Source organism: Gymnodinialimonas sp. (genome assembly GCF_059726805.1).
The window spans coordinates 3,364,896-3,479,311 of record NZ_AP041059.1; the positions used below are offsets into that span (position 1 = coordinate 3,364,896).

Here is a 114,416-nt window from a genome sequence, read left to right on the forward strand (position 1 = left end):
AAGTACCCCCCAGCCACCACAGGCGGAGGGTACAAATTGGTCTGCCCCGGGCATTGGGCCCAGGGCAGAGAGATTCAGATCAGGCGCCCGGGTTACAGGTGCCGAGCTGACCTTCGACAAAGTCCGGGTGATCGGGCGGATAGGTCACGGCCTCACGGGGCGTGACTTCCACGATCTCCAGAAGGTCATACTCGTTCTCGGGGTTCTCTTTACCCCGCACGACCAGCACGTCTTTGAAGCACTGGTGGTCGTCGGCGCGGTAGAGCGTGGGACCGTTGCCCATGCCGTCGAACTCGAAGCCTTCGAGGGCCTCGACCACCGAGCACGGGTTGAACGAGCCGCCACGGGCCACGGCATCTGCATAAAGCAGGGTCTGCACGTAGCAGGTATGTGCCGCCTGGGACGGCGGGAAGCCGTAGGCGGTGCCGAACGAGCGCACGAATGCCTGAGAGCCTTCGTCCTGCAGCGACCAGTGCCAGTTGGTGGAACCGTGAATGTTCGCAATCGCAGAGCCCGCACCGCGCGCCATGAGGCGCGAGAACAGCGGCACGACGATCTCGAAGTTCTTGCCGTTGGCCTGCATGTCGCGAAGGCCGAACTGAACCGCTTGCGTCAGCGAGTTCACCATGTCGCCACCGTAGTGGTTCAGGATCAGCACGTCGGCGCCGGAGTTCCCGACCGGCGTCAGGTAGGACGAGAAGTCGCCAGCACCCACGGGCGTCAGCACGTTGTTGACCGTTTCCCAACCCATGCCTTCCGTGTAGGCGCGGATGGAGCGTTCTTGCGACCAGCCCCAGTTGTAGTCGGCCGTCAGGTGATAGACCTTACGGTCCGTGCCATAGAGGCCTTCCAGGATCGGTGCCAGCGCACGGCCCGTCATCTCGGTGTTGAAGAAGTGACGGAAACCGTTGGCGCGCATGTCCTTGCCGGTGGTGTCATTGGCGTGGGTCAGACCCGCCATGAAGATGATGCCGGCGTCCTGGCAGAGCGATTGCACGGCAACAGCCACGCCCGAGGACGAACCGCCCGAGATCATGATCGCGCCATCACGCTCGATCATCGACCGGGCAGAGGACCGGGCCGCGTCAGACGATGTCTGCGTGTCGCCGGTCACATATTCGACCCGGCGGCCCAGGATGCCCGTGCCGTCCAGAACCTGGGACGAGAACGTGTTCATCATCCCGCCGTCGCCTTCACCGTTGAGGTGTTGGACGGCCAACTGAAACGCGCGCAGCTCATCTGCGCCTTCGTCCGCATACGCGCCTGTCTGGGGTACGTTGAAGCCCAACGTGACGGTGTCAGGACCCGGCGCGTTGGTGAAGCCGGTGTGGCCATCAGCCCAGACGCGGCCGGTGAAAATCGTTGGTACTGCAAGGGCTGCGCCTGTGGCGACACCCGTCTTGAGCATGCTTCGACGGGTAAAATTACCTTTCGACATGTCTTCCTCCATACTGTGGAAAGGCCCGAACCTCCCAATCCGGGCGAGGGTAATTGCTACCCACGGCGACGTTCGCAGTGTTGAAAATAATTATCAACGCGGGCTAGTAGACGAAATTTTGTTCTTGTAATTTAGTTTACAGACACGTGAAAAACTGCAAATAAAATTTCAAAAGTGTCGCCTCCCCCTTGGAAATGCTGCGCTTTTCGATTTCCTCTCGGCCGCGCGGCGTAGGGACGGAGGAACGCCATACGCCTTTGCGATGCCCGCGTCTGCGCAGCGCCACTTTGGCGCAGGGACGCAGCCCATCGGCGGATCGGTCAATTCCGGCGCGCGATCCATATCGTGTGACGGCTGCCACGTTTGGCACGGCTGGCGCGCACGCTATGGACCTGCGGGTCAAATCCGCAATGCGACAGTCGCTTCGTGAAGGCAGGCGCCGGATCGGCCGACCAAACCGCCAACACACCACCGGACGACAGGGCTTGACGCGCAGCGTTCAGCCCGGCAACAGAATAGAGCCCATCGTTACCGGCCCGCGTCAGCCCGTCCGGGCCATTGTCCACATCCAGCAAGATGGCATCATAGCTCCCGCGCGCCGCACGGATCATCACCGCGACGTCTTCTGTCGCCACTTCTACTCGAGGATCCTTGAGGCAGTCTCCGAACACCGGGGCCATATGGGTGCTTGCCCAATCGACCAGATCTGGCACGATCTCTGCCACCTTGATCCGCGCGCCCGGGGGTGCCACGTTTTGCGCCGCGCGCAGGGTGAATCCCATCCCAAGACCGCCGATCAACACCCGTGGCTCTACTCGATCCGACAAGAGATCAAGCGCCAGCGTTGCCAAAGCCTCTTCCGACCCGCTGAGACGCGAGTTCATAAGCTCGTTGCCGTCTTCAAGACGTATGGAAAACTCGGTGTCGCGCCGAGACAGCCGCAAACTGCCGCCTTGGGGGGTCTTGGCCGTGGCGAGATGAATCCAAGGGCGCATGGGCAGATCCTTTCACGGCAGATCGTGCCGACCGTGCGGCGGTCTCTTGGGCCGCGCAGGGGCAAAGTACTAGGGCCGCTCCCAAAACCCGGAGGATATATGGCTGTACCTTGGGCGGGCCCCTCCAAGACTCCCGAGGTCCCCAGACCATCGATTGCAGGCCCGCTCGCCTCCGATCAGTCGCTGGCGTAGTAGCCAGACGACGATCCATCGTAACCGTATTGGCCACCGTATCCATAGCGCGCCATCTTCTTGTGGTCCACTTGGGTCAACACCGTACCGTCGGCGGGATGTCCCACAGATTGCAGCATATCAAGGCCCTGTCGAACCTGGGTGCGCGAGGTGGAGTCCCAGCGGATCGCGAAGATCGTTGCGTCGGCGTACCGTGTCAGAACACGCGCGTCGGGGACGGCGAGAACCGGCGGGCTGTCGATGATGATGTGGTCGTAAGTGTCGCGCAGGCGGGTGATCAGATCACTGAAGCGGCGCGATTCAAAGAGGTCCGCCGCATTGTATTCACCGCCCGACCCCATCAGAACTTCGAGGCCCAGATCAGGGTCCATCAGGTTGGCATTGTCTAGTCGCGTCTTGCCCAACACCACATCGAGCAGTTTCACACCCTGGGGGCGATCCTCTTCCACATAGGCGCGCAAGGTTTGGCGGCGAATGTCAGCCTCCAGCAGGAGCACCCGGCGGCCTTCCAGCGAACCCATGTACCGCGCCAAAGCCAGGGAAAGCGTGGTCTTGCCCTCCCCAGGGATGGACGAGGTGACAAGAACAACCTGCGGTTCCTTGTCGGGGTTGACCATCAGGATCGAAGTGCGCAGGTTGCGTACCGCCTCGGAAAACACCGAGTTCGGTTTTTCCTTGAGGTATTGCAGCGCTTGCTTGCGGCCAGCCACCGCCATCGAGGGCAGTGCGCCGAGCACCGAGCTTCCGGTGAGGTTGCGGACTTCGTCGGTCGTCCGGAAGCCTGCAAACTGCCATTCGCGCGCCAGGACGAGGACGGAGCCGATCAAGCCACCAAAAACGAGGGCCACGGCCATCAACCGAACCGTGCGAGGGCTCGACCGCCCGCGGGGAACGGCCTGGGACAGGATGATGCTGTCAGCCGTCTCAAGGCCCTGCTGAATGCTGGCCTCCTGCAAGCGGGTCAGGAAGGTTTCATACAACAGGCGCGACGCTTCGACTTCCCGTTCAAGCTGTTGCATTGCGATCAACTCGTCCGATTGTCTGGACAGCTGCGCCGATAATTCGTCAGCTGACGCCTGCAGCGAGTTCAACTGGATCTGCGTGCGCCGGATGTCGTTTTCCACGTCATCTGCGATGCCTTCCAAGGCCACCTCGGTCGCCTCCTGCCCCAGCCGCCCGGCGCGGTACCGCTGAATGATGCCAGCAAAGCGCGTATCGCGAGAGGATTCCAGAAGCGTCACGAGGGCCTCAAAGTCGTCCGACGTCTCGATCTCGACTTGAAGTGCCTGGTCCTGAGCAAGGCGCACTTGCGCCTCCTCGACCCGGTTGCGCAGGTCGCGAAGTTGGATGTTTTGCGCCTGCAGAAGCTCGGCATCGATGACGTTGGATGCTTCCATCCGGCGCGCAAGTTCCTGCTCCAGTTCCTCGACACCATCCTCCAACTCGGTGGTCCGCAGCGATAGGAACTCGATCGCGCGCGTCGCGTCATCCAGTTTGCGCTGGATTTGGTTGTCGACGTAGATCTCGGCCAAGGCATTGACGATGGCCATGGATTTGTCCGGGTCCGTCGTTTCGATTTCGACATTGAAGACCATCGACTGGCGGATACCGCTAATCGACAGGCGGTTAATCACGCGGTCAATCACCTGGTCGCGCAACCGGGCGGGGTCCGGAGGCGTCGGCTCCCAATCGGTCCAGGACATGCGCAGCCGGGCAATTGCGCCGGGCTCGGCCAGGGCAGGATTGAACTCGGGATCTTCGGTCAGGTTTAATTGGTCGACGAGGCGCCCAACCAGGCTGCGCGACCGGACGACTTCAAACTCGGTGTTCATCGACGTGGGGCTAGCATCGGCGCCCGCGAAAATGCTTTCGATATCGCCGATGACTTGCTGCTGCTGTACTTCAAGCGCCAGCGTCACCCGCGCCGGATACATCGGCACGGCAACACGCGCGCCGTAATACATTGCGAGCAGCAAACCCAGCACTGCGAAAAGCATGATCCAAAGCTTGCCGCGCCACAAAACGCCTAGAAGGGCAAGTACGTCAATCTCGTCGGAGTCGCTATTGGACGTCGCTTCGGCTGCTCTGGTCATCTTTTTCTTCTGCTTTTTGGTCTTTGTCCGTGTTTATGCCGCATGAAGAAACAATGCCAGAGCATTATCAGCCCTTGTAACGCGGGGCGCTCTGCCCCTTGTCACGGGCGCGCGCGTCTGGCGCAGATCCGTTAAACGGCTGACGCAAAACGGTAAAAACCTTACTCTAAAACCGCCACCCGTGGATTTCCTAAGCAGAGCAGCAAATACCTGCGACAAGGGCGCCGAGGACTGATTCATGAAAACCGCGCCGATCCGAATTTGGGCTTCCCTCAATTCTCACAACAAGGATTGAAGACGAGTGCAAGATAGCCCTGCGCTGTCCATAGGAATGGTCGCGCGAAGGGCCTATTTAGCTGTCGAAAAGAAAACGCTTGGCGCTTGGCCCAACGTGCATATCCTGACGCATTGATGCGAGGCGGGCCCAGGTGGAGGTGCCAGTATGCGGACAGGCGGCAACACGGGCGGGTGGCAGGTGCCAAAGTGGCTGACCTGGTACATCGACTACGGGACCCAGGGCCTCAGCGGCCCAGAGTTGCGCCAACGGCGGACGCTCAACACGCTGTCGGCGCTAATGCCGATGTCCGGCCTCACATACGCTACGCTCTATATGACCGTAGACGCGGCAGGTCTTTGGCCCGCGGCACTCGCGGTCTCTTTATTCTGCCTGTTCGCGATCTGGCCCCTAATCGTCGCGCGTGATGAGCTTGCGGCGTGGCTGTTTGGGGCCGCATTGGCCGTTGGCGTGCAAGCGCTGGTGGTGTGGCTTCTGGGGCCGGACTCCGGCCTTCACCTTTACTTCATGAGCGTCCCCGTCATCGCCATTGTCTGCTTCGGCACCAAACGCCTTGGCTTTCTGTTGATCCTCGCGGCCAGCTGCGCCTTGGCCCTCGTCGTCTCGGAAACAGCGCTCAGCGGACCGGCCCCGTTCATTCGGGTCGAAGATTGGTTGCTGCGCTTTCTGCAAGTCAGCTCGTTTATCGTGGTGTCGGGCTTTGTCACCCTCGGCGTCTACGTGGGCTTTCGGCACGCTGACAGCGCCGAGCGCGCGCTGGAGGTGGAATACGCCCGATCCGAGGATCTTCTCTACAGCCTTCTGCCCAAAGAGATTGCCGGGCGCCTGAAGGCCGAGCCCCAGACCACCATTGCCGACAGCCTGCCCAACGTGGCCATCGTGTTTGCAGATATCACCGATTTCACACCGCTCTCGGCCCGGCTTGACCCTGAAAGAGTAGTGGAGCTGCTGAACAACGTTTTCACCCAGTTCGACGCCGTCGCGGATGAGCGGCAGATGGAGAAGATCAAGACCATCGGCGACGCCTATATGGTCGCGGCGGGCATGCCCAATTCCGTCGGCGATCCGGCCCACCGGGCGGCTGACATGGCGCTGGATATGCTGGAGATCGCCCAAGCCTCGACGGCGCCCGTGCCCGAAGGGTTCGAGATCCGCGTGGGCCTGCATGTAGGCCCGGTCGTCGCGGGCGTGATCGGCAATCGCAAATTGTTCTACGATGTCTGGGGCGAGACCGTGAATACCGCGAGCCGGATGGAAACCTACAGCGCGCCGGGCCGCATCCTGGTCACCCCTGCCGCGCGGGAACAATTGGGCGATGACTTCGTTTTCGAAAAACGCGGAGAGATCGACGTTAAGGGCATCGGCATCGTTGAAACCTGGTGGCTGATCGGGCGCGCCTGATCTTTTTCTTGGTCAGCAACGCAGAAAGGGTGCCGTAGTACCTTTACAATACCTTTGAGCCATAAAGGGGACCTAGATCTGAGCTCAACGGCACAAATTGGTATCTCTTCTCTGCTCTGGGACTAGATAATCTCGAATTGGTATTGTATTGGAGCTTTATGACAGCGCCTCAAACACCCTCTCTGATCGGCATCGATGGCGGCGGCACCCAATGCCGTTTCGCCTTGCTGCACGGCGGTGAGCGGTTTGAGGTTCAGATGGCGGCAGCCAATGCCTCCACGGATCCCTCGGAAACCCTGACGACATTGACCCAGGGACTGGTGGCTCTGGCAGAAGCCGCTGCTATGGCTCCTTCGGACCTCGCTCAGGCGCCCGCGCACATCGGCTTGGCAGGCGTGATGAGCACTGACATGGGCGCAGAGATCGCAAGCGCCCTGCCCCTTCGCCACGTGATCGTCGGGGATGACCGCCACACCGCGATGGCCGGGGCCCTCGGCTCCGGTGATGGCTGTGTGATCGGCATTGGCACGGGGTCTTTCTTGGGTCGGCGCGCGAGCGGGCAGGACAGGTTGATTGGCGGTTGGGGGTTCATTCTGGGCGACGACGCTTCCGGCGCCGTCCTTGGGCGGCAGGCTTTGCGCTGTGTGTTGGACGTCCATGATGGCCTGCGCACGGCAACGCCATTGACCCGCGCCCTATCCGAGCAGATCGGCAACCCCGCCGACATTGTCGCCTTTGCCGCCGCCGCCAAACCAAGCGACTTCGCCCGGTTTGCCCCCATCATCACTGACACCGCACGCAACGGCGACCCGGTCGCCCTTCAGTTAATGTGGGACGGGGCGCAACAAATCGAGCGGGCGCTGCATCACCTGGGATGGCAGCCGGGCGAGCGGATTTGTCCCCTGGGCGGCCTCGCACCCCACTACGCCCCCTGTCTATCGCCAGAGATCGCTGCAGCGCTGACCGACGCCGAAGGCACTGCGCTTGACGGTGCCTTGGCACTGGCCGCCCAGATCAGCCAGTCACCATGAACATCACCGATTTCCTGCAGAACGCCCCGCCCATCCACTCGGGCAAGGGTCCACGCTACATGCAATTGCGCGCAATCCTGAGCGAAGCGATTGCCGCAGGCATCCTTGCGCCCGGCAGCGCCCTGCCGTCCGAGCGGGAAATTGGCAACCTCACCGATTTATCCCGCGTGACGGTTCGCAGGGCCATCAGAACGCTGGTGGAAACCGGCGACGTGGTGCAACGCCAGGGCTCCGGCTCTTTCGTCACGCAAAAGGCGCGGCGGCTGCAGCAATCGCTGTCACGTCTCACCTCATTCTCGCAGGATATGGCGCGGCGCGGGATGGAAACGAGCGCGCAGATGCTGGAGCAAAGCGTCTGTCGCCCCTCGCCCGACGAGGTCGCGGCTTTAGGCCTGACCGATGGAGAGACCGTGTCGCGCCTGGCCCGCCTGCGCTTGGCCGACGGTCGGCCCTTGGCGATTGAGCGCGCGTCTTTGCCCAATGATATTCTGCCCAACCCCATGAAAGTCACGACCTCGCTCTATGCCATTCTGGAACGTTCTCAACTGCTACCCGTGCGGGCCACCCAGAAGATCTCTGCCATCAACCTGGAAGAGGCGGACGCAAGCCTTCTGGAGGTACCGGTCGGTGCCGCTGGTCTGCGCATCGAGCGTCTGTCGTACCTGCCCACTGACCGGGTCGTGGAATTCACCAGATCCATTTATCGCGGCGATGCCTACGATTTCGTGGCCGACCTGCGCCTGTAAGAAAGGCCACACGCCGATGAGTGATACGCCAACCCAAATGCGCCAGGAAGTGCTTGAAATTCCCGAAGCAGTAGACCGCCTGCTGTCACGCGGCACGCCCACGATTGCGAAAATCGCGCAAGCCGCCGCCAAAGCCGATCCGCGCTTCGCCGTCACGGTCGCGCGCGGATCCTCAGACCACGCCTGCACCTTCTTCAAGTACGCATTGGAATTGGAACTGGGCCTGCCGGTCGCGTCCATCGGGCCATCGATCGCCTCTCTCTACGGGGCGGAATTGAAACTGGCGCAGTCGATCACGCTGTCGGTTTCGCAGTCAGGCCAAAGCCCCGATATCGTCGCGATGAGCGCGGCGGCCACCAAAAGCGGCAGCTTCACCGTCGCCATAACCAATGACGCGACCGCGCCCCTATCCGATGCCAGCACCCATACCATCGACATCCATGCCGGGCCCGAGCGCAGCGTTGCGGCCACCAAGACATTCGTGACCTCCGCCGTGGCGGGCCTTATCTTACTGGCCGAATGGAAGGGATGCGCCGCCCTGCGTGCGGCGTTGCGCGCCCTGCCCCAGCAGCTGTCAGACGCCACAAAGCTGGATTGGCCCGAATTGCGCGCCGCCATCGCGCCCGCCTCATCGCTGTTCACCCTGGGGCGCGGGCCTGCCTGGGCGATCTCCAACGAGGCCGCGCTGAAATTCAAGGAAACCTGCCAGATCCACGCCGAAAGCTATTCCTCGGCTGAGGTGCTGCACGGTCCCGTCTCCATCGTCGAACGCGGCTTCCCGGTGCTATGCTTCGCCAGCGCGGACGCGGCGGAAACCGCCGTTACTGCCGTCGCGGACCAGCTGGCCGCCAAAGGCGCGCAGGTGTTCGTCAGCTCCGACGCCGCGCAAACGGCACAAAGCTTGCCCCGCGTCCGCACAGGCCACAGGTTGACTGACCCGCTGGCCCTGATCGTGTCCTTCTACACGATGATCGAGAAAGTCGCCGCTGAACGGGGCGTGAATCCCGATGCGCCGAGGCACCTCAAAAAAGTGACGGAAACCACATGAGTGAAATCTTGAAGGCCTTCGTAGGCGCCGAGATATTTGACGGTGTGACGCGGCGGTCGCAGCACGCCCTGATGCTGCAAGGTGCTGATATCGTGGAGGTCATGCCCAAGGCGGACATCCCGCCCGACGCCGAAGTCATTAAGCTGAAGGGTGGTCTGATCTGCCCTGGCTTTGTTGACCTGCAAGTCAATGGCGGCGGCGGTGTCATGTTTAACGACGACCAAAGCGTCGCGGCCCTTCGGACCATAGCCCGCGCGCACGCGCGCTTGGGGGCCACGTCGATCCTGCCGACGCTGATCACCGACACGCCGGAACGAACAAGACGCTCCATTGACGCCGTCGAGGCAGCAGTAACGCAAGGCGTCGCGGGTATCATCGGCCTGCATCTGGAGGGACCGCATCTATCGGCGACACGCAAGGGTGCCCATGCCGCAGCGTTGATCCGGCCGATGGAGGCGGCGGATCTGGCGCTTCTTTTGGAGGCGGCCGCCCGGCTGCCCATGCTGAAGGTCACCGTGGCCCCGGAGAATGTGACAACCGGGCAGATCTCGGATTTGCACGAGGCGGGCGTCCTTGTTTCATTGGGACATAGCGACGCGTCCTTTGCCGATTGCGAGGTCGCTGCGAAAGCGGGGGCACGGTGTGTGACGCATCTGTTCAACGCCATGAGCCAGCTTGGCAGCCGCGCGCCGGGTCTCGTGGGTTCAGCACTGACCAACGGAGCCTTGCACGCGGGTCTCATCGCCGACGGCGTCCATGTGCATCCCGCATCCGTGCGCGCGGCACTGGCCGCCAAGCAGGGCCCTGGGCACCTATTTCTGGTGAGTGATGCGATGGCCGTGGCGGGCACAGACCTTGGCGAGTTTCACCTGAACGGTCGCAGAATAGCCAGGAAGGACGGTCGCTTGACGCTGGAAGACGGCACCCTTGCCGGGGCCGACCTGGACCTGAGGACGGCGGTGCGGAACCTGGTGAAATGGGGTGCGGCGACCGAGGATGAGGCGCTCGCAATGGCGACATCGATCCCCGGATCTCTATGCGGCCATGCAGGCGCGTTTGGCCACCTCACCCCCGGCGCGCGGGCGGATTTTCTGCATTTTCCGGCGGGCAAGGACGGTACGATGGCCATTTGGCAGGCCGGGCAACCTGTGGCCTAGGGCACCCGACATGCGCCCTCTCCGTTCTGGGGCCGTCGTTTCACTGCGTGCTTGATAGGTTCTGGTTGCGACCAGAACGATCACGTTCTCACAAATCAGCGTAGATCGGGAACTGACCGCATAGCGCCAGCACCTCGGCGCGGACCATGGCCTCGACCTCTGCATTTTGGTCCTCGCCATGGGTGGCAAGACCGTTCATGACCTCGACGATCCAGTCTGCGATCTGGCGGAACTCCGGCTCTCCGAAACCCCGGGTCGTGCCAGCCGGTGAGCCAAGGCGCAGCCCAGATGTGATCATCGGCCTTTCCGTGTCGAACGGAATACCGTTTTTGTTGCAGGTGATATGCGCGCGCCCGAGCGCCTTCTCTGCCGCGTTGCCTTTTACGCCCTTGGGACGCAGATCAACCAGCATAACGTGGGTGTCGGTCCCGCCCGTCACGATGTCGAGCCCGCCTGACATCAACTGTGCCGCCATCGCCTGGGCGTTCGCTATCACCCGTGTTTGGTAGTCCTTGAAGCCCGGCTGCAACGCCTCGCCGAACGCCACCGCCTTGGCGGCGATCACATGCATCAGCGGACCGCCCTGGATGCCCGGAAAAATGGCGGAGTTGAACTTTTTGGCCAGGGCGTCGTCGTTGGTCAGGATCATGCCACCACGCGGACCGCGCAGGGTTTTATGGGTGGTGGTCGTGGCAACATGGACGTGAGGGAACGGCGAGGGGTAGACGCCTGCCGCGATCAGGCCCGCGAAATGGGCGACATCAGCCAGCAGATACGCACCCACCTTGTCAGCAATCGCGCGGAAGCGGGCAAAATCGAGCTGGCGCGGGATGGCCGAGCCGCCTGCGATGATCATCTGCGGTCTGTGCTCTAGGGCCAACGCTTCGAGCTGGTCGTAATCCACGTTCAGCGTATCCTGGCGGACACCGTATTGCACCGCATTGAACCACTTGCCCGACTGGTTGGGCCTCGCGCCATGGGTCAGGTGCCCGCCTGCGTCGAGGCTCATGCCAAGGATCGTGTTGCCGGGCCGGAGCAGGGCCTGAAACACGCCCTGGTTTGCCTGCGAGCCAGAGTTCGGCTGGACATTCGCGAAATCGCAGCCAAACAACTGCTTGGCACGGTCCATCGCCAGTTCTTCCGCGATATCAACGTATTGGCATCCACCGTAATAGCGACGCCCGGGATACCCTTCCGCGTATTTGTTGGTCATCACGCTGCCTTGCGCCTCCATCACCGCCTTGGAGACGATGTTTTCAGACGCAATCAGCTCGATCTCATCGCACTGGCGGCCCAGTTCGGCCGTGATGGACGCGAAGAGCGCCGGGTCGCGCTCAGCCAGGGATTGGGTGAAGAAACCGTCGTCGCGGTGGGGGGCATTCATGGGAGGTCTCCGGGGAAATCAGGCAACGCGCGGGCGCGGCAGGACGGGAATAGAGGAATGCGTGGGCAGCGTCACCAGCGTGTCGCATTGCGCCAACATGGGGTGCAGGGTTTGGTCCGGGGCCATAGTGATGGCGGCGCCGGCGATGGTGTCGAACATCAGCGATTGCGCGAGCGCGTCTTCATCGACGAGCGCGCGGTCGGTCGCGCTGATCAAGATGGCGTCGGGCTTCATCAAGTCCAGGCGCGCGCCCGTCATCACCGGGCGCATGGCGCAGGGTGCGGAATGCAGTGAGACGACATCTGCCTGGAACAGAAGCTCATCAAACGGCACTTGTACGCCGTCAAACAAGGCCAGCACGTCTTTCGCCACAGGGGTCGCGCTCTGGACAAGAACCTGCATCCCAAACCCCCGATGGGCGCGCAGGGCAAGGTCGCAGGCGGCCTCGTCGAACCCAACAATGCCAAGGATCTGTTCCGATGATTGAGCGGGACGCAGGTGCCGCGCCGCGAGGCCAATAAGCTTCAGGGCCAGATCAGAAGAGCCCAAGGGCGCAGGGAAGAACTTGGGCAAAAACATCACGCGGCCTCCATCACGTTGGCAATTGTGGCGCCGATGACGGCGGGGTTATCGGCGACCGTCACACCTGCGGCAGACAGAATCTCCACCTTCTCGGACGCGCTTTCACCGAAGGCGGAAATGATCGCCCCCGCATGGCCCATGGTGCGACCCTTGGGGGCGGTCAGACCCGCGACATAGGCGACGACGGGCTTGGTGATGTGATCACGGATGTATTCGGCGGCCTCGGCCTCTTGCGGGCCACCGATTTCACCGATCATCGCGATGACATGGGTGTCTTCGTCCTGCTCGAAGCGCTCCAGAATATCGCGAAACGACGAGCCGTTGATCGGGTCGCCACCGATGCCCACCGACGTTGAAACGCCAATGCCACGCTCTTTCAGTTGCGCTGCCGCCTCATACCCGAGCGTGCCTGAGCGGCCCACAATGCCGACATGGCCCGGAAGGTAGATATGGCCCGGCATGATCCCCAACAGCGCCTTGCCGGGGCTGATCGTGCCCGCGCAGTTGGGGCCGGTCAGCATCATGCGGCGGTCTTTTGGGTAGCGGTACATGTAGCGTTTGACGCGGATCATGTCCTGGGCCGGGATGCCATCTGTGATGCACACGCAGTAACGGATGCCCGCATCGGCAGCCTCCATGATGCCGTCGGCAGCGAAAGGCGGCGGGACGAACACGAGGGAGGCCTCGGCGTCGGTAGCTTTCACGGCATCCTCGACGGTATCAAAAACCGGCACGCCTTCGACAGTCTCACCGCCCTTACCAGGAACGACGCCCCCCACGACTTTAGTGCCGTAGTTCAACATGTCCTTGGTATGGAAGCGGGCCATCTTGCCGGTGATGCCCTGAACGATGACGCGGGTGTCGCGGTCCAACAAAATGCTCATGATACGCTCCTCATTCGGGTGGCTTGGGCGAGGTCGTTTTTCCACGCGCCAACGGCACGCTCAGCGGCCTCCATCAACGTGCCCGCGCGGATGATCGGAAGGCCCGATTGAGCAAGGATCTTCTGGCCCGCCTCCACGTTTGTGCCGGCAAGGCGGACGATGACGGGGACATCCACCTCCACTTCCTTCAACGCCTGCACGACACCTTCCGCGACCCAGTCACAGCGGTTGATCCCCGCGAAGATGTTGACGAGGATCGCCTGAACGTTCTTGTCCGACAGCACGAGGCGGAAGGCTTTGGCCACACGTTCCGGCGTGGCGCCACCGCCGATGTCGAGGAAATTCGCGGGCTCCCCGCCCGCCAGCTTGATCGTGTCCATCGTGGCCATCGCAAGGCCCGCGCCATTGACGATACAGCCAATATTGCCATCAAGGCCCACGTAGCTGAGGCCCCTGTCCGCGGCGCGGCTTTCGCGGGGGTCCTCCTGGGACTTGTCACGCAGCTCTGCCACATGGGGGTGGCGGAACAAGGCGTTGTCATCAAACGTCATTTTTGCATCGAGCGCGATGACCCTGTGGTCAGTAGTGACGACCAAAGGATTGATCTCGACCATCGTTGCGTCCAACTCGGTGAAGGCGCGGTAGCAGCCTTGCAGGGTCCGCACGAACTGCTGCACGAGGCCCGGATCGATGCCCAGTTTGAACGCCATCTGGCGGCACTGAAACTCCCGCAGGCCCACGGCAGGTTCGACAATGGCGCGCACGATGCTTTCGGGTTTTTCGGCGGAAATATCCTCGATCTCCATCCCACCCTCACCGCTGGCCACGATCATTACCCGCTGGGAGGTGCGGTCGAGCACCAGGCCAAGGTAGATCTCGCGGTCAATTGGCACGGCGGCTTCCACATAGACGCGGTAGATGCCCTTGCCCTCGGGGCCCGTCTGGTGGGTGACCATCTTCTGGCCAAACATGCCTTCGGTCGCGGCCTGGATCTCCACGTCGCTGTCACAGACCTTCACGCCACCTGCCTTGCCGCGCCCGCCCGCGTGGATCTGTGCCTTCACGACCCATTTTTCGCCGCCCAGTTCCCGGGCGCGGTAGGTTGCCTGTTCCGGGCTGTAGGCCAAGGCGCCGTCGGGCACTGTGACGCCGAAATTGGCGAGCACTTCCTTGGCTTGATACTCGTGGATGTCCATGTGCGCTCCTCCCAAAGCTGATGGCCCAGAGACGCGTTACTCGGCGGCGATGGCCTGCCCGTAGCGCGCGTTCAGCGCGGCATCCACGGCGGTTTGATCAAACTCAGCCCCCAAATCCCGCATTGCCTGACCGAAGCGCGCGACGATATCGGCGATGGCCTGCTGGTTCAGCAGGTTGAGGATGCCGATGCGGACCTGAACAGGCTCGGACAGCGTCGGCCAGATGCCGAAGTTCTGGGCGCGGCAATGCTGAACCAGCTCCATCTCACGCCCCGCCATGGCGGGCGGCAGGTTGAGCACGATCAGCGAGGTCATGTTGGAGGTCACAGAGCAGCCCATGGCAGTGACGGCATCGCGCAGGGCGCCTTCATGGAAGGCGTAATCCTTGGCCCGTTGTGCCACGGTTTGCTGCAGCGTGATGCGTAGCGCCTCGTGAAACGCGGCCACGGCGTAGGCGGAATGGGTGCGGTGGTAGGTGCCGACCGGGACGTCTTTTCCGTCGAGGATGCCCCAGTGACGGGCCTCCAGGATCGGGTGGTGGACAAACGTCCGCGTGCCGGTTTTCTTGAGCGTTTCGATGTACTTGTCCGTGAAAGAAACGGGCGCATAGGTCAGCGGCAGACAGCAGATGCCCTTCTGGGGGCAAGACGCCCACCCGTGGACCCCAGGAAAATCGTCGATGCGGAAGTCCTCGACACCGAGGGAGGACACCGCATCCACCAAGCCCATGGCGCCGTGCTTTTCGCAGGCGTCCGAGAAGCCTTTGATGTCGTTCACCCGGCCCGATCCAGTTTCCCAATGGGCCATCGCGGCCCACTTGGGTTTATGCTCTGCTAGCGCCTTGTTGACGATTTCACCTGTAACGGACTGGCCGTGGGGAACAGTGATAATCGTGACGCTGGCGGGCTGGGGGTCCATCGGGTTGGCGGCAAGCTCTTCCGCCGTGGCCGCCTTCATCCGCACGGTCAGCCCGTCGATGCCCGAGAACGTGCCGTTTACGAACATCACCACTTTGTCCCCCGGCATCACCGCGCTGAACATCACGTCGAGGCCCGACCACCCGGTGCCCGCAACGCCGAACGTATAGGTATTGTCCGTGCCCATGACCGCGCGCAGCATTTCCTTGCATTCGACCATGCCACGCAGAACGTCCGGGTGCATGTGATCGGCCAGACCAGCGCCTGCAAACCGCGCCAGAACCCGCGCATCGGTATTTCCGGGGCCGGGGCCTGCGGCGATGGTGTGAGGGATCTCGAGCTGAGGATGGATCGTCATGGTATCTCCGGATCGGCAAAAGGTGTCGTTTCGGTCGCTTGATCTGAACCATACTGCGCTGGACACATCGGGGAACGCCCCTTACTCCTGCTTTTGGGTAGCTAAATGGGTGGAATAATTCCCACCCATAAGGATAAAATACGACAGCATACCGAAACATCACCCACCTATATGGGTAGTTTATTGGAATTACGCGTTATGAATCAAAGCGTTGAGAATCCACGCGCCCCGATTGATGTGATGCTGGCAGACGGCAACCCCCTCGTCCTATCGGCCCTGTCCGAGATCATCGACCGCGATCCGCGATTCTCGCTTGTGGCGACATCGGCCACGGCAGAGGGGTTTCTGGGCACCGTCATGCGTGTGCCCGTACAGGTCGGAATTATCGACTGGGGCCTACCTGTCCTGGGTGGCGCCAAGCTGATCGAGGTGCTGCGGGAGCAGGAAAACGCGCCCAGAATCGTGGTTTACGCCGAAAACACCGGCGACCTCCCGCGCCTTGCGATGACGGCGGGTGCCGCCGCCTTCGCCCCCCGCTCCAGCCACGCCGAAGCCTTGTTGGACACCTGCATTGACGTCGCCGCGGGCAAGATGGTGTTCCCCTTCCTCGACGTGCGAGAGTTGCAATCGGACCCGATCCACCAGCTTTCCCGCAAAGAGCGCGCGATCCTGGAGGCGCTTTCAAAAGGGCTGACGAACAGGGAACTGGCGAAGGAACTCGAAATCTCGATTAACACGGTGAAGTTCCACCTCTCGAACCTGTTCGAGAAACTGTCAGTGAAAAACCGGGCCCAGGCGATTGCGTTCTACTACTCCTCCCGTTTGGCGCTGGAGAAGGACGAGACGGGCGGTATACCAAGATAGACTCAAAGACCGCTTGACATATTCTGTCGCCCGCCACCTTTCTGCCGCAAGATTGTTGCCCGCAAGAAAGGACCTGCGCCCATGTCATTCCACCCCGTCGAACAAGCCCCCGGACGCCTGAACAGATCCGAGCTGGCCGTTCCCGGAAGCCAGCCCCAAATGTTTGAAAAGGCGGCTCAATCCGATGTCGACGTGATCTTTCTGGACCTGGAAGACGCGGTCGCCCCGGATGAAAAGGAGCAGGCCCGCAAGAACATCATCAAGGGCCTGAACGAGATCGATTGGGGCACCAAATCCATGTCGGTTCGAATCAACGGGCTCGACACGCATTACATGTATCGCGACGTCGTGGACGTGGTTGAACAGGCGGGCGAGCGGCTGGATCTAATCATGATCCCCAAGGTCGGCACGGCGGCCGATGTCTATGCGGTCGACATGATGGTGACCCAGATCGAGGACGCGAAGGGTCTGAAGAAGCGGATCGGGTTCGAGCATATCATCGAGACGGCGCTGGGGATGCAGAACATCACCGAGATCGCAGGCGCGTCCAAACGCAATGAAAGCCTGCATTTCGGGGTTGCGGATTACGCGGCCTCAACGCGTGCACGCACCACAGTGATCGGCGGCGTGAACGAGAATTATGCGGTGCTGACCGACCCCGACGCCGACGGCGGACGGGACGTGCATTGGGGCGATATGTGGCACTACGCTTTGGCGCGCATGGTCGTGGCGGCACGCGCGAACGGCTTGCGGCCCATCGATGGGCCATTCGGCGATTTTCAGGATCCCGACGGCTATAAAGCCGCCGCTTTCCGCGCCGCCGTGTTGGGCTGCGAGGGCAAGTGGGCCATTCACCCGAGCCAAATCGCGCTCGCCAACGAAGTCATGAGCCCGTCGGAAGCCGAGATCACCAAGGCCAAGCGCATCCTGGAGGCGATGGCAGAGGCGGAAGCCGCCGGCAAGGGCGCCGTGTCGCTCGACGGACGGTTGATCGACTACGCCTCGATCCGGCAGGCGGAGGTTTTGGTTGAAAAGGCCAAGCAGATCGCGGGCGGCTAAAGCCCCTCTCCTGCCCGAAACCGCGCAGCCCATTCGTCGTTGACCCCGTCGGCCAGTTTGGCTGTCGGGGGCGTGGTCTTCGTGGTCGCTGCTTCCAATCCTAACGCGGTGAGCACTTGGCTCAGGGCGGCATGGGGATCGGCGGACAAGGTGTCGTAGGTAAGGCGCAACGGCGTGATGTTCTGTACCTCAAACCAGGCCTCCCACGCGCGGTCCATCTGTTCAAACTGCTCAAGCTGCGACGCGATGGCCTTGGCATCGTAAACAGTCTCTCGCGGGGCGGAGAGGCGTTCAAGTTCTGTCCCGTCAGACGCCCTGTGCCAAAGGCCGGACTGCGTGGCCCGAACAAAGGAAATCGCCTGATCGAGTTTGCTTTCACGGGTCAGGTGGACGAAGAGCGTGCGGCCAAAGGCGGCCTCGATGCGGGCTTTGTCATCGGGGTGGCTCGGAAAACGGAGCGCGAGTTGTTCCACGAAGAACAGAAAGCTCGGGCGTTGAATACGGAGGCCGAAGACACCGCTTCCGGCGGTGCCTCGGGCGATCGCGGCTTCGAAGACAGCGTCCAGGGCCTCGGCTTTCGTGGGAAATTCGTCGCCCTGCAGATCATAGTACCCCAGCCACTTTTCCAGGGATGGGGCGTGGAAATGCGAGTCCGGCGCGCCCGCGGTTTTGGCATCCTGTAGCAGCTTGCACAACAGCGTGCTGCCGCTGCGTGGGCTGGTGCAAATCATGTAGGCTTTGTAGGCGTCCATCATACCTCTTATAGAAGAAGCCTCAGCGCCGCGCCCAAAAGCGACGCCACCGCCAGGATGCGTAAGATACCCCAGTGCAGACGGAACGCCAGCACGCAACTGAGGGCGAAAAGGGCGAGGGCGAGCCATTCGATGGACGTTAGCGTGGGCTGCCAAAGGGTGAGCGGGCCGACCTGGATGGGGCGCACCTCGGCGAACAAAACGTGGAGGGCGAACCAGATCGAGAGGTTGAGGATCACGCCGACAACAGCCGCCGTGATCGCCGAAAGTGCGCCTTTGAGGCGGGGTTGGTTGGATATCCACTCGATGTAAGGCGCGCCCGCGAAGATCCACAGAAAGCAGGGTGCGAAAGTGACCCAAAGGGCCGTGAGCGCGGCGGCAATGCCCAGGGCGATGCCACCGTCCTTGAAGCCCGCCAGGAAGCCTACGAACTGCGTGACCAGAATGAGCGGGCCAGGCGTCGTCTCGGCCAGGCCAAGGGCATCGACCATCTCCCCCGCCGAGAGCCAGCCGAATTGAACCACGACGTCCTGCGCCATATAGGCCAGCACCGCATAGGCGCCGCCGAAGGTGACGACGGCGAGGGTGGAGAAGAACTGACCGACCTGGACGAGCAGATCCGGCGCCCCGAGCGCGATGAGAGCGCCAAGGGGGACTAGCCAAATCACCAGCCAGGTCACGATGGTGCTGAGAGACTTGCGCGCAGACACATGGGTCATGTCAGTGACCTGCGGCGGCTCAGCGGCGGGTTGCATCATCGCGCCCAAAAGAGCCGCGACGAGGACGATGATAGGGTAAGGGATCGAGAAGAAGAAGATTCCGATGAAAGCGAGGCCCGCGATCACCCAATGGCTCTGCCGCGACAGGGCCTTTTTGGCGACCCGCAGAAGCGCCTCAACCACGATCACCAAGACGGCTGCCTTGACCCCGTAGAACAGCGCTTCGACGAGCGGGACGCCGCCATAGAGGCTGTAGATCACAGCCAGCGCCATGATGACGACCGCCCCCGGCAGCACGAAGAGCAGACCAGCGATGAGGCCGCCGAGGGTGCCGTGCAATCGCCACCCCGCGTACGTCGCAAGCTGCATCGCTTCTGGCCCAGGCAGCAGCATGCAAAAGCTGAGGGCATTCAGGAATTGCCGCTCGGAAAGCCAGCCGCGCGCTTCCACCACCTCCTTGTGCATAAGGGCGATCTGCGCCGCGGGGCCTCCGAATGACAGCAGGCCGATCTTGGCCCAAACCCGCGTAGCGTCGATGAGGGAGGGCGGTTCGCTGCGCATCTGTCACCCCTTCCCTGACGTGGCGGGCCAATCGTGACCCTCATCTGTGGCATCGCGCGCCCAACGGTAGAACGCATCATAGAGCGTGAGGCCCGCCTCCAACTGTTCCAGATCATCGCGACACATGCGTGACAAGCCAAGCGATGCCGCAAGCAGCCCGGCGGCTTCAGGGGCCAGGTGATGGGCATTGGTATCGGCCGCCCGCACGATGGTGGCGAGGCGATCAAGCGCCGGGGTGGATATACCGAATTCATCGACCATGGTGTCGAACGTGCAGCGCTCGCCCCGGTGGGTCCAGAAGATATCGGGCATGTCAAAGGGCATCGCCGCAAAACGGTCTGCAACGTTGGCGACCTGCGAAGGGGGCACAAAAAGGAATTGCGCGGTCGGGTCGATGAAGCGGCGGATCAGCCAGGGGCACGCGATGCGGTCGACCTTGGGGCGATGGCGGGTGACCCACAAGGTGCGGCCCCGGGGATCACGCGGGGGCAGTTTCCCGGCGGAGACCATCGGCAGACCTGCGTCGCGCCAGGCAAATTGACCACCCTCCAACACTTCAGCCCGGACACCTTCGGTCCGCAGCATAGAAGCCGCACCATGGCTGATCTTTAGGCCTTTTTGACAGTAGATCACCACCGACCGGCCATGCAGCGTGGGCGCGAGGGTCATCACATCCGTAAACGGGTGCCGCGTCGCGCTAGGGATCAGGACGGGGTCTGCATCGAAGTCCGCGTCCAGGCGGACGTCCAGCAGGACGGGGCAATCGGGGGTGCCAATCAGGCGGGACAAAGTTGCAGTAGAGATTTCGTTATATGACGCCATGGAGCATCCTCCTGTAACAGGTGTGGAAGGATGCAAGATTGGGCTGGCGCCTCACGGGGGACTTGCTCACCCCAGGATTTCATGGGTAGGGGCAATCGGTACGGCTGTCAAATGGGGGGGTGCAAGGCCCCGAAACGGGGCCTTGCCTGGCGCATTTAAAGCGCAATGCGGTAGCGCGCGAAACCGTCCGGGCCGTCACCCGCAGCCTCAATCGACACACCTTCCACGGCGTCCATGAACTGCGCCGCCGCAGGGCCCGTGTCGAACAGAACGGAGGTCCCCTCCATCGGCGCGAAGGTCCAGTTTGCGTCTGCCGAGGGGCTGACGGTGCCCTGTTCGACGATGTAGCGCACGATCACGTCGCGGTTGGTGTCCGGGCCTTCAAAGACCACCGTCTCGGGCGAAGCACCGGGGAAGCTGCCGCCGCCACCGGCGCGGTAGTTGTTGGTGGCCACAATGAATTCCTGCGCCTCGTCAATGGGTTCGCCGTCATAGGTGAGGTTGATGATGCGATGGGCATCCGCTTCCACGACCTCGCCGTCATTGTTGTAACGAGAGGGTTGGGACAGATCGATCTGGTAGGCGACCCCGTCGATCACGTCAAAATTGTACGACGGGAAATCCGGATTCAGCAGGACCTGATCGGCCTCGCCCGGGGTGATCTGGTTGAACATGCCGGCCGAGCGTTCCAGCCACTCACGCACCTCCGCGCCCGTGATGCGCACGGCGCGGACGGTGTTGGGGTAGAGGTAGAGGTCGGCCACGTTCTTGATCGCGACAGGCCCTGCGGCGACATCGGTGTAGTATTCCGGCCCGCCGCGTCCGCCCGCCTTGAAGGGTGCGGCGGCCGACAGGATTGGCAGGCCCTCATGCTCTGTGCCCGCCATCATCTGTTCAATGTACCAGGTCTGCGCGTTGGACACGATCTGGACCGAGGGGTCATCGGCGACCAGCGCGAAGTAGCTGTGCAGCGGCGCATCGGTTTGGCCCACTTCGGCGCGGATGTAGGCGAGCGTGGCGTCATGGGCTTCCTCGACGGAGGCCAGGACATCCGCATCGCTTTCGACCAGAGGCGTTACCGAGCGGTCCTCCTCGCGGCGCGAGATTGGCCGCGCCTCGGACGTGTGAGAGGCGACGCGCCAAGTGTTTCCGTCGCGCTCCAGCATTAGGTCCACTAGGCCCATGTGGCTGCCCCAGAACCCGGCCATGACGCCCGGTTTGCCCATGATTGTGCCCGCCTCCACATCGACACCGGGGGTCTCGGCGTAGTCGGGGCCGGGGAAAACGCGGTGGTGGTGGCCGGTCAGAACCACGTCTATCCCGTCCACACCCGCCAAGGGAATAGAGGCGTTCTCCATCATGTCGGCATGATCCGCCGCGCCGATGCCGGAATGGCTGAGCGCGATGATGATCTCGGCCCCGTCTTCGCGCATCTGGGGAACGTAGGCCTGGGCGGCGGCCACGATATCGCGGACCTCGACGTTGCCTTCCAGGTGGCGGCGATCCCAGGTCATGATCTGGGGCGGCACGAAGCCGATGACGCCGATGCGGATCGGGTGCGTCTCCCCCGCGCCGTCGGTCAAAGTGCGGTCGATCATCATGTAAGGGGGCACCAGCGTGGTGTCCTCGGTCACGCTGGCGCCAAGACCGGTGGCCACGTTGGCGCAAACCACGGGGAAGGCCGCGCCCGCGACGGAGTTCATCAGGAATGACAGGCCGTAGTTGAATTCGTGGTTCCCCAGCGTGGACCCCTCATACCCAAGCGCATTCATCGCCGCGATCATCGGGTGCAGGTCGCCCTCGGCCATGCCGCGCTCATAGGCCATGTAATCGCCCATCGGATTGCCTTGCAGGAAATCGCCGTTGTCCAAGAGGATCGAGTTGGTGGATTCTGCCCGGACGCCATCGATCAGCGCGGCAGTACGCGCAAGGCCCACGGTATCGACGGGGCGATCACCGTAATAGTCGTAGGGGTAGATGTGCACATGGACGTCCGTCGTCTCCATGATCCGAAGGTGAGCCTGTCCGGCCTGGGCCCGGACGGAAAACGGATGAAGCGCGACAAGGCCCGCGGTGGAGGCCAGAAAAGCGCGGCGGTCAAATAGAATCGGCATGGATGGTTTCCCCTGTTCGACGCGCCCAACCCCTGTGGAAAATGTAGAAACTGCAGGTAATGGTCGCGTGTTGGTCGCGCCGTCTGACGCGCTGCCTTTAAGTATGCGACCGATGTGACGGTTTGATCAAACCCGTTGGCAGAGCTTCGCCGATTGCCCGCCGTGCCGCCTCAGATGGAACTCAGCAGGATCGACGTCTCGGAGTTCACGATGCCTTCGACCTCGCGCACCTCGCGCAGGACGCGGTCAAAATCCGCGAGGGAGGCGGCGGTCATATGGGCCACGAGATCCCATTTGCCGTTGGTGGAATGCAGCTGGCGCAGCTCTGGCAGGCCGCGCAAGCTTCGGATGGTCTTGGCAGTAGACTGACCCGCGACCTCGATCATCATGATGGCGCGGACACCATCGGTGCCCACATCCTCCAACGCTCGGATGGTGAAGCCGAGGACAGCACCGCTATCGAGCAACCGGTCCAGCCGGTTTTGGACCGTTGCGCGGGACACGCCCAGAAGCGTGGCCAGTTTGGCAACCGGCGCACGGCCATCCTCGCGCAGGATGGTGATCAGTTCTCGGTCCAGTCTGTCAAAGCTTTGCATGGCAGAATACATATCACAGATTTACAATCTGTCTAATAATACCCCTCAAATCGCACATCTTAGCTGCACTTTTTTGCGGATGCCCATGATAGCCACGAGGCAATTGTCCCCCTGCGTGAAGGAAACCCCCAATGAAACAGATCACCCTGCTAGGCGTTCCGATGGAAGAGGGCGCGGGGCGACGGGGCTGCGTCATGGGGCCTGCGGCCTACCGCACCGCCGGGCTGGCAGACGAGCTGACGGCGTTGGGGTACGACGTGCGCGACGTGGGCGACATGAGCCCGACCCCAGTTGAGGGCATCCAAACCGCTCACAGCCATCTGAAGTTCCTGCCCGAAGTCGCGGGTTGGACGCGCGCGCTGCTCGCAGAGGCTCGCGAAATGGCACAGAATGACAGCATCCCGATCTACTTGGGGGGCGATCACGCGCTGAGCCTTGGGACAGTCACCGGCCATGTGGCCGCCGCCGCTCAGCTTGGCCGCCCGCAATACGTGCTGTGGCTTGATGCGCATTCCGATTTCAACACGCCCGCGACCTCGCCCAGTGGCAACATCCACGGCATGCCCTGCGCCTTTGCCTGTGGCGTGCCGGGGTTCCCGGATTTGTTGGGGCAGCCCTTGCGCGCAACGTTGGATGCGAAGAACCTGTGCTTTCTGGGCCTGCGATCCGTCGACAGCGAAGAGCGCGCGTTGTTGCGCGCCTCGGGCGCGACGGCCCACGACATGCGCGCGATTGATGAACGCGGCGTCGCCAGCCTGCTGTCGCCCTTCCTGGATAAGGTCGCGCGCACGAACGGCTTGCTCCACGTCAGCCTGGATGTCGATTTCATCGAGCCCGACATCGCGCCTGCCGTCGGCACCACGGTCCCCGGCGGCGCCACCTTCCGCGAAGCGCATCTGATCATGGAGATGCTGCATGACAGCGGGCTGTTGACGTCCCTTGACCTGGTGGAGCTCAACCCCTTTCTCGATGACCGCGGCCGCACCGCGCGCCTGATGGTGGACCTGACCGCCAGCCTTTTCGGGCGCCGCGTGCTTGACCGTTTCACATCCAGCTATTGAGGTTTTGACCATGTCCCCCCTGCCCTCGGACCTCGCCTACGTCCCTTTCGTTTCTGTCGATCACATGATGGGCCTCGTCCATCATCTCGGCATTGAAACCGTGCTAAGCGCCCTCGCCGATGAGATCGACGCCGATTTCCGGCGTTGGGAGGCGTTCGACAAAACGCCGCGCGTCGCCAGCCATTCCGACGTTGGCGTGATCGAGCTGATGCCCACCTCGGATGGAGAGATGTACGGGTTCAAATACGTGAATGGCCACCCCAAGAACACGCGCGATGGGCTGCAAACCGTGACGGCGTTTGGGCTGCTGGCGGATGTGGACACGGGTTATCCGAAGCTTCTGTCCGAGATGACCTTGCTGACGGCGCTGCGCACCGCCGCGACCTCTGCCATGGCCGCGCGTCATCTGGCGCCAAAGGGCGCCACAACGATGGCGATGATCGGCAACGGCGCCCAAGCCGAGTTTCAGTGCCTGGCTTTCAAGGCGATCTGCGGGATCGAGACGGTGCAGCTCTATGACATCGACCCCGCCGCGACCCGGAAGGTGGCGCGCAATCTGGCCGGTCATGGGTTGAATGTGGTGCCCTGCACCAGCGCAGAGGCCTGCATTGAGGGTGCGCAGATCATCACCACCTGCACCGCCGACAAGCAGAACGCCACGATCCTGACCGACAACATGGTCGGCCCCGGCGTCCACATTAATGCCATAGGCGGCGATTGCCCCGGCAAGACCGAACTGCACCGCGATATCCTGGCGCGGTCGACGATCTTCGTGGAATACCCCGAGCAAACCTGGGTGGAGGGGGAGATCCAGCAACTGGATCGCACCCATCCGATCACAGAGCTGTGGCGCGTCATCACGGGCCAAGCGCCGGGGCGCACGTCCGCTCAGGAAATCACGCTGTTCGACAGTGTCGGCTTCGCGATCGAGGATTTCTCGGCGCTGCGCTACGTGGAAAGCGCGATCAAAGGCACGGCGTTTTTCACGATGCTCGATATGCTTGCCGATCCAGATGACCCGAGGGATCTGTTCGGCATGTTGCAGCGGTCAAAGTAGGAAGCTGATCGGCGGAACGCGAAGGCGCAGCCCTTAGGGCAGCGCATAGATGCACAGCAAGTCATCCAAGCCCGCGCTCAGCACCCCTGCCCCTTCAGGCAGGAAGGCCACTTCGTCCACGATCCCCCGGTGCGCGACATAGCGGGCCAATTCCGCGCCCGTTGCCACATCCCAGAGCCGCATCGTGGAGTCTCCACCTGCGCTCAACAGATGGTCGCCACGGGCGTCGAACGTCGCCGTCTCGACCGTGATATCGTGCTCAAACCGATGCACCTCCGCCCCGGTTCTGAGATCTCGCAGCACGACGAATTCGCTGTCATCGTGGATCAGCTGAGTGCCATTGGGCGAGACCTCGATGAAGTCCACCCGATACTCCAGCTCCAGATCGTAGGCGGCGTGGATCGTGCCTTCCATTGCGTCGATTATCCTGAGGGGACCGTCGGCGAAGGCGACAAGAAGCTGGCCATCCTTCAAATAGTGCAGGTGCCTGATCGTTCCCGCCACGTCGTCGAATGAAAAGGAGTGGCTGAACGTTGCATCTTCGGTGGTGTAGAGGGCTAGCGTGGTTCCCGTGCCAACAACCCCCATCTGTCCATCTGGGCTAAGCGCCACGGCCGAGATCGGGAATTCGGGCCGATTGAAAACGGTCAGCTCGTCACCCGCCGCCACGTCCCAAATCGCAGCGATACCGTCGCCATCCACCGACATGGCGCGGCTGCCATCCGCCGTGAAAACGACGTCGCGCAGCCGCTCTGGGTGCGGCCCCATAAGGGAAATCCGCGCGCCAGTGTCCATGGCGCGCACCTCGATGGCATTGTTGGTCAATTCCGCGAACAACACGCTGCCGTCTGCGCTTAGACCAATCCCATGGACGCTTCTGTCGAAGCCATCAAAGAACGGCGTCACCTCTGACGTCTCTAACGACAGGCTTTGCAACGTGCGCGAGCGGTCGGCGAAGACTACGCCTTCGGGCGTGAAGGTAACCGAAGCCGAGAAACTGCCCTGAACGTCGGCGTCGACACACATCTGAGGCTCGGTCGGCGGCAGGGCCGCCAGCGCCGTGGATACGGGCCAGATCCGCGTATCGCGAGGTGCGCCCGAGACGATCTGAGTGCCGTCCTGGGTGAAGCCAAGGGCAATGACGTTTGAGGCAGGATGCGGCCTGTGGTGCCCTCGAAACGCCCCAGTGCGCGCGTCGAGCAGGATCACCGAGCGATAGCTTCGTCCAATCGCAAGCAAGCTGCCATCCGGGCTGAAAGCGATGGATTTGGCCTCGGTGGCCGCGCGGGGGCCGACGTCGTAAAGCAGCTCTTCTGCGACAAGATCGACAACAGCCAAGGCCCGGTTGTGGCGCAGGACCGCCAGGGTGGCGTCGGCGTTTAGGTGGATCCGTGAATACTCGTCGCCCGACAGAGGCACCTGGCGCACCTCGGCGCCCGGGTCGAGCGGCACGATGTCCAGGTGTTCCTGCCCCTGCGAGATCACCACAAGGTTGCCGCGCCCGTCCAGAACCCCATGATCCCAACCGCTGGGTGTTGGATGCTGGCGCACAATCTCGCCGCTTTCGCGATCCCACACCAGAAAAAGGCCGGTATCCGTGGTCACAACGTATCGCCCATCGGCAGACAGGCCCACGGGCGCGAAGATGTCCACGTCCTGGTTCAGTCGGTAGTCGCCAACAAGCGCGCCCGTTGCCACCTCAACCAAGATCGTGCGCGAGTTTGCGAAGCCCGCCATGACAAGCGCGCCGTCATGGCTGAACACCGGGCGGCGGGTGCGATTGCCCGCCGTATCGCTGAGGTCAAGCAAGACCGCGCCACTCGCGATATCGCGCAGTTCCAGTTCTCCATCATTGCCGTAGGTCGCCATCAGACGGCCATCGGGTGATACAACAACCCGGCGATCTTCGATCTCGTCGAGCACCTCGCCGGTTGCGACATCGACGATACTGACCACGCGGTTGGTGTTGAACCCGACGAGCCGCGTGTCGTCGAGCGCCAGAAAAAGCGCATTGTTCTCAAGGACAGTGATCGGCCCCAAGACACGCCCCTGCGGGTCCGTCTGTGCGTGGGCCAGCGACAGCGGCAGGAGGATTGCGAATAGGGCTGTAATCAGTGCGCGAAGAAACGCGCCGAGGGGGGAATTGGGGGACATGGTCAAAAAGGCTCGCTTGAAAAGTAATGCTCAAGGCTGGCCGATTGCGGTCCCTATTTCAAGCATTTGCGCTGTCCCATGTGGTCGCGCAGGTCTGCGCTACAACAACCCGTCCGGCATCTTCTGCTCTGCCGCCGTATTGGCGCGGCGGAAGTAGAGCGTCACCAGCGTCGAAACGATCACGATGAACAACGAATAAAGCACCGGGACAGCGTTGACCGCCTGCTGCTCCACGCCCGAGAAGGTAAACGCGATGATCGCAATGGCCAGTGGGCCGTTCTGGATCCCCGTCTCAAGCCCGACCGTGCGCGCGTTGCGCGGGTGTAGCTTGAGCGTTTTCGCAAACAGATAGCCAACCGTGATGCCGATCAGGCCCAATGCGATAGAGGCCGCGTAGGTCGCCCAAGACGTCTCCATCAGGAAGGTGAAGTTGCGCGGGATCCACGAGACGACCAGAAAGGCGATGAAGAAGATGGCCAGCATGGAGCCCATGAACTCGGTCACCGCGCCAATGTTGGCATTCAACTTGCGCAGCACCATTCCAATGGCCACAGGCACCAGCAGCAAAACGAGCGTTGCGATGATGTTTTCGCGCGGGATATCGACGTCGAGCGCGCCCGCGTAGACCACGAGCACGATAGGGATCAGAATCACGCCAAAGACAGTGGACGTGACCGTCATCAGCACCGACAGAGCCAGATTGCCCTTCGAGAAATAGGTGAAAATGTTCGACGTCGTGCCACCGGGCATACATGACATGATCAGGATGCCGATCTTGATCGGGTCCGACACCGGCAGCGTCAGTGCCAGAAGGAACCCGATGAGCGGCATGAAGCCATATTGAGAGACGACGCCGATCATCAGCCCGTAGGGCCGCTTGAGCGCCAGCAAGAAATCACGCGGTGTCAAAGACGCGCCCATCCCCAGCATGATCACAAAGATCATCAGGGCGAGGATTGCCTGCTCTAAGGGTCCAACCATGGGGCTTATCTACCTATTCTCAGGGGCTTAGGATGCGTCACGCAACGCAATTTCTTCGTTGCGCAGATCCTTGCGCAGGATCTTTCCGACGTTCGATTTGGGCAGATCATCGCGCAATTCTACGGTCTTGGGGACCTTGTAGGCGGTCAGATGCTCTTTGCAGTAGGCGCGAATGGCGGCGTCCGTCAGGGTTTGGTCCTGCAGCACGACGAAGGCCTTCACCGCCTCGCCCGAAGCGCCATCGGGCACGCCGATCACGGCGGCTTCCAGGATGCCGGGGTGGCGGGCCAGGCAATCCTCGATCTCGTTGGGGTAGACGTTGAAACCCGAGACCAACACCATGTCTTTTTTGCGGTCCACGATGGAGAAATATCCATCCGCATCCATCACGCCGATGTCGCCGGTCAGCAGCCAGTCGTCCTGCATGGTCTTGGCGGTCTCTTCCGGTTTGTTCCAGTAGCCCTTCATGATCTGGGGGCCTCGCGCCGCCAGCTCTCCGGCGTCGCCCAAGGGAACTTCGTTGCCGTCATCGTCGAGGCATTTCAACTCGGTTGACGGAACGGGGATGCCGATGGAGCCGGGGCGGGTCTTGCCCAACGGATTAAACGTGATCACCGGCGAGGATTCCGTCATCCCGTAGCCTTCCAGCACTGGTTTGCCCGTGACCTCTTCCCACCGCTCCGCGACCGAGCTCTGCAAGGCCATCCCCCCAGCTGACGCGAATTTCAGCGCTTTTGGCGGGCTGTCCTGAAACCAGATCTCATTGCTCAGCCCGTTGAAGAGCGTGTTCACACCGCTCATCCAGGTGATTGGGTAATTCTCGAACGCGCGCTTGAGGTTCGCCAGCGGGCGCGGATTGGGGATCAGGATGTTGCGCGCGCCGAGGTAGTAGAACCCCAGTAGGTTCACCGTGAACGCAAAAATATGATAGAGCGGCAGGGCGGTCAGGGCGACTTCGCGGCCCTTCTCGACCCCGCTGATCATCTCCATCGTCTGTTCCATGTTCAGAAGCAGGTTCGCATGGGTCAGCATCGCGCCCTTTGCCACGCCGGTGGTGCCGCCGGTGTACTGAAGGCAGGCGATGTCGTCAGGCGACAACGCGCTGCGATAGCCTTCGACGGCAATTCGGGCGGCTGTGCTTTTCTGGTGCCCGGCCTCGACCGCCTCGGGCAGGCGGATATGTGGCAGAGTGATCGGAGCCAGCGTCCGGTCCCAGTGCTTTTGCACCAGCCGCACGATCCCGCGCGGCATGGCGGGGAAGTATTCGGCCACCTGGGTGACGATGATGTTGGGGATGGGATGACCCTTGAGCGCCTCGGTCAGTTTGTCAGCAAAGATGTCCACGACGATCAGCGCCTGGGGTTCGGCATCGGCGAACTGATGGGCCATTTCCTCGGCGGTATAGAGCGGGTTGACGTTTACGATGACGCAACCCGCCTTGAGGATCGCGAAGGCCGCCACGGGAAAGCCCAAACCGTTGGGCATCTGCACCGCTACGCGGTCGCCCTGCTTCAGCCCCGCCGTTTCGCGCAGGTACACGGCCAACCCGTCGGACATCTCATCTACCTGAGCGAAGGTGAGTGAGCCGTTCATCCCGTTGGGCAGGCAGGCGGTGAATGCCGTTTGATCCTTGTAGAGGTTGGACACGGCACTGACCATATCGCCGATGGTCCGGTACTGCGCAGCCTCAATCTCGGGCCGCACGGAGGGACCATAATAGGCGGTCCAAGGTTTTTCTGACTGGCTCATAACCCCTCCCAAGATCACCGCGCCACCTTACAAGGTGACGGCGCGTATACGAGAGGTTTTTGCGGCGCTGGACCGTTACTCAACGTCAAACGTTTCAGGGTTGCCGGACCCGAGGCCCGTCGGTGACGTCGAGGGCGCGTCTAAAGCTGCCCGGCGATCTGCTCGGACAAGGTGCGCCAGGCTTGGGCATGGGCGTCGGCCAAAGCAGGCAAACCTTCGCCGCGCACCGGCACAACGACATCGAAGCTGCGGATACGCTCAGCCCATTCACCGTCTTCGCGGCGGATCGCGAACTGGCCGCTCAGGTGCAACTGTCCGTCTGCCCGCACCAACATACGCTCGGCCCGGACCGTCAGTTCGGCGTCGGGGAAAGAGCTGAGCGGCCAGGGCGCGCGGGCAACGGAGGCATTGGTGATCTGCGACAGGTGGCGTACCACCGCGTTGGCCATCGCATCTTCGGGCACATCAGCCCAGATCAGATCCGGCAGGATTTCGATCAACCCGTCTTCCGTTTCGCGCGCCACCTCGGAGGCATTGGCATATTCCGGCAGCGCGATGTCCCCCACCACGACCGAACGCACCGACACCCGTGTCTGCATGTCCGAGGCCGCAGGGCTGATCGACAGGCGCGCGGGCTCTCCGCCGCAACCCGCGAGGAAAAACGCCAGCACAATCGTGATCCGGGCCAGGTTCATTCTATCGTCCTCTGATCAACGAGTCGGGGTTGCGCTCGATGGCGCGGGCCAGCGACCGGAAGGCATCTGCGGCCTGCGAGATATCCGCAATTGCGGCGCGCAGGTCGCGGTAGACGGTGGAATCGTCATCGTAGTCTCCTGCCAAACCCTGCAACGACGCAACCAGTGAGTCGAGCCGTGTGACAATCGCCGGCACCTGTTCTGCCGCCGACTGGATCGAGGCAAAGGCCGAATCCGCCGAGGCAAGCGTGCTGCTGAGGTTCTCGGCAACGCCGCCCTCACGCAGCGCGGTCAGGATCGCAGAAAGCTCCGTCAGAGACGTGTTGAGGGACGCGGGCAGATCCTCGGTTTCCTCGCCCGCAAGGATCGTTTCGATCCGTTGCAGCACCCTGTCAGCAGATGTCGCAGCGGCGGTGACGGGCGCCGTATCGAGCTGCGCCACGAGCGTTTCAACAGCACTCAACACGTCTGGCAAACCCGCCGTGAAGGTCTGAACGTTGGCGACGATGGCGTCTGTGCCCTCTAGCGCGGTCAACGTGGTGCCAAGGCCCTCGCTTTCGGAAATGCGCGTCACCAGGCCTTGCAGACCCTCCGCCGCAGCAGAAAGTTCGGTCAGGGTGGTCCCAATCTCTTCGGCAGTCACGACAGCGCGCGCTTCGCTCAGCAGCGCGTTGAGGTTGGCGGGGATCGCGCGAATGTCCTCGCCGGTGGACAGGACCGTGATCCCATCCAACGCGTCGATGGCCGAGTTCATCAGGTCTTCAATCGGCAAGGCCGCAACGCGAGAGACGATGGCATCGAAATCAGCAGACGCCTCGGTCACATTGGGCGGGTCCGCCGGGATCAGCGGCACCTCGATCAGGTCGGGTTCAAGCGCGCGTCCGTCGGGGTCTTCCTGTTCGAACATTTCCAGGATCAACGAGGTGCCCAAAAGCCCCTCGGACGCGACGCGGACCCGCAGGCCGTCTTGAACCCGCAGCGACAGCGCGGCGATCAAGGCGTCGACGGTCGCTACATCCGGCAGTCCGATCCGCGACGGCGAGATAGAGAAGCTGACCAGGATCTGCACGCCTTCCTCGGGCGCGCGGGGGTCGGTGAAGCCGATAATGCGCGTGACTTCGCCCACCCGAATGCCGCCGTAGCGCACCAGCGCGCCCAGCACGAGGCGCAGGTCTTCGGCGGGCATGATGACGCCAAGGGTCAGGGCCTGATCCACTGGCGCCTCAAACACGCTGAGCTGAGCGTCTTCGCGGTTGGCGTAGACGTCGAAGACCTGGCCCGCCTCAATCGGCTCCCCCCCGGTCACCAATGCGTCAAAGGCGACGCCGCCCTCCACCAGCGAGGCCAGGCTTTCAAAATTGATTGAAAGCCCGGAGGTGTTCAGGTCCACCGAGATGCCCGAGATGTCCCAGAAGCGCGTATTCGTCGACAGCCATTCATCATGGGGCGCTTCGATGAAGGCATCCATCGTCACGATTGTGCCCGTGGATGATAACTCGGGCACGCCGAGGCGGCCCACTTCGATCCCGTTGTATAAAACGGGCGCACCGGCGGCGAGTTGCCCGCCATCGCGCGCGCGCAAGACGATGCGCGTGCCCTCTTCGCCGGGCAGCGACAACGGCGTGGTCTCCAACGCGGTAAACCGATCCTGGGGCAGGCCTGCCACTCCGTCCCAAGTGCCTTCAATGAAAACGCCTGACAGGACCGTCGAAAGGCCCGTCACGCCCCTGGCCGAGACTTGAGGGCGCACGAGCCAGAACTCCGCCTCTGCATCTACGAACTGGGCAATCTCACTATCGATGCGGATATGGGCCTCGACCGCCTGGAACCCTTCCGAGAACTCAAGGTCCTCAACGCGCCCGACCTCAACGTCGCGAAACCGCAGGGGCGTCTCGCCCGCCTCGATCCCCGAGGCCGACGGCAAGGACACCACAATGACGGGGCCCTGATCGCGGTAGGATTGCACGACGACAAAGACCGAGATCGCCAAGGCCAGCACCGGCATCAGCAGGACCCAGGAGAACCCGCTTTTGCGCGGCGGCGTGATCTGAGGTTCTGGAAGATCTTCGTCAACCATGGTTGGCACTTTCCTCCAGACGATCCCAAATTTGCCGCGAGTCGAAGCTTTGGGCCGCGAGCATGGTGAACACCACGGACAAAGCGAAACAAACCGCGGCGATGCCGGGATTTATCGTCGCAAGGACATCGAATTGGACCAGTGCCGTCAGAATGGCAACCACAAACACATCGATCATCGACCAGCGTCCGATGAATTCAACCACTTCATGGAACAGCAATAGTCGGTGCGGGTCGGTACGATGGCGGCGGCCCGTCAGAACCGCGAGATAGGCGATGACTATGAACTTGCCCACCGGGATCACGATGCTGGCCACAAACACAATGATCGCAACCAGATAGGCGCCGTGATCGGCAAGGTCGATGACCCCGCCGATGATCGTGCTTTCCTCGGTCCTGAAGTTCTGCGTGGTGCGCAGCATCGGGTAGGTATTGGCGGGGATGTAGGCGATCAACCCCACCAGAAGCCAGGCCCAGACCCGCTGCTGGCTGAGCCCATCGCGGCTTTGCAGGCGCGCGTTGCACCGTGTGCACCGCGCCTGTCCCAGCGGCGCGACAAGGCCGCAACTGCGGCACACGACGCGGGCCGTCTCACGGGCGGTGATCACGCGTTCCATGTCAGCGCCGTCCATAGGGTATGGCGACACATCAGCGTGTCCTGGAACGCGTTCAGAATGACAACGAGCGAGAAGATCCAGAACGCAGGCCCGATTGCGATCGTTGCCAGATCCGCCAGTTTCACCAGGGCGACGGCAACGCCGACCATGAAGATCTCGGCCATTGCCCAGGGCTTCAACCAGAACGCCCCCCGTAGGGCCTGGACGGCGTAGGGCAGATTGCGTGTCCCGAGGGCAAGCGGGCCAAGCGCATATATTAGAAACATGAAACGGCTGATCGGCAGCATCAGGATAAACGCCAGAACTGCGACCGCCAGCGGCACCATGATGCCTGAACTGAAGCTGAGCACCACATCGATCACCGAGGCGGAGTTGTTGAACTGGCCTGCGTGCAATTCCAGAAACGGCAGAAACAACACCATAACCAGAAGGGCGATGTTGGTGACCGACAAGCTGAAAAGCCAGGCCACAGCCGCGCGCTTGCCGTAGGTCAATTGATGGCCGCAGCGCGGGCACTCGGTCGCCTGATCCGACAACTCGGGCCGCAGGCGGAAGACCGCGTCGCACACGGCGCAGCCCAATAGGCCGACGGGCACGGTCGAACCGACGCTGGGACCGTTGTTCTGGCCATCCTCTGATTGCACGGTCGTTGAAACCATGTGCATCGCTCCCCCATGGCAGACGAAGGGAAAGGATGATCGCCTGGGCCTCTGCGTGCAAGGGGGTTATCGGACCGCGACGGTGATCGCATAGGCGAGAGCAGGTGGGAGGAGCACAGCAGCGAGGGCCTACGGCGCAATTTTCGCCAAGCCGCCCGTGCAACGATCACATAACAGAGAGCGCATGGCGCGTCCCCACCCGGCGCGGCCTTTCTTGTTGACGAAAGAAGGTCCCTGCCTCAACCATTCGACCCAAAGGTCACGCACCGCGCCCGGCAATAAATCAAGGGAAGGCGCAGGGACTTGGCTAAACGCAATCTTGCACTCACTCCGCAAGACCTTACCGCCGCGCTCAAGTACGTCATCTGCGTGGCTTCACGCATCCGAACCGTGCTCAGGATCTAAACAGAGCCATAGGCACGTAATAACAACACGAACCAAACTTGAAGACAGGGGACGAATTCCATGAATAGAAGAGACATTTTCGTTGCAGGTGCGCTCGGCACCGGGGTTGCAATGCTGACAGGCCCGAAGGCCGCCCAAGCACACCCCGATGAGTCGCGGCTAGAGCGTATTCTGAGCAGTGGCACCTTGCGGGTCGGCACCACCGGCGATTTCAACCCGATGTCGTTCCGCGACACGGCCACCAACAGCCGCGCGGGCTACGACATCGAGGCGATGACGCAGCTGGCCGCCGATCTGGGCGTTGAGATCGAGTGGGTGGTCGCCGAATGGGCCACGATCACCGCCGGTATCGCGGCGGATCGCTATGACATCTTCTCGGGCGCGTCGGTCAACACCTCGCGGGCGCGCGTAGCGGCGTTCTCTGTGCCCTACACCGAGGCCGGCACCGTGCCGCTTTCGATGGCCGCCAATGCCGAGCGGTTCCCCACCTGGGAGTCGATCAACCAGGCAGGCGTCACCGTCGCCGTGTCCCAGGGCACCGTGTTCGAAGAACAGGCGCGCGCTCACTTCCCGGACGCCGAGATCCGGGGCGTGCAATCGCCCGCGACCGGTTTTCAGGAGGTCCTGTCGGGTCGTGCCGATGTCACCATCACGTCCAACGTGGAAGGCGGCACGCTGGTGTCGCGCTTTGAAGAGCTGCGCATCCTCGTGCCGGGCTCTGAAATGCGCAACCGCCGTCCCTTCGCCTATGTGATGGACGCAAACGATCAGGTCTGGATCAACTTCGTGAACACCTGGGTCACGCTTAAGCGGACCGAGGGTTTCTTTGACGGCCTCAACCGCACCTGGCTTGGCCAGAGCTGATCTCTGGATGACCCTTACATTCCCTAAAATCCGGGGGCGCTGGCTTGTGCCAGCGCTCCTGCTCGTTGCGGTCCTGGCGCTTTCGGGGTGCGGCGGCGGATCCGGCAGCGGCTACAACTTTGCCTGGTATATCCTGTCGCCCAATGATGCGCGCGGGCAGGCGAACCTCTCGTTCCTGCTGGCAGGGTTCTGGGCCACGATCATCATATCGACCCTGGCGATGCTGATCTCGCTGGCCATCGGATTGATGGTGGCGCTGATGGGCATCTCGACACGTCGTTGGCTATTTGTGCTCAGCCGCGTCTACATCGAATTCTTCCGCTCCATCCCGCTTCTGGTGATGATCCTTTGGGTCTACTACGGCCTGCCTGCCCTGACGGGCGTGCAGTTCGGCGTATTCCTGACCGGCCTGATCTGCCTCGCGGTCTCCGACAGCGCCTTCACATCCGAGATTTTCCGCGCCGGGCTTCAGTCGATCAAGAAGGGACAGGGCGAGGCCGCGCGCAGCCTGGGTCTGTCCGGGTGGCAGACGATGCGGCTTGTCATCCTGCCGCAAGTAATCCGCGCTGTGCTGCCCGCCCTGGGCAACCAATATGTCTACATCCTCAAGATGTCCTCGCTCGTATCGATCATCGGGTTCCAGGACCTAACGCGGCGCGCCAATGAGCTGACCCTGACCGAGTTCCGACCGCTGGAAATCTACAGCTTCCTGGTGCTGGAATACCTCGTCCTGATCCTTCTGGTCTCTTGGGGCGTACGGGTGATGGAACGGCGGATGGGCACTGGCGTTCATGGCCGCAACTAGGCGCGCGCAAAGGGGCGTCCGATGAGGTTGGATCAGATGTCTTGGGAAGAGGTCGAGGTCTACCTCGCCCAGCGCGACGACGCGATCCTGCCCGTGGGCTCGACTGAACAACACGGCCCCATCGGCCTGATTGGCACTGATACGCTCTGTGCCAAGGCCGTGGCCGAGGCCGCCGCCGCGCATAGCGGCTCAGTTGTCCTACCGCCGGTCGGATACACGCCAGCGCCTTTCAACATGGGTTTTCCCGGCACCATATCGGTCACGGAGGCGACGTTCACGGCCCTCGTCTCCGAAATTGTCCAAGCGCTGGCCGTCCATGGGTTCCGGCGGCTCTATGTGCTCAATGGTCACGGGGCCAACCTTGCGCCCTTGAAGGCCCTCGCGACGGATGCCCCTTTGCAGGTCCGCATCCGGTCATGGTGGGACTACCCACAGACCAGCGCCTTGCGCACATCGCTTTATGGCGGATGGGAGGGGATGCACGCGACCCCGTCCGAGATTGCCATCACCCAGGCCCTGCACCGCCGCATTGACCGCGCGCCCCTGCCTGCCCCCGAAGCGCTGGACACGGCTTTTCGCGCCGCGCACGCGGGGGATCGCCACGGGCCGCCCGACGAACACCGCGCTCGGTTTCCCTGCGGCAGGGTTGGGTCATGGTCCGAACTGGCACGCCCCGAGCACGGGGCGGATCTGCTGGCGCTTGCCGCAGCAGAAGCGGCTGAGGATCTGTCAGAATTCCTGGGTCAGCCTAACGCCTGACACCGCGACAAGCTGCGACGTCCCAAGGAATTGCTTGACGGTTTTGAGTTGTTCCTATCAAATTGTATTTACAAATTTTTGACACACCGCACCCCCCGCACCCAAGGATACCCTTGCATGGCGATCCTCGACTATTCGGACAAGATCTGGCGCGAGGCCCTGAATATGCCGCCGGGACGGGAGCCTGATGCGCTGATCCTGGAAGGGACGTGGTGGCGAGAGACGGCGACAGAATCCCGCCTCGGGTTGCTCCACGACGTGGTTGAACTGCCCTTTCCAGACATGTTCCTGGGCACATGGCAGGACCTCAAGATCGTCTATTGCTGTGCCTACGGCGCCGCGCGCGCGGTCGAACCGGCGCATATCTTCGCCCAAATCGGCACGCCGACGCTGATCCAGATCGGCACCTGCGGGACGCTGGACATGGACGTCGGCACCGGGATGGTCGCCCTGCCTGAAACCGTGGCGGCGCGCGATGGTGTATCGCAATACTACGGCGCAGGCGCGGAGGTCTGGACCGACCCCGCCCTTGTTGGCCTGGCAGAGGCAGGGCTGAAAGCCCGCGATGTCACCACCGCACGCACCAATCACCTGACCTGGCCAAGTCTTTTTGCGCAATCCGATGAAATGTGTGCAGAATGGACGGCAGAGGGACTTGTCTCCATCGATATGGAGACCTCCGCCGTGATTGCCGCGGCAGACAAATACGGGGCCAAGACGGTGTCCTTGTTGTCGGTCTGGGATGCTTTGCCCCACGGCCGAACCTTTATGGACCCCCTGGCACCCGAAGACGCAGCGCGGCTGAAACGATCCAATGAGATCGTGTTTGAAGTGGCGCTGGAGGTGGCGAAACAAGCCCTGGAACGGCGGGCCGCATGACATCCGACGACGCGTGAAATCAAGTAAATCTGGGAGGACAAATGAAACACTTATCTAAACTGGCCACCACGGTCGCTGCCGTAGCCCTGCTGCCGATGGGAGCAATCGCCCAATCCGCAAATGGCGAAGCGTTGATCGCCATGGGATGGGACGGAATTGTGGAGCAAGCCCGCGGCGGCGAGGTCAATTGGTTCATGTGGGGCGGATCGGACACCATCAACCAATATGTCTCGGAATACATCGGCGGCATTCTGGAAGAGGAATACGATATCACCCTGAACCGGGTGGGCATCAGCGATACGGTTGAAGTCGTCAACATCGTGCTCGGTGAGCGGGAGGCCGGTAATCTGGATGACGGCTCTGTCGACATGATCTGGATCAACGGCGAAAACTTCCGCACCATGCAGCAGGGTGATCTGGCGTTCTGCGGATATCCAGATGTGCTGCCCAACAATGCGCTGATCAACTGGGACAACCCCGCGATTGCCAATGACTTTGGCGTGCCCGTCAATGGCTGCGAGATCCCGTGGAACACGGCGCAGTTTGCCTTCGCCTACAACACCGCGCTTTATGAAGACCCGCCAACGTCCATCCCCGCGCTGCTTGAGTGGATCGAGGCGAACCCCGGGCAGTTCACTTACCCCGCCCCACCTGATTTCAACGGCTCGGTCTTCGTGCGGCACGTGTTCTATCACGCCGCCGGTGGCGTCGAGAACCTGTTGGGAGAGTTCAACCAAGAGACCTATGACGAAGTCGCCGCCGCAACCTGGGAGATCCTGAACGGGATCGAGCCCTATCTGTGGCGCGAAGGCGCGACCTATCCGGCCTCCATGTCGGCGCTGGAGCAGCTTTATGCCAACCAGGAGGTCGGCATCATCTTCAACTATGAGCCCGCCAATGTGGGGGTGAACATCCTGAACGGAACGTTCCCGCCGACAACCCAGGGCTATGCCATGGAAGACGGGACAATCGGCAACACCAACTACACGCTGATCCCGTTCAACTCGCCCAACATGGCTGCGGCGCTGGTGCTGCAGAACGTCCTGCTGTCGCCCGAGGCGCAATTGGAGAAGCTGCAACCCGACGTCTGGGGCACTCAGCCCGGCATCGACATCAGCCGCCTGGATGGTGAAATGGCCGCCGCCTTCGCCGCGGTCGAGCGTCACCCCAACGTGGTGCCCGCCGAAGACCTCGCGGCCTCGGCCCTGCCGGAACTGCAAGCCTCGTGGATTTCCGCGATCGAGCAGGGCTGGCTGGAAAACGTCGGCTCCAACTGAGCCAACACCTCCCCACGCGCGCCCACGGCCCAAGTCCGGCGGCGCGCGTGAACCCTTTCCCACCGCGTAAAGGACAGCCTCCGCGTGTCTGACCGGCTCAAAATATTCCTGCTGTTGCTGCCTGCGATGTCGGTGATCGTGCTGCTGTTCTTCGGCGGCCTCGCCATCGGGTTGATGCGGTCGTTCAACTACATGCCGGTGATTGGCCTGACGGAGCCCAACTTCGACGCCTACATCGCGATCTTCTCGGACCGGGAGTTCTACCTCTCGTTCATGCTGAGCTTCTATATCAGCATTACATCAACGCTGATTTCCTGTGTCCTGGCGGTAGGCGCCGCGCTGCTGCTGCGTCGCGCCTTCATCGGGCGGGCAATCATCAACTTCCTGTTTCAGCTAAACCTGACGGTGCCGCATTTGGTCGGCGCCATCGGCATCCTCTACCTCTTCTCACAATCCGGCGTCTTCGCGCGGCTCGCGGCAGAGGTGGACCTGATCCAACGCCCTGCCGACTTCCCGGCGATGGTGTTTGACCCCTTCGCCATCGGCATCATCCTGCAGTATGTCTGGAAAGAGGTGCCGTTTATCGGCGTCATCGTGCTGGCCAATATGCAGGCCCTGGGCGAGAACTATGAAAGTGTCGCGCGCTCGCTCGGTGCATCAAAGTGGCAAAGCTTCCGCCATGTGCTGTTGCCCCTGATCTTTCCGGGCCTTCTCTCGGCCAGCGTGATCGTTTTCGCTTTCACCTTTGGCGCCTACGAGATCCCGGCGCTTCTGGGCGCGAATTATCCCGCTGCCCTGCCCGTTCTGGCCTACCGCAAATACACGGACGTGGACCTGGCCGCCCGACCCGAGGCGATGGCCCTGGCCATCATTATCGCGCTTTTGAGCGCCGTGATGCTCTATTTCTACATCCGCTACTCCCGCAAGAAAATAAGGGGCTGAGATGATTGGCGAAGACGGCATCTGGGCCAAGTGGTTCCGCTATCTCACCTGCCTGATCCTGGTGGTCTGGCTGGTCATGCCCCTGATCCCGCTGGCGATCTGGTCGTTCGCGCGCGGCTGGTTCTTTCCACAGATCCTGCCCAACCAATGGACGATGCAGGCCTGGGAATACGCGATGTCCGACACCTCGGGCGTGCTGGACAGCCTTTGGCTGACCATCGGCATTTCGCTGACAGCGACCGCCCTATCGATCCTGGTCGGCGTGCCTGCGGGCCGGGCGTTGGGCATGTACAAGTTCAAGGGCAAAGAAGTGGTGGAGCTGATGATCCTCGCCCCCACCATCGTGCCCGGCATCGCCGTGGTATTGGGCGTGCATTCGGTCTTCATCTTCCTCGGCCTCACCAACACGGTCCAAGGCGTGATCCTTGTCCACCTGATCCCGACACTGCCCTACATGACCCTCGTAATGGCGGGGATTTTCTCCAACTACGATCCGGCGTTCGAGGCGCAGGCGCGTTCTCTCGGGGCTTCGCCGCTCAAGACATTCTGGTACGTCACGCTGCCCGCGATCATGCCGGGGATCATCGTCGGCGGGCTTTTCGCGTTCCTCGTCTCGTGGAGCCAATATATCCTGACCCTGATGATCGGCGGCGGACGCGTCGTAACATTGCCGCTTTTGCTGTTCAACTTCGCCACATCGGGGCGCAACGACATCACCGGGGCCATCGGCATGATCTACATCCTGCCGGGCATCATCATCCTATTGCTCACCGCCAAGCAGCTATCAGGCCGTTCCGGCGCTGTCGGAGGCTTTGGCCGCATATGACCCATGTCTCCATCCAGGACCTGACCAAAATCTACCCCGGCGCCGATGCCCCGGCGCTCGACCGGTTGAACCTAGAAATCGCCAGTGGAGAGCTGACCGCGCTGCTCGGCCCATCGGGCTGCGGCAAGACCACGACGATGAAGATGATCGCGGGGCTTCTGGAGCCGACCTCCGGCGATGTGCGGTTCGACGACCGCTCTATCCTCAAGGACAAGCCCGAGCATCGCGGAGTTGTCATGGTGTTCCAGAACTACCTTCTGTTCCCCTACATGAGCGTGGCAGATAACGTTGGTTTTGGCCTGAAAATGCGCAAGACCGACCCCGCCGAGATCAAGCGCCGCGTGGGCAAGATGCTGGATCTGGTGAAGCTGCCAGACGTCGGCGACAGGCGGCCTTCGGCCCTGTCTGGCGGGCAACAACAACGGATCGCCTTGGCCCGCGCATTGATCGTTCAACCCGACGTTTTGTTGCTGGATGAGCCTTTGTCGAACCTCGACGCGCATCTGCGATTTGAGATGCGGGATTTAATCCGGTCGCTTCAGCAAGACATGGGCATCACCACGATCTTCGTGACCCACGACCAGGAAGAGGCCGTCGTGCTGGCCGACCGTGTGGCGCTGATCCTTGATGGGCAGATGAAGCAATATGATGCCGCAGATGTCTTCTACAAACGCCCCGTCGACGAATCCGTCGCGCGTTTCTTTGGCGGGCACAACTTCATTCCGGGCGCATCTGACGGGACGTTGTTTGACTGCGCGCTCGGGCGACTGGCCCTGCCCGATGGGGCACAAAGTGGCGCGGGCAAGCTGACCTTCCGGCCAGAGAACGTGCGCATTGGTCATGGACCGGGGGATCAGAACAACCTGACCGCCACACTGAACGAGATCATCTATCTGGGCACGCAAACCCGTTTGCGCCTGTCGGTCAGCGGCACGGCCGTCGAAGCCGTGGTGAACCCCAACGATGTGGAAGGCTACGCCCCCGGCGCCGAGGTGCCGATCCACCTTCCGGCGGGCACGCTATGGGTGATCGCATGAGGCGGAGGAGCTTATGAAGTACGGTATTCACGCAGGACTGTGGCAGGCCAGATGGACCGATGAGATCACGCCGATCCTGAAGACCGTGGCCGACCTGGGCTTCGACGGTGTCGAAGTCTCGCTGCTTGGCATGACCGATGAGAAGGCAGCGGTCTTGGGTCAAGCGGTAAGGGACCATGGGTTGGAGGTCACCTGCTCCGACGGTCTTGCGCCCGACAAGGACATCACGTCCGACAACGAACAAGCCCGCGCCGCAGGGGTGGATTACCTCACATGGGCCATCGAGACGACCGCCCGGATCGGGTCGCGCGGGTTGGCCGGTGTCGTCTTCGCGCCCTGGGGCGTGTTCGACCCGCTTAACAAACCCGCCCGCGCCGCGCGGTCTGCCGCGTGTCTGGGGCAGTTGGACGGCGTTCTGGCGGCCAATGACGTGACGCTGGGGATCGAAGCGCTGAACCGGTTCGAGACCGATCTCGTGAACACGGCGCAAGAGGCATGTGAGATCGCGCGCGCCAGCGGCTCATCTCGGGTCGGGGCCCTTCTGGATACCTTCCATCTGAATATGGAGGAGAAGGACATCACCGCCGCGATTTCCGCCTCCGCCGACAAGTTGGTGCATTTCCACGTCTCCGACAACGATCGCGGCGTCCCGGGCTCGGGCCACATTCCGTGGGATACGGTCAAGGCGGGGCTGGACCGGGCCGGGTATGACGGCTGGATCGTCGCCGAGATGTTCGTCATTGCAGGCAACCCGGCGAGCGCGGACCTCAACATCTGGCGCGATATTGAACCGGATGCCACCGATGCTGCCGCCCGTGCGCTGGCCTTTATGCGAAAGACGTTCGGATGAGGGCCGAATTTCTCTCCGCGCTCGTGGCCCGGTTCGAGGGGCTGGAGGATCAGTTGAACACGCTCGACGCGGCGACGGGCGACGGCGATCACGGCACAACCATCCTCAAAGGTCTGCGCGCCGCGATGGACGCGCCCGACACATCCGTCAAAGCATTTCGCCGTGCCGCCGGGGGCGCGTCGGGATCGTTGTTTGCGACAATCCTGGCGGCCTTGGAGGCCGCTGACGACGGCGCGCCGTTGAGCGAAGCTTTGGGCAAAGCCGCCGAAAGGATTGCGCAATTGGGCCAGGCGAAGGTGGGCGACAAGACGATGTTGGACGCGTTGATCCCAGCGGCTTCCAAGGCCACGGCTGGCGAGGCCGCTCAGGCCGCCGCTGCAGGACGCGATACCACCCGTGACATGGCGGCCAAACGGGGGCGCGCGAAATACGTTGAGGGCGCGGGCGTTGGGCATCTGGATGCGGGTGCCACAACGGTCGCGGAAATCCTGGACGAATACGCCAAGTTTGCCGAGGGCGCGCGATGAAAAAGCTGTTCAATTCTAAGGACAAAATGGTCGACGACATGATTGACGGTTTTGTTGCCGCCTTCCCCGCCATTGTGGCACGCGGCGCGGACCCTCGGGTGGTGCGGCGTAGGGACCTGCGGACCAAAGACGGCAAGGTCGCGCTGCTGATCGGAAACGGTAGTGGGCATGAGCCCATCGCCATGGGCTTTGTCGGCGAAGGACTGTTGGATGCCAATGTCGTGGGGGACGTCTTTGCCGCCCCCTCGCCCGATATGATCCTTGAAGGCATTGAGGAAGTCACCGGTGATGCAGGCGCGATCCTGTTGATTTCTCGCCATGAGGGGGATGTGATCAATGGGAACGCAGCGGCACTCCTGGCAGAGGACGAGGGCCTGAACGTCAGGCCCCTGCTGATGTATGACGACATATCCTCGGCCCCCAAGGGCCAGGAAGACGAGCGGCGCGGGGCCGCTGGAACGATGTTCATCTATAAGATCTTGGGCGCGGCGGCAGAGGCCGGGAAGACGATTGATGACCTCTACGCCTTGGGGGCCGACGTGCGCGCCGCAACCCGCACGCTTGGCGCGGCGGTTACGCCCGGCGTCTCGCCGCTGACCGGAGAGTTGATGTTCACCCTGCCCGATGATGAGGTTTTTATCGGTATGGGCGTCCATGGCGAACCCGGCGTCGGACGCCGAAAAATGGAGCCGATCACTGACCTTGTCGCCTTCATGTTGAGCGAGCTGTTGGAAGACCGCCCGATTGCGGTGGGCACGCCAACCGTCGTGTTGGTCAACGGCAGCGGTGGCACCACGATGATGGAGCTTCTGACGATCTATGGCGAGGTGGCGGCTCAGCTGTCGTCCAAGGGCATTCTGGCGGTGTCGCCGATGATCGGATCCTATTCGACCACGCAGGAGATGGGGGGATTTTCAATCTCCCTCCTGACGCCGACACCCCAAATGTTGGAGCTTTGGCGCGCGCCCCACGGCGCGCCGTATTTCCCCAGGATCCACGGACAGGGGGCGTAGCAATGAAGCGCGATTTCCATGGGGTAGCCGTCGACGCCGGAAGCGGGCTGGAAACCAGCATTCGCGCCGCGCGGGGCCCGCACGCGCGCGAGGATGATCTGCTGAGTTTCAAACGCGCGGTTCTGGAAGTGCTGGGTCCTGACGCCACGACCGTTCTGGTGGATGCCTCCTGCGGTCCTCAGCTTATCGGATCCTACCCGCCGACCTGCGCGCGGATGGTCGCGTTTGAGGCCGACGTTTACCGCATCTCAGACGAAGATCGGATCACCGTTCTGCCCGAGGGATTAGAAGTCTCCGACTATCCCGCCATGGACGTGGGCCTGTTGAAATTCTTCATCTACTACGCCCCGGACGATGACCCGGCGCTGAACGCCCGCAAACAGGACCTCGTCGCGGATATCGGCCAGCGCTGCAAGGATGCAGGCGTGCGGTATTTGATGGAGCCGTTGGTGTATCACCCCACCGTCGCGCCCGGGTCCGCGGATTATGCGCGGATAAAACCCGATCTTGTGCGGCGGGCTACGGAAGTCTTCGCCGCCCCTCGGTTTCAGGCCGATGTCCTGAAGGTCGAGATCCCCGTGGACCTCGACTTCGTGGAAGGGTTTGGCGAGCCGATGATGTCCCGCTCAGCGGCGCTGCAAGCGTTCCGCGACGCTGCCGCCCCCGCTGCCGGCATCGATCTCGTCTACCTCAGCGCAGGCGTCACGTTTGACCGGTTCGACGCGTCTTTGGCCATGGCGAAAGAGGCGGGCGTCGCGTTCCGGGGCTTTATGTGCGGGCGCGCGATCTGGTCTGACGCTGTGGGCGTGTTCGGCGAAAAGAGCGAGGCCGCGCTGCGCGATTGGTTGGCCGAGACAGGCCGCGCCCGACTGGCCCGTCTGATCAAGACGCTGAAATAGGGTGCCGTGATGCTGCTGGAAAACAAGATCGCAATCGTCACCGGAGGCTCCAGCGGCAATGGCCGTGCCATCGCGAAAGGCTTCGCCGCGCAGGGAGCAAAAGTGATCATTGCGGACCTGTCGCCCCAGGGGCGTGAAGGCGGCACACCGACGGTGGAGGCGATCAACGTCGATCATCCCGGCAGGGCCAAATTCGTGGCCTGCGACGTCAGCCAAATTGGGGAGCTGGAGGCACTGGTGAAAGTGGCCGAGGATTGGGGCGGGTTGGACATCATGGTCAACAACGCGGGCATCCTGCAAAAGGAACCCTTCCTCGAGGCCACCGAAACAACCTTCCACCGGATGACCGATGTAAACGTCAAAAGCGTCTTTTTCGGAGCGCAGATGGCGGCGCGGGCCATGGCCAAGCGCAAAAGTGGCGTAATCATCAACATGTGCTCCATCGCAGGAATGCGCGGCACGGGCGGCTTCACCCACTACAACATGACCAAAGGCGCGGTCCGGCTGCTGACCTACGCGCTTGCCGATGAACTGGGGCCGATGGGCATTCGGGTGAACAACGTTAATCCGGGGATCATGCGCACCCAGATGAACATCGAGGATGACCCGGTGATCGGCACGGAAACCGGCGAAGGCTACCTTGATATGATCCCCGCGCGTCGCTGGGGCACGCCGGAGGAAGTGGCAGATGCCTGCATCTATCTGGCCTCGGACCTTGCGACATACGTCATGGGGACGTCTTTGGTTGTCGATGGCGGGTATTTGAGGATTTGAGTCATGAAAGGTAGTCCCATGAAGGTCGGGCTGATCCGGGCGTCCTTGCCCAGTTACTTCCCCCATACCCACGGCGTGTGGCAGGCGGCAGAGGCTCGATTGGCAGAAGTCTGCGCTGAAGTGGGGGCAGATTTGTTCGTCGTCCCGGACATCCCGATGGATGCGCGCGACACGGAGGCCGCGTTGAACGCCTGCCGGGCAGAAGACGTGGATTTTGTGCTGCTCCTTCACGGCGGATTCTCTATGGGCGATGTGGCCCGAGCCGTCGCCGCGTCCGAGTTCCGCGTGGGCTTTTGGTCGGTGCCAGAACCGGTCCGGGAAGGCGACGTGCAGTTGAACAATTTCGTCTCGCTCAACATGTCGATGTCCATCGCGCGTCTGGTCCGCGATCTGAAAACAAGGCCCGTTCAATGGTATCACGGCGCCCCTGAAAGCCCCGCCCTGCGGTCGCGGCTGTCCACGACTTTGCGCGCAGTAAGTGCGGCCAAAACGCTCCAAGGCGCGCGGATCGGGGTGATCGGGGGGCTGGCGATGACCTTCTACAATATGGAAGTCTCCACCTCCGATCTGCGCGCCCGGCTGGGGGTGGAAGTAGCGCACCACGACATGCACGAGTTGACGGGCGCGATGGCGGCGCTGGATGACGCGCGTGTCGCGGCAGAGGTCGCGACGATGGCCGGGGCCGCACGGGTCGACGGCGTCAGCGATGCGCAAATGGCTTTGACGGCGCGGGCTGCCTTGGCGCTCAAGGACATGACTGAGGCCGGGGGCTATGACGCGCTGGCCGTCAGCGATTGGCCCGCTCTGCAGGCCGATCCAGGCATGCATCCCGGCGCGGCTTTCACCTGGCTGGAGGAAAAGCACGCGATACCCGTGGCCTCAGAAGGAGATGTGCTTGGCGCGATCACTCAATTGGTCGCCAAGGCGATCACCGGACGCGTCGGCTATCTGCTCGACATGACCGAGCCCGACCTCGACGCGGGGCAGCTGTTGGTCTGGCACGGCGGCGGCGGGCCACTCTATCTGGCCGATGACCGGGGCGCGGCGTGGATCAATCACCCGATGATTGGACGTGGCACTGATGAGGGGCCCATCTTTGGCGCAATCAGTGATCTGGTGTTCCGCGACGGCCCCGTCACGGTCTTCCGCATCGCACGCAATGCGGGGGCGCTGTTTACCATGACAGCCTCGGTCCGGGGTCGAGAACCTTCTGGTTTCACCGGATGCCGGGGGTGGCTGGAAGACTTCGTGATCGACGGTGAAAAGGCCAGCTTAGAGGACACTGTCGCCAGCGTCATGGCGCATGGGTTGGAGCATCACTTCGTGCTGATCCCCGACACCCACGCCGACGTCCTGGCAGAGTTCGGCGCCTGGACGAGGATGGAGACCCTTGGCCGGCGCCCGATGCGCGCGCACCTTGATTTGCGGGACTTCACGTAGCCGCGCGGGCCAGTTTGTTGTAGAAATCCAGAAAGATTTCATCGCGTTGCACGTCATGGGCCTCGCGCATCAAATGGCGCTCTGGGTCACGTTGCCAAAACAAATCTTGGTCCAGGATCGGCGACGGGGTCTCGAACGTGGGCACCCAATCGGGGTCGATCAACCAGGCGATGTTAATGATATCCCAGATCACCCAGGTACGGCGTGCCCTGTCGGAAATCGCGAACATCTCATGCAGCGGGTTGTTGGTGTAGAGGTGCCAGAGGTAGTCGCCGATTGCCCCCTGCCCTTTCACATGGGCCTCCATCTCGGACCGCGAAATCTTTAGCTGCGCGCCAACATGGTAGCCCGGCAGATAGATGTGCGGCACGCCGCTGTCGAAGATCAGGCGCGAGGCGTGGACATCTTGCACGAGGTTGAGGGAAGGCCGGTTGCAATGGGGCGCGTGGGACGGATAGGCCGACGTCCAGATCACCACGATCCGCTCCAGGATTTCGGGGGCGCGTAGCAGGGCGGCCGCGATGTTGGTCACACAACCCATGGCGGCAATGTAAAGCGGCGCGTCACCGGATTTGGCGAGGTCGATGATGGTGTCCACGGCCTCGGAGCCCACGATATCGTCAGGCGTTTTCATGTAGCGCGGTGCGCCGCGAAAGACCTTGCCCTCGGACGGGATCCCCAACTTGTCGTAGATCGTCAGGATCTCCTGATAGCTGCGCTCCATCCCTTCGGGTGGCAACGTGAACTCCAGATCGGCCGCGCGCCGACCGGCGACGTGCAAACGGTCGATCCAGCCCTGAAAGCCGCCAACCAGGTGCTCTTTGTGGGGGTCGCCTGACTCGCGCGCGCGCTCGGCGGCCAGAAGCTCGGGCTGGTGGTGCGCGAAAGAGTATGGCTCGGCGGTAACGGCCTCAACAGTCATCTTTTCAGGGCTGAGCAACGCCCAGGCGAGCGCATATTGATCGTCAATCTCATTGGCCGTGTCCGTATCGATCAGCAGGCGCACGGGGCCACCTTTGGGGGGCGTCAGACGCGCCTTCATCAGGTCAGCGGATAGGGGGGGAAACTGGGTCACGGCGGGCCTTCCTATGTTCAGCTACTGGACGTCATGGCGCGGGGTACGGGCACGCTGCGACAGGTTGAAACTGACGGTTCCATTGCGGAAGACGTCCTCGTGAAAGATCATCTGACCCCGGTCATCGTAAGCCGAGCACGCTTGTTTCAGCAGCGGCTGACCGGGCGCGATCTCAAATATGCGCGCCATATCGGCATCGGCCAGAACCGGGCTGATGTCCTCGCAGGCCGCCGACCATTCAAGCTGGAACCGCCCGCTGAGGATGCGCAGGATGGATTGGCTGGGGCCGGTTTCGGGGAAGTCCTCTGCTCGCGCGCCCTTCAGCAAAGCTTGCGGCGCGTAGGTCACCACCAGCATTCGCGGCACGCCATCGACCAACCGCAGGCGGGTCACGCGGGTGATCGGCACGCCGTCCATCTCGGGCGGCAGCCCGGCAAGTTCAGGGGCGCCCGCGTCAAACGCATCCAGCGACAGGAACCGCGACGTCGGCTCGTGACCCGCGCGCAGCATGGCGTCCGTGAAAGAGGTCAGGCAGGTGTCTGAAGCGGGCGAGAGCGTCAGGACAGTATAGCCACTGCCCTGTTTGCTTTCGACGTAGCCGTCCTGGACCAACATATCGAGCGCACGGCGAATGGTGACGCGGCTGACTTCGAATTGTTTGGCCAGCTCGCCCTCCGTCGGGATGCGGCCGCCAATCGGGTAGCGACCGTCCTTCAGGCGCCCCAGGATGACGCGGTAGGTATGCTCGTATTTCGGTGTCGCGACCTTTTCCATGTCCCTTATCCTTCACACAATCCAAGTAGTTTTGGCTTGTTCATGGGGCCAAAGCGCCCTGTCGCCAACGTGCCTGGCTTCTTCACGGCAGCAAGCACCACGGATCGCAGCGCTCTGATCGGCTGGACGGTGCATCGACCTCATTTGGTGCCCTCCGCACGGGCTTGCTCCAGCGCCCGTAAGGCCCGGCGGTTGATCTTGCCCGATGACGTCATCTCGAACCCGTCGACGTATTCGATCTCTCGCGGTGCCTTGTAGCCTGCAAGGCGCGTTTTCACCTGCGCCCGTAACTCTGCGGTCAAGGCGTCGTTGGCAGTGACCCCCGCCCGCGGTTTCACGAAGGCCTTTACGATGCTGCCCCGATCAACATCCGGCTTGCCGATAACGGCCACCTCGGCCACGGCCGCGTGGGCCAGCAGGCATTCCTCGATCTCCGCCGGGCCGATGCGAAAGCCGGAGGATTTGATCAGATCATCTGACCGTCCCTTGTACCAGAAGTACCCCTCCCCATCGCGCACCGCCAAATCGTTCGTGCGCAGGTAACCCGCATGCATCATCGCGGCGTCTTTTTCGGGGTTGTTGAGGTAGCCAAGGAAGCGCGTTGGCGACGTTGCCAGGGTCACGATCTCTCCCGGCTCTCCGTCGTCGACCTCTTGGCCGTCGGCGTCGACCAACAAGACCGTGTGGCCCGGATACGCACGGCCCATGGACCCCGGCCTGCGCGGGAACAACGCTGCGCAATTGCCGATCAGGTGGTTCACCTCGGTCATGCCGTAGAACTCGTTGCAGACCACGCCAAGGCGCGTTTCGGCCCAGGTCAGCGTGTCTGCGGCCAGCGCCTCTCCGCCCGTGCAGATCACCCGCAGCGACAGGTCGTAGTCATCGCGGGGGTATTCTGTCTGTGCCAGCCTTTTGATCGCGGTGGGGGCGAGGAAGGTATGGGTCACATGATGGCGCGCCATGAAATCATAGGCGTATTCAGCCGTGAAACGCTCCAGCGAGGTGGCGATGGGCCGTCCTGCCATCCAGGCCGGGAACAACATGTCGAGCAGCCCGCCAACCCAGGCCCAATCGGAGGGGGACCAGAAAACAGCATCCTCATCTTCCATGCTGAGGTCGAAGAACAGGTTGATCGATGGCGTGTAGGCCGCCAGGATCCGGTGCCCGTGTAAGATGCCCTTGGGCTTGCCGGTAGAGCCCGACGTATACATCAAAAGGGCTGGATCATCGGCCCCGGTATAGTCCGGCGTGAAACCTGTCGCATCGGTCGCCATGGCTGCCGCCAGATCATGTTCCCCGACAAGAGGCGCGCGCGTCAGAACGTGCTTGAGGAACGGCATCCCCTCCGCCTCTGAACGCATGACATCCCACGCTTCCGATGTCGTCAGCATGACCGGAAGTTGGCAATCTTCCATGGCGTGGCGGAGCGAGTCCGGCCCGTAGAGCTGCGACAGCGTGACCGCGACGCCGCCCAGTTTGCAGACCGCCATATGGGCCACGGCGGTGTCGGGATGCTGCCCGGTATGGATCCCGATCAAGTCGCCGCGCCCATAGCCCAAGGCCTTCAGGGAGGCGGCAAGGCTCGTTGCAGCACGCTCCACCTCGGCAAAGGTTTGAACGTGAGCCTGTCCATGGGCGTCCTCAAAGATCATGGCCGGGCGGTGCTGCATTTCCGAAGATAGATGCTTGCCGAGCGTCATGTGATAGATGTTGGCGCCCGGCCCCCAGGTGATGGCATGGCCGTCGCCGTCCTTGCGCAGGTTCAATTGCGCGAGGCGTTCAGGCGGAAGGTCAATCGGGAGAGGTTGCGTCATGGGCCCTCTCGCGGTGCGAGGATCAGAGCAGGCAGGTCTCCCTCGGGCGCGATCAAGGTGCCGCGCATAAGATCCGGTGGGAAACCAGCCAACCTCAGCGTGCTTTTCGTGTCGGCACCGTCGAATTGAGCCAGTGCGAAATCGCCGTCCGAGCCAATGGTGCGGTAAAGCACCGTGGCCTCGCCGTTCAGGCGATGCCATTCGCCCTGGCGCTGACCGCAGGAACACGTGCGTTGCGGCGGGAAACTCGTCTTCGCACAATCAGCGCAGCGCCGGGCCAAGGCCTCGCCCTTCATGACGGCCTCGACAAACGGCGTCATCCACCCGGGCGCGAGCGTGTAGGACAGGGAGAGTGTCAGATCTACCATCAAGCCGCCCTTTCCAGTATGGTGACGGCGGCGGTCGTGCAGATGCCGCCGTGGGTGTCAGCGACGGCATAACGCGGTGGGTCATCCGGTTGCAGGCCCTTGTGATAGCGCCCCTCCAGGATCAACGCGCAGGTGCCCACCTGCCCCACGCCCGTGGCGCCCACCGGGGCGCCTTGTCCCATCAATCCACCCGACAGGTTCACCGGGCACGGACCGTCCTTCGCAAATCGCCCCTCGCGCAGATCCCTTGCTGGGTCTTCCGACACGCCCAGCGCGTGGAGCGCTTGCAACTGCGCGCCCGCGTAAGCGTCGTAGACCTCGACCAGACCGACCTGATCAGGGGTCACGCGGGCATCCGCACAGGCACGCGCCATGGCGGAGGTCTTGGCGGTGAACGCGCCGGGGTCAGGACGGGCGCCCAGATGCATGTGGTCCGTTGCCGCCCCCACGCCCGCAATCCTCGGCGCATCGGCCCGGCCATCGCGCGACAGGACCAACGCCGCCGCCCCATCGCTCAGCGGGGAGCAATGGAGCCGCCGGTAAGGGCTGGCGATCATCGGGCTTTCTGCAATCGCCGCATCTGTATCGTCACGGGGCAGATGAGCGCCGGGGTTAGCGCGGGCGTTGGCCCGGTTGGCTTGAACAACCGCCGTCAAATCTGCCTCGCGCAAACCATGGCGCGCCGCGAATGCCTGATAGGACAGCGCGTATAGCGCCGTGGAGGTCAAGCCGGTCATCCCATCCGTCCAGGCGTCAAAGGAGTATCCATAAAGGGTTCGGATCGCATCGCCCGACAGTGAGGATGCTGACGGGTCCACACCCACGACCAAGGCCTGCGACGCCGCGCCTGACCGGATCGCGCGCACCGCCGCTTGGACGGCCACTTGACCCGACGCGCCGCCGCCCTCGCAGCGCACGGCTTCCACCCCGGCAAGTCCCAAGTCCGACGCGAGGATGGAGGCCGGATTGAGTTGGAGCGAGAAGAAATCGCTCTCCGACGCCACAAACAGCGCGTCGATCTGGGAAGGCTCCACACCCGACATCGCAAGCGCGTCAGCGGCCGCCTCAACGGCCCAGTCCCGCGGGCCGGTGCCATCCTTGCGACGGTTGTAGGGCGTCAGCGCAGCCCCGGAAACGGTAACCTTGTGATCGGGCATGGCAGCGGCGCGGTCCGGTGACGGTCAAGTTGCCCGGCCACATTGACTTAACATATTTGTATATACAAGTTTGAATTCCACCGCCCAAGGACGCCCCCCATAATGATCTGCTGCCCTGTGCTGCCCCTTGCCCGTTCAGCCCCGTGAGCAACCCCTGGCGCCCTGTGCTAGTGGTTTGCCCGCTGTGTTTCTGCGCGGGTGGGCTATACGGGTGGAGCGCCCTGATCGACCCGCTTCAGGCGCAGTTCGGCGTCAGCACGGCGCAAACGGGCCTCGTGTTCTCGTTGGCGATCGTTTGTTTCACCGCTGCCGTGATCGGCACACCGCATGTTCTGCCGCAATGGCACCCGCTCAGGCGCGTCGCTGCGTTCGGCGTAGGGGCTGCGTTTGCCCTGATCCTGGCCCTCGCAGCGCCAAGTTATCCCCTATTCGTCCTGTTCTTTAGCGGCGGGTTCGGAACGCTATCGGGGGCAATCTACGTCGCGTCCGTCACGATATCAGCGCAGAGCCCGTACCACAGGATGGCCACGCCGCTGATGGTGGCGAGCTTCGGCCAGGGCGGCGCCGTGTTCGGCCCCCTATGGCGCTTGTTGGGTGAGGCCTGGGGGCTGTCGGCGATCTGGCCTCTTGTTATCTGTCTCGCGCTCGCGTCACTGGCCATCGAAGCGCGGCCTAAGGACCAAGCATCAGCTCCTCCGACGCTGGAACGAGCGAAACCTGTGCGCAGCACGCCGCCCCGGGTAGTATTTCCGCTGATCTGGGCGATCTTTGCCTTGGGCTCCTTCGCAGGTCTGATGGTGCTTGGCCTTGCTGCCAAGATGTTGGACGTCGCAAGCGCGCCGGCGGGTCTGGCCAGCCTGACGCTTGCAGGAATTGCGATCGGAAATACGGGCGGACGGTTGTCGGTAGCCGGGTTCACTCGGGTCATTACACCCATCACGGTAGTATTTGTCGCCACTGGCCTCGGCATTTTCGGGCTCGCAATGACGCTGTTGGCTCACGGGGCCGGGGCGCTTGCGCTGGGGCTTTGCGTGATTGCCGGAGGTTACGGCGTCATTGCTTCGGCCATCCCCAACCTGGTCCGCGCCACCTACGGGGCGGCGGAATTTCAGCGCCGATTTTCGCGCATTTTCCTTGCCTGGGGATTTGCCGGGTTCTGCGCCCCTTGGGTGGGCGCCGCCCTGTTTGACCGGACCGGGACGTTTCAAAGTGCTGTCGTACTTGCCATGCTCGCCTCGCTCGCCTGCGGGGTTGCTGCGGTCTTGCTGCTCCGGGTCATGAGCAGACTGCCGGACGGGCTTGATTAACGGTAGAAATGTTGGCCCGGAACCGGGACAAACGTCAGGTCCGGGCCTTCTCAAACGCGGCCCAGTGGGCTTCGAACGCTTCAAAGCTGACAGGGCCATCCGCAAGCGGGCCCAGAACCAAGGCTTCGCTTTGGGCGAGTTTATCCAGAGCGGCGTCTAGGACCGGCAAGACCTCGGGAGGAATGACCAAAGCGCCATGGACATCGGCGTGGATCAGATCCCCCTGCGCGACGCTCAGGCCAAAGATCTCGACCGGCGCGCCGATCTGGCGGACGTGAACAAAGCCGTGGCTTGGGCCAATGCCACCAGCAAGCACCGGAAACGACGCGGGCAAATCACCAAGATCGCGCATCAGCCCGTTCGTGACCGCGCCAGCGAGGCCGAAGACGTTTGCGTGAACGGCGGCATGAACCTCGCCCCACCACGCGCCGAGTGCCGCCTCTCCGTCCATATCCTTAACCACCGCGACACCGGGACGCGCGCCACCGGCCATCGCGCGGAAATAGGCCATCCGCCGGGCGCGCAGAACGTCTGGTGGCTCGTCTGGCGGCTGGCGGCCTGCGATGTGGGCCGTTCGGGCGAACCCCACGATCCGTGTATAAAGATCGCCGGACCAGGACATGGTGGCGCGGGTGAACCCTGCAAAACCCCGGCGGCCTTGGGCCACTTCGATCGCGTTGCACACAGTGGGCGTATCGCAATCCCTTAGACGGGCCAGCAGATCTTGGGAAAGGGTCATTCGGATGCCCAGACGTCACGAAGCGCATGGGCGCAGGCAGCGGGATCTTCCACCAATGCGTAGTGGCCAAGGCCTTCCAGCGCGACCACCTGGCCCCGTGGCGCGGCTGCCGCCGCTTCCTGGGCCAAACGCAAGGGCGCCTGCGTGTCTTGCGTGCCCGTCAAGAAGGTGATGGGGCGCTGGGATTGGCCAAGCGGTTCCAATGCGCCGGGCCGACCCAACGCAAGTTTCGTATGAGCCTCGATGAGATGGCTCGTTTCATCGGCCATCGACAGGACCAGCGCCCGAGCGGTCTCGGGGCTCGCCCCCGCCAAAGCAGGCAAACGCTCTGCTAGGGCTGCCGCACCGCCGCGTTCGCTTACGTCGCGGGCCAAGGCCAGCCTCCCGTCGTGTTTAGCAGGGTCGTCTGCGTGGGGGTTCAGGCCGAACAAAACGATCTGTGAAGCCCTCAGCCGGTCTGCCACGTGGGCCGTGACGATGGCACCAAGGGAGAAGCCACAGATGATGGCGTCAGAAGGGACTTTGGCCAACACCTCGGCGTAGTCTTCGACATTGGGATGGGTCAGTTCAACATCCTCACGGGCGTCTGTTGGCACGCCGAGGGCATCGAGAAAGCCGTCGAAGACGGCGCCCGTACAGAGGGTGCCCGGCAGCAAGACCCAAGACCGCCGTTCCGGCGGATCAATAACCATGGCTTCCTGTAGCAGCGGCAAGATCTGGCCTTTCAACGTCCAAGAGTTCCTTTACCGCCCCCGAAACGCTGCGCGTCAAATGGGCGAAATCGTTGCCGGGTGTTACGAGGCTATAGCCCTCATCCATTCGCAAACGCGCTTCCTTTGCATCCGCACAGAATATGCCGACCGGCACCCCCTTTTGCGTGGCGCGCGACAGCACTCTGCCCATGGCTTGCTCCGACGCCGGGCGCGGGAACTTCACATGACCGTCCAATGCAAAAGCCATGTCGTTGGGGCCGAGGTAAAGCATGTCGATGCCGTCCACGGCAAGGATTTCGTCGATGCGATCCACCGCCTCCGCCGTCTCGATCATCGGGATGGCCATTACGGTTTCGTTCGCGTTCGCGACGTAATCGGACCCCCCGTAAAGCAACCCGCGCGAGGGGCCGAAACTGCGGTTGCCGTAGGGCGGATAGCGACAAGCCGCGACAAGCTCTGCCGCCTGTTCGGGGGTCGAGATCATCGGGCAGATGATCCCGTAAGCGCCCGCATCAAGCAGTTGCATGATCTGCGCCGGATCCAGATGCGGCACGCGCACCATTGGGGTTGCGGGCGTGGACGAAATCGCCTGCAACATGTGCAGCGCCTCGGAAAAGCCGAACATGCCGTGTTGCAGATCGACCGTCACCGAATGCACGCCCGTGTGGCCAATGCCTTCCGCCGAATAACTCGCCCCGATAGAAAGCCAGGCGTTCACAACGGGGCTGCCTGCCGCAAGGCGCGTTTTGACAAGGTTCGAACGCATCAGCCAGCCCTCCGATACCGGGGCAAGAGCGCTGCCTTGGCCATGAAGCCGCCTGCGTCCAACCCAGTGCCGCCCGCCTCCGCTGCCGCCATGACATCTTCCGAGAAGACGGGCCGCTTGCGATGATCCCCCGACACGGTGACGAGCGCTTCGACAACCTCGTCGCCGATGGCCTCAAACGACCGCACGGCATCTGCGGGGATCGAATAAGTGTCCCAGGCATCCAGATCGACGGCGACGTCTGCGCCGTCGTGAAACGTGACCCGCATCCGGCCCTTGTGCAGGATGATCACCATCTTGTCGGGCAGCGCGAACGGGCTGACGCGGGTGCCGGGGGCCATACGCAGCCAGTCGGTGGAGAAGCCATGGGGATTGGTGATCGGGGTCGCATGCTCTCGGTTCTGCGTCAGGCCGAAGCCTATGACCGGCGCAAGCTCTGCCCCGCATCCGGGCAGACCTTCGTCAATGAACGCGGGACGGAAGTCGCGGTCCGCCGAGGTGACAACGTGGTTGCGCATTTGCTCGGGCGTCACCTCGCGCAGTTCCGCGACTTCGGCGTCTGGCATCGGCGGGATGCGCCCCTCTTCCCCCGGCACTTCATCCCCGCGCGTGGCATCGATCAGGGTGTTTTCGCTGGAGATATAGAGCCCATAATCCGCCGCTTCACGGATGATGTCGGGGTGGAAGATCACGCCGCCGGTGTTGTCGCCCCCCAGGATCGTGAAGAGCCAGCCATCATCGGGGCCGTCGTTGGTAAAGCCCCTGAAAATCCAGGTGGGCACCGACAGAATGTCCCCCTCACGTCCTTTGAATTCATGCTCCCCGTTGGAGCCCCAACGGAAGATCCATTCGCCCTTCTGGACGATGAAGACCTCAGCCGTGAAGTGAATGTGCAGGTTGTTGGTGATCCCGTTGGGCATCGCTGCCGCCCCGATGTTGAAGCCATGGGGCTCAGGCAAATTCACCACTTGATCGGCGGAGGAGGTCACGCCGGGACCAATGATCGAATAGTTCTCTTTCAGGTGCGAGCCGGGTTTCTTGCAGTCGATGAAAGCGACCGTGCAAGAGACATATTCCGAGCGTTTGACGTGGCGGGCGTCGGCGTCTTGTTGTGTAAGAGGGGGCATGGGAGGTGTCACCTTGCTAGGAGTTCAGAATTCCAGACGCTCGCCGGAGGTTTTGTCGAACAGATGCACGCGTCCGCCCGGTTTCGGGGCCAGCATGCAGCGGGAATTGATGGCCGCCTCAAACTCGGCAGGTCCACGGGCGCAGATGGAACTGCCCTTCTCACGCAGGGTCACGAGGGTGGAATCTCCGGTCAACTCCAGCGCGTAGAGATTTCCAGAGATCGGCGCATCGGCGCTTTCAGTCAGCTCCAGATCCTCGGGCCGGATGCCCAGAACCACGCCCGCGCGGTCGGGCGCGTCGACGGGCACCTTCACGCCGGGGGCGGTGAAGACCCCGGCCGAAACGCTACCCTCAATCAGGTTCATAGACGGCGACCCGATGAAGCCCGCGACAAACAGGTTCACCGGGTTGGAGTAGATGTTCTTGGGCGTATCGAGCTGCACGATCTGTCCGTCCCGCATGACCGCCACGCGGGTAGCGAGCGTCATCGCCTCCATCTGGTCATGGGTCACGAAGACGGTCGTGACGCCCAGTTCGTGATGCAGGTGCTTCAACTCGGCTCGCATCGATACCCGCAGCTTGGCGTCGAGGTTGGACAGCGGCTCATCCATCAAGAATATCTTCGGCGTGCGCACGATGGCGCGGGCAAGCGCCACCCGCTGGCGTTGGCCGCCCGACAGCTCGGACGGGCGCCGCTTCAAAAGCGCTTCCAGTTCCACCTTCTCGGCGGTTTCCTGAACGCGTTTAGTGCGCGTCGCCTTGTCCACGCCGCGCAGTTTCAACGGATAGGCGATGTTCTGTTCCACCGACATATGCGGGTAGAGGCCGTAGTTCTGGAACACCATCGCTATGTCGCGATCCTTGGGCGGTTTATCGTTAACCTTTGTCCCCGCGATCATCAGATCGCCCGAGGTGATATCCTCCAGCCCCGCGATCATCCGCATCGTGGTGGTCTTGCCGCAGCCCGAGGGGCCCAGCAGCACCAGAAACTCCCCTTCCTCGATGGTCAGGTTCTGCTTCTTGACCGCATGGAACGCGCCGTAACGTTTCTCGATATCGACAAGCCGGACTTCAGCCATGCCCCTGCCCCCTATTTGACCGCGCCGGCTGTCATACCGCGCGTGAAGTGTTTCTGGATCATCAAGGCCATGATGAAGATCGGAACGGTGATCATGACACCGGCAGCGCTCATCAACTCCCACAGATCACCGCGTTCGGTGCGGAAGTTCACCAGGCCCACGGGCAGCGTGACCGCGTCGCGGCGGGTCAGGATCAAAGAGAACAGGAACTCGTTCCAGGTCAGGATGAAGCAGAAGATGCTTGATGTCAGGATGCCGGGCGCGGCCATCGGCAGGACAATATCCTTGATCACCCGCAGGCGTGATGCGCCATCGATCATCGCGGCCTCTTCGCTGTCTGTGGGGATGGCATCGATGTAGCCCTTGATCATCCAGATCACGAAGGGCGTCACGATGGCGAGGTTCACGATGATCAGCGCGATCCGCGTGTCCAGAAGGTCCAGCGTGCGGAACATCAGGAAGAACGGCAGCACGATCACGACCGCAGGGATGAATTGCGTCGACAGGATCAGGAAGAACAGGAACTTGCGCCCCTTCACCCGAAATCTTGAGAACGAATAAGCCGCCAGCGACGCGCAAGGCACCGCGATCAACACCGTGACGGAGGCCACGATGACCGAGTTCAGCACCATGTCCCCCAGGTTCCAGGGGTCCGAGAAGACGGTGACGAAATTGTCGAACGTCGGCGTGAAGCTGAGCGAAAGGGAATAGGCGTCGATCGGGCGTTTGAAGGCGGTCAAGAACATCCAGGCGATCGGGAACAGCACGATGACGCAGATGAAGACCAACAGGGCACGCTCGACCCACCAGGAGAGTATACGCATCATGCCGTTGCCATCTTTCTCTCGCTCAACAGCATGCGCACATACCAGATCGAGATTGTCATCATGATTGCCGTCAGGATCCACGCCAGTGCTGACGCGTAGCCCATGTCGTACCATTCAAAGCCCACGTTGAAGATGAAATAGGCCAGGGTTTCTGTCGATGTGCCGGGGCCGCCGCCTGTCAGCGTCACGACCTGATCAAACATCTTCAGCGCGAAAATCGTCTTCAGGATCGCGGTGACCAAAAGCACGCCTTTCATCTGCGGCAGGATGATCCCGAAGATGATGCGCAGGTTCGACGCGCCGTCGATGCGCGCGGCCTCCTCCGTTTCGCGCGGGATCGAGGCGAGGCCGCCGAGGCACATAAACGTCATGTAAGGCGCCCAGTGCCAAACATCCGTAACTACAAGGATGGCCATGGCGAGGTCCGGGCTGGCGAGCCAGGGCGTGCCTTCCAGCGTCGGGAAGATCGCGGCGAGGCCGTTGGACAGCACTCCAAACTCGGGGTTGAACATGAACCGAAAGCTAACGCCGATCAGCGCCGGGCTCATCGCGAAGGGCAGGATCAGGATGATCCGCGTGAAGGTGTGCATGCGGCCCTTGCGGCGCAGCAGAAGCGCCAGCGACATCGCGATGATGAGGGTCAGGATCACGGAGGAGACGACGAAAATGGTCGTCACCCACAGCGAATTGAGGAAGTGGGACTCCCCGGCCGCGCGGATGAAATTGTCAAACCCCACCCAATCCTCGGGGCGGCGCGAACGGGTCAGGTCCCAGTCGCGGAATGCCGTGGTGAGCGAGTAGGCCAAAGGGTAGAACGTCGTCGCAAGGACGATCAGGAAACCCGGAACCAGCAAGTAATATTGGAGTGATCTATCGCGCATGGCTGGCCTGGTCCCTTAGGAAATGTGCTGCGGCCACCCTAACGGCAGCCGCAGCGGATTGCGCGATCAGCCGCGGATTTCCGCGATTTCCTCGGCAGCGGCGTCAAGCGCGGCGCCGACGTCGTCCTGCTCGCCGGAAGCCAGGCTGGAGATCGCCGTCTCCAACACCTCCACGATGCGCAGCCAATCGTCGCCAAACTCGATACCATCCGCAGACTCAAGCGCATCGGCAGCGGCGGAATGGATGCCACCCCAACGAGCGTTGACCTCGTCGTCGCGCATGTTGGACAGGTGAACGGCCACCAGCTCGTTCAGCTCAGGATCAAGCAGCACGTCACGCTCCACCGAGGGATCGGTCAGCCAACCAAGGTACTCGATGGCCGCCTCGGGCGTGTCGGAATCCGCCGTCACACCAAAGATCCAGGTGTTGGTGAACGTCGTCCGATCCGCGCCCGTCACCGTGGGCAGTGCCGCGAAGCCCAACTGATCCGCCGTGATCGTGGACTGCTCCGGGTCCGTCAGCTGGGACGAGACCCACCACCAGACCGGCAGCATGGCGGAATTGCCCTGCTTGAAGCTGTTCACGGCGTCCTGTTCGACAAATACGGCGGATCCGGCCGGGGCGACTTCGTCCACAGTCAGGAAGTTGATGTATTGCTCGGTCGCCATGACACCGGCATCCGAGTTGAAGATCGGCTGTCCCGCATCGTCGAACAGATCGCCGCCATGGCCCCACAGCAGGTTCATCCAAACCATCAGGTTCTGGCCATTCAACCGCCCGTAAGGCAGCGCGATGCCCGAGGCATCGGTGGCCTCCTGGATCGCCTGGCCCGCAGTCACAACCTCGGCCCAGGTCTGGGGCACCTCGACGCCTGCCTGCTCAAACAAGTCGGTGCGGTAGAACATCAGCTGCACGTGGCCGCGCACGGGCAGGCCGTAGAGCTCTCCGTCGATCATGCCGTGGCGCATGTGGGCGGCGGGGAAGTCGGACAGGTCGGTGCCCTGGGCGGCGATGCCGTCACCGATGGGCTGGATCAGGTTCGTCAGCGACGGCACCCACTGATCCATGATCGACACAACGTCATAGTCGCCACCGCCGCCGATCATCTCGGCGGTCAGCGCTTCGCGCATGTTGGGGAATGGCACATAGTCGACTTCGACGTCGATGCCTGTGGCCTCTTCAAACGCGCCGACGCGGGCTTCATGGGCTTGGAACTGGCTGGATGTCACCGCCAGGATGCGCACCGTTTGTCCGGCGAAAGGCTGGCCTTCCGTGGCCTCCCACGCGCTGGCGTGGCCTGCGGCAAGGGCTGCGGCGATGGCCAGCGTGCTTGTGAAAACTCTCATCATATCCTCCCTGACAATGATTGACCTATGGTTAAGCGCCCGCCCCATTATCGTCAATATTATTATTGATAATCTTATTGATGGTGCATGTGCCTCGGTTATGAGTATGGTTACAAGACCGAGTATGAACGAGAAATCCATGTCGACCCAACTCGAACAAGACCTCGAAAACGATATCATCTTCGGGATTTACGCCCCGGGCAGTCGCATCACGGAAGACAGCGTGATGGCCCAGTACAATGCCAAACGCCACGCGGTTCGCAGCGCATTTGCGCTGTTGGAGACGCAAGGGCTTTTGGTGCGATGGCCCCATCGCGGCGTCGAAGTGGTGGAGTTGACCCCCGATGAGGTTGATGCGCTTTACGATGTGCGCATCGTTCTGGAGACAGCAGCCGCCGCGCGCACGAAACTGCCCGTCGAGAGCCAGATCACCGACCGTTTGGAGGATATCGCCAAACGTCACGCAGCCGCGTTCGAAGCCGGTGACGTGCGCGACGTGTTCTGGCTGAACCAAGAATTTCACGAGGTTCAGTTCGCCTGCTGTGAGAACCCCCGCCTAGTTGCGCTGATTGCGCAACACGCCCGAATCGCGCAGCCGATCCGGGTCGTAAAATACGACGACAAGACCCATATGCAGAATGTCATCGCGCAACACCACGCGATCATCGACGCCATGCGCGGCACCGATAACGACACATACGTTCAGGCCACGAAAGAGCACTTGCCCGCTTCGGCCACCGCCTATCGGTTGCTTTATGAGCGCCGCTATCAGCGTCGGCGGGCGTCAAATTGAGATCACGTGCCTAAGGCCACGACGAGTTCCAATATGGCTCGGCTGAGCGCTGGGGCACGCAAGAATTCTGGCCTGGAAACACGGCTGAACGCTCTCATCGCACTCCTGGCATTGTCGAGCGCGGCAAAACGTTTGGTTGTAGTGCTTTGACGCACCCAGTACGGATTGTTCGGACAACCAAGAAAGACAAGGCCATACCATGAGCCTCGAAGGGACAATACTTCTATTCATCGCCGTGCTGCCCTTCATCGGAGCGCTCCTGCCTGGCCTGATGATCCGTGCGGGCCGTAACGCTTGCGCGATTGCCACGGCAGTGCCGACATTCACTGCGCTGACCATGCTTATGGTTCTGGCACCGGGGGTGTTGCACGGCGAGGTGGTGCAGGCAGAGCTGCAATGGCTGCCGCAGCTTGGACTGTCGGCTTCGTTCTTTCTGGATGGGCTGGGGCTTCTCTTCGCCGGGATGATCCTTGGCGTCGGCCTGCTGATCATTCTCTACGCCCGGTTCTATCTGTCCGGCGAAGACCCGATGGGGCAGTTTTATACCTACTTGCTGCTGTTCCAGGGCGCGATGTTGGGCATTGTGCTTTCCGACAACATCCTGCTTTTGCTCATTTTCTGGGAGCTGACGTCTCTTTCGTCATTCCTTTTGATCGGCTACTGGAAGCACCTGCCCGAAGGGCGCCAGGGCGCGCGCATGGCTTTGGCCGTAACCGGCGCGGGCGGCCTTGCCATGATCGGCGGCATGCTGATCCTGGGCAACATCGTGGGCAGCTACAACCTGACGGATATCCTGCAGGCCGGTGACCAGATCCGCGCGTCCGAGTGGTATTTGCCCGCGCTGATCCTGATCCTTCTGGGCGCCTTCACCAAATCGGCGCAGTTCCCGTTCCACTTCTGGCTGCCCCACGCGATGGCCGCGCCGACACCGGTCTCGGCCTACCTGCATTCGGCAACGATGGTGAAGGCGGGCGTGTTCCTGATGGCGCGCATGTGGCCCGCCCTGGCCGGCACCGACGCGTGGTTCTACATCGTCACCACCACGGGCCTGATCACCATGGTGCTCGGCGCGCTGATCGCGCTTTTCAAGGACGACCTGAAGGCGCTTCTGGCCTTTTCCACCGTCAGCCACCTCGGCCTTCTGACGATGCTTCTGGGCTTCGGCACCACAGCCGCCGCCGTTGCCGCCGTCTTCCACATCATCAACCATCTGACGTTCAAGGCCGCGCTCTTCATGACCGCCGGCATCGTGGATCATGAGACCCACACCCGCGACATCAAACGCCTCGGCGGGCTCAGGCATTTGATGCCGATCACCTTTGTCATCGGCACGGTCGCAGCCCTGTCGATGGCAGGTATTCCGCTCTTCAACGGGTTCCTGTCGAAGGAGATGATGCTGGAGGAGGCATCGCACACCGATTGGTTTAGCAGCCCCTACGCGGTCCCGATCATGGCCACCATCGGCGCGCTCTTGTCCGTCGCCTATTCGTTGCGCTTCATCTTCCATGTGTTCTTCGGACCTGTGCGCGATGACTACCCCTCCAAGCCCCATGATCCGCCCTTTGGCATGTGGGCGGCACCCGGTTTGCTGGTCACGCTGGTGGTGATCATCGGCGTTGCGCCGTTCCTGGCCGAAGGCGTGGTGACCGCCGCCGCCAATGCTGTGACAGGCGAGGATCTGCATCCGCACCTCAAGATCTGGCACGGCGTCACGCCCGCGCTGTGGATGTCGATCATCGCTGTCGCGAGCGGCGCGATCTTGCTAACCCAGCATGGGATCCTCGACAAGGTCTGGAACGCCCTGCCGCGCCCCGAGGCGAAGGCGATCTTCGACAAGCTCGTCGACGCTATCGTCGCCGCAACCCGCGCAATCACCGAGGTCAGCCACAATGGCGCCATCAGCCGCTACCTCGCGATCTTCACGGCCACATCGGTGGTCATGGGCTACATCGCTTACGCCTCAAGCGGGCTTTCTGCGCCGACGCGGGACATGCTGCCCGTCGCCCCGGTCATCGCCGTGGGCTGGCTGATGCTGATCGTAGCGACCGTGTCCGTGGTCACGATGCACCACTACCGCTTCCGGGCGCTGGTGTTGATCGGGATCATCGGCCTGTCGATCTCTGCCGGGTTTGCGTACCTTTCGGCGCCGGACCTGGCGCTGACGCAGATCTCCGTCGAGACTGTCACGATCATGCTGCTGCTTCTGGCGCTGCATTTCATGCCGAAATCCACCCCAAAAGAGAGCCCCATGGGCCTCAAGATCCGCGACGGTGTGATCGCCCTGGGCGCGGGTGGTGGCGTGGCTGCGCTCGCCTACGCGTTCCTGATGCGCGATATCGATACGATCTCGGACTACCACATCGCCAATAGCTATGAAGGCGGCGGCGGCACCAATGTGGTGAACGTGATCCTGGTGGATTTCCGGGGCTACGACACGTTTGGCGAGATCATCGTTCTGGGCATCGCGGGCCTTGTGATCTACGCGATGATGCATGCGCTGCTGGATGGCCCGGCGGCGCGGCGCCTGAAGAACACCAACTATGATCAAGACCGGTCCCGCGACCGTCACCCGATGATGATGGTGGTTGTTACCCGCGTGCTGATGCCCATCGCCATGGTCGTGGGCCTCTACATCTTCCTGCGCGGCCATAACGAGCCCGGCGGCGGCTTCGTCGCGGGCCTGGTGATCGCGATTGCACTGCTGATGCAATACATGGCCTCAGGCTTTGCCTGGACGCAGGAGCGCAAGAAAATCGAGTACCATACGATGATCGGCCTCGGCGTCGTAATCGCGGGGCTGACAGGTGTCGGTGCTTGGCTTGCGGGCGCGCCGTTCCTGACCAGCTCCTACACCTACATCCACCTGCCCCCGATTGAGGAGTTTGAGCTGGCGACCGCCATGCTCTTTGACCTGGGCGTGTTCCTGACGGTGTTGGGCGCGGTCATGCTCATGCTTTACAGCCTCAGCCGCATCGCACGTTTTGCGGGTGAGACGGTGAACGTTGATCCGATGGACTATGACCCCGGCGAACAAGCCCAAGAAGAGGCGGAGCGCTAAGATGGAACTTATCATTTCAAGCAGCATCGGCGTTTTGACGGCTGGCGGGGTCTATCTGCTGCTGCGGCTCAGGACCTTCCCGGTGATCCTTGGCCTCGCCCTTCTGTCCTATGCGGTCAACGTGTTCCTGTTCGCCAGCGGGCGGCTGGCCATCGACCAATCGCCGATCCTGTCGCGATACGGCGAGGCCACTTACACCGACCCCCTGCCCCAGGCGCTGGTCCTGACGGCCATCGTGATTTCGTTCGGGATGACCGCCGTGTTGGTGATGATCGGCCTCGGCGCCTATCTGGAGGCCGATAGCGACCGGATCGATATCGCGGCTGACGACGACGATACGGACAACGGGGGGGCCGCATGATGCATTGGGTCATTCTTCCCGTCATTCTTCCGGCCCTGCTGGCGCCGCTGATCGCCTTCGTCATGCGCCACGACATCACGCTTGCGCGGGTGGCGTCCGTGGCAGGCACGGTTCTGCTGCTTGGCATCGCGCTGGGGCTGACCTTCATGGCCGCCGACGGCACGACCCATGTCTACCGGCTTGGCGATTGGCCCGCGCCATTCGGGATTGTTCTGGTGCTCGACCGATTGTCAGCGCTGATGGTTCTGTTGACCTCGACCCTCGCGCTGATCGTGCTGGTTCATGCGATCACCACCGGATGGGACGCCAAGGGCCGCCATTTCCACGCGCTGTTCCAGTTCCAGCTTATGGGCATCTGCGGCGCGTTCCTGACGGGCGACATCTTCAACCTCTTCGTCTTTTTCGAGGTTTTGTTGATCGCGTCCTACGGCCTGATGATCCATTCCGGCGGCAAGGCACGGATGCGTGCGGGGCTGCAATATGTGGTCATGAACCTCGCGGGTTCGACCCTGTTCCTGTTTGCCCTCGGCACGCTCTACGCCTCCACCGGCACACTCAACATCGCAGACCTTGCCGTCCGCATCCCCGAGATCCCGGCGGAAGAGGCCGCCTTGGCGCGCGTCGCCGCAATCCTTCTGATGATCGTTTTCGCGGTGAAGGCCGCGCTCTTCCCAGTGCAGTTCTGGCTGCCCGCCACATACGCCAATGCGCCCGCGCCCGTCGCAGCGCTCTTTGCGATCATGACCAAGGTCGGCGCCTACGCGATCCTGCGCATCCACACCACGGCCTTCGGGCCGGGCAATCCCGGGACCGAGGATCTGGCCGCCACCTGGCTGTTCCCGGCTGCCATCGTGACCATCGCCGTGGGGGCCTTTGGTGTCCTTGGTGCACGCCGCCTGATGCCCCTGATCGCCTTTTCAGTCGTAGGCTCCATGGGCACCTTGCTCGTGGCCGTGGCGGCATTCTCGCCTACCGCGACTAGCGCGGCTCTTTATTACATGGTTCACTCCACCTTCGCGGCGGCCTGCCTGTTCCTGATCGCAGACCTCGTCATCACCCGCCGCTCTGCCGACGCACTGGTGCCCGAGCCGCCAACGGTGCAAAATGGCCTCTTCGCGGCGCTGTTTTTTGCCGCCGCCATCGCCATGGCGGGGATGCCGCCGCTCAGCGGGTTCCTCGGCAAACTTCTGGTCCTTGACGCCCTGAGAGAGCCAGGCGTGATCGGATGGGCCTGGACGGCGATCCTTGCAGGCTCGCTGCTGACCATCGTCGGGTTCGCGCGCGCGGGCTCTGTTCTGTTCTGGAAATCTACGTCCCTCGAAGTGCCAGAGGCCGATGAGGACGCAGAGGTCACGCCGCCCGTCCCCGCCACAACCGGGCAAGTCGCCCCCGTGATGCTGGCCCTCGCGGTTCTGGGGATGCTGGCAGTGTTCGCGGGACCCGTGTCGGCCTACCTTGGCGATACCTCGGCGCAATTGTTTGACCGGGCGGGCTATATCGATGCCGTCCTCAGCCCCGTCGAAGAGGACATCGCCGCCGATGACATTGGCACCGACGACGCTCACGACGCAGACCACGGCCCTGTTGAGGAGAATCACTAAGCCATGTTGACCCGCCTAGTCCCGCACCCGCTTCTAAGCCTGATGCTGATCTTCGTCTGGCTCGGCCTGGTGAACACCTTCACATTGGGTAACTTCATTCTGGCGACGACCTTCGCCATCATTATCCCGATGCTGACGGCCGCCTATTGGCCGGATCGCCCGAAGTTGGCCCGGCCTTTGAAGGTCATCGAGTTCGTCTTGATCGTGCTCTGGGATATCGTTGTGGCCAACGTCCAGGTCGCCTTGATCATTCTGTTCAAGCGCGAGCCATCGATCAAATCCCATTGGATCCCAGTGCCGCTGGAGTTGACCTCTGCCGAAGCGATCACCGTGCTTGCAGGCACCATCACGATGACGCCCGGCACCGTATCCGCCACCCTAGCCGCGGATGGCAGTGCGATCCTGGTCCATTGCCTGCACACCGACGATCCCGACGCCGTCCGCGACGAGATCAAGGCCCGCTATGAAAGCCGTCTTTTGGAGATCTTCCCATGATCGAATATGCCCTCATCTTCGCGGCTGGCTGCTATGGTATCGCGCTTCTGCTGGACCTGTGGCGCATTGCCGTGGGTCCCGACGCCGCGGACCGGATCCTGGCGCTCGACACAATGGTGATCAACGTGATCGCGCTGCTGGTCCTCTATGGAATCTGGCGCGAGACGGCGATTTATTTTGAGGCCGCGATGCTGATTGCCATGGTCGGCTTCGTCTCAACAGTCGCCTACTGCCGCTTCCTGCTGCGCGGCGACATCATCGAATAGGGAGCGGAAAGATGAACCTTCTTGTAGAAATCCTCATCTCGACGGCCCTGGTCATCAGCGGCATCTTCGGCTTCGTCGGCTCGTATGGGTTGGTGAAACTCAAGGACACGCTGCAACGCCTGCACGCGCCCACGAAGGCAACGACCCTGGGGGTTGGCGGGGTCCTGATCGCGTCGATGATCTTCTTCTTCGCCAAGACAGGCCACATCTCGGTCCATGAACTCTTGATCTCGCTGTTCCTGTTTCTGACAGCCCCCATCACCGCAAATTTCATCGCCAAGACCTACATGGCCCACAACATGCGCCAAAAGGACCTGCCGGAGAATAAGGCGGGTTACGGGTGGTCGATTTACGATGATCCGCCTGAGGGGAACCCGGATCGTCAGCAGACGTGAACGACGTGTCGGTCCGACAGTGCGGACGCTGAATGAACGCAGGGATCATGGATGACACCCAAGAGCATTGCTGAGCCCGCGCGCCGAACCCCCGTAATCCACGAAACGGATGTTCTGGTCGTCGGGTCCGGTCCCGGCGGATTGGCGGCCGCAATGGCGGCTGCCCGCGCGGGCGTGGACGTCACCTTGCTGGAGCGGTTTGGCTGCTTTGGTGGCAACATCACCGTGGTCGGCGTTGAGGGCTTTGCCTGGTATCGCCATGAGGCCACCGTCGAGGCTGGCGGTATCGGGTGGGAATTTGAGGCGCGCGCCAAGGCCATGGGCGCCGCCGTGCCGGAAAGCCAATCCCTCAGCTACGAGTTGGACAGCGAGGGCTTCAAACTGGTGGCCGACACCCTCGTGGAAGAGGCCGGAATTCACCCGATGCTGCACCGCCAATTCGTCGCACCGATCATGGACGACGATACGATCATCGGCGTGATCGTGGAGTCCAAATCGGGACGCGAGGCAATCCTCGCCAAGCGCGTGATCGACGCCACCGGCGACGCGGATGTCGCACACCGCGCGGGCGCGCCCACCCAGAAAACACCGGTCGAAGACATGCAGGCGGCCAGCGTCATGTTCCATTTGGCGGGCGTCAACAAGTCTGCGTTCATGGCGGGCGTCAAGAAAGACCCGCAAACCTACAAGGATTGGTCCTCGGGAGAGTGGGTGGTGGAAACCGATGGAAAAGAGGATGACATGTTCTCTCCATTCCTCGGCAAACCGTTCGAGCGCGCCATCAAGGACGGCGTCATCCCAGAGCATCTCAACACCATCGGGGGCACCTGGGGCGCGGTTCATGACAGCGGTGAGATGACCTATATGAACCTCGTCCATCTCGCCGGTTGCGATGGGACCGATCCCGACAGCTTGACCCGGTTCGAGATTGAGGGGCGTCGCCAGGCGATGCACGCGATTGACGCGCTGCGCCACTATACACCCGGATGTGAAGACGTGCGTCTGCGCAACTTCGGCATGTCGATTGGCATTCGCGATACGCGCAAGATCGATGCCGTCTACAACATGACCGAGGCGGACGTGCGCCACGAGGCGCGGTTTGACGACACTATTGGTATTTACCCCGAGTTTATCGACGGATACGGCGTTCTGATCATTCCCACCACCGGGCGTTACATGCATGTGCCCTACCGGGCGATGCTGCCCAAGGCGGTGAAGAACCTGATCGTCGCTGGTCGCGCCATCGGCGGAGATCGCATCGCCCACGCCGCGACACGCAACATGGCGTGTTGCGCGGTAGCTGGCCAAGGTGCCGGCGTCGCGGCGGCGCTATCGGTCGAAAGCGGTTGCACGTTTGACGAGGTGGACATCGCGGCGGTGCAAAAGGCGCTGGAGGCTCAGGGCGTGCGGATCAGGTAGCGCCGCGCCTGAGGTTTTGTGATGACGCCACCCCGCCCTGCCCCGCAAGAACGCGCCCGCCCGTCACGCCCACTACGATGCTAAGTGTAGAGCCCCGCGACGCGCCCGCGCAGCTGCGTCAGCGCAAGGACAGTGTCGATTGTGGGCGTGGCCAACCCGGTGATCCGTCCCAGTTCCTGCACCGACCCCAGCAGCGCATCGATCTCCATCGGGCGCCCCGCGTCCAAATCCTGCAACATCGAGGTCCGGTGGGCGCCGACGGCGGCCCCCCCGTCAATCCGGCGGTCCACATCGATAGGGAACTTGACGCCCAAAGCCTCGGCCACCGCTTGCGCCTCCAGCATCATGGCGCGCGCCACACCCCGTGTCCCGGGGTCCGTGCACAGCACATCAAGCGTCGCATGGGTGAGGGCCGAGATCGGGTTGAACGACAGGTTCCCCCACAGCTTGACCCAAATCTCATCTCGCAGGCGGGGTCGCACGGGGGCCTTGAGGCCCGCCGCCATCAACGCCTTGGACAGTCGTACCGCGCGGTCGGATTTTGATCCGTCAGGCTCGCCCAACGAGAAACGATTGCCTTCGATGTGGTTGATCACGCCCGGCTCCGCAACTTCCGCGGCGGGATAGACGACGCAGCCGAGAACCCGGTCAGGACCAAACCCATCCCACTGGGCATCGCCCGGATCTACGGATTGCAATCGCGTGCCCTCAAACGGGCCGTCGAGCCCATGGAAGTACCACCACGGCACGCCGTTCACGCCTGACACAATCGTCGTCTCCGGCCCGATCAGGGGCGTCATCCTGGGGACGACCGGCGGCACGGAATGGGCCTTGAGCGTGACGATGACGTAGTCCTGGACACCCAGATCAGCCGGGTTGTCCGAGGCCGTGACGGAAACCGTCTTACGCACGCCGTCTTCAATCAGAGTAAGACCCTTGGCTTTCATCGCCGCCAGATGCGGCCCCCGCGCCACAAGGCTCACATCAGCCCCGACCTCAGCCAGCTTTGCGCCCATGTAGCCGCCAATCGCGCCCGCGCCGAAAATGCAGATCTTCATGTCAGGCGCCTTCCGTAAGGCCAAGTTTCTCGGCCAAACCAATGCGTTGCAACTTCCCGGTGGCCCCTTTCGGGATCTCGTCCAGGATCACGACCTTGCGCGGCACCTTGAAGGCAGCAAGCCGTTCGGACGCGAAGGCGCGAATGTCCCCCTCCGTCGCCTCCGCCCCCTCTTTCAGGACGGCGGCGGCGGCCACCTCTTCCCCCAGTTTCGGATGCGGCAAGGCGAAGGTCACAACCTGTGCCACGGCGGGGTGGGCGGACAGGACGCCGTCCACTTCCAATGGGGAGACCTTCTCTCCGCCCCGGTTGATGATTTCCTTCAGCCGCCCTGTCAGCGTCAGATAGCCTTCGTCGTCAAACTGCCCCTGGTCGCCGGTCCGGAACCAGCGTTTGCCGTCGGCTTCGAAGAAGTTCTTCGCGTTGGCCTCGGGGTTGCCTTCATAGCCGGGCGTCACGTTGGGGCCAGAGATGACGATTTCACCCACCCCCTCGATCAGATGGTTCTCAACCTCATGGGCGATGCGCACCAGGGGTCCGGCCTCGACCCCGACGGCACCGGGCTTTTGAGCGCGCGGTGGCAGCGGGTTGGAGGCCATCTGATGCGCGGCCTCCGTCATGCCATAGCCCTCGATCACCGGCGCGTTGAACGTTTCGGCCAAAGCCTCCATCACCGGTCCGGGCAAGGAGGCCGACGACGAGCGCAGAAAGCGCAGCGGCACCTCGGCGATGGTATCGGTGTTGCGGCTGGCGCGGCTCAGGATGGTCTGGTGCATCGTGGGCACGGCCGTGTACCAAGTGGGCCGCGCCTCGCGCATCCAGCCGAAGAACTTTAACGCATCAAAGCCCGGCGCGCACCAGACCGACCCGCCAGATGCCAGGGTCGCCGACACCGCCGCGATCAGCCCGTGGATGTGGAAAAGCGGCATCACGTTCAGGCAGCGATCACCGGCCAGAAGATCCAGCGAGGCCCCGATGTGGCGGGCGGAAGCCGCTATGTTGGACTGCAGCAGCGGCACGATCTTGGGCCGCGACGTGGTGCCCGAGGTGTGCAGGATCAGGGCGACATCATCGGCGCCGGGGGCGCTGGTGTCGGCAGTTCCCGCGCTGGTTTCTGCGCGTAGCGTGAAGTGACCCGCAGGCGCCCCCGCCGTCGTTTCAAGACGCAAGACGCTGAGGCCCTGCGCCGTCGCCGCATCAAAGGTGGGGCCCGTATCGCCCTCGGCCAGGATGATCGCCTTCGCCTTGAGATCCTCCAGATAGAAGGCAAACTCATCGACCTTGTAGGCCGGGTTCAGCGGACAGGTCGTCGCCACGCCCGCGACGCAGACGAAGGCCGCCGCCATTTCGGGACCGTTGGGCAGCACGATGGCCACGCGGTCGCCGCGTCCGATGCCCGCCGCGTGCAGCGCGGCGGCTGTGCTGGCGGCAACATCACGCAACCCGCCGTAGTCCAACCAATCGCGGCCCGGCGCGCCGATGGCAGGCGCCGTTGCATCCTGTGCCATCCAGAGTGCGGATAGTGTGGTTGTCATGTCTTCGCTCCCGTCTTCCAATTCGTCATGGCCCGCACCGCACCCGGCGCGCCCTAAATGCTTTCACCCAGCCGCAGGTTGAACCCCAAATCGATCACCTTGGCATCGAGTGACCCGTTCGCCGCCGCCAGCAACAGATGCGCCGTTTCCACCCCCATCTGGTAGCGGGGCGTCTCGACACTGGCCAAAACCAGGGGCGTAGCGAGGCCAAGGCCGATGCCGTTGAACCCGATGATCCCGATATCTTCCGGAACCCGCATCCCCTTGCGCTGGCAGTAAAACAATCCGCCAAGGGCCTGGTCATCATTGGCGTAAAAGATGGCGTCGATATCCGGCGAGCGCTCCAACAGAATGCGCGTGGTTTCCGCACCGACCTCGGGCGTGGCCGGGGTGTCAGAGATTTCGCGATCCTTGAGGGGGATGCCGAGTTCCTCAAGGCGCGCCTCAAACGCCAAGCGCCGCATCTTGGACCGATCAGGACGCTCGGCCCAGGCGCCGATGTAGCCTGGGTTGCGGTAGCCACGCGCGGCCAGCAAGTCCGCCACCGCGATGGCCGCCTGACGGTTCGAAATGCCAACGGCCGCCTGCATCGGGGCGCTGTCGATATCCATGAATTCCACGACGGGGATGTTGTGCTGCGCAATCATCGCGGCGACCGCAGGATCATGGTCGGTGCCTGCGATGATCACCCCCATCGGCGACCATGCCAGCATGTCGCGCAGCACCTGAATTTCGCGGTCGCGGTCGTATTTCGTGATGCCCAGAACCGGTTGCAGCCCGGCCTTGGTCAGGACAGTCTCGATCCCGTCCAGCACCTCGGGAAAGACGCCGTTGCCGATCGACGGCACGATCACCGCCACCAGGTTGCTGGACTGTGACTTCAGCGCCCCGGCAAGCCGGTTGGGCGTGTAGCCCAGTGCGTTGGCGGCCTCCATCACCCGGTCCCGCAGCCGCGCCGATACCGAGGGCGCGTCGCGCATGACCCGCGAGACCGAGATCTCGCTGACGCCAGACATCTTCGCCACATCGCGCAGGGTGGCGCGGCGCGTGCGGTCTGTTGGTCTGTCGGCGTTTGTCATGGTCTCTCCCCGCCCGAGTTCTGCACGAAATTTTATTCCATGACAACGTTGACATTTAAAATGACAACGCTACCAATTCTGTCACGGGAGACATAATGAACGCCTCACCCGGAGGCGACAGGGAGGACTACATGAAGTTTGCAACCGTCACGACGGGCCTTGCGGCCGTCGCCTTTTCCGCTGGCCTGGCCTCTGCACAAGAATTCCCAGAGCGCCCCATCAACCTTATCGCGCCGTTCAACGCCGGTGGCGGCACGGACCTTCTGCTGCGGGGCATGGCGCCCCATTTCGCCGAAGCCATCGGCGGCGATGTGTTCGTTTCCAACATGGCGGGCGGCTCTGGCACAGTTGCCGCGTCGGCGCTGCAAGGCCAGCGCCCGGACGGCTATCAGCTGGGGTATTTCTCGATCACCGTGTCGACCATTCAGCCGCAAATTCGCGACGTGCCCTATAATGTGGACAGCTGGACGCCGATCTGCTCGGTCGCAGCCTCGCCGACGCTGCTGTTCACCTCTGCCGACCAACCCTACATGACGGCCCAGGACGTCGTGGACGCGGTACAGGCTGATCCCGGCGCGCTCGTCTATGGCTCGTCCGGCGCGGGCGCGATGACGCACCTGACGACGGTGGCGGGCTTTGCCGGACTGGGCATCATCGACGACATGGTTCACCTGCCGTTCCAGGGCTCTGGCCCTGCCGTGCAGGCGCTGACCGCAGGCACGATCCAGTTCTTCGGCGACACCGAGATCCTGATGCAGCGCGGCGATTTCCGCCCGTTGATGGTATTCAACGACGAGCGCCTGGAAACCTACCCCGATGTCCCAACGGCCGCTGAAGCTGGCATCGAAGCCCCGCTGAATGAGCTGTACCTTTGGGGTGGCCTCTTCGCCCCCGCAGGTGTGGAGCCCGAGGTCGTGGCGACCCTGGAAGCGGCTTGCGAAGCCGCCGTCTCCTCGGACGGCTTCCAGGAATTCGCGGCAAACTCCGGCACCGTGATCAACTACCGCGGCGCAGAGGAATTCGATGCCTTCTTCCGCGCGCAGTATGAGGCGAACTCTGCCCTCATCGAAGCGGCAGGCCTGAACTAAAGCGCGGCTTTCGCGATCAAATGGCCCGGACTGACCCGGGCCATTTACCCCTCCGGTGGACCCTTCTCATGCCGACAATCATCTCTGAACGCGTCCTCGTCCTTTTGGCCCTGCTGATCACCGCAGTGGCTTTGTTCGCAACGACGTTCGGGACAGAATACCGCCTGCTCGGCGCCGTTCAGTCGCCTGTCTTCTTCCCTCGAATCATCCTCGGCGTCATGATCGCCCTTATCGCGATTGCCATCGTGCAAGACACCCTGTCGGGCGCGCGCGACGCCCCTGTCGATAAATGGGCGGCCCTGATCGTCTTCGTCATCGCGGCGCTGATCTTCGCCAACCTGATCACCCGCATTGGCTTCATGCTATCGGCTGTGCCCTTTTCAATCCTGGCGCTTTGGGTCTTTGGCCTGCGCAATCCGCTGGCCATCGTGTCTTATGCCATCATCGTCCCGGGCAGTCTTGTGGTCCTCTTCAACCATGTCTTGAAGCTGCCCCTACCGACATCGCCTTTCACTTACCTCTTCTGACGGAGCGCGCTGATGCTTGCCGCCATTCCTGACGCAATCGCGCTTCTGTTCACTGCCGAGGCTTTGCTGACGCTGATCCTGGGAACCGTCCTGGGCATCATCCTGGGTGCCATGCCGGGCATCGGGTCGACGGTCGCCGTCGCCATGGTGCTGCCGTTCACGCTGTCGATGGGACAGGCCCCGGCGATCCTGCTACTGCTCGCGGTCTATGCGGGGTCGGTCTATGGCGGCTCGATCTCAGCGATCCTGATCAACACGCCCGGCACGCCGCAATCGGCGGCGACGTGCTTTGACGGCTACCCGATGGCGCAGCGCGGCGAGGCGGGCAAGGCGCTGGGGTGGGCCACGATTGCCTCGGTCATCGGCGGCCTCGTCTCAGCGGTGGTGCTGCTTGTCGCGGCGCCGCAACTGGCAGCCCTGGCGCTGAACTTCGGCCCGATTGAGACCTTCGCGCTGATCCTTCTGGGCATGACTTGCATCGTCTCGGTCTCCACCGGCTCGCTGATCAAGGGGCTTCTTGCGGCGACCATCGGCATCTTCCTGGCGTCCGTCGGCGGCGATCCGATCACTGGCCAGCCGAGGTTCACCTTCGGCGCGTGGCAGTTGATTTCGGGCTTCAATCTGCTTGCAGTTGTCATCGGCATCTTCGCCCTGTCCGAGGTCTTCATCCGGGTCAGCAAGAAGGCCGAGGAAGTCAGCGAGCTGTCCGAGTTTCGCGGCATCGTCCTGCCCCGTTGGCGCGAGTGGGCCGGGCGCAAGAAGAACCTGGTGAAGTCCGTCTTGATTGGCAACGTCATCGGCGTTTTGCCCGGCACCGGGGCGGCCACGGCGGCGTTTATTTCCTACGCCGAGGGTAAGCGGTCTTCTCCCAACAAAGACGCTTACGGCACCGGGGAGCCCGACGGCATCGTCTCGTCTGAGGCCGCGAACAACGCCGTGACCGGCGGCGCGTTGGTGCCGACGATGGCGCTTGGCATTCCCGGCGACGCGATCACCGCCGTCATGCTGGCCACGTTGACGCTGCATGGGATCACGCCGGGTTTCCGCCTGATGGAAGACAACCCCACGCTGATCGCGGCAATTTTCGCAGGCTTCTTTATCATCAATCTGCTGTTGCTGCCTCTTGGCATGGCCTTGGGCCGGGTCGCCGCGCCGATCCTGCGGATGAAAGAGGCCTACATGATGACGGGAGTCGTGCTTCTGTGTGGGGTCGGCATTTACTTTGTGCGCGGCAACCCGTTCGACCTTATGGTGATGGGCTTTGCGGGCGTGCTTGGCTTTGTGTTGCGCCGCCAAGGGGTGCCCATGGCGCCGCTGGTGATCGGCATGGTGCTCGGGCCGAACTTGGAACTGACCCTGCGCCAAGGCCTTATTCTGACGCGTGGTGACATCACAGCATTCGCAACGGATCATCCCATCGCGGGCGGGCTTTTCGTGGTGACCGCCCTGGCGCTGGCCTTCCCGATCTACCGCGCGATCCGCGACCGTCGGCACCGCAGCGTGGACGCGTGATGGCAGCGTCCATCACCGAGGGCTTTATCGACACCGAAAGGCTGCGCCTCTTCGCCCTAAGATCCCAACCAACCCAGTCGCATGGCCGCGTGCTTTTGTTAGGCGGGTCGAACTTCGACCTGCACCTGAAGCGTCAGTTTCTGGACACGGCCCTCGCGCAACGGTTCGAGATCACCACTTATGAGCCTCGCGGGATTGGACGGTCCGACCAGCCGGACGGCGATTGGCAGATGGAAGACTACGCCCTTGACGCCCTGGCTTTGATGGACGCCATCGGGTGGCCCTCTGCCAATGTCATCGGCGAAAGCTTCGGCGGGATGACCGCGCTGCATCTTGCGTTGATGGCTCCGGACCGCGTGGGGTATTTGGCCATAGCATCGGCTGCCGCTGGCGGGGATGGCGGCGCATCTTTCGACATTTCGGCCCACCTCGGCTTGCCCGCGAAGGAGGCCGCCACAAAGGCGCTTTGCCTTCAAGACACGGCAAACAGAACGCTGCAGGCATCCGACCCACCCGCCTTCCAAGCCCGTCTGGAAGAGCGGTTGGCCTTCGACAAGGCCTTCGCGGATCCCTCCGTCACAAGCGGCGGATACGCGCGCCTTCTGGCCGCGCGCGCGCGCCATGACGTTTGGGAGCGGGTGCCAGACATCCAACATGACACTACGGTCATCACCGGCACGCGAGACGAACAGGCACCGCTTCAGGCGCAACGTGCCCTGGCAAATCGCCTCCGCCATGGGCGGCACTGGCAATATGACGGGGGCCACGGGGTTGCGTTCACGCAGAAAGCCGTGATGGAAGACCTATGCGCATTGTGGTGTGACGGATTAGGTCAACACACCGAAAAAGGAGAACGGCATGGCTGAAGGATCTGTTGCGGTCATCGGCTTGGGCGCGATGGGGTTTGGCATGGCGCAATCCTGCGTCAAGGCGGGCCTAAGGACGTATGGCGTGGATGTGAATGCGGAAGCGGCGGAGCGATTTCGCCAAGCAGGCGGCGCATCGGGCACGCCCGAGGGCCTATCCGCCGTCGTCGTGGTCGTCCTGAATGCCGCGCAGTTGGAGGCGGTTCTCTTTGGAGACGCGGGCATTGTTGCCGAGCTCAGCCCGGGCGCCGTGGTGATCGCCTGCCCAACCGTTCCGCCGCAAACCGCGCGCGATATGGCCGCGCGGTGCGAGGCCAACGGCGTTCACTACCTCGATGCGCCGATCTCAGGCGGGTCGATCAAAGCGGCCAAGGGCGCGTTGTCGGTCATGGCCTCTGGCACGGCAGAGGCCTTCGCAGCCGCCCGCCCGGTCCTTGATGCCACGGCCGAGACGGTCTTCGAATTGGGCGACACGGCTGGCGCGGGCTCGGCCATGAAGTCGGTTAACCAACTGCTGGCCGGGGTTCACATTGCAGCCATGGGCGAGGCGATGGCTTTCGGCATGACGCAAGGCGTGGCGCCAGAGCGTTTCCTGGAAGTCATCAGCCAATGCGCGGGGACCTCCTGGATGTTGGAGAACCGCGCGCCCCATGTTGTCGCGGGCGACTACACGCCCCACAGCCAGATCAACATCTGGCCAAAGGACCTCGGGATCGTGTTGGATGTCGCGAAACAGGCCTCCTTCTCGGCGCCGATCACGGCGGCGGCGCTCCAGCAATACATGGTCGCCGTCGGCATGGGGTTGGGGGCCGAGGATGACGCCGCGATCACCAAGGTCTATGCGCGCAACGTGGGGCTCAGCTTGCCCGGCGACGACAGCTGACGGAGGCACATGATGCGAGTTTTGATCCTGGGCGCAGGCGGCATGATCGGCGCAAAACTGGCGTCGCGCCTTGCCGCAAAGACGCAGCTTGGCGGGCGTTTGATTGACGCGCTGGACCTCGTTGATATCAACCAGCCGCCGGTGCCCGGTGGCGCGGAGGCTATTGCCACCGCGCGCGCCGTCGACATATCCGATGACGGTGTCGCCCATGACCTTGTGGCCGCGCGCCCGGATGTCATCTTCCACCTCGCCGCCATCGTCTCGGGCGCGGCGGAGCGGGATTTTGAGCTTGGGTACAAGATCAACCTTGATGCGACGCGGGCCCTTTTCGAAGCCATCCGCATGGCGCATCAAGCCGACGGCTATTTCCCCCGCGTGGTTTTCACATCGTCGCTTGCCGTCTATGGCGCGCCCCTGCCCGACCCGATCCCGGACGATCACATCCGCGCGCCCCACACCAGCTACGGCGCGCAAAAGGCGATCACCGAACTGCTGCTTGACGACTACACCCGGCGCGGCTTTTTGGATGGCGTGGGCATTCGGTTGCCCACGGTCGTCATCCGCCCCGGCGCACCCAACGCGGCGGCATCGGGCTTCTTTTCCGGCATCCTGCGCGAGCCTTTGGCCGGCCAACGCAGCACCCTGCCCGTCGCGGCTGAGACGAAACACTGGCTCGTCAGCCCCCGGTCCGCAGTTGGTTTTCTGATCCATGCGGCCGAGATCGACGGCGATGCCGTCGGTGCCCGGCGTACCCTGAATATGCCTGGGGTCGAGACGACCGTGGCGGGGCAGATTGAAGCACTGAAACGGGCCGCAGGCACGCAGGCCACGGCCCTGATCGACCGCGTGCCGGACCCGGCCATTGCAACGATCATTGACGCCTGGCCCCGGGCCTTTATGCCAAAGCGTGCGATTGCTTTGGGCTTCACGGCGGAAACCTCTGTCGATGAGTTGATTGCCGTTTACAAGGAAGATGACGCGCCCAATCCTTGATGGGCGCGCGTGACGGAAGGGGACGAAGGGTATGGCCACACTACTGGGCTGCATCGCGGATGATTTCACCGGAGCCACGGATCTCGCGGGCCTCCTGGCGCGCAGCGGGCACCCGATCAGCCTGCGCATCGGCGTGCCGGACGCGCCGCCTTCTGATGCCGCGGCCTTTGAGGTGATCGCCCTGAAATCTCGCACCGCCCCTGTCGCTGACGCGGTCAGCGAATGCCGCCGCGCGCTGGCGTGGTTGCGCGACGCGGGCGCGACGCATTTCTTCTGGAAGTATTGCTCTACCTTCGATTCCACGCCCGAGGGAAACATCGGCCCGGTAGCAGAAGCCCTGATGGAAGATCTGGGGGCCACGCAGACGATCTATTGCCCCGCGTTCCCCGAGAATGGGCGGTCGATCTTCATGGGCAACCTTTTCGTCGGACAACAGCCGCTCGCGGAAAGCCCGATGAAGGACCACCCGCTGACGCCGATGCGTGACAGCAATCTAATGCGTCTGTTGAAGCCGCAGGTCACGCAGCCGGTTGGTCTCGTGGATCGACTGACCGTGGCGCGGGGGTCTGAGGCCGTGCGCGCCGCGCTTGCTCAGCTTACGGCCGACGGCGTGGCCCATGTGGTCGTGGATGCCGTCGCCGACGCCGACCTGCAAGTCATCGCAAAGGCCTGTCACGCCATGCCGCTCCTGACCGGGGGCAGCGCCGTGGCGATGCCCCTGCCCGCCTTGTTGACCGACCAAGCGCCTGCGCCGTCGACCCGCGCGCAAGACATCGCGGCAGGGGCCATGATCCTGTCGGGCAGCTGCTCGGCCATGACCCGGGCACAGGTCGCGCATTACGCGCCGCTTGGGCCAAGCCTGCATCTAGACCCGATCAAACTGGCCGAAGACGGCGTGCAATTCGCGCTGGATTGGTTGGCGACCCAGCCTCTGACCGCAACCCCGATGCTCTATGCCTCGGCGGACCCGGCGGACGTGAAAGCCGCGCAAGACACGCTCGGCGCCGATCGCGCCGGACAGATCGTGGAAGAGGCCTTGGCCACACTCGCCATCGCCGGGCGTGACAAAGGCGTGCGGCGGATCATCGTGGCGGGCGGCGAAACGTCGGGCGCGATCACCCAGGCCCTCGGCGTCACGCGCGTTGATATCGGCGCGGAAATCGCCCCGGGCGTGCCGTGGACGTTCTGCAGCAGCGGTGGGCACGCGATGGCGTTGGCGCTCAAATCCGGAAATTTCGGAGCCGAGACGTTCTTCTGCGATGCCTTGGCAAAACTGGAGACGTCATGACCGAAACAGCCCTGCGCGAACAGATCTGCATGTTGGCCAAGTCTCTCTACGATCGCGGGTTGACCCACGGCAGCACCGGAAACATCTCGGCACGGACCGAGGATGGCGGGCTTTTGGTGTCCCCGACCGGCACCAGCTTTGGGCGGCTCGACCCCGGCAGGTTGAGCCGATTTGATGCTGCGGGCACGCTGATCGAAGGCGACCCGCCCACCAAGGAAATGCCGCTTCACACGGCATTCTACGACACCCGCAGCACGGCGGGCGCGGTTGTTCATCTGCACTCGTGCCATTCCGTAGCGTGGTCGATGATGCCCGACGCGAATGAGGATGACTTTCTGCCGACGCTTACCCCTTACGGGATCATGAAACTGGGTCGGGTGAAGTTGTTGCCGTTCTTTTTGCCCGGTGACCCGGCCATGGGCGATGCGGTGCGGGGCCTCGCGGGCAAACGCTCTGCCGTGATGCTGGCCAACCACGGCCCCGTGGTCGCAGGCAAGGATATCGAGGCGGCGTGCAATGCGGTTGAAGAGTTGGAAGACAGCGCGCGGCTCGCGATGATGATGCGCGGCGTGGCCGCACGCGGGCTGACCGACGCACAGGTCCAGGCCGTGGTGACGAAATTCAACGTGGAGTGGGACGCATGACGCGGTTTTCCGCAAACCTTGGTTTCCTGTGGACGGACAGATCGCTGCCCGACGCGATCCGCGCAGCCCATGGCGCTGGTTTTCATGCGGTGGAATGCCATTGGCCTTTTGAGACGCCCGCCGCCGACGTCGCCGATGCGATGGCCGAAACGGGCCTGCCGATGCTGGGGTTGAACACGAGGCGCGGCGATGTGGCAGCGGGTGACAACGGCCTCTCCGCGATCCCGGGCCGCGAGGAGGAGGCGCGCGCGGCGATTGATGAGGCGATTGCCTACGCCGCCCAGATCGGCGCCGGTGCTGTCCATGTGATGGCAGGGTTTGCCGAAGGTCCGCAGGCTAAGGCGACCTTCACCGAGAACCTGACTTACGCCTGCGATCAAGCCGCCTCAAAGGACATCACGATCCTGATCGAGCCGCTCAACCGCTTTGATGCGCCGGGATACTTCCTGAACACCACGCAACAGGCGGCGGACCTGATCGAGGCCATCGCCCTGCCGAACCTGCGGCTGATGTTCGATTGTTACCACGTGGGCCGGACAGAGGGGGACGTGATTGCGCGCCTCAAAACGCTCTACCCCCTGATCGGGCATATCCAGTTTGCCTCCGTTCCTGATCGGGGCACCCCGGATCATGGCGAGGTCGATTTTGGCGCGGTCTTCGCCGAGATCGAAGCCCTGGGGTGGCAGCATCCACTGGGGGCCGAGTATAAACCCACCGGCCCCACAGACGCGTCCCTTGCTTGGATGAAAAGCGTCTTGCCGATTTGAGGTCTGGTGGGATCGCGCCAGCCTGATCACCTACGCGATTGGGTTACGCGCAACCTCGCGCGTCCAACCCTCGGCATATCGACGAAGCAATGGATCCCGCTCGCCGGGCTGGCGCATTGTGTAGGTTGGCGCAACGGCTGCTGTGCCTGTAACAAGCCGCGCGGCGCCTTGGCTGGTTCCTGTGGCGTTCGCGGTCGCCAACACCCGGCACTCCGTCGTGACGGAAAGCATGTCGAGGTAGTCGGGATTGGTTGCGAAGGGGCCTTCCACCACGATATTGCCGCGATGACCGGTCAGCCTCAGACACTCTGCCGTGACAAGCGCGAGGTAATAGGCCGTGGCCAGACTACGCTGCCCCGACCCGCGCGGCGGCTTGGACGGGAGCCATTGCGGCCTGCGACCTTTGAAGGGCCCGGTCGTCGGGGCGACTGCGGGTAGAAGCATGAGGGCTTGGTCCAACACCACCGCCACGTCAGCATCCGACGGGGGCGTGAACGCGCCGTCGATGATGGTTTCAAACTCGCGCCCGCCCATGAAACGTGCCGACGGGGTCGGGTCGCCGAACGCGTTCACATTGACCAGTGTGTCGCGTTCCGGGTCAAGGTCCGGCCCCTGCCCGCCCATCGTCATGGCGATGACCCAGGTGCCGGTCGACACGACCGAGAACGGCGGTTCGCGGGTCATCAGATGCGGCAACAGCGACGCGTTTGAATCGTGGATACCGCAGGTCACCGGCGTGTCGGCGGGCAGGCCAGTGTGCTCGGCGACCGAGGGTGTGACCGGGCCCAACACGTCAGAGGCCATGCGCACTGGCGCAATCTTCTCGGCGATGCCCAAAGCCTCCACCAAGGTGGAGAAGCCGTTTTGCTCAGGCATCCAAAGATCGGTGTGGCACCCCAGCGACGTCCGCTCCGTCGCGGCCACGCCCGTCAGGCGACACGCCCAGTATTGCGGGTAGGTCACGATTTGCGCCGTGCGCGCGCGCAGGCCGGGATCCTGCGCGAACATCCAATGAAGCTGTGCGCCCACGTTCAACCCTCCGGCAAGACGGGCAGAGCCCGTGTCGGCGAAGGGCGGGCGGATCCGATCATAGGCCCCGGCCCTATCGTCCGGGCCGGGATGCTCGTAATCGAGCATCGGCGCCGCCAAGCCGCCGTCCGCGTCCAGCAAGGCACACGACGCCCCATGGGCGGTGATCGAGATCGCGTCGATGCCGTGGCTGGCGTGGAAATCCCGCAGACTGTCGAGGAGGAACTGCCAATGCCCCTCCAGGTCAAAATGCGGCCAGGGCGGGCCGGGCCGCACGATGTTGGGGCGGGTGACCACGGCCACCTCGGCCAATGTCGCGCGGTCCACGAGCGCCAGTTTGGCATTGGTCTTGCCGATATCGATGACGGCGATATGGGTCATCGCATGTGGAACACGGGCGTCAAGGGCGTGGCCACCGGCTCGTTGCTGGGGTGCGTTTCCATGATGTCCGCCATATGGGCCCACCACTTTTGCATCAGCGGATGATCGGGCAGCGCCGCCATGCGGTTGTCGGCTGTGCGCCACAGCACGCCAAACAGAATGTCGGTCTCTGGATCCAGATGGATCGAATAGTCTGACACACCCGCATCACGCAGCAGGGCCACCAGCTCTGGCCAGATCTCATCATGGCGCTTGCGGTATTCATCCAGGCAGCCGGGGTTGAGCCGCATCTTGAAGGCGTATTTCTCCATCAGTTTTTCCACATGGCGTAAAGGCGCGGCAGGGCGATGACGCCGATCAGAAGGCAGCCGATGAAGATCGACATGACGATACCCGGCACGTTCAATAGGCCAAGCCCGAAGGTCACGAGGCCCATGACGAAGGCCGCGATGACAACGCCGGGGATGCTGCCCGATCCACCCAGGATGTTGACGCCGCCCAGGACGACCATGGTCACGATCTCCAACTCCCACCCCAGCGCGATGGTGGGCCGGGTGGACCCGAGGCGCGCGGTCAGGCAGATCGCCGCGACCCCCGCCATCAAGCCCGTCAGCAGGAACAGGATGAACTTCACCCGCGCCACGCGAATGCCACTAAAGAGCGCGCCGGTGGGGTTGTTGCCGATGGCATAGACGCTGCGGCCAAAGTTGGTGCGGTGCAGCAGCACGTAGTAAAGCAGCGCAAGGACGGCGAAGAGCACGAACTCAAACGAGATCACCCACCAGACATAGCCCTGGCCGAAGTAGCTGAACTCGGACGGGTAGCCGCGAAAGCCCTGATCGCCGAGGATGATGTAGGAAATCCCGCGAAACAGGCTCATCGTGCCGATGGTGACCACGATGGACGGCAAGCCGAGGCCCGTGACAAGGAAGCCGTTGAACGCGCCGCAAAGCACGCCCGTGGTCAGCCCAATCAGCACCAGGGGAACGACGCCCACGTCAAATTGTAGCGCGTACCCCATGGCGGTGGAGGCCAGTGCGATGATCGAGGCGACCGAAAGGTCGATCTCTCCGGCGACGATCAGAAGTGCCATGGCGAAGGCGATCATCGCCTTCTCGGTGAAGTTGAAGGTCGCGTCGCTGAGGTTCCAAGCGTTCAGGAAATAGGGCGAAAGGAAAGAGTTGGTGATGAAGATCGCGATGGCCACGGCCAGAAGCAGCGTCTCCCACGATTTGAAGGCTTTCAGCGCCGGGCTTTGCAGGCGGTCGGGGATGTGGCGGCCTAGGGCCTTGGAGGACGTGTCAGTCATGCCTGCGCTCCCGCTTCGGCCCGTTTGAGGATGATCCGCCCCTTCGCGCGGCCCGCGCGGGCGTTGAAGGCCACGGCGATCACGATGGCGGCGCCAGAAATGGCGAGTTGCCAGAACGGAGAGATCCCCACGACCGGCAGCGCGTTCTTGATGATGCCCAGGAAGATCGCGCCCAGGATCGCCCCCAGGATCGTCCCTGCCCCGCCTGCAATCGCGATGCCACCGATGACGCAGGCGGCCACGACCTCCAGCTCGAACCCTTTGGCGATGTCGACATAGGCGACAGAGTAGCGGGCGACCCAAAGATAGCCGGTCAGCCCCGCCAACATGCCCGAAAGAACGAAGGCCCAGAACTGCGTCTTGCCACCGTTGATGCCCGCGTAAACGGCGGCGTGGGGATTGCCACCGACCGCATAGAACGCCCGGCCAAGCGGCGTTCGGGCGATGACCACGAAGAAGACGGCAGCGGTCAGGATCGCAAGCCAGGCCAGAACCGGCAGCCCGAGAATTTCAGCGCGGGGAAAGCCGGTGAAGGCGGGCGACATCTCGTGCGCGTTCACCCAGGCCCCGTCGGAGATGACGAAGATGATGCCTCGGTAGATGGTTAACGTCCCGAGGGTCACGACGATGGGCGGAATGGAAAGCTTCCAGACGAGGATGCCGTTGAAGGCTCCTAGCAGTGCACCCAGCATCAGCGCCACGGCGATGATCACCGGGATCGGCAGATTGGGATAGGCCACGTTGATCATCGCGCAGACCATGCCGGTGAGTGCCAAGTTCGAGGCGACGGAAAGATCAATGCAGCGCGTCAGGATCACGATGGCCTGCCCGATGGCCAGGATGATCAACGGAGACGTGTCGGTGAACACATTCACCAAGTTTGCCGGGTCGATGAACGCTGGAAAACGGCTCGCGATCAGGGCCACGAGCGCGATGATGACGCCGACCAGAAGCGCCTCGCGCGATTTCAGCAAACGCGTCATGGGACCTCTCCAATTCCGGCGGCGTGGCGGACGAGCACTTCGGGGCTCAGCTCTCGGCGCTCCAACTCGGCGGCAATCAAACCTTCGCGCATCACGATCACCCGGTCTGACATGCCAAGGATTTCCGGGATCTCTGAGCTGACCATGATCACCGCAAGCCCCTCCGCCGCCAGTTCCGCCATGAAGGCATGGACGGCGGCTTTGGAGCCGATGTCGATGCCCTTGGTAGGCTCATCCAGGATGATCACGCGGGGCTTGGTCGCCAGCCACTTGGCAATCACGACCTTCTGTTGGTTGCCGCCCGAGAGGTTGCCGACGTCCTGGTCCAATGCTGCGGCGCGCAGCTCCAGCCGCTCGGTGTATTCACGGGCCAGCGCAAATTCATTGGCGAGTTTCAGGAAACCGCTGCGTGAGGTTTGGGCCAGCGACGGCAAGGTCACGTTCTGAAAGATCGGCAGGCCCAGAACCGCACCCTGCTTGCCGCGATCCTCGGGGACATAGACGATGCCATTCTCAATAGCCTGGGAGGGTGAGCGGATCACGCGCTCTTCCCCGGCGATCTGGATCGTCCCGGCAGACGGTTTGGTGATCCCGAAAATAGCCTGCATCAACTCGGATCGGCCTGCGCCGACGAGGCCGTAAAACCCCAGGATCTCTCCCGCGTTCAGGGTCAGGGAAATGTCGTCAAACTCCGTCGGATGCGCGTAACCACTGACGCGCAGAACCTCATCGCCCTTTACGGTCTGGCGCTCCGGGAAGATCTGATCGACCGCGCGGCCCACCATCAACTGAACCAGATCACCCTCGGCGACATCCGCCATCAGGCCCGCGCCGACGTGCTCTCCATCGCGAAACACCGCATAACGGTCCGCGATGCGGAAAATCTCGTCAAATTTGTGAGAAATGAACAGGATCGCCCGACCCTCGGCCTTGAGGCGGTCAACCAATTCATAGAGTTCCTCGATTTCCTTTTGCGACAGCGCCGCCGTCGGCTCGTCCATGATGACGACGCGCGCGTCTACCGACAGCGCGCGGGCAATGGCCACCAGGTGTTTGTTGGCAATCCCAAGGTCTTTCAGCGGCGTTGTCGCGGCCAAAGGCGCATCGATGCGGTCCAGGATCTCTTGCGCCCGCGCGTTCATCGCGGCGGTGTCGATCAGCCCAAAGCGGCCGCGCGGGGCGTGGCCGATAAAGATGTTTTCGGCCACCGATAGCTCATCAAACAGGACCGTTTCCTGATGGATCGCGGTGATGCCCGCCGCGGTCGCATCCTCGGCGGAAGTGAAATTCACCGGCGCGTCATCGACGGAAATCGTGCCGCCATCAGCGCGGTAGATGCCCGTCAGCACCTTCACAATAGTCGACTTGCCCGCGCCATTCTCGCCAATCAGGGCAGTGACTTGGCCCGGGTACAGCTCCAACGAAACCTCGTTGAGCGCCTTCACGCCGGGGAAAGTCTTGGTGATCCCGGCAAGACGAAGGACGGGCATGTCCTGCGCCCCTTCTGTCTCGAGGGCTGGCTGAAGCATTCAATTGTTCCGTGTATTCTGAGGTGCCCGGCGCACCAAAGGCGCGCCGGGTTAAGGAGCGGGCGACGATCAGAAGATCTCGCGGAACTGCTCGATGTTGGAGGCGTCGTAGGTGAACGGCAGGGCCATGGCGCCGGTGGTGGTGTCATCCAGCTCCAACTCACCCATGCGGCCCATCGGGATGACGGCGCCGGGGGCGGCCTCGACCTCATTGGCCGACAACTCGTAAGCCAGCATCGTGGCGGCATAGCCCAGGTCAATCGGGTTCCAGATCGCGAAGCTTTGCGACGCGCCGGACTCGATGGCGCCGGCCATCTCGGACGGCAGGCCAAGGCCCGTGACGTTCACCTGGCCGACCATATCCTGGTCCACCACGGCTTGGGCTGCGGCCACAATGCCCACGGAGGTCGGCGCGATGATCGCGTCCAGATCCGGGTAGGTCTGCATCAGGCCAATGGCCTCGCGATAGGACCGGTCGGCGAGGTCATCGCCATAGACCGTGGCCACGACCTCGATCCCGGGATAATCGCCCATCACGGCATTCATCTCGGCGATCCAGGTGTTCTGGTTGGTCGACGTGGCCGTGGCCGACAGAAGCGCCACTTGGCCGCCGTCGGGTAGGTGATCTGCGGCAAGCTGAATGATCGTCCGCCCGATCAAAGCGTCAGAGGACGGCGCGAGGTGGAGCATCCGGCCCTCCTCCGCGACACCGGAGTCAAACGAAATCACGGCGATGCCACGCTGCATGGCGCGCTGGAGAACGGGCACAAGCGCATCTGGGTCGTTGGCCGAAACGGCGATCGCGTCCACGCCCTGGGCGATCAGCGCGTTGATAACCTCGATCTGCCCCTCGGCGGTTGTCGACGTGGGGCCCGTGTAGATGATTTCCACATTCCCAAGCTCTTCCGCCGCTTCCATCGCGCCATCATTGGCGGCTTCAAAGAAACCGATGCCAAGCGCCTTGACGACCAGGGCGATGCGGACCGGCTCGTGCCCGTCGGCATAGGCCGCGCCGCCTGCCATCATCATCGCGGCCAATGCAGTGCCGCCGAAGATTCTGCGTGTGATACTCATGTTGGTTCCTCCCATTGAGTTAGATCCGTAGGGGTCGAGCGTCAGCTGGACCCGGTTTCCGCCGCGGCGCTTACCTGCGCCACGATCAGTTTGATTTCCGCCGCCTCCAGCATCGCCGCCGCGCGATCAGAGATACCGTCGTCCGTGATCACCACGTCGATCCGGTTGAGCGGGCACAGGACGAGGCTGGAGCGGTTCTCGAACTTCGACGAGTCGACCAGGACGACCAATTCGTCCGCCTGACCAATCAGCTTTTGCTCGGCCTGGATCAGCAGCGGGTCCGCCTCCATCAGCCCCAAGGGTCCAAGGCCTTGCGCGCCCATAAACATACGGGTCGCGGCGAAATTGCGGGTCACGTCATTGTCGAACGGCGACAGGATGATGTTCTGCTCGCGGTAAATGACGCCGCCCGACAGCATGATGGTGTTCTTGGAATTCTTCAGAAGATGCTCTGCAATCGGGAAAGAGTTGGTGAAGATCTGCAGGCGTCGCATCGCCAGCGGATGCACCATCTGAAACGTCGTGGTGCCGCCGTTGATGATGATGGCGTCGCCGTCATCGCAAAGCTCGACCGCAGCGCGCGCGATAGCCTGTTTCTCAGGCCCCCGCATTGTCTCATTCACCGCAAAGGTGCGCCCTGCGAGCCCCACGAACTGCGGCGGCGTCAGGGCTTCGGCCCCGCCCCGCACCCGGCGCAGGCGCTTTTGGGTGTGCAGCGTATTGATGTCGCGCCGCACCGTCGCCTCGGACGCCCCCGTCAGCGCACAGAACTCCGCCACGGTCGCGACAGGACGGTCCTGGACGGCAGACAGAATGACGTTGTGGCGTTCTTTCTCGTGCATCGAATCCTCCCAAATCTGCCTAACCGTGGCCCGTGGTTCGCTCATCTGTCAATCATTAAATGTCATTTCCAATCATTCTGCACCGCAGCATGATTGGAAATGATTATTTGTGATTGACTTATGGATAGGCTCGCCGCAGCTTTAGGTCAGTTCATATGCCGGGCACGCGGGTGTCTGAAGGGGAGGCTTCATGCTGGAAACCACTGAAAAAGCGCGCTTATCCAACCTTTGGGACGCGTCCAAAGCGGCCGCAATGTCCGAGTCGGAAAAGCTGCTCTACCGCTCAAACCTGTTAGGCTCGGACAAGCGGATCACCAACTACGGGGGCGGAAACACCTCTGCCAAGGTCATGGAGACGGACCCTTTGTCCGGCGAGCTGGTGGAGGTGCTTTGGGTCAAAGGCTCAGGCGGTGATGTCGGCTCGATCAAGATGGACGGCTTCGCGACGCTCTACATGGACAAGCTGCGCGCCCTGAAGGGCATGTACCGTGGGGTGGCGTTCGAGGATGAGATGGTGGGCCTCCTGCCCCATTGCACCTTCAACCTCAACGCGCGCGCGGCTTCGATCGATACGCCCCTGCACGCCTATGTGCCGCGCAAACACGTCGACCACATGCACCCCGATGCCATCATCGCGATTGCGGCTGCCGCCGATTCCAAGGCCCTGACCGCAGAGATCTTTGGCGATGACATCGGCTGGCTCCCGTGGAAACGGCCCGGCTATGAGTTGGGTCTTTGGCTGGAAGACTTCTGCCTTAAGAACCCCGACGCGAAGGGGGTCGTGCTCGAAAGCCACGGGTTGTTCACCTGGGATGATGATGCAGAGGCGTGCTACAGGCTGACCGTCGACGTGATCCAGAAGGCAATGGATTGGTTTGCCGAAAAGACCCGCGGCCTGCCCGCCTTTGGCGGCGCGGTGCATGAAAGCCTGCCCGCCGCAGATCGCCGCGCTGTGGCCGCACGGTTGATGCCTGCGATCCGGGGCATGGTCTCGGGCCAGCAGCATATGGTCGGCCATTTTGAGGACAGTGATACGGTTCTGGAGTTCGTGAACGCGCGCGATATGGAAGCCTTGGCCGCCTTGGGCACGTCGTGCCCCGACCATTTCTTGCGGACGAAGATCCGCCCCCTTGTCGTGGGCTTCAACCCGGCGGCCCCGGATGTGGATGCGGTGCTGGACGGCCTGCCCGCCCAGGTCGCGGCTTACCGCGACGCCTATGCGGCCTACTACGATCGCTGCAAACACGACAACAGCCCCGCCCTGCGCGATCCCAACGCGGTCGTCTATCTGATCCCCGGCGTCGGCATGATCACCTTCGCCAAGGACAAGGCAACGGCCCGCATCTCGGGCGAGTTCTACGTCAACGCAATCAACGTGATGCGCGGCGCCAGCGCCGTCAGCACCTATTGCGGCCTGCCCGAGCAGGAGGCCTTCGACATCGAATACTGGCTACTGGAAGAAGCCAAGCTGCAACGGATGCCCGCGCCCAAAACGCTGGCAGGCCGCATCGCCATGGTCACCGGCGGCGCAGGCGGCATCGGCTCCGCAACAGCGGCGCGCTACCTGTCGGAGGGCGCCTGCGTTATCCTGGCGGATATCGATGAGGACGCCCTGGAGGCGACGCGCGCGGCGCTGTCAGACCGCTTCTCCGGCGATGTCGTCCGCGCGGTTGCCATGAACGTCACCAGTGAGGCCGCAGTCTCTGATGCCTTCGCCGCCGCCGCCGTGGAATACGGCGGGATCGACATCCTCGTGTCCAACGCAGGCATCGCCTCCTCCGCGCCGGTGGAAGAGACATCGCTGGCGCTCTGGCAAAAGAACATGGACATCCTGAGCACGGGCTACTTCCTCGTCAGCCGCGAGGCGTTCAAGGTCCTGCGGGTGCAGGACATGGGCGGGTCGATCGTGTTCGTGGGCTCCAAGAACGGCCTGGCGGCCAGCCCAAACGCCTCGGCCTATTGCACCGCCAAAGCCAGCGAGCTGCATCTGGCCCGCTGCCTTGCCCTGGAAGGGGCCGAGGCAGGCATCCGCGTCAACGTCGTCAACCCCGACGCCGTCTTGCAAGGGTCCAAGATCTGGCAGGGCGAATGGCTGGATCAACGCGCCTCCACCTACGGCACCGACAAGGCGGGGCTGGAGCAGATGTACCGCGACCGCTCCATGTTGAAACGCTCGGTCCTGCCCGAGGACATCGCAGAAGCGGCGTACTTCTTTGCCGCTGATCTCTCGGCCAAATCCACCGGCAACATCATCAACGTCGATGCTGGCAACGTGCAGGCGTTCACCCGATGAGCGGCGCTTATAACACCGCCCGCCAGATCTATGCCGATTGGGGCGTGGATACCGAAGCTGCGATGGCCCGCCTGGCGCAGATCCCGATTTCGATGCATTGCTGGCAGGGCGACGACGTTGTGGGGTTCGAGGCCAAGACGGGCGCGTCCAGTGGCGGCATTCAGGCGACGGGCAACCACCCCGGTCGCGCCAGCACGCCTGATGAGTTGCGCGCGGATCTTGAATTCTCCTACGCGCAAATCCCTGGCTCGCACCGGCTGAATCTGCACGCGATGTACCTCGACACCGACGCCACACCAGACCGGGACGAAATTGAATTCGCCCATTTCGCGCCTTGGGTCGATTGGGCGCAAGATCAGGGCTTGGGCCTCGACTTCAACCCGACGTTCTTTGCCCACGCCAAAGCCGACGACAATCTGACCCTGTCGCACCCGGATGCAGGCATCCGTGAGTTCTGGATCGAACATGGGCGCAGGTCCCGCGATATCGCGGCGCAGATGGGTGCAATGCTGGGAAGTGCCTGCGTCAACAACATCTGGGTGCCGGACGGCTACAAGGACATCCCCGTGGACCGCATGTCGGCACGGGCGCGGCTGGAGGCGTCCCTGGACGCGATGCTTGCCCCGGACCAGGACCCGTCCCAGATGCTGGACGCGGTTGAAAGCAAGCTCTTCGGCATCGGGGTCGAGGCCTGCACCGTCGGCAGCCACGAGTTCTACATGGGCTACGCCATCCGCAACAAGACGCTGCTGTGCCTGGACATGGGGCACTTCCACCCGACCGAGAACGTGGCCGACAAGCTGAGTTCAGTGGCCCTGTCACTCGATGAAATCCTGCTCCACGTCTCACGGCCCATGCGGTGGGACAGCGACCATGTGATCTTGCTGAACGACGATATTCTGGCAATGGCGCAGGAACTGGTCTTTGCCGATCTGTTGGAGCGCACCCGCATCGGCCTCGATTTCTTTGATGCCACGATCAGCCGAACGGCCGCCTGGGTCATCGGCACACGCAACATGCAAAAGGCACTGCTGCGCGCGCTGTTGATGCCACGGGACATGCTGAAATCAGCGGAGGCCGACTTGGATTACACCCGGCGTCTGATGGTCACGGAAGAGGTCAAAGACCTGCCCGCCAGCGCCGTCTGGCAGGAGTTCTGCGACCGCCATTCCGCCCCGGAAGGCAAAGCCCTTCTGGACGTTTTGGACAGCTATGACCGTACCGTGGCGTCGCGGCCCTAATCCGAGCGTCAGACGGTCGTGATGAGCGTCTCGACAAGGTCGCGCAGTCCACATTCACCCGCTGCGCAGGGTCAGCTCGTTTTCCGCAAGGTCGTTCCCGAGGCCAAATCGGTGCAAAATGCCTAAGGATTACGCGGTTGGCGAAATGACGAGGCAAAACCATCTTGCAGCGGTTGCTGGCTGCCCCCGGCCCTGAATACTCCGCCCCATGAACAGCGCACTTTCAATCGTCGTGGTGGAGGAAGACCGGGATCGGGCCATCGCCATCGTCGACGCCCTGCGCGAGACCGGCACCCATGAGGTCAATGTGATCGGCGATCTGTCGGGGCTGTCGCGCAAGATCGCGGCCTTGCATCCCGACATCGTGCTGATCGACATAGATCACCCCACCCGGGACGTGATGGAGGAACTGACCCTCGCCTCCGGCCCCCTAGAGCGCCCGATTGCGATGTTCGTCTCGGGCGCGGCAAGCGGGTTGGCCAAGGCCGCGGTCGAGGCGGGCGTGTCGGCCTATGTCGTGGATGGTCTGCATCCCGACCGGCTCAAACCCGTCATCGACGCGGCAATTGCCCGGTTCCAGATCATGCGCCAGATGCGCACAGAACTTGATGAGACCCGCCGTGCCCTGGAAGAGCGTAAGGTGATCGATCGTGCCAAGGGCCTTTTGATGAAGGCCAAACAGATCGACGAGGAAAAGGCCTATGCCATCCTGCGAAAGGCCGCCATGGATCAGGGCCTTCGGGTGGCAGAGGTTGCCCAGTCTCTCGTCACGGCAGCGGATCTGCTGCGATGAAGACGGTGACGGTTTCTGCGGCCTATGTGCCCCTGGTCGACGCGGCGCCGCTTATCGTGGCGCAGGAAATGGGATTTGCGGAAGCCGAGGGGATCGCCCTGGACCTGATCGCCGCCCCGTCGTGGTCGTCGGCGCGCGATATGCTCGCGTTCGGGCGCGTAGATGTCGCGCATCTGTTGTCGGTCGTGCCCGTCGCCATGGCCTTGGGGCTCGGGGGCATCGCAAACGCGATGTCGGCGGTGTCCGTCCTATCGATCAACGGCAACGCCATCGGCGTCAGTCGCACGCTGGAAGCCAAGCTGCGAGCCCTCGGGCACCCGTTTGGCTTTGATGATGCCGCCGCCGCCGGGGCTGCCCTGGCCAAGGCAGCGCCCGAAGGCCTGACAATCGGGGTCCCCTTCCCCTTCTCCATGCATGTGGAGCTGGTCCATATCTGGCGCGCGGCGACGCCTTTGTCTGCGGTCCCCATGGAAATCCGTACCGTCCCGCCGCCGATGATGGCGCAGGCCCTGGCCTCGGGTGAAATCGACGCCTTCTGCGTCGGCGAGCCCTGGGGGTCGGTCTGCGTCGAAGACGGGGTGGGCGCGCTGTTACTGCCCGGGCGCGCGATCTGGAGCTTCGCGCCCGAAAAGGTGCTCGCGACCCGCGCGGAGTGGGCCGAGACAGAGCCGCATTTGCTCAGCCGGGTGATGCGCAGCGTGTGGCGTGCCGGCCGATGGCTGGCCGACCCCGCGCGGCGGACGGCAGCGGCAGAGCTCTTGTCGCGACCCCACTGGTTGGACGTCCCCTCCGAAGTCGTGGACCGGGCCCTGACGGGGAAGCTGGCAATTTCGCCCGGCGGCGAGATGCGCGATGTGCCGGGATTTCTTGAGTTCCACCGCGGCGCGGCCAGTTTCCCATGGCGCAGTCAGGGCAAGTGGATCGCCCACCAACTTGCAGTGCGCACCGGCATGGACCCAAGCGAGGCAACACGGCGGGCGGCGGGCGTGTTCCGAAGTGACCTCTACCGCGCCGCCCTTGAAGGCACCGGCGCAGATATGCCCGGCGCGTCCGAAAAACTCGAAGGCTCCCTCATCCACCCCACGGCTGTGGCGTCGACGCGGGGGCGGATGATATTGGAGCGGGATGTGTTCTTTGATGGGCGCATTTTTGATCCTTCTGCGTGACCGCGCCCATTTTTTGGGCACCAGCGCCGGGCCGATGCGGCAGCGCAGCAATTCCACCCCTCTCGATCCGCTTTTGGCTTGAACGACTCGCCCCCCGGTGCTTCCCATATGGGGCACGAAGGCAATGGCGTCTTCGGCCCGAATTTCCCAAAGCACGGGATTGCTGAGCAAAGCCGCTCGAATGTGTCGCCCCTCCCGCGATGCTTTCGGCGGCTTTTTGTCATTTGCACACGGCGCGCAGACGCCACACGCACCAGCCAGGAGACGATCCATATGAAACGGATTCTCACAGCCCTCATTACCACCACCGCCCTTGCCGGCCCGCTCGCCGCCCAGGACCTTGAGATTGACGAGCTGACCTTCGGCTTCATCAAACTCACCGACATGGCCCCGCTCGCCATCGCGTACGAGCTTGGCTATTTCGAGGACGAGGGCCTCTTCGTCACGCTGGAGGCCCAGGCCAACTGGCGCGTGCTGCTGGACGGGGTCATCGACGGCACGCTCGACGGCGCGCATATGCTGGCGGGCCAGCCGATTGCCGCCACCATCGGCTACGGCACCCAGGCCAATATCATCACGCCCTTCTCCATGGACCTTAACGGCAACGGCATCACCGTCTCGAACGAGGTGTGGGAGCTGATGCGCCCGCATATCCCCTCGATGGACGATGGCCGCCCGGTTCACCCGATCAGCGCCAGCGCCCTTGCGCCGGTGGTGGAGCAGTACCGCGAGGAAGGCACGCGGTTTGACATGGGCATGGTTTTCCCGGTCTCCACCCACAACTATGAGATCCGCTTCTGGCTCGCCGCAGGCGGCTTGAACCCAGGTTTTTATAGCCCCGAGGACATCACCGGCACGATTGACGCGGACGTTTTCCTGTCGGTGACGCCGCCGCCGCAGATGCCTGCGACGCTCGAAGCCGGGACCATTTTCGGCTATGCCGTGGGCGAGCCGTGGAACCAACAGGCGGTCCAGCGCGGGATCGGCGTGCCGGTCATCACCGACTATCAGCTGTGGCCCAACAACCCCGAAAAGGTCTTCGGCATCACCGAAGAATTCGCGGAAGCCAACCCCAACACGACACAAGCCATCGTGCGCGCCCTGATCCGCGCGGGCATGTGGCTGGACGAGAATGACAACGCCAACCGCGAAGAGGCCGTGTCGATCCTGTCATACCCGGAATACGTGGGCGCGGACGAAGAGGTGATCGCCGCATCGATGACCGGCACGTTCGAGTTCGAGCCCGGCGACGTCCGCGACATCCCCGATTTCAACGTCTTCTTCCGTTACTACGCGACCTATCCCTACTACTCGGACGCGGTCTGGTACCTGACGCAGATGCGCCGCTGGGGCCAGATCCCCGAGCAGATGCCCGATGAGTGGTACCACGAGGTCGCAGCCCAGGTTTACCGCCCTGACATCTACCTGGAGGCCGCGCGCAGCCTGGTTGAGGACGGCATCGCGCTGGAGGAAGACTTCCCCTGGGACACCGATGGCTTCCGCCCGGTCGAGACCGAGATGATGGGGGGCGTCGACTATGATGGCCGTTTCCCCAACGCCTATATCGACGCGCTGGAGATTGGCCTTTCGGGTGACGAAGTGGTCGTCGACGGCGCCGTCACGGGCGGCTGAGCTCCAAGAATGCTGCGGGTGCGAAGGCGCGCCCGCAGCAGATGCCTCATTATTGTGCGCCGATTTCGGGACGTCACAGGCCGTACACACCCTGTACACAGCCCGTACACCGACATTGCCGCGCGAACCGACTCTCTGCCCTGCCGCAGTGCAGCTAAAGGACCCGAGACATGACCACCGTAGACCCCAACTTCGACGCAGAGCGGGAGGCCCGCCGCGAGCGTGCTTTCACGCGCATCAACAAGGCCGATGGCTGGCTGCGGGTGCTGGGCCTGGCCTGGATCACACCGATGCTGCGCATCGCGGCGGGCGACAACCCGCGCGCCCAGGGCGGCGAGATCTGGCGGCTTCTGGGCGTGCCGCTTCTGGCAATCGTGGGCTTCCTGACGCTATGGGCGACGCTGGCGCCGACCGTCCAGACGTCCCTCGGGGCGATCCCCGGCCCCGCGCAGGTGTGGGAGCAGGTGATCAACCTCAACGAAGATGCCGAGCGCACGCGCCAGCGCGCCGCCGACTTCTACGAGCGGCAGGAGACACGCAACGCCGACCGCATCGCTGCGGGCGAAGAGCCGCGCCCGATCCGCGACTTCACCGGCGCGCCCACGTACTACCAACAGATCTGGACCTCAATCACGACAGTGTTCTTCGGCTTCCTGATCGCCAGCGTCATCGCCATTCCCCTGGGCATCGCGGCAGGCCTTTCAGTGACAGCAAACGCGGCGCTGAACCCGATTATTCAGATCTTCAAGCCGGTCAGCCCGCTGGCGTGGTTGCCGATTGTCTCCATCGTCGTCTCGGCCCTGGCCGCCGACGACGGCTTGTTTGAGAAGTCCTTCATGGTCTCGGCCATCACGGTCACCCTGTGCTCCCTTTGGCCGACGTTGATCAACACGGCGCTGGGGGTGGCGAGCATCGACAAGGACCTGGTGAACGTGTCGAAGGTGTTGAAGATGGGCACCTGGACGAAGATCCAGAAGCTGGTTCTGCCAAGCGCGCTGCCGCTGATTTTCACCGGATTGCGTCTGTCGCTGGGTGTGGGCTGGATGGTGCTGATTGCGGCTGAGATGCTGGCGCAGAACCCCGGACTTGGCAAATTCGTCTGGGACGAATTCCAGAACGGATCCTCGCAAAGCCTCGCCAAGATCATGGTCGCGGTGCTGACCATTGGCATCATCGGCTTCCTGCTGGACCGGCTGATGTTCACGATCCAGTCGCTGTTCACGTTCACCAACAACCGCTGAGGGCACCATGGCATTTCTTGAACTGAAGAATGTGTCCCAAAGCTATGGCGAGACGCCGGTTTTGAAGGACATTAATCTGGAGATCCAGGAGGGCGAGTTTGTTGTTTTGCTGGGCTTTTCTGGGACTGGAAAGACGACGCTGATCAACCTGATGGCGGGCCTTGAGATGCCCACAAAGGGGGAGGTGTTTTTCAAGGGCACGCCGGTGACGGAGCCGGGGCCCGAGCGCGGCGTGATCTTCCAGAATTACTCGCTGATGCCCTGGCTGACGGTGGCGGGCAACGTGGGGTTGGCCGTGGACACGATGTTCGGGGGCCTGTCCAAGGCGGAGCGGTCCGAGCGGGTGGCGAAATACGTCGACATGGTGGGGCTGACGCCCGCCATCGGGCGTCGCCCGGCGGAGCTGTCGGGCGGGATGCGCCAGCGGGTGAACGTGGCGCGGGCGCTGGCGATGGACCCGGAGATGTTGCTGCTGGATGAGCCGCTGAGCGCGCTGGACGCGCTGACGCGGGGCAATCTGGCCGAAGAGATCGAGCGGATCTGGGAGGCCGACAAGAAGACCTGCGTGCTGATCACCAATGACGTGGACGAGGCGATTTTGCTGGCGGATCGGATCATTCCGCTGAACCCCGATGGGACCTTGGCCGAGGCGTTTGAGGTCAGCATTGCGCGGCCAAGGGATCGCATTGCGATGAACACGGACGCGGAGTTCAAGCGTCTGCGGGCCGAGGTGACGAAGTATCTGATGGACGTGGGGATTGAGGCGAAGGTGGAGGGCAGCCGCGAGTTGCCGGACGTGACGCCGATCCACGGGGTGCCCGTGGCGGTCGCCAATGCGGCGCAGTCGGCGCTGGAGGAGAAGTACCTGGAGTTTTCCAAGGTGCATAAGGTCTATCCGACGCCCAAGGGGCCACTGACGGTGGTGGAAGACTTCGATCTGAAGCTGCGGAAAGGCGAGTTCATCTCGCTGATCGGGCATTCGGGGTGCGGGAAGTCGACCGCGCTGACGATGGTGGCCGGGCTGAATGAGATCTCCAAAGGGGCCATTAAGCTGGACGGTCGCGCCGTGGAAGGCGCGGACCCGGAGCGGGCCGTGGTGTTCCAATCGCCGTCGCTGTTCCCCTGGCTGTCGGCGCGCGAGAATTGCGCGATTGGCGTGGACAAGGTCTATCCCAATGCATCGCGGGCCGAGCGGCAGGATGTGGTGGAGTATTACCTGGAGCGGGTCGGGCTTGCCGACGCGATGGACAAGACTGCGGCCGATCTGTCGAACGGGATGAAACAGCGCGTGGGCATCGCGCGGGCGTTTGCGCTGTCGCCGAAGCTGCTGCTGCTCGATGAGCCGTTCGGGATGCTTGACAGCCTCACTCGCTGGGAGCTGCAGGAAGTCCTCATGGAGGTCTGGTCGCGCACCAAGGTGACGGCGATCTGCGTGACACATGACGTGGATGAGGCCATTCTGCTGGCCGACCGGGTCGTCATGATGACCAACGGGCCACAGGCGACCATCGGCAAGATCACCGACGTCAACCTGCCGCGTCCCCGCACGCGCAAGGCGCTGCTGGAGCATCCGGATTACTACAGCTACCGCCAGGACGTGCTCGATTTCCTGGAGGAATACGAGCATGGGGCCAAGCCGAAGGCGCCCCCAACGGGCGGCACTCCGACCGCGCCCAAATCCCCCAAAACAGCCATCGCAGCGGAGTGAGTGACATGACCAAGCAAAAGCTCGTCGTGATCGGCGCGGGCATGGCCTCGGGCCGGGTGTTGGAGCATCTGACCGATGCCGCGCCGGACGCCTTTGACATCACCCTGTTCAACGCCGAGCCGCGCGGCAACTACAACCGGATCATGCTGTCGCCGGTTCTGGCGGGCGATCAGACCTATGCCGACATCGTCACCCATGACGATGCCTGGTACGCCGAGCGCGGCGTGGCCTGCCGCTTTGGCGAAAGGGTGCTGGAGATCGACCGCGAGGCCAAGATCGTCCTGGGCGAAAACGGCCATGTGCCCTACGACAAACTGATCCTCGGCACCGGGTCGGACCCCTTCATGATCCCCTTGCCCGGCCACGATCTGGACGGCGTCATCGCCTACCGCGATCTGGAGGACACCGAACGGATGATGGGCCTTCAGCCCGGCCAGAAGTGTGTCGTGATCGGCGGCGGCCTGTTGGGCCTTGAGGCGGCAGCGGGCATGGCGGCGCGGGGTGTCGAGGTGACCGTCGTGCACATCATGGGCCATCTGATGGAACGCCAGTTGGATGAGGCCGCCGGCTACTTGCTGCGCAAATCACTGGAGGAGAAAGGGATCACGATCTGCCTTCAGGCCAATTCCAAGGAGATCCTCGGAGAGGACGGACAGGTCAAAGCGCTGCTTCTGGACGACGGGACGGAGCTGCCCTGTGATCTGCTGGTCATGGCGGTGGGCATCCGACCCAATGTCGCCCTGGCCAAGGCGTCCGGCCTTGCCGTCGGGCGCGGGGTGCATGTGGACGACCAACTCTGCACCTCGGACGCGGCGATTTACGCTGTGGGCGAATGTGTGGAGCATAATGGAGCGGTGTTCGGTCTTGTCGCCCCTCTCTATGACCAAGCCCGTGTTTTATCTGACACGCTGCTGGGGAAAGATGCTGCATTTGTGCAAAAGTCCCTGTCGACCAAATTGAAGGTCACGGGCTGTGATTTGTTCAGCGCCGGCGATTTCGCCGACGGCGAAGGACGCGAGGACATTGTATTCCGCGACCCCGCGCGCGGGGTCTACAAGCGCCTGGTCATCGAGGGCACGGCCCTTGTCGGGGCGGTGATGTACGGCGACACCGCCGACAGCAACTGGTTCTTTCAGCTGATCAAGGACGGCACCGACATCGAAGAGATGCGGGAGACGTTGATCTTCGGACCTGCGTTCCAAGGGGGGGACACCGCGGACCCTCTCTCAGCCGTTGCAGCCTTGCCGCTTGATGCGGAGATCTGTGGCTGTAACGGCGTTTGCAAAGGCACGATTGTAGAAGCGATCGAGGGCGGCGCGGGCGATCTGGGCGCGGTGCGCGCCACCACCAAGGCCAGCGCGTCCTGCGGGACCTGCACCGGGCTGGTGGAACAGCTTCTTCAGGTCACCCTGGGCGATGAATTCAAGATGCCCACGGCACAGCCGGTATGCGGCTGTACCGAGCACACCCATGAGGACGTGCGGCGGCTGATCAAATCCATGCCGCTCAAGAGCCAGGAGGCGGTGTGGCAGGAATTGGGGTGGACGTCGCGCAACGGCTGCCATGTCTGCCGCCCGGCGATCAATTTCTACCTGCTGGCCGATTGGCCGCTGGAATATCAGGACGACCCGCAAAGCCGGTTCATCAACGAACGCAAGCACGCAAACATCCAGAAAGACGGCACGTTCTCGGTCGTGCCGCGCATGTGGGGCGGGATCACCACCGCCAATGAGCTGCGCGCGATTGCCGATGCCGCGGATAAATATGCGGTGCCGACGGTGAAGGTGACGGGGGGGCAACGGATCGATTTGCTCGGCGTGAAGGGGGAGGATCTGCCCGCCATCTGGGCGGACCTGAACCGCGCGGGCATGGTCTCGGGCCACGCCTATTCCAAAGGGCTGCGCACGGTGAAGACCTGTGTGGGGACCGATCATTGCCGGTTTGGGACCCAGGATTCGACAGGGCTGGGGATCAAGCTGGAGCAGGCGTTGTGGGGGTCCTGGACGCCGCACAAGGTGAAACTGGCGGTCTCGGGCTGTCCGCGCAATTGCGCCGAGGCGACCTGCAAGGACGTGGGCATCGTCTGTGTCGACAGCGGCTATCAGGTCGGCGTCGGCGGCGCAGCGGGCATGGACCTGAAAGAAACCGAGCGGCTGTGCGATGTGCCGACCGAGCAGGAGGCGATCGATGTGACGGTGGCCTTTGTGCAGCTCTACCGCGAAAACGCCAAGTACCTGGACCGACCCTACAAATGGCTTGTGAAAGTGGGATTGGAGTGGGTGCAAGAACGGATTGCCGACCCGGACGAGCGGGCGCGCCTGATTGCGGCGTTTGAGTTGTCCCAGAGCATTTATCGTAAGGATCCCTGGGCCGAGCATGCGGCGGAGCGGGCCGAGCAATATCAGCCGATGGCCGATTTGACCCTGGAGGCCGCGGAATGAGTTGGTATTTCCCCCCAGCCTGCCTTTCGGCAGGCCAGGGCGACCCATGCGAGGGGGGCAAGCCCCCCTCGCGCTCCCCCCAAATTGAGGGGCCAGCCCCTCAAACTCCCCGGGATATTTTTGGAACGAGGAAGGGGGCGCGTCATGCCTTGGATTGATATCGGTGCGATTGAGGCGATCCCCGAGCGGGGCGCACGGTTGGTGAAGACCGAGCTTGGCTGCGTGGCGGTGTTTCGCACCGGGGCGGAGGAGGTTTTTGCCGCGTCCAACACCTGCCCCCACAAGGGCGGGCCCTTGGTGGAGGGGATTGTCCATGGGCAATCGGTGACCTGCCCGCTGCACAATTGGGTGTTCGACCTGAACTCGGGTCAGGCGGTGGGTGAGGATGGGCGCGTTGCGACCTATCCCGTGCGGGTCGAGGCGGGGCGCGTGTTGATCGATGGTGCTGCCCTGGCAGCGAGGCAGGCGGCGTGAGGGTCGCGTCGCGCCGGGGGGCGGCATGATGGACGGCACGGTGCCACAGCCCGAGGTCCGGTCCACCTGTCCCTATTGCGGTGTGGGTTGCGGCGTGTTGCTGCGCCCCGATGGGGCCGGCGGGCTGGCGGTGCGCGGTGATCCGGAGCATCCGGCGAACCACGGGCGGCTCTGTTCCAAGGGAACGGCCTTGGGCGAGACGGTCGGGTTGGGGGGGCGTTTGCGCGCGCCTGTCGTGAATGGATTGGAGGTCGGTTGGGACGACGCGCTGCAGGTAGTGGCCGACCGGTTTGCCGCGACTGTGGCGGAGCACGGGCCCGACGCGGCGGCGTTCTACGTCTCGGGCCAGCTTCTGAGTGAGGATTATTACGTCGCCAATAAGCTGATGAAAGGGTTCATCGGATCGGCGAATATCGACACGAATTCAAGGCTTTGCATGGCGTCGACCGTGGCGGGGCACAAGCGCGCTTTCGGCACGGACACGGTGCCGGGGACCTATGAGGACTTGGACCAGGCGGATCTGGTGGTGTTGGTCGGCTCAAACCTCGCGTGGTGTCATCCGGTTTTGTACCAGCGGGTGAGGGCCTCGGGAGCGAAGGTGGTGGTGATTGACCCGCGCCGGACGGCGAGTTGCGACGGGGCGGAGATGCATCTGGCGATTGCGCCCGGCGCGGATGTGGCGCTGTTCAATCGGCTTTTGGCGGCGATCTACGAGGGCGGCGCCTTGGACAAGGCGTTTTTGGCGCAGACGAACGGGTTCGATGACGCGTTGCGCGCCGCGATGAACGAGGGCGGCGCGACGGGGCTGACCGAGGCGGAGATCGCGGCGTTTTGCAGGTTGTGGATCGGGACAGAGAAGGTCGTGACGATCTTCAGCCAGGGCGTGAACCAGTCGTCCTCAGGCTCTGACAAGGTTAACGCGATCCTGAATTGTCACTTGGCAACGGGTCGGATCGGGAAGCCGGGGATGGGGCCGTTCAGCGTGACCGGGCAGCCCAACGCCATGGGCGGGCGCGAGGTGGGGGGGCTGGCCAATATGCTCGCCTGCCACCTGGACCTGGAGAACGCTCAGCACCGCGCGGCGGTGCGGGGGTTCTGGCAGGCGCCGCAGATGCCCGAGGCGCCGGGGCTGAAGGCGGTGGACATGTTCCGCGCCGTGGACGATGGCCGGATCAAGGCGCTGTGGATAATTCACACCAACCCCGCCGTCTCCATGCCCGAGGCGGACGCGGTGCGTGACGCCATTGCCGGGTGTGATTTCGTCGTCGTCAGCGATGTGACCGGCGCGACGGACACGGCGCGGCTGGCCGACGTGCTTCTGCCCGCCACGGCCTGGGCGGAGAAGGACGGCACGGTCACCAACTCGGACCGCACGATCAGCCGCCAGCGCGCGGTTCTGCCCGCGCCGGGCCAGGCCCGGCCCGATTGGGCGATCCTGGCCGAGGTCGGGCGGCGGATGGGCTGGCGCGCGGCCTTTGACTACGCGAGCCCGGCGGAGATCTTCCGCGAATATGCCGCCCTCTCCGGGATCGCGGCGCGGTTTGGGCGAGACTTCGACATCTCGGGCCTGAAAGATTTCGGCGACGCGGAATACGACGCCTTTGAGCCGACCCGCTGGCCGGTGCCGTCGGGCACCGACGCCCGCCCCAACGGCGGGCGCTTCTTTGCGGATGGGCAGTTTTTTCACCCCGATGGCAAAGCCCGCTTCCTGCCCGTGACTGCGCGCGCGCCTGCCGCGGCCCCGACAGCGAGTTACCCCTTTGTGCTGAACACCGGTCGGGTCCGCGACCAGTGGCACACGATGACCCGCACCGGCCTGAGCCCGCGTCTTTCGGGTCATCTGGCGGAGCCCTACCTTGATATTCATCCCCGGGACGCCGCAGTTCTTGGGATACAGCCCGCCGACCTGGCGGAGGTCACGAGCGCCCACGGCAAGGCCATCCTGCGGGTACGCCTGACCGAGGATGTCGCCCCCGGGCAGCTGTTCGCGCCGATGCATTGGACCGGAGAAACCGCGCCCACGGGCCGGATCGACGCCCTTGTCGCGGCGGCCACGGACCCGGTCTCGGGCCAGCCAGAAAGCAAGGCGGCGGTCGTGTCGGTCAAGAAAATGGAGGCCGCGTGGTACGGCTTTGCCGTCTCGGCCAACCCGATGAGGCTGGAGTCTGATTACTGGGCCGTTGCGGCCAGCGAGACGGGCACGCGGTCTGAGCTGGCAGGGTACGCCATGCCCGCGGATTGGGAGGCCACCGCGCGGCGCATGTTCGCCCTGCCCGATGCGACCGCGACCATCTACCAGGACGCGGCCCGGGGCACGGCGCGCATCGCGTTTGAACAGGACGGACGGCTGATGGCAGCGCTCTTCGTCTCGCCCACGCCAGTCGCGGTGATGCGCGACTACATCGCCACCCTGCCCGGCACCTTGACGCCCGGTGTCCTGACGGGCCGTCCCCCGGCCGATTTCGTCGATCCCGGCGCGGTGGTCTGCGCCTGCTTTGGGGTCGGGATCAACACGATCACGGCTGCGATTGAGAGCAAGGGGTTGATGGATGTGGAGGCCGTGGGTGCGGCACTGCAGGCGGGCACCAACTGCGGGTCTTGCAGGCCGGAACTGGCGGCTCTTTTGGCGCGGGTGTCGCACAGGGAGGCGGCGGAATGAGCCTCGCGCCTCATGTGGCAACCCTGGGGCGCGGGCCGGGACGGTCACGCTCCTTGACCCGGGCGGAAGCCGAGGCGGCGATGACGCTGATGCTGTCGGGCGAGGCCGCGCCAGAGGCTGTGGGCGCGCTGTTGATGCTGTTGCGCATGAAGGGAGAGGTGGCCGGGGAGATCGCGGGCTTTGCCCATGCCGCGCAGCAGGGCTGCGCATTCTCGGTGCAGGCAGATCTGGATTGGCCAAGCTATGCGGCGGGGCGCACGCGCGGGCTGCCGTGGTTCCTGCTGTCGGCGCGGCTGGTCGCGCGGGCCGGGCACCGGGTGGTACTGCACGGGTGGAATGGCAGCGATGCGACCGTGCGCGCGCATCTGGAGGAGGCAGGCATCCCGCTGGCCAGAACGGAGGCGGAAGCCGCACGCGCCATGTCCAAGGGTGGCATCGTGTATCTGCCGCTGGAAGACCTGCACCCGGCCCTGTTCGATCTGCTCGCGCTGCGGCCCGTTCTGGGCCTGCGGTCCTGCATCAACACGGTGGCGCGGATGTTTAACCCAGCGCGGGCGCGGGCGAGCGTGCAGGGCGTGTTCCACCCCTCGTACCGGTTGCTGCAAGCGGATGCGGCAGCACTGCTGGGGTGGGAGGCGTTGAGCGTCATCAAGGGCGGCGGCGGGGAGTTTGAGCGGCATCCTGGCAAGCAAATCGGCGGATTCGGCCTGCGCGGGGGGCAGCCGTGGGAAGACGCCCTGCCCGCCCTTTGCGACGACACACGTCGTTTGGCCGAGGTGGCGCCCGGGGTTGGCCTGGGCGCGCTATGGTCAGGCGGCGCGCGTGATGCCTTCGCCGAGGCCATCGTGATCGGCACGGCGGCGCTGGCGCTGGATACGCTTGGGATAAGTGATGCGGCCCAGGACGCGCACAGCCTTTGGTATGACAGGCTTGACGCACAAGAGGACGCGGCATGAAGAGTTTTCCGATGTTTTTCCGCACCACAGGGCGGCGCGTTGTCATCGCGGGCGGCGGCGAGCAAGCCGCGCAGAAGGCGCGTTTGATCCTGAAAACAGATGCGCAGATCGTACTGGTTGCGCCCGAGTTGGACGCCGAATTGGAGGCGCTGGTTGCGGCGGGGCGCGCGACGCACGATGCCGAAGCGGCGCGGCCCGAGACCTTTGAAGATGCCGCCATGGCGTTCATCGCCACGGGCTGTCCCGGCTGGGACGCGGCGCTGCACGGCTTGGCGCAGGCCGCGCGGTGCCCAGTCAACGTCGTGGATCGACCGGACCTGTGCGATATCATAACGCCGTCCATCGTGGACCGTGATCCGGTGGTGGTGGCGATTGGCACCGAGGGCACGGCGCCGGTTCTGGGCCGCGATCTGAAAACGCGGATCGAGCAGATGCTCCCCCTCAGCATTGGCGGGTTGGCGGCGCTGGCCGGGCGCTTGCGGCCTGCCGTGGCCGAAAGGGTGCCCCGCGCGGGACGCCGCGCGTTCTGGGCCTGGGTTTTCAAGGGCGGCCCCCGGGATGACTGGACCAAGGGCGCTGAGCGCGAGGCGGCCCGGCAGATCAAAGCGGCCATCGCCAAGGGCGGCGCGCCGGAGGAGCACTCCAAGGGCTCCATCGCCTTGGTCGGCGCGGGTCCCGGCGCGCGGGACCTGTTGACCCTGCGCGCCGTCGAGCGCCTGCAGGAGGCGGATGTGATCTATTATGACCGTCTGGTTGACCCGGAGGTGCTGGAGCTGGCGCGGCGCGATGCGGAGCGGGTGTTTGTGGGCAAACACGTGGGCGCCCATACCTGGCCCCAGGGCCAGATCAACCGCGTGATCGTGGCCGAGGCCCTGAAGGGGCGTCGCGTGGTGCGTTTGAAATCCGGCGATCCGGGCATCTTTGGGCGCGCCGGGGAAGAGATCGACGCGGCAGAGCGGGCCGGGGTGACCATCGAGGTTGTGCCCGGCGTCACCGCCGCGGCCGCTGCCGGGGCGGCGATGGGCAGGAGTCTGACCGAACGGGGGCAATCGGATACGTTGATCCTGACCACGGGGACCGGGTGCGATGATGCTGCCGCGCCCGATTGCACACGTTTTGCCGGGCCTGGCACGACGACGGCGATCTATATGGGCGCGCGCCAGGCCACGCGGATCTGCCAGGCCTTCCATGAACGCGGCCTGCCGATGAGTGCCCCGGTGGAGGTTTGCGTCGATGCCTCTAAACCCTCGCAGAGGGTCTTCCGGGCGCCCCTGAGCGACCTGCCGGAGCGCTTGCGTTCCGAGAACATCCAGGGCTCCGCGATCCTGTTGTTCAATTGGCCAAAGGGGGTCGGGGACGTCCGCCTTGATGCGCCAGAGGCTGTGGACCTGCCTGCGTTGAAGGCAGGCTAAGGCTAGACCTGTAGCAATTGCGACGGGCGGTGCGTGTCATACATGCGTTGGATGAAAAGGCCCGTGGGGCGCTGGCGCAGGTTCTGGTAGATCTCTTGCATGAAGACCGGGCACTTGGCGTGGTTGGGGAGCATCCCGTGATAGCCCTGGGCGAGGATCATCGGCCCCAGCGACGCGGCGGTGGCAAGGTCCACATAGGTCATGCGATCCCCCATCAGATAGGGGCGTCCGTCCGAGAGCATGTCATCGAGCTTGTCGAAGCAGGAGTAAATCTCCGTCAGGGAGGCATCGGCGACGCCCTGGTCCAACTTCAGGCCCTTGTACATGGCGAAACGGATCAGGCGGAAGGCCAGAAGGCAGGTCAGTTTCTCGTACCACGGCACTTTCGTTGTGAGCGACGGCCAGACCACCCATTTGTATTTCAGGAAGTTCCAATAGGACCAATTCACCACGTCGTTGCCGATCTTGAGGTAGGTGTAATTGGTGAGGTCTTCGACCTGGGCGGCGAGTTCAGGCTCGGTCGTGGGATCCGGAAAAAGCTTCTTGTCATCGGGCGCCGTGGGCTCGAACAGATGCGCAATGGGGCGGCCCCCGGCGGTCTTGGTCTTGCCATCCTCGGCCACATAAAGCGGATATTCCTCGGGGCCGACACCCCAGTATTTCAAGGCCAGAACGTGGAAGATCGGCGCGTGGGGGCGTTCGGTATAGGCGACATCGTAGTGCGCCAGAAGCCACCGGCCCAGATCGACACCCGATGAGGGCAGCAGCGTGATGAGAAGCGGTTTGGTCGCCATGGGACGTGCCCCTTTTATAGAAGAAATTCAGGTGTCGAATTCGAGGTGGAAATGGGTAGGGAAGCCGAGCTCTCCGGCTTGGATCTGACCCGCATCACCGGGCGCGCGGCGCAGGTTCTTCTGCTTCAGCAATGGCTTGAGGATCGCTGGGATGACCGCCTGGTTGATGTGATCGCCGAAGCAATTGTGCATGCCGTAGCCCCAGATCATGTAGGTCTCCCACGGGCGGTCGGTGCGGAAGCTGTTGGCATCGGGCACCCGGAAGCGGTCGAAACAGGCCGAGAAATTGGCCGCGAAAACAATCTGACCCTTTGCCACCTTGGCGCGGCGCAGGGTCGACGGCGCGATCTGCGTGTCATGGATGGCGCGGCGGTAGATGACGGGGTTGAACGGGTTGAAACGCAGCGCCTCCCAGCAATGCTGCGCCAGCAGCGCATCATCGCCGTCGCGCGCCGCCTTTTGGGCAGAGGCGAGCGCATCGGGGCGGTTCAGAAGCTCATCAAGGGCCAGACAGGAGGCCTTGGAGATGGTGGGGATCGCGCCGATCAGCAGGCCGAGGATGTTATTGCGGATGCCCAGATCGCTCATCCCAGGCGTGTCGGAGGATTGCAGCGCGAGGCATCGGTTGAGGATATCAGGCGCGTCCGTGGGGTTGGCTTTACGGTCGGCGATATGGGCATCGAGGTAGTCGCGCAGTTCGCCCGCTTTGACCAACGCGCTGGCGTCCTTGGCCGGATCTGCTTGCAGATCGAGGAACAGATACCAGAACAGCGCAGTGGTCCAATCCTGCATCTGCGCGCGCTCTGCGCCGCAGCCGAAATAGGTGTCGGTCATGTCCCAAGGCACTTCCAGCGTCAGGGAGGGGACAATGTCGATCTTGCCCCCGCTTTCGGCCACGATTGTATCCGCGCGTTCCGTCGCGCGGGGCAGAACGATCTCGTCCACATCGGTCATCCGCGCGGCCAGCCGCATGGCGGAGGTATCGCGGGTGTAGTCCCAGCCCGGCTGCATCCCGAGGAAGAAGTTATCGCCCTCGGTCAGCTGACGCATGCGGGTGCCGTAGACGACCTCAAAATCATCATTGCGGTTCAGCACATCGATGACGTCATCGCGGCGGGTGACAACGGCCGTTCCGGTGTTGTCGTAGCACTTCATGATCACCTTGGAGAGCGAGATGTTCGGGATGAAGCCCCGCAACAGCGCGAAGGCCCGCCGCTGGGTGCCGGGGTTCAGGAAGAACGGCCCGATGCCCCCCGACAGGGCCGCCTTCAGGCCCCCGAAGATCAGGTAGCCCAAAGCGGCCAACGCCTCGCCCCAAAGGGCGAGCCGCTGGTAGATGGCGATAAAGACGTTGGAAACGGCGGTGATCATGTAAGGGACCTTTGGCAGCAGGAAAAAAGTGGCTTCAGGTCGGGTCAACGATCCCCATGGCCATCATGCGAAGGGCGGTCATGGAAGGGACAAAGAAGTAGTCCCCGCCGCGACATTCCACGAACGTCTTGAGCTTGTTCATGACGTAGGGAGGTTTGCCGGTTTTCGGATCAGCCGCAATGGTGAACCGCTTGTGGGCGTCGTGATTGCCGAGCATCGGGCAGGTGTTGTTGCCCTGGTGGAAATCGAGGCCGTATTGGATCCACTGCTGTTGCACGAATTCAAACTGCCGAAACAGGCTGGCGCCCATGATGATCATGATCACGCCCTGTTCGGTGTCGTCCGTCTTGTTGTCGAGGTTGCCCGGCCCGTAAGGCAGGCCGCGCCGCAAGATGCGGCGGCGCTTGTTCAGCGCGGTGGTGGCATTCTCGTTCTTGGGCTGGGTGCCATCGTCCGCTACGCCGGTCTCATTAAGCGGATCGAGGTAGTCCCGGGTATTGACCCGCCGCATATGGGCCCCGCCGGGGCACTTGAGGCCCGCCATATCGTCGGCATAGCGGAAGTCGCGCGCCGCAGGTGAGGCGATATAGGCGAGGTTTTTCATGTACCCCTCGTAGGGGTTCACGCCCTCACCGCGCCAACCGTGGTCTTCGCCGAACTTGATCCATTCGGCATAGGTCGGCACTACGGACAGGGGCACGCCATCGGACCACCGGCCACACATCTTGGCGCGGATCGTCTCCACCGCTTCTTCATGGGGGATGTCCATGATCGCCGCGTAGCGCTCGGCCTCTTCATTCACGACCGCATCGAAGCTGCCGACATTCTCATGGAGTTTGCGGAAGGCGAAAAAAGTACCGTTGCGCATGAACTCGGGCGGTTTCGCGGTGGGCGGCAGTTCCTGGCTTTCATCGGGGTGGCCGAGGATGAATTCGCCGGTTGCCAAGGGTTCCCAGCCGTTGCCCATCCGTTTGCCACGGCCAATGACGGCGGTATCCTCAATCTCCAGCGGCAATTGGCCTTCGAACACCGGGTTGCCGATGCCATCGGTGAACCCGAAATGCTCTTTCGCGGTGGGCACCATGGTGCCGCCGACATCCTCGAACACGGCGCTGGCGTCCTGGTAGGGCTGATCGCCCTTCTGCCCGACGCCCTGGATATGGGTCACGCCGCGCTTTTTGGCGACGTCCAGCAGCCACTCCGTCCGTTCGGCGAGGGCCGCGTGGGGCTTGTCGAAGACCGTGTCGCTTTCGCTTTGGGCGTTCAGCGTGACCATCACATGGACATCGTCCTTGCCAAAGCCCAGCGTCCCCGGCTCTCGGCTTTTGCGCCAGATCGGGTCCCAGTGGCTGTCCCAATCCTTGGCGATCGCCTCATCCTCTGTCGCGGTCTGGTCGCGGTCGCCGAGGATGAAGGCGCGCTGTTTCATCCCTTCGATGTATTCGTCCGGCATGGCCTGCAGCGTGCGCACGGGCAGTTGCAGGGCCAGAAGGCCCGGGAAGGTAAGCGCCACGTTGGTGGTGCATTTCGGGCGGGATTCCTTGGTGGGCCAGCGCGCGGCGGTTGTCACCTTCTGGCGCACATCTTCGAGAAAATCGCGGCCTGCTTTCGGTGTCGGGAAGTGGAAGAAAACGTAGCGGGCGAAGGGAAAGGAGTAGCGGCCATAGGCGCGGGTGACGTTCCCCTGAATATCATTGAGGTTCAATACACGTGTCATGAGGGCTGTGCGTCTTTCAATGTGACGTTTTGCGGATCGGCGGAGGAAATAACGCCCGGCTTCTGGGTCTGAACGAGCCGGTTGTGGGGGTCATGCTCGGCCACGAAGGCCCCGAATGCGGCGTGCAGTTGATCGGGCGGCAGGCCTTGGTTCTCAATGTAGAAATCTGCGAATTTTTGCTGAATATAGAGGGCCTTGAGCACCGATGGCAGGTCATCGTATTTGGCCGGGGCAAGCGGTTTGTCACCGTTGGACAGCGTGAATTTGACTGCCAGATAGGCGGCAAGAACGGTCAGCAGGAGCGCCACGATGAATGTTCCGAGCGTCGACCACCCCAGAAGCGGCAGACCGCTGACCCCAAAGAGCCACAGCACCAGCGACAGGAGCGACAGGACCAGCGGCACAAGCACGGCGGCGGCGAGCGGTTTGACCGGCAGGTCGTGGAACTTCACAGCGCCCAGATCAAGGTAGTAATCGTGGAACGGCATCGTCGTCTCGACGTGGCACCGTTCCAGATACTTGGCGAAATCATCGGCGGAGTTCACCGTCTCGAACGCGAAACAGTTCGAGTAGACGTCGCGCAGCTCCTGCTCCATCGTCTCCCACAGCTTGCGGGCATAGGAGGCGCGCACGGCCTTTTGCTTGGACGCGCTCAACTCGGTGGGCAGCGGGTCGCCATCCTCCATCACCGCATCGACATCGGCGCAAAACACCAGGTAGGGCGCGTTCAGGCGATCAACGGATTGGGGCACTTGCTGCTTGTTGCCGGTTAGCGCCGCGACAAGGGGGTTCTGGGTGATGCGCCCGTTGTAGACCGCATCGTTGAGCACGAACATCCGCGCCAGATGATTGCGCATGTTGCGCGCAAACGGGCTGTTGTAGGGGTCATCCACCGTCGCGGGCGATTGGTTGGCGGTCGGAAACTTCGCCAAGGCGATGCGGGCGCGCTGCTCGTAGGAGGTTTGGGGGTCATCTTCCGGCGCGCCGGGTTTGATCGGCGCGAGGGTCGTCAGGAAGATATGTCCGCTATCAAGATCAGGCATGGCTCACTCCGTTCCCAAACGGGCCCGCACCAGGGCGAATTGCTTTTGCGTGTCCTCCACAAAGTCGCGGCGATTGACCTCGGCCCGTTCCGTGTCGAGGCTGGCGACGGGACCAAAACCCGGATCACCGAGCCCCACCTGCGTGGCCACGGCGGCCTTCTCGTAGGCGGCGGCGAACGCCTCGGGCGTCGCGGATCCGTGCAGATCCGCGAGTTTGAGCACCTCATCAAAGATCAAGAGGCTGGTTTTGACGTCGCGCTGCGCCGAGCCCGGCGTGGCGTTGTAATAGTAGTCGGTGCTGATCTGGTTGAAGGTGATGTAGTCCTTGAACGGCGTGATCGGGATCGATTCCGGGTACTTGACCGACGCGTACCAGAACAGGTCCAGGCCGCCCGGAATGCCGTCAGAGAAGGCATCGATGTACTGATCCCAGGTGCCGTTGAAGTTGGAACAAAAGAGCATGTAGTCGTTCTTCAACTGCTCTTTGCCCTGACCTAGATCTGGCCAGTCTTTGGGCTTGATGATGACCCAGCGGGCAAAATGGATTAGTGACAGGCCCAATAATCCCATCAGCGATTGCGGAAGGCCGCGAGAGGCCATGAATAACAGGCGATTAATCCAGGTAATCTTTGGATCGCTGGGGGTTAAAACATTCATGGCATAGGCTTTGCCCGCAATGTTCGACATAAAAACCTCGCAGAAAAAAAGAGAATCGACCACGTGGGCGCGGAGCACCCGTACAGTAAAAAAACCAATACCTATCAACCGTACCTGACATTCGCAAAAAAGCAACGGTTCTGCGCAGCGCCCTTTGGTCTTGGAGCCGTGATGCGCGCCGCCAACCGCCGGTGAGGAGACGCTGTGACAGCCGCTTTCGTCTTGCGAGAAACCGCGCCTCTAGAGGTCAAGACGGGGGGCGGCCTTCCTGAGGACGCCGACGTTCCTGAAGAGTGTGATTGCGTCGTAATGACATGCACGACAGCGGTGCCTGGAGGGCCGAGCGAGACATTATTGTAACGCCACATGGCAAGTTTTTGCCCCGGATGCGACAGGTGAGATGCATCTGCGCAACAGAACGATGACCGGTCGACTTCTTGCGGGGACCCACGGCACGTTCGTTTCGCTCACTGAAGAACGACAAGAATTTCCGAACGGATGCGGCATCTGGAAGACTATCATAAATTATTGATTATCAACATCTTTTACCATGTATCGCTCTTCCATCCTGCTTGATGCCGGCGCTTTCCGGCTCTTCGCTTTACACCCTTCTGATGTGTCCCACATGGCCTCGCTGCGCGTTGATCATCATGATGACCGCCTCACGTTGCGGCCTCCGGCGCGTGAGTTTTGCGCGGTTGACGCGTCGAATCTTGGCCTCTTTCGCCACTCTTTGGCCCGCCCCAGAGCTACAAAAATCGGGCAGGAAATCGGCCAAGACTGAGCACCAGAAGGTGCCAAGGATTCTTGTCTGAGTATGTCGTCAGCGCGCCTAGAATGTGCGGGCGGGCGAGGTCTGGAAGGCTCCGCACGGGTGCCACGCGCGCCGGCGCACTGGTGCCGGGAGCCTGCGATTCTGTCCCGTCCGTCGTTGGTCGATTCCCTCTGACATTAGCCGTCAAAGGCCAGCGCAATCAGCACAACGTCAAGCAGGTCTTTGAACTCACTTGAAAAAGGAAATTTGTTTACAAGGCGGTCTTTACGTGTATCACTATTGCTCTGGACGGCGGTGTGTAATTTGCCGCCGATAACGTTCTTTACGATAACAATCTAATTGCGAAAGAGAGCTCCGATGGATCCTGTCCTATCGATTTTGAATACTGTGATCAGTGAAAACCTCGGCAAGATTAACTCCGCGATCACCAATGGAATTAAACAGCAACATCTCGACCCCATGGCGCGCGTTGCCAGCGGTACGGCGGATGCGGGCTCGATCAACCTGGGGATCGGACATGCCGGGGCCTCGGCCCATTACGAACTGACCAACATGAAGGGCTTGTCCTCGCTGACGATCCACACCCTTCAGATCACGAACGGCGGTGCGGACCCCAATGATGCTTCGGTGCTGAACGGCTCGATCCTGCTGAACGCGACCCTGAGCTCTGATCTGTCGATCCATGCCGGTGGCAGTGTCGAGGCGCATTTGGGCTTCATCAAACCGGAGGTCGGGCTTTCCGGG

General features: G+C 62.9%; 102 protein-coding genes (1 of these 102 only partly in view). 54 read left to right on the plus strand and 48 right to left on the minus strand.

All coding sequences use genetic code 11. The features are described 5' to 3' along the window. Positions 1–79: 79 nt before the first annotated feature. The 3 genes from AC6I9R_RS16430 to AC6I9R_RS16440 form a co-directional block, all read right to left on the minus strand. A complete protein-coding gene (locus AC6I9R_RS16430; RefSeq protein ID WP_461427401.1) occupies positions 80–1,438 on the minus strand; it encodes a substrate-binding protein in 1,359 nt (452 codons plus the stop codon). 320 nt (positions 1,439–1,758) lie between these two features. Next, on the minus strand, positions 1,759–2,433 hold the full coding sequence (locus AC6I9R_RS16435) for a spermidine synthase (RefSeq protein WP_461427400.1): 675 nt from the start codon (positions 2,431–2,433) through the stop codon (positions 1,759–1,761). A 176-nt stretch (positions 2,434–2,609) separates the two neighbouring features. Continuing rightward, positions 2,610–4,718: a GumC family protein gene (locus AC6I9R_RS16440; protein ID WP_461427399.1), complete on the minus strand. Its 2,109-nt coding sequence runs from the start codon at positions 4,716–4,718 to the stop codon at positions 2,610–2,612. Positions 4,719–5,160: 442 nt separating this feature from the next. On the opposite strand from AC6I9R_RS16440, the gene AC6I9R_RS16445 reads away from it, so the two are divergent. From AC6I9R_RS16445 to nagA, 5 genes are all read left to right on the plus strand, one after another. After that, the gene (locus AC6I9R_RS16445; protein WP_461427398.1) at positions 5,161–6,414 is read left to right on the plus strand and encodes an adenylate/guanylate cyclase domain-containing protein; all 1,254 of its coding nucleotides are present in this window, start codon (positions 5,161–5,163) and stop codon (positions 6,412–6,414) included. Positions 6,415–6,572: 158 nt separating this feature from the next. Further along, on the plus strand, positions 6,573–7,445 hold the full coding sequence (locus AC6I9R_RS16450; protein ID WP_461427397.1) for a glucosamine kinase nucleotide-binding domain-containing protein: 873 nt from the start codon (positions 6,573–6,575) through the stop codon (positions 7,443–7,445). Next, positions 7,442–8,191: a GntR family transcriptional regulator gene (locus AC6I9R_RS16455; protein ID WP_461427396.1), complete on the plus strand. Its 750-nt coding sequence runs from the start codon at positions 7,442–7,444 to the stop codon at positions 8,189–8,191. The genes AC6I9R_RS16450 and AC6I9R_RS16455 overlap by 4 nt, the downstream gene beginning before the upstream one ends. A 16-nt stretch (positions 8,192–8,207) precedes the next feature. Continuing rightward, the gene (locus tag AC6I9R_RS16460; RefSeq protein ID WP_461427395.1) at positions 8,208–9,239 is read left to right on the plus strand and encodes an SIS domain-containing protein; all 1,032 of its coding nucleotides are present in this window, start codon (positions 8,208–8,210) and stop codon (positions 9,237–9,239) included. Continuing rightward, positions 9,236–10,396 carry an N-acetylglucosamine-6-phosphate deacetylase gene (gene nagA / locus AC6I9R_RS16465; protein WP_461427394.1) on the plus strand — a complete coding sequence of 387 codons (1,161 nt, stop codon included), beginning with the start codon at positions 9,236–9,238 and terminating at the stop codon, positions 10,394–10,396. Before AC6I9R_RS16460 ends, nagA begins: the two co-directional genes overlap by 4 nt. A gap of 88 nt (positions 10,397–10,484) precedes the next feature. On the opposite strand, the gene glyA is transcribed toward nagA, so the two are convergent. The 5 genes from glyA to AC6I9R_RS16490 are packed head-to-tail and all read right to left on the minus strand — an operon-like array spanning position 10,485 to position 15,717. Further along, complete coding sequence (glyA, locus tag AC6I9R_RS16470) at positions 10,485–11,780, minus strand: serine hydroxymethyltransferase (protein ID WP_461427393.1); 1,296 nt, start codon at positions 11,778–11,780, stop codon at positions 10,485–10,487. Between the two features lie 18 nt (positions 11,781–11,798). Further along, a complete protein-coding gene (locus AC6I9R_RS16475) occupies positions 11,799–12,359 on the minus strand; it encodes an NAD(P)-dependent oxidoreductase (RefSeq protein WP_461427392.1) in 561 nt (186 codons plus the stop codon). After that, positions 12,359–13,246 carry a succinate--CoA ligase subunit alpha gene (gene sucD, locus AC6I9R_RS16480; RefSeq protein ID WP_461427391.1) on the minus strand — a complete coding sequence of 296 codons (888 nt, stop codon included), beginning with the start codon at positions 13,244–13,246 and terminating at the stop codon, positions 12,359–12,361. The genes AC6I9R_RS16475 and sucD overlap by 1 nt, the downstream gene beginning before the upstream one ends. Further along, positions 13,243–14,442 (minus strand): malate--CoA ligase subunit beta, encoded by a 1,200-nt coding sequence (locus AC6I9R_RS16485; protein WP_461427390.1) that lies wholly within the window; start codon positions 14,440–14,442, stop codon positions 13,243–13,245. Before AC6I9R_RS16485 ends, sucD begins: the two co-directional genes overlap by 4 nt. A 36-nt stretch (positions 14,443–14,478) precedes the next feature. Next, a complete protein-coding gene (locus tag AC6I9R_RS16490; RefSeq protein WP_461427389.1) occupies positions 14,479–15,717 on the minus strand; it encodes an aminotransferase class V-fold PLP-dependent enzyme in 1,239 nt (412 codons plus the stop codon). A 240-nt stretch (positions 15,718–15,957) separates the two neighbouring features. On the opposite strand from AC6I9R_RS16490, the gene AC6I9R_RS16495 reads away from it, so the two are divergent. Together AC6I9R_RS16495 and AC6I9R_RS16500 are read left to right on the plus strand one after the other, a co-directional pair. Next, on the plus strand, positions 15,958–16,581 hold the full coding sequence (locus tag AC6I9R_RS16495) for a response regulator transcription factor (protein ID WP_461427466.1): 624 nt from the start codon (positions 15,958–15,960) through the stop codon (positions 16,579–16,581). A gap of 81 nt (positions 16,582–16,662) precedes the next feature. Next, positions 16,663–17,640, plus strand: coding sequence for an HpcH/HpaI aldolase/citrate lyase family protein (locus AC6I9R_RS16500; RefSeq protein WP_461427388.1), 978 nt, complete (start codon positions 16,663–16,665; stop codon positions 17,638–17,640). Here the strand turns inward: AC6I9R_RS16500 and AC6I9R_RS16505 are convergent. The 5 genes from AC6I9R_RS16505 to AC6I9R_RS16525 all read right to left on the minus strand — a co-directional run bounded on the left by AC6I9R_RS16505 (position 17,637) and on the right by AC6I9R_RS16525 (position 23,204). Next, on the minus strand, positions 17,637–18,392 hold the full coding sequence (locus AC6I9R_RS16505; RefSeq protein WP_461427387.1) for a Stf0 family sulfotransferase: 756 nt from the start codon (positions 18,390–18,392) through the stop codon (positions 17,637–17,639). The two genes, AC6I9R_RS16500 and AC6I9R_RS16505, sit on opposite strands and share 4 nt — an antisense overlap. Before the next feature lie 8 nt (positions 18,393–18,400). Beyond that, complete coding sequence (gene chrA / locus AC6I9R_RS16510; RefSeq protein ID WP_461427386.1) at positions 18,401–19,672, minus strand: chromate efflux transporter; 1,272 nt, start codon at positions 19,670–19,672, stop codon at positions 18,401–18,403. 3 nt (positions 19,673–19,675) lie between these two features. Beyond that, complete coding sequence (locus AC6I9R_RS16515; RefSeq protein ID WP_461427385.1) at positions 19,676–20,494, minus strand: chromate resistance protein ChrB domain-containing protein; 819 nt, start codon at positions 20,492–20,494, stop codon at positions 19,676–19,678. 155 nt (positions 20,495–20,649) lie between these two features. After that, entirely contained in the window at positions 20,650–22,608 is a 1,959-nt protein-coding gene (locus AC6I9R_RS16520; RefSeq protein ID WP_461427384.1) for a bifunctional 2',3'-cyclic-nucleotide 2'-phosphodiesterase/3'-nucleotidase, read from the minus strand. Between the two features lie 170 nt (positions 22,609–22,778). Further along, complete coding sequence (locus AC6I9R_RS16525; protein ID WP_461427383.1) at positions 22,779–23,204, minus strand: Lrp/AsnC family transcriptional regulator; 426 nt, start codon at positions 23,202–23,204, stop codon at positions 22,779–22,781. 131 nt (positions 23,205–23,335) lie between these two features. On the opposite strand from AC6I9R_RS16525, the gene rocF reads away from it, so the two are divergent. Beyond that, entirely contained in the window at positions 23,336–24,265 is a 930-nt protein-coding gene (gene rocF / locus AC6I9R_RS16530) for an arginase (RefSeq protein WP_461427382.1), read from the plus strand. 10 nt (positions 24,266–24,275) lie between these two features. Continuing rightward, complete coding sequence (ocd, locus tag AC6I9R_RS16535; protein ID WP_461427381.1) at positions 24,276–25,322, plus strand: ornithine cyclodeaminase; 1,047 nt, start codon at positions 24,276–24,278, stop codon at positions 25,320–25,322. Positions 25,323–25,355: 33 nt separating this feature from the next. On the opposite strand, the gene AC6I9R_RS16540 is transcribed toward ocd, so the two are convergent. The 7 genes from AC6I9R_RS16540 to AC6I9R_RS16570 all read right to left on the minus strand — a co-directional run bounded on the left by AC6I9R_RS16540 (position 25,356) and on the right by AC6I9R_RS16570 (position 34,253). Further along, positions 25,356–27,476: a WD40 repeat domain-containing protein gene (locus AC6I9R_RS16540; protein ID WP_461427380.1), complete on the minus strand. Its 2,121-nt coding sequence runs from the start codon at positions 27,474–27,476 to the stop codon at positions 25,356–25,358. Positions 27,477–27,575: 99 nt separating this feature from the next. Then, complete coding sequence (locus AC6I9R_RS16545) at positions 27,576–28,457, minus strand: bile acid:sodium symporter family protein (protein ID WP_461427379.1); 882 nt, start codon at positions 28,455–28,457, stop codon at positions 27,576–27,578. Between the two features lie 27 nt (positions 28,458–28,484). Next, positions 28,485–30,206 carry an AMP-binding protein gene (locus tag AC6I9R_RS16550; protein ID WP_461427378.1) on the minus strand — a complete coding sequence of 574 codons (1,722 nt, stop codon included), beginning with the start codon at positions 30,204–30,206 and terminating at the stop codon, positions 28,485–28,487. Between the two features lie 140 nt (positions 30,207–30,346). After that, positions 30,347–30,901, minus strand: coding sequence for a PqiC family protein (locus AC6I9R_RS16555; RefSeq protein WP_461427377.1), 555 nt, complete (start codon positions 30,899–30,901; stop codon positions 30,347–30,349). Between the two features lies 1 nt (position 30,902). Beyond that, positions 30,903–32,978 carry a PqiB family protein gene (locus AC6I9R_RS16560; protein WP_461427376.1) on the minus strand — a complete coding sequence of 692 codons (2,076 nt, stop codon included), beginning with the start codon at positions 32,976–32,978 and terminating at the stop codon, positions 30,903–30,905. Then, positions 32,971–33,594 (minus strand): paraquat-inducible protein A, encoded by a 624-nt coding sequence (locus AC6I9R_RS16565; protein WP_461427375.1) that lies wholly within the window; start codon positions 33,592–33,594, stop codon positions 32,971–32,973. Before AC6I9R_RS16565 ends, AC6I9R_RS16560 begins: the two co-directional genes overlap by 8 nt. Continuing rightward, positions 33,582–34,253 (minus strand): paraquat-inducible protein A, encoded by a 672-nt coding sequence (locus AC6I9R_RS16570; RefSeq protein ID WP_461427374.1) that lies wholly within the window; start codon positions 34,251–34,253, stop codon positions 33,582–33,584. Before AC6I9R_RS16570 ends, AC6I9R_RS16565 begins: the two co-directional genes overlap by 13 nt. A 465-nt stretch (positions 34,254–34,718) precedes the next feature. On the opposite strand from AC6I9R_RS16570, the gene AC6I9R_RS16575 reads away from it, so the two are divergent. The 14 genes from AC6I9R_RS16575 (at position 34,719) to AC6I9R_RS16640 (ending at position 47,550) form a co-directional block, all read left to right on the plus strand. Next, positions 34,719–35,522 carry a transporter substrate-binding domain-containing protein gene (locus AC6I9R_RS16575; RefSeq protein ID WP_461427373.1) on the plus strand — a complete coding sequence of 268 codons (804 nt, stop codon included), beginning with the start codon at positions 34,719–34,721 and terminating at the stop codon, positions 35,520–35,522. Between the two features lie 7 nt (positions 35,523–35,529). Then, positions 35,530–36,327 (plus strand): amino acid ABC transporter permease, encoded by a 798-nt coding sequence (locus tag AC6I9R_RS16580; RefSeq protein ID WP_461427372.1) that lies wholly within the window; start codon positions 35,530–35,532, stop codon positions 36,325–36,327. Positions 36,328–36,348: 21 nt separating this feature from the next. After that, positions 36,349–37,086: a creatininase family protein gene (locus AC6I9R_RS16585; RefSeq protein ID WP_461427371.1), complete on the plus strand. Its 738-nt coding sequence runs from the start codon at positions 36,349–36,351 to the stop codon at positions 37,084–37,086. A 117-nt stretch (positions 37,087–37,203) separates the two neighbouring features. Next, positions 37,204–37,965 (plus strand): phosphorylase family protein, encoded by a 762-nt coding sequence (locus tag AC6I9R_RS16590; RefSeq protein ID WP_461427370.1) that lies wholly within the window; start codon positions 37,204–37,206, stop codon positions 37,963–37,965. Between the two features lie 41 nt (positions 37,966–38,006). Then, positions 38,007–39,242, plus strand: coding sequence for an ABC transporter substrate-binding protein (locus AC6I9R_RS16595; RefSeq protein ID WP_461427369.1), 1,236 nt, complete (start codon positions 38,007–38,009; stop codon positions 39,240–39,242). Between the two features lie 84 nt (positions 39,243–39,326). Beyond that, positions 39,327–40,184 (plus strand): ABC transporter permease, encoded by an 858-nt coding sequence (locus AC6I9R_RS16600; RefSeq protein ID WP_461427368.1) that lies wholly within the window; start codon positions 39,327–39,329, stop codon positions 40,182–40,184. A gap of 1 nt (position 40,185) precedes the next feature. Further along, entirely contained in the window at positions 40,186–41,010 is an 825-nt protein-coding gene (locus AC6I9R_RS16605) for an ABC transporter permease (protein WP_461427367.1), read from the plus strand. Further along, on the plus strand, positions 41,007–42,047 hold the full coding sequence (locus tag AC6I9R_RS16610) for an ABC transporter ATP-binding protein (RefSeq protein WP_461427366.1): 1,041 nt from the start codon (positions 41,007–41,009) through the stop codon (positions 42,045–42,047). The genes AC6I9R_RS16605 and AC6I9R_RS16610 overlap by 4 nt, the downstream gene beginning before the upstream one ends. 13 nt (positions 42,048–42,060) lie before the next feature. Continuing rightward, positions 42,061–42,897, plus strand: a complete 837-nt coding sequence (locus tag AC6I9R_RS16615) for a sugar phosphate isomerase/epimerase family protein (RefSeq protein ID WP_461427365.1) — start codon at positions 42,061–42,063, stop codon at positions 42,895–42,897. Beyond that, a complete protein-coding gene (locus tag AC6I9R_RS16620) occupies positions 42,894–43,424 on the plus strand; it encodes a DAK2 domain-containing protein (RefSeq protein WP_461427364.1) in 531 nt (176 codons plus the stop codon). The genes AC6I9R_RS16615 and AC6I9R_RS16620 overlap by 4 nt, the downstream gene beginning before the upstream one ends. Next, positions 43,421–44,437, plus strand: coding sequence for a dihydroxyacetone kinase subunit DhaK (locus AC6I9R_RS16625; RefSeq protein WP_461427363.1), 1,017 nt, complete (start codon positions 43,421–43,423; stop codon positions 44,435–44,437). The genes AC6I9R_RS16620 and AC6I9R_RS16625 overlap by 4 nt, the downstream gene beginning before the upstream one ends. Before the next feature lie 2 nt (positions 44,438–44,439). Beyond that, positions 44,440–45,336, plus strand: a complete 897-nt coding sequence (locus AC6I9R_RS16630; protein WP_461427362.1) for a tagatose 1,6-diphosphate aldolase — start codon at positions 44,440–44,442, stop codon at positions 45,334–45,336. 9 nt (positions 45,337–45,345) lie between these two features. After that, on the plus strand, positions 45,346–46,110 hold the full coding sequence (locus AC6I9R_RS16635) for an SDR family oxidoreductase (protein ID WP_461427361.1): 765 nt from the start codon (positions 45,346–45,348) through the stop codon (positions 46,108–46,110). 3 nt (positions 46,111–46,113) lie between these two features. Beyond that, complete coding sequence (locus tag AC6I9R_RS16640) at positions 46,114–47,550, plus strand: L-fucose/L-arabinose isomerase family protein (protein ID WP_461427360.1); 1,437 nt, start codon at positions 46,114–46,116, stop codon at positions 47,548–47,550. On the opposite strand, the gene AC6I9R_RS16645 is transcribed toward AC6I9R_RS16640, so the two are convergent. The 5 genes from AC6I9R_RS16645 to AC6I9R_RS16665 all read right to left on the minus strand — a co-directional run bounded on the left by AC6I9R_RS16645 (position 47,543) and on the right by AC6I9R_RS16665 (position 52,738). Then, entirely contained in the window at positions 47,543–48,625 is a 1,083-nt protein-coding gene (locus AC6I9R_RS16645; protein ID WP_461427359.1) for a nucleoside hydrolase, read from the minus strand. The genes AC6I9R_RS16640 and AC6I9R_RS16645 overlap by 8 nt on opposite strands. A gap of 21 nt (positions 48,626–48,646) precedes the next feature. After that, entirely contained in the window at positions 48,647–49,399 is a 753-nt protein-coding gene (locus tag AC6I9R_RS16650; RefSeq protein WP_461427358.1) for a GntR family transcriptional regulator, read from the minus strand. 140 nt (positions 49,400–49,539) lie between these two features. Beyond that, positions 49,540–51,213, minus strand: a complete 1,674-nt coding sequence (locus tag AC6I9R_RS16655) for an AMP-binding protein (protein WP_461427357.1) — start codon at positions 51,211–51,213, stop codon at positions 49,540–49,542. Further along, positions 51,210–51,581 (minus strand): PhlB family protein, encoded by a 372-nt coding sequence (locus AC6I9R_RS16660; protein ID WP_461427356.1) that lies wholly within the window; start codon positions 51,579–51,581, stop codon positions 51,210–51,212. Before AC6I9R_RS16660 ends, AC6I9R_RS16655 begins: the two co-directional genes overlap by 4 nt. Continuing rightward, positions 51,581–52,738: a thiolase family protein gene (locus tag AC6I9R_RS16665; protein ID WP_461427355.1), complete on the minus strand. Its 1,158-nt coding sequence runs from the start codon at positions 52,736–52,738 to the stop codon at positions 51,581–51,583. Before AC6I9R_RS16665 ends, AC6I9R_RS16660 begins: the two co-directional genes overlap by 1 nt. A gap of 143 nt (positions 52,739–52,881) precedes the next feature. Here AC6I9R_RS16665 and AC6I9R_RS16670 point away from each other — a divergent pair, with 143 nt between their 5' ends. Continuing rightward, the gene (locus AC6I9R_RS16670; RefSeq protein WP_461427354.1) at positions 52,882–54,045 is read left to right on the plus strand and encodes an MFS transporter; all 1,164 of its coding nucleotides are present in this window, start codon (positions 52,882–52,884) and stop codon (positions 54,043–54,045) included. A gap of 34 nt (positions 54,046–54,079) precedes the next feature. Here the strand turns inward: AC6I9R_RS16670 and AC6I9R_RS16675 are convergent, their stop codons facing one another. The 8 genes from AC6I9R_RS16675 to AC6I9R_RS16710 all read right to left on the minus strand — a co-directional run bounded on the left by AC6I9R_RS16675 (position 54,080) and on the right by AC6I9R_RS16710 (position 61,525). Beyond that, on the minus strand, positions 54,080–54,784 hold the full coding sequence (locus AC6I9R_RS16675; RefSeq protein ID WP_461427353.1) for an RraA family protein: 705 nt from the start codon (positions 54,782–54,784) through the stop codon (positions 54,080–54,082). Further along, on the minus strand, positions 54,781–55,476 hold the full coding sequence (locus tag AC6I9R_RS16680) for an alpha/beta fold hydrolase (protein WP_461427352.1): 696 nt from the start codon (positions 55,474–55,476) through the stop codon (positions 54,781–54,783). The genes AC6I9R_RS16675 and AC6I9R_RS16680 overlap by 4 nt, the downstream gene beginning before the upstream one ends. After that, the gene (locus AC6I9R_RS16685; RefSeq protein WP_461427351.1) at positions 55,466–56,263 is read right to left on the minus strand and encodes an HpcH/HpaI aldolase family protein; all 798 of its coding nucleotides are present in this window, start codon (positions 56,261–56,263) and stop codon (positions 55,466–55,468) included. The genes AC6I9R_RS16680 and AC6I9R_RS16685 overlap by 11 nt, the downstream gene beginning before the upstream one ends. Next, positions 56,263–57,390, minus strand: a complete 1,128-nt coding sequence (locus tag AC6I9R_RS16690; RefSeq protein ID WP_461427350.1) for a cupin domain-containing protein — start codon at positions 57,388–57,390, stop codon at positions 56,263–56,265. The genes AC6I9R_RS16685 and AC6I9R_RS16690 overlap by 1 nt, the downstream gene beginning before the upstream one ends. Positions 57,391–57,414: 24 nt before the next feature. After that, complete coding sequence (locus AC6I9R_RS16695) at positions 57,415–58,470, minus strand: ABC transporter ATP-binding protein (protein ID WP_461427349.1); 1,056 nt, start codon at positions 58,468–58,470, stop codon at positions 57,415–57,417. An 11-nt stretch (positions 58,471–58,481) separates the two neighbouring features. Continuing rightward, complete coding sequence (locus tag AC6I9R_RS16700; RefSeq protein ID WP_461427348.1) at positions 58,482–59,297, minus strand: carbohydrate ABC transporter permease; 816 nt, start codon at positions 59,295–59,297, stop codon at positions 58,482–58,484. After that, a complete protein-coding gene (locus tag AC6I9R_RS16705) occupies positions 59,294–60,178 on the minus strand; it encodes a carbohydrate ABC transporter permease (RefSeq protein WP_461427347.1) in 885 nt (294 codons plus the stop codon). The genes AC6I9R_RS16700 and AC6I9R_RS16705 overlap by 4 nt, the downstream gene beginning before the upstream one ends. 66 nt (positions 60,179–60,244) lie before the next feature. Beyond that, positions 60,245–61,525 carry an ABC transporter substrate-binding protein gene (locus tag AC6I9R_RS16710; RefSeq protein WP_461427346.1) on the minus strand — a complete coding sequence of 427 codons (1,281 nt, stop codon included), beginning with the start codon at positions 61,523–61,525 and terminating at the stop codon, positions 60,245–60,247. A gap of 139 nt (positions 61,526–61,664) precedes the next feature. On the opposite strand from AC6I9R_RS16710, the gene AC6I9R_RS16715 reads away from it, so the two are divergent. From AC6I9R_RS16715 to AC6I9R_RS16750, 8 genes are all read left to right on the plus strand, one after another. Beyond that, positions 61,665–62,318, plus strand: coding sequence for a GntR family transcriptional regulator (locus tag AC6I9R_RS16715; protein WP_461427345.1), 654 nt, complete (start codon positions 61,665–61,667; stop codon positions 62,316–62,318). 199 nt (positions 62,319–62,517) lie between these two features. Beyond that, positions 62,518–65,376, plus strand: coding sequence for a monovalent cation/H+ antiporter subunit A (locus AC6I9R_RS16720; protein ID WP_461427344.1), 2,859 nt, complete (start codon positions 62,518–62,520; stop codon positions 65,374–65,376). Position 65,377: 1 nt separating this feature from the next. Then, positions 65,378–65,737, plus strand: a complete 360-nt coding sequence (locus AC6I9R_RS16725; RefSeq protein ID WP_461427343.1) for a Na+/H+ antiporter subunit C — start codon at positions 65,378–65,380, stop codon at positions 65,735–65,737. Continuing rightward, complete coding sequence (locus AC6I9R_RS16730) at positions 65,734–67,338, plus strand: monovalent cation/H+ antiporter subunit D (RefSeq protein ID WP_461427342.1); 1,605 nt, start codon at positions 65,734–65,736, stop codon at positions 67,336–67,338. The genes AC6I9R_RS16725 and AC6I9R_RS16730 overlap by 4 nt, the downstream gene beginning before the upstream one ends. 3 nt (positions 67,339–67,341) lie before the next feature. Then, the gene (locus AC6I9R_RS16735; protein ID WP_461427341.1) at positions 67,342–67,833 is read left to right on the plus strand and encodes a Na+/H+ antiporter subunit E; all 492 of its coding nucleotides are present in this window, start codon (positions 67,342–67,344) and stop codon (positions 67,831–67,833) included. Beyond that, on the plus strand, positions 67,830–68,099 hold the full coding sequence (locus AC6I9R_RS16740) for a K+/H+ antiporter subunit F (RefSeq protein WP_461427340.1): 270 nt from the start codon (positions 67,830–67,832) through the stop codon (positions 68,097–68,099). Before AC6I9R_RS16735 ends, AC6I9R_RS16740 begins: the two co-directional genes overlap by 4 nt. A gap of 11 nt (positions 68,100–68,110) precedes the next feature. After that, a complete protein-coding gene (locus tag AC6I9R_RS16745) occupies positions 68,111–68,494 on the plus strand; it encodes a Na+/H+ antiporter subunit G (protein ID WP_461427339.1) in 384 nt (127 codons plus the stop codon). A gap of 51 nt (positions 68,495–68,545) precedes the next feature. Further along, positions 68,546–69,913 carry an FAD-dependent oxidoreductase gene (locus AC6I9R_RS16750; RefSeq protein ID WP_461427338.1) on the plus strand — a complete coding sequence of 456 codons (1,368 nt, stop codon included), beginning with the start codon at positions 68,546–68,548 and terminating at the stop codon, positions 69,911–69,913. A gap of 80 nt (positions 69,914–69,993) precedes the next feature. On the opposite strand, the gene AC6I9R_RS16755 is transcribed toward AC6I9R_RS16750, so the two are convergent. Genes AC6I9R_RS16755 through AC6I9R_RS16765 form a run of 3 tightly spaced genes read right to left on the minus strand, consistent with a single transcriptional unit; the run spans position 69,994 to position 73,584 of the window. Further along, on the minus strand, positions 69,994–70,971 hold the full coding sequence (locus AC6I9R_RS16755) for a 2-dehydropantoate 2-reductase (RefSeq protein WP_461427337.1): 978 nt from the start codon (positions 70,969–70,971) through the stop codon (positions 69,994–69,996). A gap of 1 nt (position 70,972) precedes the next feature. Then, positions 70,973–72,505, minus strand: a complete 1,533-nt coding sequence (locus AC6I9R_RS16760) for an acyl--CoA ligase (protein ID WP_461427336.1) — start codon at positions 72,503–72,505, stop codon at positions 70,973–70,975. 53 nt (positions 72,506–72,558) lie between these two features. Then, a complete protein-coding gene (locus AC6I9R_RS16765) occupies positions 72,559–73,584 on the minus strand; it encodes a LacI family DNA-binding transcriptional regulator (protein WP_461427335.1) in 1,026 nt (341 codons plus the stop codon). Positions 73,585–73,715: 131 nt separating this feature from the next. On the opposite strand from AC6I9R_RS16765, the gene AC6I9R_RS16770 reads away from it, so the two are divergent. The 9 genes from AC6I9R_RS16770 to AC6I9R_RS16810 all read left to right on the plus strand — a co-directional run bounded on the left by AC6I9R_RS16770 (position 73,716) and on the right by AC6I9R_RS16810 (position 82,152). Continuing rightward, positions 73,716–74,672: a Bug family tripartite tricarboxylate transporter substrate binding protein gene (locus AC6I9R_RS16770; protein WP_461427334.1), complete on the plus strand. Its 957-nt coding sequence runs from the start codon at positions 73,716–73,718 to the stop codon at positions 74,670–74,672. 68 nt (positions 74,673–74,740) lie between these two features. Beyond that, entirely contained in the window at positions 74,741–75,199 is a 459-nt protein-coding gene (locus AC6I9R_RS16775; protein ID WP_461427333.1) for a tripartite tricarboxylate transporter TctB family protein, read from the plus strand. Positions 75,200–75,211: 12 nt separating this feature from the next. Then, positions 75,212–76,711 carry a tripartite tricarboxylate transporter permease gene (locus AC6I9R_RS16780; protein WP_461427332.1) on the plus strand — a complete coding sequence of 500 codons (1,500 nt, stop codon included), beginning with the start codon at positions 75,212–75,214 and terminating at the stop codon, positions 76,709–76,711. Beyond that, complete coding sequence (locus AC6I9R_RS16785; RefSeq protein ID WP_461427331.1) at positions 76,711–77,577, plus strand: alpha/beta fold hydrolase; 867 nt, start codon at positions 76,711–76,713, stop codon at positions 77,575–77,577. The genes AC6I9R_RS16780 and AC6I9R_RS16785 overlap by 1 nt, the downstream gene beginning before the upstream one ends. Then, on the plus strand, positions 77,570–78,460 hold the full coding sequence (gene ltnD / locus AC6I9R_RS16790; protein ID WP_461427330.1) for an L-threonate dehydrogenase: 891 nt from the start codon (positions 77,570–77,572) through the stop codon (positions 78,458–78,460). Before AC6I9R_RS16785 ends, ltnD begins: the two co-directional genes overlap by 8 nt. A 12-nt stretch (positions 78,461–78,472) precedes the next feature. Next, positions 78,473–79,453: a D-erythronate dehydrogenase gene (gene denD, locus AC6I9R_RS16795; protein ID WP_461427329.1), complete on the plus strand. Its 981-nt coding sequence runs from the start codon at positions 78,473–78,475 to the stop codon at positions 79,451–79,453. Positions 79,454–79,484: 31 nt separating this feature from the next. Next, positions 79,485–80,741 carry a 3-oxo-tetronate kinase gene (otnK, locus tag AC6I9R_RS16800; protein WP_461427328.1) on the plus strand — a complete coding sequence of 419 codons (1,257 nt, stop codon included), beginning with the start codon at positions 79,485–79,487 and terminating at the stop codon, positions 80,739–80,741. After that, on the plus strand, positions 80,738–81,385 hold the full coding sequence (gene otnC / locus AC6I9R_RS16805; protein WP_461427327.1) for a 3-oxo-tetronate 4-phosphate decarboxylase: 648 nt from the start codon (positions 80,738–80,740) through the stop codon (positions 81,383–81,385). Before otnK ends, otnC begins: the two co-directional genes overlap by 4 nt. Further along, complete coding sequence (locus tag AC6I9R_RS16810) at positions 81,382–82,152, plus strand: hydroxypyruvate isomerase family protein (protein WP_461427326.1); 771 nt, start codon at positions 81,382–81,384, stop codon at positions 82,150–82,152. Before otnC ends, AC6I9R_RS16810 begins: the two co-directional genes overlap by 4 nt. 30 nt (positions 82,153–82,182) lie before the next feature. On the opposite strand, the gene AC6I9R_RS16815 is transcribed toward AC6I9R_RS16810, so the two are convergent. From AC6I9R_RS16815 to AC6I9R_RS16845, 7 genes are all read right to left on the minus strand, one after another. Continuing rightward, positions 82,183–83,562 carry an FGGY-family carbohydrate kinase gene (locus AC6I9R_RS16815; protein WP_461427325.1) on the minus strand — a complete coding sequence of 460 codons (1,380 nt, stop codon included), beginning with the start codon at positions 83,560–83,562 and terminating at the stop codon, positions 82,183–82,185. Further along, on the minus strand, positions 83,559–83,873 hold the full coding sequence (gene rhaM / locus AC6I9R_RS16820; RefSeq protein WP_461427324.1) for an L-rhamnose mutarotase: 315 nt from the start codon (positions 83,871–83,873) through the stop codon (positions 83,559–83,561). The genes AC6I9R_RS16815 and rhaM overlap by 4 nt, the downstream gene beginning before the upstream one ends. Next, complete coding sequence (locus AC6I9R_RS16825; protein ID WP_461427323.1) at positions 83,873–84,871, minus strand: ABC transporter permease; 999 nt, start codon at positions 84,869–84,871, stop codon at positions 83,873–83,875. The genes rhaM and AC6I9R_RS16825 overlap by 1 nt, the downstream gene beginning before the upstream one ends. After that, positions 84,868–85,854 (minus strand): ABC transporter permease, encoded by a 987-nt coding sequence (locus tag AC6I9R_RS16830; RefSeq protein ID WP_461427322.1) that lies wholly within the window; start codon positions 85,852–85,854, stop codon positions 84,868–84,870. Before AC6I9R_RS16830 ends, AC6I9R_RS16825 begins: the two co-directional genes overlap by 4 nt. Beyond that, positions 85,851–87,344: a sugar ABC transporter ATP-binding protein gene (locus tag AC6I9R_RS16835; RefSeq protein ID WP_461427321.1), complete on the minus strand. Its 1,494-nt coding sequence runs from the start codon at positions 87,342–87,344 to the stop codon at positions 85,851–85,853. The genes AC6I9R_RS16830 and AC6I9R_RS16835 overlap by 4 nt, the downstream gene beginning before the upstream one ends. 108 nt (positions 87,345–87,452) lie before the next feature. After that, the gene (gene rhaS / locus AC6I9R_RS16840; RefSeq protein WP_461427320.1) at positions 87,453–88,457 is read right to left on the minus strand and encodes a rhamnose ABC transporter substrate-binding protein; all 1,005 of its coding nucleotides are present in this window, start codon (positions 88,455–88,457) and stop codon (positions 87,453–87,455) included. A 41-nt stretch (positions 88,458–88,498) separates the two neighbouring features. Next, on the minus strand, positions 88,499–89,299 hold the full coding sequence (locus AC6I9R_RS16845) for a DeoR/GlpR family DNA-binding transcription regulator (RefSeq protein WP_461427319.1): 801 nt from the start codon (positions 89,297–89,299) through the stop codon (positions 88,499–88,501). 190 nt (positions 89,300–89,489) lie between these two features. Between AC6I9R_RS16845 and AC6I9R_RS16850 the strand changes: the two genes are divergently transcribed. From AC6I9R_RS16850 to cysG, 12 genes are all read left to right on the plus strand, one after another. Continuing rightward, a complete protein-coding gene (locus AC6I9R_RS16850; protein WP_461427318.1) occupies positions 89,490–91,592 on the plus strand; it encodes a bifunctional rhamnulose-1-phosphate aldolase/short-chain dehydrogenase in 2,103 nt (700 codons plus the stop codon). Beyond that, a complete protein-coding gene (locus AC6I9R_RS16855; RefSeq protein ID WP_461427317.1) occupies positions 91,589–92,833 on the plus strand; it encodes an L-rhamnose isomerase in 1,245 nt (414 codons plus the stop codon). The genes AC6I9R_RS16850 and AC6I9R_RS16855 overlap by 4 nt, the downstream gene beginning before the upstream one ends. 208 nt (positions 92,834–93,041) lie before the next feature. Further along, positions 93,042–93,626 carry an ANTAR domain-containing response regulator gene (locus AC6I9R_RS16860; protein WP_461427316.1) on the plus strand — a complete coding sequence of 195 codons (585 nt, stop codon included), beginning with the start codon at positions 93,042–93,044 and terminating at the stop codon, positions 93,624–93,626. Continuing rightward, positions 93,623–94,792, plus strand: a complete 1,170-nt coding sequence (locus AC6I9R_RS16865) for an ABC transporter substrate-binding protein (protein WP_461427315.1) — start codon at positions 93,623–93,625, stop codon at positions 94,790–94,792. Before AC6I9R_RS16860 ends, AC6I9R_RS16865 begins: the two co-directional genes overlap by 4 nt. Before the next feature lie 273 nt (positions 94,793–95,065). Then, positions 95,066–96,424, plus strand: coding sequence for a CmpA/NrtA family ABC transporter substrate-binding protein (locus AC6I9R_RS16870; protein ID WP_461427314.1), 1,359 nt, complete (start codon positions 95,066–95,068; stop codon positions 96,422–96,424). A gap of 170 nt (positions 96,425–96,594) precedes the next feature. Beyond that, a complete protein-coding gene (locus AC6I9R_RS16875) occupies positions 96,595–97,665 on the plus strand; it encodes an ABC transporter permease (protein WP_461427313.1) in 1,071 nt (356 codons plus the stop codon). A 7-nt stretch (positions 97,666–97,672) separates the two neighbouring features. Beyond that, positions 97,673–99,373 (plus strand): ABC transporter ATP-binding protein, encoded by a 1,701-nt coding sequence (locus AC6I9R_RS16880; protein ID WP_461427312.1) that lies wholly within the window; start codon positions 97,673–97,675, stop codon positions 99,371–99,373. Between the two features lie 5 nt (positions 99,374–99,378). Next, entirely contained in the window at positions 99,379–101,814 is a 2,436-nt protein-coding gene (gene nirB / locus AC6I9R_RS16885; RefSeq protein ID WP_461427311.1) for a nitrite reductase large subunit NirB, read from the plus strand. A gap of 144 nt (positions 101,815–101,958) precedes the next feature. Continuing rightward, positions 101,959–102,288 carry a nitrite reductase small subunit NirD gene (gene nirD, locus AC6I9R_RS16890; RefSeq protein ID WP_461427310.1) on the plus strand — a complete coding sequence of 110 codons (330 nt, stop codon included), beginning with the start codon at positions 101,959–101,961 and terminating at the stop codon, positions 102,286–102,288. Between the two features lie 28 nt (positions 102,289–102,316). After that, positions 102,317–104,947 carry a molybdopterin-dependent oxidoreductase gene (locus AC6I9R_RS16895; protein WP_461427309.1) on the plus strand — a complete coding sequence of 877 codons (2,631 nt, stop codon included), beginning with the start codon at positions 102,317–102,319 and terminating at the stop codon, positions 104,945–104,947. Further along, positions 104,944–105,903 carry a glycosyl transferase family protein gene (locus AC6I9R_RS16900; RefSeq protein WP_461427308.1) on the plus strand — a complete coding sequence of 320 codons (960 nt, stop codon included), beginning with the start codon at positions 104,944–104,946 and terminating at the stop codon, positions 105,901–105,903. The genes AC6I9R_RS16895 and AC6I9R_RS16900 overlap by 4 nt, the downstream gene beginning before the upstream one ends. Continuing rightward, positions 105,900–107,315, plus strand: coding sequence for a siroheme synthase CysG (cysG, locus tag AC6I9R_RS16905; protein WP_461427307.1), 1,416 nt, complete (start codon positions 105,900–105,902; stop codon positions 107,313–107,315). Before AC6I9R_RS16900 ends, cysG begins: the two co-directional genes overlap by 4 nt. A gap of 2 nt (positions 107,316–107,317) precedes the next feature. On the opposite strand, the gene AC6I9R_RS16910 is transcribed toward cysG, so the two are convergent. The 5 genes from AC6I9R_RS16910 to AC6I9R_RS16930 are packed head-to-tail and all read right to left on the minus strand — an operon-like array spanning position 107,318 to position 112,975. Further along, positions 107,318–108,109: a glutathione S-transferase C-terminal domain-containing protein gene (locus tag AC6I9R_RS16910; RefSeq protein ID WP_461427306.1), complete on the minus strand. Its 792-nt coding sequence runs from the start codon at positions 108,107–108,109 to the stop codon at positions 107,318–107,320. Positions 108,110–108,136: 27 nt separating this feature from the next. Beyond that, entirely contained in the window at positions 108,137–109,480 is a 1,344-nt protein-coding gene (locus tag AC6I9R_RS16915) for a cytochrome P450 (RefSeq protein ID WP_461427305.1), read from the minus strand. Positions 109,481–109,514: 34 nt separating this feature from the next. Beyond that, entirely contained in the window at positions 109,515–111,197 is a 1,683-nt protein-coding gene (locus AC6I9R_RS16920; RefSeq protein ID WP_461427304.1) for a Dyp-type peroxidase, read from the minus strand. Beyond that, positions 111,194–112,240: a hypothetical protein gene (locus AC6I9R_RS16925; protein ID WP_461427303.1), complete on the minus strand. Its 1,047-nt coding sequence runs from the start codon at positions 112,238–112,240 to the stop codon at positions 111,194–111,196. The genes AC6I9R_RS16920 and AC6I9R_RS16925 overlap by 4 nt, the downstream gene beginning before the upstream one ends. A 3-nt stretch (positions 112,241–112,243) precedes the next feature. Continuing rightward, positions 112,244–112,975, minus strand: coding sequence for a hypothetical protein (locus AC6I9R_RS16930; protein WP_461427302.1), 732 nt, complete (start codon positions 112,973–112,975; stop codon positions 112,244–112,246). 1,054 nt (positions 112,976–114,029) lie between these two features. On the opposite strand from AC6I9R_RS16930, the gene AC6I9R_RS16935 reads away from it, so the two are divergent. After that, positions 114,030–114,416, plus strand: partial view of an LBP/BPI/CETP family protein gene (locus AC6I9R_RS16935; RefSeq protein WP_461427301.1) — the 5' portion only. Its footprint extends 294 nt past the window's final position; the window shows 387 of its 681 coding nt (coding positions 1–387); the start codon lies at positions 114,030–114,032; its stop codon lies beyond the right edge, outside the window.

What these genes read in the sequence shown, in the direction of transcription:
- AC6I9R_RS16590 (WP_461427370.1), top strand. Translation starts at nt 37,204, where the DNA reads ATGGCGATCCTCGACTATTCGGACAAGATCTGGCGCGAGGCCCTGAAT.
- AC6I9R_RS16755 (WP_461427337.1), bottom strand. Translation starts at nt 70,971, where the DNA reads ATGAAGATCTGCATTTTCGGCGCGGGCGCGATTGGCGGCTACATGGGC.
- AC6I9R_RS16595 (WP_461427369.1), top strand. Translation starts at nt 38,007, where the DNA reads ATGAAACACTTATCTAAACTGGCCACCACGGTCGCTGCCGTAGCCCTG.
- AC6I9R_RS16680 (WP_461427352.1), bottom strand. Translation starts at nt 55,476, where the DNA reads ATGGTTATTGATCCGCCGGAACGGCGGTCTTGGGTCTTGCTGCCGGGC.
- AC6I9R_RS16775 (WP_461427333.1), top strand. Translation starts at nt 74,741, where the DNA reads ATGCCGACAATCATCTCTGAACGCGTCCTCGTCCTTTTGGCCCTGCTG.
- AC6I9R_RS16815 (WP_461427325.1), bottom strand. Translation starts at nt 83,562, where the DNA reads ATGACCCATATCGCCGTCATCGATATCGGCAAGACCAATGCCAAACTG.
- cysG (WP_461427307.1), top strand. Translation starts at nt 105,900, where the DNA reads ATGAAGAGTTTTCCGATGTTTTTCCGCACCACAGGGCGGCGCGTTGTC.
- AC6I9R_RS16565 (WP_461427375.1), bottom strand. Translation starts at nt 33,594, where the DNA reads ATGGAACGCGTGATCACCGCCCGTGAGACGGCCCGCGTCGTGTGCCGC.
- AC6I9R_RS16655 (WP_461427357.1), bottom strand. Translation starts at nt 51,213, where the DNA reads ATGACGCAACCTCTCCCGATTGACCTTCCGCCTGAACGCCTCGCGCAA.
- AC6I9R_RS16505 (WP_461427387.1), bottom strand. Translation starts at nt 18,392, where the DNA reads ATGGACGCCTACAAAGCCTACATGATTTGCACCAGCCCACGCAGCGGC.
- AC6I9R_RS16460 (WP_461427395.1), top strand. Translation starts at nt 8,208, where the DNA reads ATGAGTGATACGCCAACCCAAATGCGCCAGGAAGTGCTTGAAATTCCC.
- AC6I9R_RS16620 (WP_461427364.1), top strand. Translation starts at nt 42,894, where the DNA reads ATGAGGGCCGAATTTCTCTCCGCGCTCGTGGCCCGGTTCGAGGGGCTG.
- AC6I9R_RS16495 (WP_461427466.1), top strand. Translation starts at nt 15,958, where the DNA reads ATGCTGGCAGACGGCAACCCCCTCGTCCTATCGGCCCTGTCCGAGATC.
- AC6I9R_RS16910 (WP_461427306.1), bottom strand. Translation starts at nt 108,109, where the DNA reads ATGGCGACCAAACCGCTTCTCATCACGCTGCTGCCCTCATCGGGTGTC.
- AC6I9R_RS16880 (WP_461427312.1), top strand. Translation starts at nt 97,673, where the DNA reads ATGGCATTTCTTGAACTGAAGAATGTGTCCCAAAGCTATGGCGAGACG.
- AC6I9R_RS16760 (WP_461427336.1), bottom strand. Translation starts at nt 72,505, where the DNA reads ATGACAACCACACTATCCGCACTCTGGATGGCACAGGATGCAACGGCG.
- rhaM (WP_461427324.1), bottom strand. Translation starts at nt 83,873, where the DNA reads ATGGAGAAATACGCCTTCAAGATGCGGCTCAACCCCGGCTGCCTGGAT.
- AC6I9R_RS16640 (WP_461427360.1), top strand. Translation starts at nt 46,114, where the DNA reads ATGAAAGGTAGTCCCATGAAGGTCGGGCTGATCCGGGCGTCCTTGCCC.
- AC6I9R_RS16445 (WP_461427398.1), top strand. Translation starts at nt 5,161, where the DNA reads ATGCGGACAGGCGGCAACACGGGCGGGTGGCAGGTGCCAAAGTGGCTG.
- AC6I9R_RS16925 (WP_461427303.1), bottom strand. Translation starts at nt 112,240, where the DNA reads ATGCCTGATCTTGATAGCGGACATATCTTCCTGACGACCCTCGCGCCG.
- AC6I9R_RS16575 (WP_461427373.1), top strand. Translation starts at nt 34,719, where the DNA reads ATGAATAGAAGAGACATTTTCGTTGCAGGTGCGCTCGGCACCGGGGTT.
- AC6I9R_RS16730 (WP_461427342.1), top strand. Translation starts at nt 65,734, where the DNA reads ATGATGCATTGGGTCATTCTTCCCGTCATTCTTCCGGCCCTGCTGGCG.
- AC6I9R_RS16560 (WP_461427376.1), bottom strand. Translation starts at nt 32,978, where the DNA reads ATGGTTGACGAAGATCTTCCAGAACCTCAGATCACGCCGCCGCGCAAA.
- AC6I9R_RS16490 (WP_461427389.1), bottom strand. Translation starts at nt 15,717, where the DNA reads ATGACGATCCATCCTCAGCTCGAGATCCCTCACACCATCGCCGCAGGC.
- AC6I9R_RS16525 (WP_461427383.1), bottom strand. Translation starts at nt 23,204, where the DNA reads ATGCAAAGCTTTGACAGACTGGACCGAGAACTGATCACCATCCTGCGC.
- glyA (WP_461427393.1), bottom strand. Translation starts at nt 11,780, where the DNA reads ATGAATGCCCCCCACCGCGACGACGGTTTCTTCACCCAATCCCTGGCT.
- AC6I9R_RS16715 (WP_461427345.1), top strand. Translation starts at nt 61,665, where the DNA reads ATGTCGACCCAACTCGAACAAGACCTCGAAAACGATATCATCTTCGGG.
- AC6I9R_RS16430 (WP_461427401.1), bottom strand. Translation starts at nt 1,438, where the DNA reads ATGTCGAAAGGTAATTTTACCCGTCGAAGCATGCTCAAGACGGGTGTC.
- AC6I9R_RS16695 (WP_461427349.1), bottom strand. Translation starts at nt 58,470, where the DNA reads ATGGCTGAAGTCCGGCTTGTCGATATCGAGAAACGTTACGGCGCGTTC.
- AC6I9R_RS16735 (WP_461427341.1), top strand. Translation starts at nt 67,342, where the DNA reads ATGTTGACCCGCCTAGTCCCGCACCCGCTTCTAAGCCTGATGCTGATC.
- AC6I9R_RS16635 (WP_461427361.1), top strand. Translation starts at nt 45,346, where the DNA reads ATGCTGCTGGAAAACAAGATCGCAATCGTCACCGGAGGCTCCAGCGGC.
- AC6I9R_RS16475 (WP_461427392.1), bottom strand. Translation starts at nt 12,359, where the DNA reads ATGTTTTTGCCCAAGTTCTTCCCTGCGCCCTTGGGCTCTTCTGATCTG.
- AC6I9R_RS16750 (WP_461427338.1), top strand. Translation starts at nt 68,546, where the DNA reads ATGACACCCAAGAGCATTGCTGAGCCCGCGCGCCGAACCCCCGTAATC.
- AC6I9R_RS16770 (WP_461427334.1), top strand. Translation starts at nt 73,716, where the DNA reads ATGAAGTTTGCAACCGTCACGACGGGCCTTGCGGCCGTCGCCTTTTCC.
- AC6I9R_RS16900 (WP_461427308.1), top strand. Translation starts at nt 104,944, where the DNA reads ATGAGCCTCGCGCCTCATGTGGCAACCCTGGGGCGCGGGCCGGGACGG.
- nirD (WP_461427310.1), top strand. Translation starts at nt 101,959, where the DNA reads ATGCCTTGGATTGATATCGGTGCGATTGAGGCGATCCCCGAGCGGGGC.
- AC6I9R_RS16920 (WP_461427304.1), bottom strand. Translation starts at nt 111,197, where the DNA reads ATGACACGTGTATTGAACCTCAATGATATTCAGGGGAACGTCACCCGC.
- otnC (WP_461427327.1), top strand. Translation starts at nt 80,738, where the DNA reads ATGACCGAAACAGCCCTGCGCGAACAGATCTGCATGTTGGCCAAGTCT.
- AC6I9R_RS16685 (WP_461427351.1), bottom strand. Translation starts at nt 56,263, where the DNA reads ATGCGTTCGAACCTTGTCAAAACGCGCCTTGCGGCAGGCAGCCCCGTT.
- AC6I9R_RS16875 (WP_461427313.1), top strand. Translation starts at nt 96,595, where the DNA reads ATGACCACCGTAGACCCCAACTTCGACGCAGAGCGGGAGGCCCGCCGC.
- AC6I9R_RS16810 (WP_461427326.1), top strand. Translation starts at nt 81,382, where the DNA reads ATGACGCGGTTTTCCGCAAACCTTGGTTTCCTGTGGACGGACAGATCG.
- AC6I9R_RS16765 (WP_461427335.1), bottom strand. Translation starts at nt 73,584, where the DNA reads ATGACAAACGCCGACAGACCAACAGACCGCACGCGCCGCGCCACCCTG.
- AC6I9R_RS16700 (WP_461427348.1), bottom strand. Translation starts at nt 59,297, where the DNA reads ATGATGCGTATACTCTCCTGGTGGGTCGAGCGTGCCCTGTTGGTCTTC.
- AC6I9R_RS16625 (WP_461427363.1), top strand. Translation starts at nt 43,421, where the DNA reads ATGAAAAAGCTGTTCAATTCTAAGGACAAAATGGTCGACGACATGATT.
- AC6I9R_RS16485 (WP_461427390.1), bottom strand. Translation starts at nt 14,442, where the DNA reads ATGGACATCCACGAGTATCAAGCCAAGGAAGTGCTCGCCAATTTCGGC.
- AC6I9R_RS16830 (WP_461427322.1), bottom strand. Translation starts at nt 85,854, where the DNA reads ATGACGCGTTTGCTGAAATCGCGCGAGGCGCTTCTGGTCGGCGTCATC.
- AC6I9R_RS16440 (WP_461427399.1), bottom strand. Translation starts at nt 4,718, where the DNA reads ATGACCAGAGCAGCCGAAGCGACGTCCAATAGCGACTCCGACGAGATT.
- AC6I9R_RS16710 (WP_461427346.1), bottom strand. Translation starts at nt 61,525, where the DNA reads ATGAGAGTTTTCACAAGCACGCTGGCCATCGCCGCAGCCCTTGCCGCA.
- AC6I9R_RS16785 (WP_461427331.1), top strand. Translation starts at nt 76,711, where the DNA reads ATGGCAGCGTCCATCACCGAGGGCTTTATCGACACCGAAAGGCTGCGC.
- AC6I9R_RS16555 (WP_461427377.1), bottom strand. Translation starts at nt 30,901, where the DNA reads ATGAACCTGGCCCGGATCACGATTGTGCTGGCGTTTTTCCTCGCGGGT.
- AC6I9R_RS16550 (WP_461427378.1), bottom strand. Translation starts at nt 30,206, where the DNA reads ATGAGCCAGTCAGAAAAACCTTGGACCGCCTATTATGGTCCCTCCGTG.
- AC6I9R_RS16455 (WP_461427396.1), top strand. Translation starts at nt 7,442, where the DNA reads ATGAACATCACCGATTTCCTGCAGAACGCCCCGCCCATCCACTCGGGC.
- AC6I9R_RS16725 (WP_461427343.1), top strand. Translation starts at nt 65,378, where the DNA reads ATGGAACTTATCATTTCAAGCAGCATCGGCGTTTTGACGGCTGGCGGG.
- nagA (WP_461427394.1), top strand. Translation starts at nt 9,236, where the DNA reads ATGAGTGAAATCTTGAAGGCCTTCGTAGGCGCCGAGATATTTGACGGT.
- AC6I9R_RS16895 (WP_461427309.1), top strand. Translation starts at nt 102,317, where the DNA reads ATGGACGGCACGGTGCCACAGCCCGAGGTCCGGTCCACCTGTCCCTAT.
- AC6I9R_RS16855 (WP_461427317.1), top strand. Translation starts at nt 91,589, where the DNA reads ATGAGCGGCGCTTATAACACCGCCCGCCAGATCTATGCCGATTGGGGC.
- AC6I9R_RS16615 (WP_461427365.1), top strand. Translation starts at nt 42,061, where the DNA reads ATGAAGTACGGTATTCACGCAGGACTGTGGCAGGCCAGATGGACCGAT.
- AC6I9R_RS16825 (WP_461427323.1), bottom strand. Translation starts at nt 84,871, where the DNA reads ATGACTGACACGTCCTCCAAGGCCCTAGGCCGCCACATCCCCGACCGC.
- AC6I9R_RS16860 (WP_461427316.1), top strand. Translation starts at nt 93,042, where the DNA reads ATGAACAGCGCACTTTCAATCGTCGTGGTGGAGGAAGACCGGGATCGG.
- AC6I9R_RS16740 (WP_461427340.1), top strand. Translation starts at nt 67,830, where the DNA reads ATGATCGAATATGCCCTCATCTTCGCGGCTGGCTGCTATGGTATCGCG.
- AC6I9R_RS16865 (WP_461427315.1), top strand. Translation starts at nt 93,623, where the DNA reads ATGAAGACGGTGACGGTTTCTGCGGCCTATGTGCCCCTGGTCGACGCG.
- AC6I9R_RS16570 (WP_461427374.1), bottom strand. Translation starts at nt 34,253, where the DNA reads ATGGTTTCAACGACCGTGCAATCAGAGGATGGCCAGAACAACGGTCCC.
- AC6I9R_RS16850 (WP_461427318.1), top strand. Translation starts at nt 89,490, where the DNA reads ATGCTGGAAACCACTGAAAAAGCGCGCTTATCCAACCTTTGGGACGCG.
- otnK (WP_461427328.1), top strand. Translation starts at nt 79,485, where the DNA reads ATGGCCACACTACTGGGCTGCATCGCGGATGATTTCACCGGAGCCACG.
- AC6I9R_RS16585 (WP_461427371.1), top strand. Translation starts at nt 36,349, where the DNA reads ATGAGGTTGGATCAGATGTCTTGGGAAGAGGTCGAGGTCTACCTCGCC.
- AC6I9R_RS16610 (WP_461427366.1), top strand. Translation starts at nt 41,007, where the DNA reads ATGACCCATGTCTCCATCCAGGACCTGACCAAAATCTACCCCGGCGCC.
- AC6I9R_RS16690 (WP_461427350.1), bottom strand. Translation starts at nt 57,390, where the DNA reads ATGCCCCCTCTTACACAACAAGACGCCGACGCCCGCCACGTCAAACGC.
- AC6I9R_RS16450 (WP_461427397.1), top strand. Translation starts at nt 6,573, where the DNA reads ATGACAGCGCCTCAAACACCCTCTCTGATCGGCATCGATGGCGGCGGC.
- rocF (WP_461427382.1), top strand. Translation starts at nt 23,336, where the DNA reads ATGAAACAGATCACCCTGCTAGGCGTTCCGATGGAAGAGGGCGCGGGG.
- AC6I9R_RS16665 (WP_461427355.1), bottom strand. Translation starts at nt 52,738, where the DNA reads ATGCCCGATCACAAGGTTACCGTTTCCGGGGCTGCGCTGACGCCCTAC.
- chrA (WP_461427386.1), bottom strand. Translation starts at nt 19,672, where the DNA reads ATGCGCAGCGAACCGCCCTCCCTCATCGACGCTACGCGGGTTTGGGCC.
- AC6I9R_RS16605 (WP_461427367.1), top strand. Translation starts at nt 40,186, where the DNA reads ATGATTGGCGAAGACGGCATCTGGGCCAAGTGGTTCCGCTATCTCACC.
- AC6I9R_RS16435 (WP_461427400.1), bottom strand. Translation starts at nt 2,433, where the DNA reads ATGCGCCCTTGGATTCATCTCGCCACGGCCAAGACCCCCCAAGGCGGC.
- AC6I9R_RS16630 (WP_461427362.1), top strand. Translation starts at nt 44,440, where the DNA reads ATGAAGCGCGATTTCCATGGGGTAGCCGTCGACGCCGGAAGCGGGCTG.
- AC6I9R_RS16500 (WP_461427388.1), top strand. Translation starts at nt 16,663, where the DNA reads ATGTCATTCCACCCCGTCGAACAAGCCCCCGGACGCCTGAACAGATCC.
- AC6I9R_RS16580 (WP_461427372.1), top strand. Translation starts at nt 35,530, where the DNA reads ATGACCCTTACATTCCCTAAAATCCGGGGGCGCTGGCTTGTGCCAGCG.
- AC6I9R_RS16870 (WP_461427314.1), top strand. Translation starts at nt 95,066, where the DNA reads ATGAAACGGATTCTCACAGCCCTCATTACCACCACCGCCCTTGCCGGC.
- AC6I9R_RS16540 (WP_461427380.1), bottom strand. Translation starts at nt 27,476, where the DNA reads ATGTCCCCCAATTCCCCCCTCGGCGCGTTTCTTCGCGCACTGATTACA.
- rhaS (WP_461427320.1), bottom strand. Translation starts at nt 88,457, where the DNA reads ATGAGTATCACACGCAGAATCTTCGGCGGCACTGCATTGGCCGCGATG.
- AC6I9R_RS16705 (WP_461427347.1), bottom strand. Translation starts at nt 60,178, where the DNA reads ATGCGCGATAGATCACTCCAATATTACTTGCTGGTTCCGGGTTTCCTG.
- denD (WP_461427329.1), top strand. Translation starts at nt 78,473, where the DNA reads ATGCGAGTTTTGATCCTGGGCGCAGGCGGCATGATCGGCGCAAAACTG.
- AC6I9R_RS16545 (WP_461427379.1), bottom strand. Translation starts at nt 28,457, where the DNA reads ATGGTTGGACCCTTAGAGCAGGCAATCCTCGCCCTGATGATCTTTGTG.
- AC6I9R_RS16915 (WP_461427305.1), bottom strand. Translation starts at nt 109,480, where the DNA reads ATGATCACCGCCGTTTCCAACGTCTTTATCGCCATCTACCAGCGGCTC.
- AC6I9R_RS16675 (WP_461427353.1), bottom strand. Translation starts at nt 54,784, where the DNA reads ATGACCCTTTCCCAAGATCTGCTGGCCCGTCTAAGGGATTGCGATACG.
- AC6I9R_RS16520 (WP_461427384.1), bottom strand. Translation starts at nt 22,608, where the DNA reads ATGCCGATTCTATTTGACCGCCGCGCTTTTCTGGCCTCCACCGCGGGC.
- ocd (WP_461427381.1), top strand. Translation starts at nt 24,276, where the DNA reads ATGTCCCCCCTGCCCTCGGACCTCGCCTACGTCCCTTTCGTTTCTGTC.
- ltnD (WP_461427330.1), top strand. Translation starts at nt 77,570, where the DNA reads ATGGCTGAAGGATCTGTTGCGGTCATCGGCTTGGGCGCGATGGGGTTT.
- AC6I9R_RS16720 (WP_461427344.1), top strand. Translation starts at nt 62,518, where the DNA reads ATGAGCCTCGAAGGGACAATACTTCTATTCATCGCCGTGCTGCCCTTC.
- AC6I9R_RS16515 (WP_461427385.1), bottom strand. Translation starts at nt 20,494, where the DNA reads ATGGCGTCATATAACGAAATCTCTACTGCAACTTTGTCCCGCCTGATT.
- AC6I9R_RS16745 (WP_461427339.1), top strand. Translation starts at nt 68,111, where the DNA reads ATGAACCTTCTTGTAGAAATCCTCATCTCGACGGCCCTGGTCATCAGC.
- AC6I9R_RS16845 (WP_461427319.1), bottom strand. Translation starts at nt 89,299, where the DNA reads ATGCACGAGAAAGAACGCCACAACGTCATTCTGTCTGCCGTCCAGGAC.
- AC6I9R_RS16835 (WP_461427321.1), bottom strand. Translation starts at nt 87,344, where the DNA reads ATGCCCGTCCTTCGTCTTGCCGGGATCACCAAGACTTTCCCCGGCGTG.
- sucD (WP_461427391.1), bottom strand. Translation starts at nt 13,246, where the DNA reads ATGAGCATTTTGTTGGACCGCGACACCCGCGTCATCGTTCAGGGCATC.
- AC6I9R_RS16660 (WP_461427356.1), bottom strand. Translation starts at nt 51,581, where the DNA reads ATGGTAGATCTGACACTCTCCCTGTCCTACACGCTCGCGCCCGGGTGG.
- nirB (WP_461427311.1), top strand. Translation starts at nt 99,379, where the DNA reads ATGACCAAGCAAAAGCTCGTCGTGATCGGCGCGGGCATGGCCTCGGGC.
- AC6I9R_RS16780 (WP_461427332.1), top strand. Translation starts at nt 75,212, where the DNA reads ATGCTTGCCGCCATTCCTGACGCAATCGCGCTTCTGTTCACTGCCGAG.
- AC6I9R_RS16650 (WP_461427358.1), bottom strand. Translation starts at nt 49,399, where the DNA reads ATGGAAAAGGTCGCGACACCGAAATACGAGCATACCTACCGCGTCATC.